The following is a 115,343-nucleotide window of genomic DNA, read 5'->3' as shown; positions in this document are numbered from 1 at the left end:
GGGCTGCCCGAATGTCGAGAGGTTACTCCGCGGTACGATAGAGGTCTTTGCCGTACCACGTGTTGTTTACGTTGTTCTCTGGCAGACCTTCGATGTCTTCCGCGATCATGTCGACGTTGGCGTAGTGGTAGATCGGGATGATCGGCATTTCCTCGGCCAAGATCTTCTCGGCCTCTTGATAAAGCGGCTGCGGATCCTCGGCGGTTTTGCTGTCCTTCATGAGCTTGTCATAGGCATCATTATAGAACTCGCCGTTGTTGTGACCCGAGTAGGAGGTCAGCAGATCAAGGTAAGTCGAGGCCTCGTTGTAGTCCCCGCACCACGCATAGCGCGCCATATCGTAGTCTTGGTTCTGCATCCGGTCGGTGTGGACCTTCCACTCGTAGTTATCCAGCGTGAGGTTCACGCCGATCTGCTTGAGCATCTGCGAGGCCGCGATGGCGATCTTTTTGTGATCTTCCGACGTGTTATATTGCAGCGTCAGATCAAGTGGGTTGTCGGGGCCATAGCCTGCTTCGGCCAGCAATTCCTTAGCCTTTTCCACACGCTGCGCCTGATCCATGTTGTCGGCCCAATCCAACTCGGGACGCTCAAAATCAGCAATCGCCCAGTGGGTCCAGTTGTAGGACGGCTTCTGCCCGCCTTGCAGGATACGTTCCACGATGATGTCGCGGTCGATGGCATAAGCCAAGGCTTTGCGCACATTGACGTTTTTCAACGCCTCCGGCCCCTTCTCGCCCACGTTCAGCATGTAGATATACGAGCAGTTATAGGGGGTTGAGACCGCCTGTTCGGGGTACTCTTTCTTCAGACGCGGGTACTGCCCGGCGGGGATATCCACGCGGTCCAACTCACCGGCCAGATAGCGGGTCAGCGCTTGGTTCACGTCATTGATCGTAAGCGCGGTGATCGTTTCCATCACCACGTTATCGGCATCCCAATAGGAGTCGTTCCTTTCCATCACGACACGTTCGCCCAACTGATGTTCGACCAGTTTATAAGCGCCGTTGCCGACCAATGTGCCCGCATCGGTCCAGTCATCGCCATGCTCTTCGACCGCACTTTGCAGCACGGGGAAGGTTGAGCCATGCACCAACATTTGCGGGAAATAGGGCAACGGCGTGGTGATCTTGACCTCAAGCGTGTGATCGTCGACCGCGCGGATCCCCAGCTCTTCGGGGGATGTGTCGCCTGCGATGATCTCAGGCGCGTTTTCGACCTGCATCAGTTCCATGTACCAGGCGTATTCCGACGCTGTCGCGGGATCAGCCAGACGACGCCAAGAATAGACGAAATCGTTTGCTGTGACCGGCTCACCGTTCGACCACTTGGCATCCTTGCGCAGGTTGAACGTATAGGTCTTGCCGTCTTCCGAGACTTCGTGGTCGAGCGCGACACCGGGCACCAGCTCCCCGTTGCCGTCTTCGTTGTAGAGCCCCTCAAAGAGGTTGCGCAGCACGTCAGAACCTTCGACGTCGGTGTTGATTTGCGGGTCCATCGACTTGATCGCGTCGAGCAGCCAGAAGGTGTAGTTTTGATCCTCGGCAAGGTTCACGCCCTCAGGCACATCGGCGGCCTGAGCCTGAAAGGCAAGGCCGAGCGCCAGTGCAGAGGATGCAAGTGTGGTGCGAAATTTCATGGTGACTCTCCGTTGTTTGGAAGTTCGTGTTCTGATTGAAAAGTAATCAATCGAAAACAGAGAGTACATGCAAGACGTTGCCTCGCGTAAGCCAAAGACGGCGGCATAGCGCCGAGCAAGAAACTCGGCACCAGCCTTTTCGTCAATGATTTCTACATGTCAAACCCAGACTTGATCCGGGTCAGGCAACGGAATCGCATCTAGCAGCGTGCGGGTGTATTCCGCCTGCGGCGCGGCAAAGAGGTCTGCGGTTTGCGCCTGCTCCACAATCTCCCCCTGATAGAGTACGATGATCTGATCACAAAGCCGCCGGATCACCGACATATCATGGCTGATAAAGGCCAAGGTCAGCCCCAATTCGCGCACCAGTTCCTGCAAGAGGTTCAGCACCTGCGCTTGAGAGGACACATCAAGCCCTGAGACGATCTCATCCGCGAGGATAAATTCGGGCCTGAGCGCAATGGCGCGCGCGATGCCGACACGCTGCCGCTGCCCGCCTGAGAGTTCATGGGGATAGCGATTGGCGAAACTGCGCGGCAGCCCCACCATGTCCAGCGCCTCTGTCACCTTGGCGGGGATGCCGTCATGCCCCTGCACCCGCAGCGGACCGGCGATGATGCCCCCCACCTGCCGACGCGGGTTGAGCGAGGACATCGGGTCTTGGAAAATCATCTGCATCTGCGCGCGCATCGGGCGCAAAGCGTCCTCCTCCAAATGGGTAATGTCGCGCCCGTTGAAGGTGATGCTGCCGCCCGTCGGCTCCAACAGCCGCAGCATGGTGCGGCCCAATGTGGATTTGCCCGAACCCGAACCACCGACGATGCCGAGCACAGCACCTTTCGACACATCGAAGCTGAGCCCGCGCAGGATTTCGATCCGTGGGGCCGCGCCGAACAGCGGTTTGCGGGTCATGTCTGGGAAAGACAGTCGCAGGTCTCTTACTTGGTACATCAAAGGCCCGCCCTCCGGTCATGGTCCGTCACTTCGCGCTCGACCTGATCGATCACCGATTGCGGCACCGGGGTCAGCGATCCTTCGGGGTCTTTGTAACTTGGTGTCGCCGCCAAGAGTGCCGCCGAATAGGGATGTATAGGATGCATGAAAAACCGCCGCATCTGCGCCTCTTCCACGACCTTGCCTGCATAAAGCACGCTAAGCGTGTCACAGACCTTGGACACGACGCCAAGGTCGTGGGTCACGAACAAAAGCGCCGTCCCATGGCGCGTCTGCATGTCGGCTATCAATCGCAGGATCTGCTTTTGCACCGTCACATCCAAGGCCGTCGTAGGCTCATCTGCGATGATGAGCTTCGGCTCGGCGGCAAAGGCCGCAGCGATCAGGATGCGCTGGCGCATGCCGCCCGACAGCTCATGCGGGTAGCTGCGCATCACGCGGGCGGGGTCGGGGATCTGGACCTCTGCCAACAGCTCCAGCGCACGCGCCTCAGCATCGGCGCGGGACCAGCCGAGGATATCCACCAGCCGCCGGGTGATCTGCGGCCCGATGCGCCGGGCGGGGTTGAGTGCAGTCAGCGGGTCTTGGGGGATCAGCGCCGCCAATGCGCCGATACGGCGGCGACGTTCAGCCGGGCGCAGGGTTTGCAGATCGACCCCATCAAGCCAGATCTCGCCCCGCGTCACCGCCAGCGCGCGGGGCAAAGTGCCCAGCACGGCCTTGCCGATCATCGACTTGCCCGCGCCGCTTTCGCCCACCAGCCCATGCACCTGCCCTGCCGCAACGCTGAGCGAGACATTGCGCAGGATCGGCGCGCCGCTTTTGAGCGTGACGCAGAGGTTGCGGATTTCCAGAAAAGCACTCATCGCAGCACCGGATCAAAGCGGTCTTTCAACCCTTCGCCCAGTTGAGAGAAGCTGAGCACCGTCAGAAACAATGTGATCAGCGGGAAAACCAGCACCCACCACGCCTGATGGACCGAGGTGCGCCCTTCAGAGATCATGCCCCCCCAAGTGGGGCTATCGGTCGAGATCGACAGGTTCACGAAGCTCAGGATCGCTTCAACGATCACGGCAATGCCCATCTCTAGCGTCAGCAGCGCAATGATCGTGGGCAGCACATTCGGCAAGATCTCGGTTAACATCGTTCCCATCCGTTTGCGCCCCGCCACTCGGGCAGAGGCGACATAATCCATCGCGCCTTGAGTCATCGCTTCGGCCCGGATCACGCGGGCAAAGCGGGTCCAGTCGATCACCACGATGGCGATAATGATTGAGGTGAGGCCCGTGCCCAAGACCGCGATCAGCAGAATGGCGAAGAGCACCGGCGGGAAGGCCATCCAGATGTCGACAAAGCGGCTGATGATCCGATCCGGCCAGCCGCGATAATAGCCCGCGATGAGCCCCAGAGTCGTGCCGATCACACAGGTCAGCGTGCCTGCCACCAGCGCCACAATCAGCGCCAGACGCGCGCCATGAATGATACGGCTCAGCACATCACGGCCCAGTGAGTCCGACCCCAACCAATAGCCCGGCTCGGCCCCCACCTCCCAAAATGGCGGCAAGCGCGAGGTAAAAAGATCCTGCGCCAGCGGATCCTGCGGGGCGATCCACGGTGCCAGCAAAGCGGCCAACACTAGCAGGATCAGCCATCCGCCCGAGAGCCAAAGCCGCAGCCCGATGGGGCGTTTTGCATCACCTCTGGCATCACGCATGGCGCAACCTCGGGTTCAGCACCACATAGAGCATGTCGACAGCTAGGTTCACGAGGGTGAAAATCAGCGCGAACAAGATCACGATCCCTTGGATCAACGGCAGGTCGCGGTTGATCACCGCGTCGATGGCCATATTGCCCAGGCCTTCGTAGCTGAACAGCCGCTCGATGATGACTGTGCCGCCGATCAGAAAGGTAAATTGCACCCCCACCAAGGTCAGCGTCGGCAGGATCGCATTGGGCAACGCGTCACGGGTAATGACATGGTGTTCGCCATAGCCATGGGTGCGCGACAGGGTAACGTAATCAAGGTGCATGGTTTCTTTCAGGCTTTGCTTGAGCAGCTGCGCGATGATTGCCGACAGCGGGATTGCTAGCGCCAGCGCGGGCATGAACATATGGCCGATCAGATCGCCCAACACGTCAAAACGCAGCCGCAGCAGGGCTTCGAAAAGGTAAAAGTTGGTGGTGAAATCAATGTCGAGCGCGGGGGAAATGCGTCCCGAGATATGAAATACCGGCCAAAGCACGCCAAAGAGCAGGATCAACACCAACCCCCAAAGGAAATCCGGGATCGACAGGGCCATGCCAGTTGAGACATCAATGGCACCCTCCTTGCGGGTATTGCGCCAGCGCGTGCCGGTCAGCGCCATGGTGCCGCCGATCACCACCGCAATCAGCAAGGCGACGATGCTTAGCTCCAGCGTTGCGGGCAGACGGTTTAATACTAACGAACTGACCGGCTGGCGCAGCGAGATCGATGTGCCGAAGTCACCCTGAACCACCCCACCCAGCCAGATCATGAACTGTTCAAAGATCGACTTATCAAACCCATATTGCGCCTGAAGCCGGGCGATATCGGCCTCTGTCGCGCCGGGGGGGAGCATCATGGCGATGGGGTTGCCCGGCACGACACGGATCACCACAAAGATGATCACGGCCACACCAAAGAGCGTGATGGCGGTGCTAAGAAGCCGCATCAATATATTACGCAATAGGGTCATTTTACCTCTGAAGGTTGGGGTGACGGGGCGACAAACGCCGCCCCGTCAAATCCGGCTTGCGTTAGGCGCGCGTCATCAGATGCGGCAGCAGCGCGCCTGAACGGTGCGGCACCACATTGACGCCCGAGACATGCAGGATCGGCTGGACATATTGCAGCAGCGGGATCACCTCAGCGTTCTCGGCGATATGACGGTCAACGGCTTTCCAACCTTCGATGCGCTTGGCCTCGTCCTTCTCGCCCCAAAGCGGCAGGATCATGTTGAAGGTTTCTTCCCCGTCCCAGACCGAATGCGGCGAGGGGCCGAACATGGCAAAGCCGGTCGAGGTCGTTGGATCGCCCACCGAATTGCCCCAGTTGTAGAAGGCCGCCGGTGCCAGCGTATCCGCCGCGCGCAACTCGTAGTGTTTGGCGATCTCATAGACCTCGATCTCGGCCTCGATCCCGACCTTGCGCCAAAGCCCGACGATGGCCTGCACCATCTCGTAATCCTTAGGCTTGAAGCCCTTAGTGGTCTGGATTTTGAACGTCACTGGATTATCGACGCTATAGCCCGACTCTGCCAATAGTTCCTTCGCCTTTTCCATGTCATGACCGACGGTGATGGTCTCATCATAGGCGGCATAGTCTGGGGTCTGCATCGTGTCGATTGCCACACCGTAACCCGACAGCAGCCGTTCGATGATAAGACCCTTGTCGATCGCCAGCGCTGCTGCTTTGCGCACGTTCGGGTCTGTCATCACATCGATGTCGTTAAGAAAGATCATCCCGATGTCGGAAATCGGCTCGGCCACACCTTCGATGCCGTCTTTGGCTTTCAGGCGGTCGAACTCTTCGTATGGCACTTCGAGCGTGACATGGCTGTTGCCCGATTCAATCTCCGCCACGCGAGAGGCCGCGTCGGTCACGAATTTGATCGTCACATTCTTGAATGCGGGTGCGCCGCCCCAGTAATTCTCGTTCGCTTTCAACCGCACGAAAGCGTTGCGTTCAAACTTCTCGACCATATAGGGGCCGGTGCCAATGGGCGCGGCCTCAAACCCGTCTGCGCCAACTTCCTCGTAGTACTTCTTGGGCAGCACATAGCCGGTAAGAAATGACATCCACTTAAAGAACGTCGGCTCATATTCCTTAACATCCGCCGTGACACGGTTGCCCTCGGCGGTGATGTTTTCGACCTTGCCCCAGATGAATTGGATCGGGTTGCCTGTCTCGGCATTCGCGGCACGTTCAAGCGACCATGCAATATCTTCGGCGGTGAAAGGATCGCCGTTGTGCCATGTCACCCCGTCGCGGACCTCCATCCAAATTTTGGTCTGATCGTCATTCCAACCGTAGTCGGTGATCAAGCCTTGGCCGAAGGACAGGTCAGGGTTCTGCGGGATATAGAGATCAAAGATCGACTGATAGAACCCTTGGATTGTTGGGTTCACCGCCGAAGGACCCACTGTCGGGTCCCAACTGGGCAGGTTGACGTTATAGGCGATGACCAATTCATCAATGTCTTGGGCAAAGCTGGGCAGGCCGACAGTGGCAAAGGTTGCCGCCGCGGCGCTGGTCTTGAGTAGGCTACGTCTGGATAGTTTCATTGTCTTTCTCTCCCTGAGAAATGGTTGTTTTGGTTTTTATTGTTATTTTCCGGCGAGTTTTTGGGCGAGCAAGGTGCCGGGCCCTGCCCCTGTGCCACCTCCGGGCCAAACAGCGGCACCGGTGTGGTGAAGCCCTCTGATCGGCGTACTGCCATCGGCAAAGCCGCGCGCGGGGCGGTTCAGGAAATGCTGGTGCAGGTGGTGGCTGCCGCAGACCTGATCGCCGCCAATGAGGTTGGGGTTGTCGGCCTCCAGCATCGCGGGTGTCACCACATGGCGGTCGAGGATACGGGCGCGGGTGCCGGGGGCGTAGCGTTCTAGCAGATCAAGCGCGCGCTCAGCCATCGGCGTGGCGGCGCTCTCCCAATCCCGCGCCGCGATGTCACCCTTGGCATCGCCTTTGATCTGCCCCGGCACCATGCGGACCTGAAGCCAAAGCACATGTTTCCCCTCTGGTGCACGGCTTGGGTCAACCACCGTGGGCTGGCCACAGACGATAATCGGCTCATCCGGCAGCAACCCGGCCTTGGCCTGCGCATAGGTCCGCGCCATCTGGTCCATCGACGGGGCAAGATGCACATAAGCGAAGCGGTTCAACTCGGCGGCAGGCCAGTTCGGCAACGCGTCCATCGCCAGATGGATCATCATCGTGCCGGGCGCGTGTTGGAAGGTTTTCATCGCCTTGTCATGCCGCGCGTCGCCACTGCCGCCGGTCAGGCGCAGCAGAGCCGAAGGCGCAACATTGGCAATCACCGCCTTGTCGGCCCCAATAAAGCGCCCATCGGAAAGTGTGATCCCGGTCGCCCGGCCACCGGCCTCTTCGATGCCCGTTACCTCTGCGTTGCAGGTGACGCTGCCACCGCGCGCTTCGATCATCCGCACCATCGCGCGGGTCACTGTATCCGCCCCGCCTTGGCCCAACACCATGCCAAAGGCCTGTGCTGCCATGGCTTCGAGATAGGGAAACAGCGCGCCACCCGCGATGTCAGGGGCGAAATCCAGATGCATCCCCCACGCGGCGAAAGTGGCCTTTACCCGGTCATCTTCAAAGGTCTGATCCAACCAAGCCCGTGGCGACATCATCAGAAACTGCGCCAAGTCAAGGCTGCCGCCCGCCCCGCGTTTGCGGAGCGTCGAACAGCCGAGTTTGGCGAGAGACGCCGCCCGCATTGGGCTGCCAAGCAGGGCAAAAATCGTCTCAGCCTCAGCAGGAAAATCATCGCTTAGCCGGTCCCACGCCTCGGCATCCGCCGCGCTGAAACCGGCAATCCGCGCCCGGTTTAGCGCGCGGTCATTTGAAATGCCGAGCCAACGCCCGTCCGGAAACAGGCTCGCAAAAGGGTTCGCCGTGGGCGCAAAGCCCAGCCCATGGCGTGCAAGCTCTTCGCCGTGGTCCGTATGGAACGCAGACCCCGCAAAAAGCGACAGGTTCATCGCCGCCCAGTCATGCCGGAACCCCGGTTGCGTATAGGCGCCTGACTTGACCGCACCCCCCGGTTCGCCCGCTTGCTCATAAACCGCCACACGCCAGCCCCGCGCCGCCAGATGGCAGGCACAAGCAAGGCTATTGTGCCCCGCGCCGATGATGACGGCATCAACATTTGATGTCATTTCCCAATTCTCCCTGAGCAAGATAATTGCAAACGCATATTTTTTTGTCTAGCTTTGTTTCAAGTATCTCGAACGTCACGAAACATTTGCGGAAGGATTGGGCATGACTGATGTCGATCACATCATCATTGGATCCGGCATCAACGCGCTGGTCGCGGCAGCACTGCTCAGCCGCAAAGGCGACAGCGTGCTGGTGGTCGAGCGCGAAGACCGGATCGGTGGCTGTATGATGACCGAAGAGGTCACCCTGCCCGGCTTTCATCATGACGTCATGGCCGCGACCTTCGTTCTATTTCTGACGGGTCCCGCCTATGGGGCATTGGGCGAAGATCTCGCCAAACATGGGCTGGAATTCTGCCATAGCCCGCATCCTACCGCCGCCCTGCGCCCCAATGATCAAGCCCTGCGGCTGGAGATGGACCGCGCGGCGAATGTCGCGGCCTTCAACGCGCGCGCGGCGGGGGACGGGGATCAACACGCGGCGGATGTGGGCGCGATTGAGGCGGACGCGGATTTTCTTTTTGCGCTTTTGGGGCAGCCGCTCTGGTCGCGCCAGTCTGCATGGCTGCTGGCAAAGCAAGCATGGAAAAAAGGGCTTGGCCCGCTTAAATCATGGTTCGGTGAGGCGTTGGAGCCGGGCCGCGCGTGGCTTGAAACGCGCTATGAAAGTGAAGACGTTCAGGCGCTTTGGGCGCCCTGGGTCTTGCATGTCGGACTGACCCCCGAAGCCAGCTATGGCGGGCAGATGAGCCGGGTCATCGCCTTCGCGCTGGAAGCCGCAGGCGCGCCTGTGGTCAAGGGCGGCGCGGGACAGATGGCGGTAGCGTTCGAGAAATTGATTGTAGCAAACGGCGGCGGAATCCGCACCGGCGTCGAAGCCAGCCGTATCCTTGTCGAGAACGGAGAGGCGCGCGGGATTGAGACGTCCTTAGGCGAGAGGATCAACGCCAAGAATGTCATCGCATCCGTCGCGCCGGGTCAGCTTTACGACGGCTTGTTAAAAGATCAACCGCGCCCCGAACATCGCCGCAAATTCCGCCACGGGCGGGGTAATTTTCAACTGCACTATGCGCTGGATAGTGACCCCGATTGGGTTGCCAAGGGGCTAGAGGATGTCGCTTTGATCCATCTGACCGACGGGATCGACGCCGTCTCGCGCGCCTGCAATGAGGCTGAGCGCGGGCTGCTTCCGGCGGTGCCTACAATCTGCGTCGGGCAACCGCATCGCCTTGATCCCAGCCGCTGTCCTGAAGGGAAAGCGGTGCTCTGGCTGCAAATCCCCGACGCGCCGCGCGCAATCAAGGGCGATGCCGCGGGAGAGATCGAAACCACCTCTGAGTGGACCGAAGCGATGCGGGAGGCCTTCGCCGACCGGATCGAAAGTATTTTGCGCAAAAGCATCCGCAACTTCGATGAAATAAAACTTGCCCGGCGCGCCTATTCGCCTGCCGATCTGGCCGCGATGAACGTCAATCTGGTGGGCGGTGACCCCTATGGCGGGGCCTGCACCTTGGATCAATTCTTCCTCTGGCGGCCATTTGCGGAACAGAAGAACTACGCCACTCCGATCAAGGGGCTGCACCATATCGGCGCCTCGACCCACCCCGGCCCGGGTTTGGGCGGGGGTTCGGGGTTCAACTTGGCGAAAGGGATGGGCGCTTAGCCGCGCGCGCCCCAAGTGTCTGACAGGCGGTAACCGCCGGGCCACGGATCGTCGGGGTCAAGCATGTGCTGGTGAATGCCGGTGATCCATCCCCTCCCTGAGAGTTCGGGAAGGATGGCCGGATGATCGCCGACGCGGGTTTCGCCCAAGATCCGCCCAGTAAAGGTTGAACCGATCAGCGAGACCGTGGTCAGGCTGTCCTCCAACCCCATCTCCCCCCGCGCGTGCAGCAGCGCCATCCGCGCGCAAAGTGCTGTGCCAGTGGGGGACCGATCCACCTTACCCGGTTGGATCGCCACCGCCGCCCCGGCGCGTAGGCCGGTCTCGTCACGGGTCACTGGTCCGGCGAAAAGGCAGAAGGAGAAGTGCTGCCAATCGGGGTTATCGGGATGCTCAAAGCGCATCGCGGCATTGGCGGCATTGGTGATCCGCACCCCGAGACGGGCAATATCATGGGCCTCATGCGCCTCAAGCGAGAACCCCATCGCAGCGGCATCAACGACGACGAAACTGTCACCGCCATAAGCAGTATCCACGGTGAGCGTGCCCAATCCTTCGACCTCCAGCGGAACATCAAGGCGGGCCGCGAAGCTTGGCAGGTTCTGCACAAAGATACGCTCTGCCTTACCATTGCGACATTCGGCGCGGACCTTCACCAGCCCTCCCGGCGCTTCGAGGGTCAGTTCGGTCACCGGCTCAGTCATCGGCAGGATACCTCCGTCAAGCAGGACGGTTGAAACGCAAATCGAGTTGGAGCCAGACATCGGCGGCGTATCTTCCGGCTCCATGATGATGAATGCCGCATCGGCGCGGGGGTCTTTCGGCGGCACCAGCAGGTTCACATGGCGAAACACGCCGCCACGCGGCTCGTTCAACACGAAGTTGCGCAGGGTCTCATCCCGCGCGATCCAGCGGCTTTGCTCCCAGAGTGTGTCGCCCGGAGGCGGGCTGACACCGCCCACGATCACGTCGCCAACCTCGCCCTCGGCATGGGCCGAGATCACATGAACGGTTTTGCTGCTACGCATTACTTGTCTCCTCTTCGGCCAGCCAAGTCGGTAAGGCCTCCCCCGCCTGCCCGGTCACGGCGGCCTCCACGCAATCGGCGATACTGCCAAAGCGCACTGCACGGCCTGAAAGGCCCGGTGCGTAATGGGCGTATTTGCCCGAGTTGGTCATCAACACCTTGGCCGAGGGCGGGAAGACCGGCTCGGAAATCGAGCACCAGCAGATGTCGGGCACGACCTGCACCCCCGCAGCTTCGAGCCGCGCCACGGTGCCGTCGTCACGCGCCGCGGCGAGCGTATCATGCCCGAGGGTAACGATAACCGCCGTGTCTGGGTCACGTTTTCGCCCGGCTAAAGCCGCATCCAAAGCCCGGCATTCCGCGAGCGAGAAATGCGGGCTGCCGAAGGCCACGAGATCGACCTGCGCAGGCCCCGCGTTGAATTGCCGCCAGACACGGCGCAGGTCTTCGGGCGTGATGCGCAGTGTATCGGCCTCGGCCACAGGGGGCAGATCGGCTTCGGGCGTGACGCCTGCCACATGCAGCATCGGCGCGGCAGAGGTGGTGCCGAAAGCGGCGCAGAGTGCTTTGAGGTCATCCTCGTTCGGCGCGGCGGTTTCTAGCCCGCGCAGGAGCGGGATCCGGTCCGGTGCCGCCTGCCCCGCCAGCCAGCCGAGCATCGGCCAGATCGCCTCATCATATTGCGCGGGCAATGTCACATCGATCACCCGGCGTGGGGCGCGGTGGGCATCGAGGTAGACCCCCGACAGCGGGGCGCGCCCGGTCAGCGCGATACAGAGATCGAGGAAATCGGGATGTTTCACCGTCCGCGCGCCAAGCACGCTATTGGCATAGATCACCGCGTTTGACTCCGACCACGCGATGAACTCGCCGCGTTCGGGCGGGGCGGGCAATTGGTAGGGCGCGCAGGTGAAACTGGGCCGCGCGCCCATGGTAACATAGGCGTCGGCCAAACGGCTGGCGGGCAGGCCGAAGTCCGGCGGCACGCCTTGATCGCGCCAATTGCCGTGATCGACCGAGATGGCGTTCATCGTGGTCGGCACGCGCACCTGTGATCCCATATCGGCCATGGTCTGGGCAAAGAGCAGGTTGGCGGGGCTGGCGTAGATGCAGCCGTCGATATGCACGCGCGTCACATCGACCAGCTGCTCGGCCCCCTGCCCCCGCGCCATGGTGCAGGTGATCTCCATCGCCAGCTGCACGGCCTTGCCCTCGGCCCCGTCCAGCATCGCCTGATCCTCGGCAGTGAGATGCAAGACGCGGGCGGGCCTGTCCGACAGGGGCAGATCCCAGTCATCCGTGCTGAGCATCTCAGGCGTGATCCGCGCGCTGCGGGATTTGGCGAGCAGGTCGTAATCCTCGGCCCCGAGGCGCAGCACCGCGAGCGGCTTGTCGAACATCTTGCCCGCGATCAACGCGCCCAGGGTCAGGATGTCTTCGGCCTCGCGAAACACGAGGGCAGCAGGGGCATGACCGTTCAACGCCAGTTCCAGAAGCACGCCGCTGCCGGTGCAGGAGCCGCGGCTGGTGGGCATGAGCAGGATCTTGCCTGCCAGAGACTGCCCGCAGAGCGGGTGATGCGCGTCGATGACCTTGCCCGTGGCCGGATCGACGCCGCCCCAGAAACTCAACCCCTCGGTCGAGACGAGCACCTCGCCTTGAGCCTTTGCGGGAACGATGATCTGCGCCATAGGCAGCCTCTCCAAATCAGGTGACGACAAAGCCGTGCGCGAAGGGGTCGCGCTCGTCGATAAAGATTGTGTTAAAGCCGGTGACCCGTGCCCAACCGGCGATGGAGGGGATGATCGCAGGCTTACCCGCCACCTCCGCCGCCGCCTCGACACGGCCTTTGAACATCGACCCGATGATGGACTCATGCACGAAGTCGTCGCCCACCTTCAGCTTCCCCTTGGCCGCCAGCTGCGCCATCCGGGCAGAGGTGCCGGTGCCGCAGGGGGAGCGGTCGATCGCCTTGTCGCCATAGAAGACCGCGTTTCGGGCGTCGGCCTCCCCCGCGCGGGGGGCGCCGGTCCAGAGGATATGGCTCAGCCCATTGATCGCCGGGTGTTCGGGGTGGATGAACTCATATTTCGCATTGAGCGCGGCGCGGAGTTTCGGGCTGAGACCGACCAGTTCGGAGACCGAGAAATCCGCCATATCGCGGAAGTTTTTCTGCGGCTCGACGATGGCGTAGAAATTGCCGCCATAGGCCACATCGACCACCACTTCGCCCAGGCCTTCGACCTCAGCCGTCAGCCCTTCGGCGTGGAGGAAAGCGGGCACATTGGTCAGGCGCACCTCTTCGACGAAACGCCCCTCTTGGCGGTAGGTTACATCTACCCGCCCGGCGGGGGTCTCGAGCCGCAACTGGCCGGGGGTGGCAGGTGTGACCAGCCCGTTTTCAAGCGCGATGGTGACAGTGCCGATGGTCCCGTGACCGCACATGGGCAGGCAGCCTGAGGTCTCGATAAACAGCACCGCGATGTCGCAATCATCCCGCGTCGGAGGATAGAGGATCGCGCCTGACATCTGGTCATGGCCGCGCGGCTCGAACATCAAACTAGTGCGAATCCAGTCGTATTCCGCCAGAAAATGGGCGCGCTTTTCCAGCATGTTCGCGCCCTTAAGCAGAGGCGCGCCGCCGGTGACGAGCCGCACAGGATTGCCGCAGGTATGGCCGTCGATACAGGGGAATGTGTGTTGCGTCATGTCAGCCTCTAAAAACGCGCGGGAGAGAATGGGGCAAGGTCGATGCCGGGGTCTTGGCCGGTCATCAGGTCCGCAATGATGGCGGCGGTGCCCGCCGATTGGGTGAGACCCAGATGCCCGTGGCCAAAGGCGCAGAACACATCTGGCCGGTTCGGCAACGCGCCGATGGCGGGCAGGCTATCTGGCAGCGAGGGGCGGAAACCCATCCACTGCGTGCCGCCCGAGGTATCGAGCCCCGGCAGAGAACGTTTGGCCTTTTTCAGCATCGCATCGGCCCGGGCAAAGTTCGGCGGCAGGTCGAGCCCGCCGAGTTCCACCGCCCCGCCGACGCGCAGTCCATTGCCGACTTTGCTGATGACAAAGCCATGGCCGCCGAAAGTGATCTGGCGTTTGAGGTCGAAGGCACCACTGGGCAGGGTCGTGTTATAGCCGCGCTCGGTCTCCAGCGGGATCTTCACGCCAGCGGTGCGGGCTAAATGATGCGAATGCGCACCCGCGGCCAGCACCACGCGGCCCGGCATGAAGCCATCTGAGGTCTCGACCCCGCCTGCAACCAGACGCTCGGCGCGGGTGATGGTGATCTCCCCGCCCCCTGCGCGGAAGCGGTCGGCCATCGCCAGCACATAGTCGCGCGGGTCCGAGATCGACTGCCATTGCGGGGTGAAGGTCGCATGGGTGAAGCCGGGCGCAAGACCGGGTTGATAGGCCGCGATCTCATCGCCCTTGAGATGCGTGAAGGCGATCCCCGCCTCTTCGCGGGCCTGCCATCCGGGGAGGGAGGCGCGGAACTCGGCCTCACTCTCATAGACCTGCAACTGCCCGTCGTGCCGGAGCATATGGGCCAGACCGGTTAACTCCAGATGCGGATCGAGTGCGGCTTGCGAGAGCTTCATCAGCGCCGTCTGCGCCACGGTAGAGGCACGGACCTGCGCGGGCCAGCTTGCCCTCCAAAACCGCCACATCCACGGCGCGATCCGCGCGGCGTAGCGCGGTGGTACGGAAAGCGGCCCCAGCGGATCAAGCAACCATTTCGGCGCCTGCCGGATCATCCGGGGCGAGGCGAGCGGCAGGATCTCGGTAAAAGCGAAGGCGCCCGCGTTGCCCGCAGACGCGCCCGCTGCCGGACCTTCGCGGTCGATCACCCGCACGGGCAGCCCGCGCGCCTGAAGTGCCAGCGCGATGGACAGGCCCACCACGCCCGCGCCGACAACCGTCACCGGGGTTTGGTTCATTACCGGACGCTCGACAGGAATTGACGGGTTTCTTCTTGCTGCGGATCGCCAAAGATCTGATCCGGCGCGCCGATCTCGGCCATGACGCCCTTGTGAAAGAACGCCACCCGGTCCGACACATCGCGTGCAAAACTCATCTCATGGGTGACACAGATCATCGTCATCCCCTCATCTGCCAGCAATTTGAGTGTGTCCAGCACCTCGCCCACCAATTGCGGATCGAGCGCGGAGGTCACCTCGTCAAAGAGAATGTAATCGGGCGACATCGCCAATGCACGCGCAATCGCCATCCGCTGTTGCTGCCCGCCCGACAGGCGGCTGGGGTAGACGTTGAGCTTGTCGGCCAGACCCACATGCGAGAGTTGCTGCACCGCGATCTCTTCGGCGTCCTTGCGGCCCATGCCCTTTACCTTGCGGGGGGCAAGTGTCACGTTTTCCAGCACCGTCAGATGCGGGAAGGCGTTGAACTGCTGGAACACGATGCCGATTTTACGGCGCAGCTTGTTCAAGTCAGTATCGCGGGCGTGGACTTCGGTGCCGTCGACCACAATTCGGCCTTTGTCGATCGGCTCCAACCCGTTGATACAGGTCAGCAGCGTCGATTTGCCCGAACCCGAGCCGCCGATCACCGAGACGACCTCGCCCTTTTGCACGGTCAGGTCGATGCCCTTGAGCACCTGAAGCGCACCAAAGGATTTGTGGACGTTTTCAATCTCAATCATTTTCTTGCCACCTTTTTTCCAAGCGGCTGCCAAGCCGGGCAATGGGGAAACTGAGCGCGAAGTAGATCGCACCCGTCACGAGCAGGATGAACATCGGCTCTTGCAGGCGTGTCACCAGAATTTGTGAGGCGCGCAGCAATTCGATGATGCCAAGCCACATCACCAGCGCGCTGTCTTTCATCACACCGAGCGTCAGGCCGATCCAACTGGGCAGGCCAACCCGCAGCGCCATGGGAAAGACGATCTGCGTGAGGTCTTGGCCCCATGTCATACCGAGCGAACGGGCCGCACGGCGGGTGACCGAAGGCACCGCCTCAATCGCGCCGCGCACGATCTCAGTGCAATAGGCCGAGGTATAAAGCGCCAGCACGATGCAGGAGGTCACGAAGGGCGATATCCCCCAGCCCGCGATGGCCTGAAAGGCGTTGGCAAGGATCAGTTGGATCAACAGCGGGACCGAGCGGAAGATATCCAGCACAAAGGTCAGCGGTAGCGCCGCCCAGGGGCTGATCTGGCTGCGCAGCACCCCGAAGAAGAGCCCCAGCAGCGTGCCGCCCACCACTGCGAAGGCGGTGACCGAAAGCGTCACGCCTGCGCCTTTGAGCATGAACAACAGGTCGTTGAAGGTCAGAGCCGTATCAAACATCTATTCTCTTCCTTCAGTAGCGAAACAGGCGGGCGGCCAGAAGCCGTGCGCCGAGCATCACGGCTTTGGCGATCACGTAGTAGGTCACCGCCGCCAGTGCGAAGAATTCAAAGGTTCGGAAACTGCGCGCGTTGAGGTCTTGCGTCACCCCGGCGAGATCCGAATTCAGCCCCACCGTGACGCCCAGAGAGGTCATCAGGATCGCCCAGATCATCTGGTTCGTGGTCGGCAGGAAGGAGATGCGGAACATCTGCGGCAGGATAATCAGGCGAAACGCTTTGGCCTGCCCCATGCCCAGTGACCGCCCGGCGCGCAGCTGTGTGCCCGGAATGGCGCGCATCGCGCCGCGGAACGTCTCGCAGAGGTAGCCCGCGTTGTTGAACGCGATCCCGGCCAGAAGTGCGGCATAGGGGCTGAGGTAAATCCCGAAAGACCCAAGCCCGAAATGCGCCATGTAAATCTGGAAAAGCGCGGGCGTGTTACGTGCCACTTCGACCCATGCGGTCGCAGGCGCCCGCAGCCAGCGCGACTTGGCATCGCGGCCTACGGCCAGCAGCACGGCAATGGTCACGCCGATCAACATCGACAGGATTGATATCTGTAGCGTAACCAACGCGCCTTCCAGCATTTCTGGGAAAGCGCGAAAGGCCTGTCGCCATTGAAAGGTGTAGTTGCCCATCATGTGCTCCGATCAGCGGTTATCGGCAGTGGGGGCCGCAGGCTGCGGCCCCCGCATCCATCAACGATAGGCTTTGGCGATGGTCAGGTCAGGCGCGTCGCCGCCGACCCATTTGTCAAAGAGTTCCTGATAGCGACCCGAGCGCACCTGCTGGTTCACAAACAGATCGAGATAGTTCAGCAGACCGTATTCCTGACGCAGGCCGATCAGACCGACATAGTCCACGTCAAAAGGCGCATCGCCCGCGATGGTCAGACCTTCGAATTTGCCGCCGTTAACGATGGAGGAGGCCACGGTGGAGGTCACGACCGTCGCATCAATCTGGCCTTGGGACAGCGACAGGAACACATCGGCTTGGCTCTGATAGGAGCGGAAGCTGCCCTCGTCCCATGCGTCGACCTGCTCTTCGAGCGCGATGGCCTCAAACGTGCCCGCGACGGAGCCGACGGTTTTGCCCTTGAGGCTTTCAAAGCTGTCCACGCCCGCGCCTTCGCGCGTCAGCACAACGTTGGTGAAGGCGAAGTACGGGACCGAGAAACCAACGGTCTTAGCCCGCTCCAGCGTGTCGGAGGTGGAGGCAACGCCCACATCCGCGCGGCCCGAAACGAGGGCGGGGATACGGTCAGGGAAGGGCGTCTCAACGATCTCGGCTTCGACACCCAAGGCGGCGGCCAGATCGTTGCAGTAGTCCACGTCAAAGCCGACCGGCGTGTTGCTGTCATCGCGCGAGCCCATGGGTGGGAAGTCCAGCACCACGGCGCAGCGCAGCGTGCCCGAAGAAATGATGTCGTCCAGTTTGTCGGCCTGAGCGGCGGTGCCGATCACGGTCGCAGCCACGAGGCTTCCGGCGAGTTGCGTGAATTTCATAGATATCTCCCTCTTGGGTTGGTCGCCCCCGACTCTCTCTGGGCGGGGTACGGGGTGGTATGAGGGAACTATGTCCTCATTAAAAATACAATATGTATTTTTAACTTTTATCGGTGTGTCGACATATTTTTGAACTATTGAGACGCTATCGTCGTTGTTTGGGGATGGGATAGAGCCGCAGCCGCTCCCTTTTCAGGCTGAAATGAGAAAGCCAGACACACGGTCCGGCTTTCTCGGTCTGGTGTCACTCCGCCGTGTCTTCGGGCAGAAGCGCCTCCGGCAGGTTCTGATAGGAAACAGGCCGCAGGAAACGCCGGATCGACAGGGTACCTACGCTGGTCGCGCCAAAGTTGGTGCTGGCCGGATAGGGTCCGCCGTGCACCATGGAATCCACCACTTCGACCCCTGTCGGGAAACCGTTGGCCAACAGGCGACCCGCCTTGCGTTCCAGCACCGGCATGAGGTCTCGTGCGGCGTCGACATCCGCGTCGTTCATATGCAGGGTGATGGTCAACTGCCCGTCCAACTCAACCGCCAGCGCGCGTATCTCTTCCAGCGAAGAGACTCGCACCACCAAGCCCAGAGGACCAAAGACCTCTTCATGCAGCGCCGGGTTGGCTTTGAACTCTGCGCCCGTGGTCTCGAACAGGGCCGGGGCGGCGTTGCGGCCTGTGCTGTCGGCCATATGCACTTGGCGCAGGCTTTGCGCGGATTTGAACTTGTCGCGACCCGCACAGAAGGCTTCGGCGATACCGTCGGTCAGCATGACCTGTTCGGCCACGTCTTGCAGTGCGGTGGCGGCACTTTGCACGAAGGCGTCTGCCCCTGCCCCGTCGATCACCACGGCGATGCCCGGATTGGTGCAGAACTGGCCTGCGCCCATGGTCAGGGACGCGGCCCAGCCTTTGCCCAGTTCCTCGGCCCGTGCCTCCATCGCGGCGGGGAGCATGAACATAGGGTTGACCGAGCCCAATTCGCCAAAGAAGGGGATCGGCTCTGGCCGCGCGGCGCAAAGATCAAACAGCGCCCGACCCCCGGCGAGAGAGCCGGTAAAGCCGACGGCTTTGATCAGCGGATGCTGCACCACGGCCTGACCGACCGTGCGGTTGCCGCCTTGGATCAGCGAAAACACCCCGCGCGGCATGCCGCAGCTTTCGATCGCTGCATGGATCGCTTCGGCCACGATCTCACCCGTGCCGGGATGGGCGGAGTGGCCTTTGACCACGACCGGACAGCCTGCCGCCAGCGCCGCCGCCGTGTCACCACCCGCAACCGAGAATGCCAGCGGAAAGTTCGACGCGCCAAAGACGGCGACAGGGCCGATAGGGCGTTGCAGCATGGTGATAGCGGGACGTGGTGCGGGCTGACGCTCAGGCATCGCCGCATCAAACCGGCGGTCGAGATACTCACCCTTTTCGATATGCGAGGCGAAGAGGCGCAACTGGCCTACCGTCCGGCCCCGCTCCCCTTCAAGGCGCGCTTCGGGCAGGCCGCTTTCTTGGCTGCCGATCTCGGTGATCTCAGCCCCGCGTGCGTCGATCTCATCGGCGATGGCGTTCAGAAATTTCGCGCGGGTCGCCCGGCTGGAATAGCCATAGTCCCAGAACGCGGCTTCGGCGGCTTGGCAGGCTTGGTCGACCAGTTCCACCGTGCCGACCGAAAATTCATGTGCGCTTCCGTGCGCGGGACTGGAGCTAAAACGCGCGTCGGTGGCGATCCACTCGCCAGCGATCAGGTGTTTGCCATGGGGGGTAAAGGCCATCGTCTTATCCTTTCATGCGGGCCGCGGCCCGGTGTCAGCTTGCGTCTTTCCGTCACTGCATACATGATGTATGCATGATTGCAACCCATGCTGCACGAGGCTCCAAATGACCGATACCACCCTGTCCCACGACGAACTCAATGAAATCGTCATTCGGATTTTCGAAGGTGCGGGCCTATCCCCGCTCAACGCGTCAGCCTTGGCGCGGGTGATCGTGGCGGGCGAAGGCGACGCTTGCAAATCGCACGGCATATATCGGATCGAAGGCTGCCTGCGCACGATCAAAGCGGGCAAAGTCACACCCGACGCCGTGCCGCAGGTGAGCCACGACGAAAGCGCCATCGTACGTGTGAACGCGGGCGGCGGATTCTCCAATGCTGCGTTTGACGCAGGCGCGCCGTTGCTGGCCGAACGCTGTCGCGCCACCGGGATCGCCGCGATGGTGATCAACGACTGCACCCATTTCGCCGCCCTTTGGCCTGAGATCGAGGCGCTGACGGATATGGGCCTCGTTGCCATGGCCATGTGCCCCAGCTATGCCAGCGTTGCCCCTGCGGGCGGCACCGATCCGCTGATGGGGACCAATCCCTTCGCCTTTGGCTGGCCCCGCGCGGGGGGCGACCCTTACGTCTTTGACTTTGCCACCAGCGTCGCCGCGCGGGGTGAGATCGAACTGCACCGCCGCGCGGGCACCCCCCTGCCCGAAGGCTGGGCCATTGCGCCCGACGGCAGCCCGACCACCGACCCGGTAACCGCCCTCGCCGGGGCCATGCTGCCCTTCGGCGGGCATAAAGGCTCGGCCATCTCGACAATGATCGAACTGCTCGCCGGGGTTATGATCGGTGATCTGACCAGCCCGGAAGCGCGCGATGCCCTAGGATCGCTTAGCCTTGCCCCGGCCCATGGGGAGCTGATTATCGCTTTTGACCCGGCCCGCTTCGCCGCAGGGCGTCCGGGTGATCCAATGGCCCGCGCCGAACAGCTGTTTGAGGCAATCCTCGGCCAGGGCGCGCGGCTGCCTTCGCAACGCCGTTTCAAAGCCCGCGCCGAAACGCTGCCAGAAGGCATTCCCCTGACAGCTTCTGAGAAGAAGCTTCTCGATCAATTCTTGGTGCAAGGGCTGGACGCGGTTTGAAAAAAGCGGCTCACCGCGCAGGCGGTGGGCCGATCCGATGAGAAGAAGTGGAAGAGTGAGGGACCCGTAAATAAGCACTAGCGTTCCGATCTGAAATTCATGCTATGGCACTTCACCGAGCCTCCTTGCTCAGAGAGATTCGCCGCCATGGGCGCGCACTTTCGAACAAGGCTCTTCTCATTCCAAAGGACCGAAGGAATGCTTGCACTACACACGATGCCGGCTGCATTCAGCAAAAGCGAATGCGATGCCATCATCAGAAGGATTTCGGACGTACCGACAGATGAAGCCCTGTTGGTGGGCCGGAACAGAGACCACAATCTGCGCAAATCTCAACTTGTCTGGACCGATGAAGTAGAGGGCACGGAATGGGTGATGGAGCGGCTGATTGATCTGGTGCGCACAGCCAACCGCGCGCATTTTGAATTCGACCTGACCGAGTTCGCCGAAAGCCCTCAGGTTGCAATCTACAAGGCATCCGATAGCGGACATTTCGTCTGGCATTCCGACATCGGCAGCGGCGCGGCCGCCGGAAAGCGCAAGCTGACACTTGTCCTACAGCTCAGCGATGCCGACAGCTATGAGGGTGGTGACTTGGAGGTCATGCCGGGCGCTCATACCCTCACGGCCAATCGGACGCAGGGCTGCGTGAGCATTTTCCCCAGTTTCACGCTGCATCAGGTCACGCCGGTCACAAGTGGCACGCGCTATTCGATGACGGTTTGGGCGCATGGGCCGGCGTTCCGGTAAACCTATGCTTGGTAAGGCGGTTGTCCGGACTTAAGGCAGCCTGACCCCATGACTTAGGGGGCGGCCAAGACGTGGCGCAATGTCACAAAAGAGCGGCGATCCTGCGGAAATCAAGGCGAAATTTTGAGCATTGTCAGAAGAACGCGAAGCCAATCGGCGGTTTCCCGCGCTGCCGTGCGGCAATTCGCTGAAAATTGCAGATTCAAGTTTTCAGCGGTGCCGAAAGCATTAGATAGGGAAAAAATTGCACACTCTTAACGTGTCTCTCGGAGTAATACATTGTCGGTTTCTAGCACTAAACGAATTGAAGGAACGAAGAACGATGGCTTGGAGCGGCGTCAGTTTCTGACGCTCTCGGCTGCGTCCTTTGCTGCGGCCCTTTTACCTTTGCGCAGTCAGGCGCAAGAGGTAGCCGAAGCGTCCTTCAGTTTCGATAATCTTGTCAACGAGATGCGCAAGTTGGCCCAATCGGCCTACGTCGCCCCTGAACCTGTTGAGGGTTTCCTCGCGGACCTTGATTACGACGCCTACCAACGGATCCGTTTCCGTCCAGAACAGGCACGCTGGCAGGAAAAGGGTGTTACCTTTAGGTTGCATGCCTTCCACCCCGGCTGGCTCTTCAAAGAAGCGGTCAAGATCAACGAAGTCGATGGCGACGCGGTGGCGCCGATGGGCTTTACCACAGCCGATTTTGAATATGACAATGACGACCTCGCCCAATCGGTTCCGCCCAATGCCGAGATGCCGGGAGTGGCTGGTTTTCGGCTGCATACACCGCTGAACCGCGCCGATGTTTTCGACGAGCTGATCGTTTTTCAAGGGGCCAGCTATTTCCGCGCGCTTGGCAAAGACACCCTTTATGGGCTGAGCGCCCGCGGCCTTGCCGTTAACACCGGACTGTCAGAAGGGGAGGAATTCCCCCGTTTCAGCGAGGTGTGGCTGCGCCGACCTGAGCCGGGCGACACCACGGTCATGATCTATGCTGCCCTCGATAGCCCCTCGGTTACCGGCGCGTATCAGTTTGCCGTCACACCGGGTGAGACGACGGTCGTTGAAGTCACAATGCGCCTTTTCCTGCGTAAGGATGTCAAACAGCTTGGCATTGCGCCGCTTACGTCGATGTTCCTGCACAACGGTGCGGACAAGGGTGATTTCGACGATTTCCGCCCCTCGGTACATGACAGCGAAGTCTTGGTGCTGAACGTCGGCAAAGACACGACTCTGTGCCGGCCGCTGAACAATCCACCACGGCTTGCAAGCTCGTATTTCGGGGCCGAAAACCCGCGCTCCTTCGGGTTGGCCCAACGCAACCGGGATTTTGAGCATTACCTTGATGCGCAGGCCCATTACGAGCGTCGCCCCTCGTTGATGATCGAGCCGATGGGCGATTGGGGCAAAGGTATGGTGCGTTTGGTTGAGATCCCTTCGGATTTGGAAGGCAACGATAATATCGTCGCTTATTGGATTCCTGAGGCCGATACCCTTGCCGGGGACGAATTGGGTTATAGTTACCGTATGCACTGGGGGATGAACCCACCGGGTGCGACATCTCAGACCCTTGGCCGTGTTGTGCGGCTGCGCTCTGGCCACGGCGGGGTGGCAGGTGTTGAAGCAGATACCGAAACGCGCAAATTCGTTATTGATTTTGCCGGCGGCCAACTGAGCGATATGCCAAGCGACGCAGAGCTGGAGCCTGTTGTCAGTGCGCAGAATGGTGAAATAGTAGAGGCAATCCTAAGCCGTGTAGATGGCAGAAATGAATGGCGGCTGGTGCTGGAATTGCGCGCCGAGGCCGACGCCATCGTCGAGATCAAGGCAGTTCTATCGGGATATGACCGAAATCTTACAGAGACATGGGTGTACCAATGGATCAACGCATGAGCACTAACGATGGGGAGCCCCCCTATTCGGCAATGACAACGACAGTGGAGGATTGGATGCCCCCGGTTGCCCCCCTTGTCATGCCTCGTCAAACATTGGAACGGCGCGCCCAACGGACTGGGATCGCTGAACTGACGCGGGCCTTGTTGCTGCGCCGCAAGGCCTAAGCTCAATGACACTCCAGCATCGGCAGTTGGCGGCGGATACCCCCACCCGCTTCGCGCGGGCGCTTGCCGTGACCATTTCGCTTGGCTGTGCTGCCTTGGCTTCGATGCTATTGGCAGAGGCGGCTGCACGGGATGGTTTCAGCGGTTGGGATGGCATCCGCGCCGTACTTGTTTTTGTCACGACGGCTTGGCTGGCATGGGGCGCGTCGCTTGCGTTGATCGGCTTGTTCGGGGGTAGAACAACCGCCCCTCGCCCCGACCTTCATGCGCCGCAGCCCCGCACCGTGATCGCCGTGCCGATCTGTAACGAAGACCCGCTAACCACATTCGCACGCATCGCAGCCATCGACCGGTCTGTCGCACGGGCGGATGTGACCGCAGATTTTGTCGTTCTGTCCGACACCCGCGATGATGGGCTTGCGGGCAAAGAACAATTCGCCTTTGCGCGATTGCTGCGGGAAACGAATGGTGCGGGGCGCATTTTCTACCGCAGGCGGCGCGACAATTCGGGCCGCAAGGCTGGCAATATCGAAGAGTTCATCCGCACTTCGGGCGGGGCCTATGAACTTGCCGTGATCCTTGATGCAGATAGTCTGATGGAGGGCGACACAATCCGGGCGATGATTGCTCGTATGCAGTCCGATCCACAGCTTGGCCTGTTGCAAACCCTTCCCAAAATCATCGGCGCACGGTCCTTTTTTGGCCGCGCTCTGCAGTTTGCCTCATGGTTTCATGGCCCGATCTTCACCCGTGGCCTTGCGCGCATGCAGGGCCCGACTGGGCCGTTCTGGGGCCACAACGCAATTATTCGGGTACAGGCTTTCGCGGAAAGCTGCGCCCTCCCTGAGCTTTCCGGCCCGCCCCCATTGGGCGGCCATATCCTAAGTCATGACTATGTAGAGGCCGCACTTCTCGCCCGTGCAGGCTGGAAGGTTGAGGTTGATGAAACCTTAGCTGGCTCATTCGAGGAAGGTCCGGAAAACGTGCTTTCTTTCGCCCGAAGAGAGCGTCGCTGGTGCCAAGGCAACCTACAACATTCCCGGCTGATCTTTGCCCCTGGACTTGCGGGTTGGAGCCGTTTTGTGTTCCTCCAGAATGTGACCGCCTATGTTGTCTCTCTCCTCTGGGCGGCGTTTTTGTTCACCTCGGCCATCAGCACGCTTTACGCGCCGCCGCCGGAGTATTTCCCCGGGCCGTACCAACTCTTCCCCGTATTCCCTGACACCAGCACACGCGAAATCACGTTGCTGGCCTTGGGCGTTCTGGGCCTGCTGGTGGTGCCAAAAATGCTGATCCTTCTGCATGCCATCTTGTTTGATCGCGCACGAGATTTTGGCCGCAGCCTGCGCATGGCGCTTTCCGTGCTGACCGAAATCATTCTGACCACGCTTTTAGCCCCGTTGATGCTGCTTTATCATAGCCGCGCCGTGGTGCAGGTTCTATCGGGGCAAGACGGCGGCTGGCCTGCCAATCAGCGCAACGAAGGGCAACTCAGCCTACGTGACGGTTGGGCGGCCGGGTATTGGATCGTTTTGGTCGGGGCGGCGATCATCGCTGCGGTGCAGTGGCTGGCGCCTGACCTGACAATCTGGCTGCTGCCAGTGGCTGTCCCGATGCTGTTTACCCCCTTTCTCATCGCCTGGACCTCCCTTCCGCTGAACCGTGTCCTGTTCGCTGTGCCTGAAGATGCGGCCCCCCTAGATGTCGTGACAGAGTACGATAGCATCTGCGATGTCTGGCGCCTGACATGGAATGATGAACACTTGATGCCCAAAGCCACTTCGCCGGACCTGACACATGCAACAGCATAATCCCGGCCTACCCCCTGCGGCCGCGGCCGTCGGGACCGTCCGCGTGGGCAAAGCCCCCCGCGATCCGCGCATTGATGTGTTTCGCGGCATCGCGCTAGTAATGATTTTTATCAATCACGTGCCAGGGAACCCCTATGAGTATTTGACCATCCGCAACCTTGGTTTTGCCGACGCTGCAGAAGCGTTTTTCCTCATGTCCGGTATCGCCGCAGGTCTGGCCTATACGCCTAGGTTTATTGAAAAAGACCGCATGAGCCATGGGCTCTGGCGTGCAATTGCGCCGTTGTGGAAACGCGCGTGGTCGCTCTACGTCGTGCAGATCGCGCTTTCTGCCGTGGCATTGGGCATCTTTGCGGCAGCGTTTCAGATCACCACGCAGGCTGAGTTCCTGACCAAGATCAACATGCGACAGGTATTTCAAAACCCGACCCAAGCTCTGATCGGCATCCCGCTTTTGACGCATCAGTTCGGCTATGTGAACATTTTGCCCGCCTATTCGGTCCTGCTCGTTTGCGCCCCGGCGGCGATCATGCTTGGGCTACGTCGGCCCCGGCTGCTGTTGGCCCTGTCGCTTACTCTATGGCTCGTGACCGGTATTTACCGCCTGAACCTTCCAAACTATCCCAATCCGGGCGGCTGGTTTTTCAATCCCTTCGCATGGCAGGCGATTTTTATCTGCGGGCTGCTCGTGGGGCTCAGCCAACGCCAAGGCTATCGGTTCTTTCCCCAGTCCAGAGCGTTGTTCTGGCTGTCAGTCACAGTGCTGCTGGGGATACTTGCATGGAAATACGTGCCAGGATTGGGTCAGTTCTTGAACCTTCAAATGCATCATTTGCGAGAGGCTGGCGTGCCTTTCAATTTAACGTCGCATGACAAAACCTATCTCTCGGCCCCTCGGTTCATTCATATTCTGGCTTTGGGGTATTTCTTGTCGCAACTTCCCACAGTGACCCGCATGGCAGCGCATCGGATGGCCAGCCCCTTCCGCCTGATTGGGCAGCATGGGCTTCTTATCTTTGCAAGTGGGACCGTTCTGGCACTGTTTTGTCAGACTTTGATGCTCGCCAAACCGGAAGCCGTGTGGATGGTTTGGGTTCTACCCGTACTCGGAACAGGCGCGCTCTTAGGCATCGCGCGGATTGCCGAAGCATCACGGCGGGTGCTGTCTGCCCCACCGACAGCAGCGGAAAGACAGCCCGCCTTAACTGGAACAGGCTTTGAAAAACCGCTTACAGTACAATCAAAACTTTAACTTGAAGGGGCGATGCTAATCCCGGCGCGCCCATTTGCGCCATGCCATCCAAGCAACACCCAAGCCGCCCGCAATCAACGCCAAATGGCGCGGGCGGATACCGCGCCCGGTCGAGGTATCCTCTCCGGGATGATAGCGCGGGTCGAGCAGGCGGGTATTGGCAAGAAAGCCACCCATCACTGTCTCTGTGTCTCGAAAGACGGCGCGAAGCCCTCGGCCTTTCTTGCCGTTGAGGCTCTCAATCATTCCAATCATTGATCCAGTCCGGGCCATTACCTCGGCCACGCGCTCTGGCGTTCGGCCCAGATGTTCACCGATCAGGCGGTTCCTAAACCCTTCGATCACCTGCGCGGGCTGCTCAATCGCGACATCGCATTCCGTGTCAAACCCCATTGAGCGGTTATTGAGGTTGCTCGACCCCAATCGCAAAAGGTGGTCGTCGATAATCATAATCTTCGCATGGACATAGATCGGCTCCCCTGCTTCGGTGACAGGGAAATAAATGCGGAAACGGTTTTGATGGTCGGCGCGCTTAAGCTCTTCGACCAACCGTTCCCGCAGGACATGCATGGCGTCATCTTCCAACTGCGATTCCGCATCGCGCGGGTTGATGATAACAATCTCCGGGCCATCATCTTCGGCCAGCCGGGCCTTCAACGCCTCGCAAACCGTTTCTGCGGCCAGATACTGAGATTCAATATAGATATACTCGCGCGCTGACTTGATTCCTGAGAGGTAGAGTTGCTCAATCTCGTTGACCAAGGGGGCGTCATCGAATGGCGGCTCGGACCGTGCGATCCCCACATCAATGCCTTCGGCATCAACGGGTAGGCGGTCGGGCCATTCTGACTGCGACATATCGCTGGGCTGTTCAATCTCATCCCCCGTGGCCCGCAGCCATCGGCGACGAGAGAGTTCACCGAACGCCGCTGCGGCAGGACCAGACATGGCCGAAGTTGCGTCGTGCCATGGGTCGGATGGTGTGCCATCTTTACGAATTCGGCGCGGATCGTTCGGCAGGTGCTCAGGCGTATCCCAGCGATCTTCGGTCGCGTCGATCCCGCCGCAAAAGGCCAGCGCATCATCGGCCACGACGATCTTTTGATGGTGGCAGGCGCCAAAGGGGTGGTGTCCGTCCAACGCGAAATGAATCCGATCACCACCGAATAGGCTAAGGGCAAGTGACGGCACCAGACGCCCCGGCGCGGCCAAAACCGCCCCATTCCATTTCAGCAGATAGACATTCAGTTCCGGCGTATGCTCAACCACCGCTTCGACAAAGGCCCCAAGTTGATTGGGGAAGCCATCCGGCGCATTGCCGTTCTCGTCGCTCTCACCCGGCAGCATCTCAAGCTCAAAATCAAAATCCCAGCCGATCAACATCAACTGCTGCCGCGCCCCAAGAAAAATCTCACGCAAAACCCGGAAGTAATCCGCCGCATCCACGATGAGACCAAAACGGTCAGCCCGCGCGACGCGCCATGTCGTGCTATCGTTGAAAAGGCTTTGGCTGCTTGCCCCATCAGTCGGACGCCCTTGGCCCGCCTGTGCCAAACTCAAATCGCCGCGCACGGTTATGTCCCTTTCGGTTCGGTCCTACATGGCTAAACGCCCGCCGCAGGGGGAAGTTGCATGTGTCACAAAATATCACCCGAAAGGCCCGTTCAGACAGGCTGTGCTTCAGACAGCTCGCGTTGCAGCCGGGCTTCTTCAGCGGCTTTTGGCGTGGTGAACCGCGCCAGTAGGAAGTAGGCGACCGGCGTGAGATATAGGGTGGAAAGCGTGGCCATGCCCAAACCACCGACGATCACCCAACCCAATGCCTCGCGCGCCTCGGCCCCCGCGCCCGAAGACAAGATCAGCGGCACGCCCCCCAGCACGGTCGAGGTCATCGTCATCATGACCGGGCGCAGCCGGATCGTCGACGCGCCAAAAATCGCCTCATGAATATCGGCGCCCTGATCGCGTAGCTGATTGGCAAATTCAACGATCAAAATCCCATTTTTTGCCATGATCCCGATCAGCATCACCAAACCAATCTGGCTATATACATTCAAGCTTTGCCCCGTCATCAGCAGTGCAAAGATCGCACAGGCCAACCCCAATGGCACTGTCGCCATCACCACGACTGCCGAGATGAAGCTTTCAAACTGTGCGGCAAGCACGAGGAAAACCACAAGGATCGCAAAGCCGAATGTCACAAAAAGCCCCGAGCTGGTCTGATCCAATGCGGCCGCCTCGGCCAAGGGCACGATGAGGTTTTCATCGGCGAGCACTTCATCGCCGATTGCCCGAACTTGCACCAACGCATCACCCAACGACAGGCCCGCTGTCAGCCCGGCAGAGATCTCGACTGAGCGGTTCTGATCTTCGCGGTCCAACTCGGGTGCCACGGCTCGTTCCTCTAGCGTGACGAAACTGGCCAGCGAAATCATCTGCCCGGTGCCGGATTGCACAAAGACATTTTCAAGGTCACGCGGGTCGTTCACGGGGTCTGAGGTCGACAGCATCTGCACCCCATAGCTGGTATCATCGATAAACACCGACGCGACCTCTCGCCCGTCGAGCATGGCCTGCAAAGCCTGACCCAAACCGGTGATATCAACGCCTAAATCGGCGGCCAATGTCCGGTCAATCTGCACGAACAACTGCGGCTGTGTGCGCTCATACTCCAACCGAACCTGCCCCATAGCGGGGTTTGTGCTCAGTCGATCAACCATCGCCTGTGCAACCTCGGACAGTTGCTCATAGTTGTTCCCAGTGATCGCAAAAGACAGCCCGCGCCCTGCACCGCGAATACCAAGCGAGTTGGGCTGGATCGCAAAAGCCCGCACCCCGACGATGCCGCGCAGCTTGCCGTTCATTTCGCCCACGATCTCATCCTGCGCGCGTTCGCGGTCTGCCCAACCGGCAAGGGTGAACACCATGAACCCCCGATTATCCGCGCCAAATCCGGTGATGGAGAAGATGTTCGTTACCTCTCCGGTTTGCTGTAGCGGAGTGATAAGGTCTTCGATCTCGCGCATTTTACCTTGGGTATACTCAAGCGAGACACCCTGCGGGGCCGTGACGCTGAGCAGAGCAACTGCCCGGTCTTCACGCGGTGTCAGCTCTTGGCGAATTTCGCCTGAGACCAACGCCGCCGTCAGCGCCACGAAAGCGGCGATCAGCACCACAACATAGGGCATTGCCAGCGCCCAGCGAAGCGTCGCGGCGTAAAGTCGATAAAGCCCGTTGCCAAGCGCCACCACCGGCCCACGCGGATTTTCGACCGCAGGTCGGGTCAACAGTCGACTGGCCAACACCGGACAAAGGCTGAGCGCTACGACGGATGACAGCATCACCGCGATGGCGAGGGTAAAGCCGAATTCACGGAACAACCCGCCCGCTTGGCCCGGCAGGAAAGACAGCGGAATGAAAACCGCCGCCAGCGTCGCCGTAGTTGTGACCACGGCAAAGAACACTTGTGATGTGCCCAAAACCGCTGCCGCCCGTGGCCCCATGCCTGCCGCACGCTGGCGCACGATGTTTTCCAAAACCACAATCGCATCATCCACCACCATGCCCGTGGCCAGAACCAAGGCGAGAAGGGTCAGGATATTGATCGAAAAACCAACAAGGTAGATCGCCGCCAACGTGCCGATCAAGGCGACAGGAAGGGTAAGTGCCGGGATTAACGTGGCGCGGAAATCGCGCAAAAAGATGAAAATCACCGCGACCACGATGCCGACGGCAAAGGCCAGCGTGGACAGCACTTCGCGGATCGAACCCGAGATAAAGGTCGCGTCATCAGAGGTTACAAAGATCCGCACATCATCGGGCAAGGTGTCGTTCAACTCTGCCACCACGGCGCGCACGTCGTTTGAGATTTCTAACGTGTTCGAGGTTGCCTGCCGAATAATTCCGATGCCCAACCCCAATTGCCCGTTCGCGCGTAAGATCGTCTCTCCCTCGGCGGGACCGAGTGTCACCTGAGCAACATCGCCAAGCCGGACATTCTCCTTGATTTCCATCGCCTCGAACGCCTGCGTGGTCGCGACGCTGGCTGTTGTCCGCACGTTGATCGACTGGCGGTCCCCCGCCAGATCGCCCGCAGGTGCGTCATAAGCGACATCCGCCAAAGCGCCTTGGATATCACCCAAGGTTAAGCCTCGGCTGGCCAGCTCCAACTGATCAATATCGACGCGAAAAAACGGTTCTCGGTCGCCGTAAACTTGCAAATCCGCAACCCCGTTGACCGAGATTAGGCGGTCTTCGACCCTTTCCTGCACCAGTTTGGTCAGTTCCTCGGGCGAACGGCCCGTTGACGTCACAGCGATCCGCATTACCGGTTGCGCATTTGCGTCAGCCTTGACGATCTGCGGCTGTTCGGCTCCATCAGGGAGTTGGTTCACGATCCGCGCGACAGCGTCACGCACATCGGTGGCGGCCACGTCGATATCGGTGCTGTCGTTGAACTCCAGCGTGACCCGACTGCGTCCGAAGCGTGAGTTCGATGATATTGCCCGCACGCCGGAAACACGGCCCACCGCGCCTTCAATCCGCCCCGTTAGCTCTTGATCCACAGATTCAGGCGACGCGCCTGAGAATGTCGTGGTGACGGTTACGACGGGCCTGTCGACATTGGGCAGTTCGCGAATTTCCGCTCCAAAAAGCGCGGCAATGCCCGCCAGCACGATCAGCGCATTTAACACAAAAGCAAGGATTGGGCGCCGGACAAACAGCGCGGTGCCAGCGCCGGTAGAAGGCGGTGGCGCGCCTTCGCCAGATGCCTCGGCGCTCATAGGGTTTTCTTTTCTGCGGGGGCTGCGTCTGACTGCACGCTGCCAGATCGATTGACCTCTCGGACATCGCCCCCTTCGCGCAGGGTTTGCACGCCCTCGGTTACCACAACATCAGCCGCGGTCAGCCCCTCCGACAGGACCAACACGGAATCGCTGTTGCGCTGCGCGATTTCAACCGTGACTTGGTGTGTCTTGCCCTCTCGAACCGTCCAAACAAACGGCCCATCAGAAGACCACTGCACCGCCAACGGTGGGATCGCCAAAAGCGCCTCTCCGACAAATGTGAGGCTAACAGAAAAAGCCATACCTGCACGCAGCTGGTCATCTTCGTTGGGCACCCGGCCCTGCACCAAAAGGGTACGGCTGGCGCGGTCAATCACGCTGTCGATCGCGCTGACTTCGCCCTTAAGCGTTAGATCCCGCATACCAAGAGGGGTAACCGTGATCTCTTTGCCCAAGGCCAATTTGCCGACCACCCGTTCCGGCACGCGAAAATCAATCAGAATTTCGCTGCGGTCGGTGATTGTGGCAAGCTCGTCTTGGGCATTAACGCGGTCGCCTTCCTCAATGTCGGTGATCCCAACCCAGCCCGAGATCGGCGCGAGGATCCGGCGTTGGGACAGATCAAACTGCGCTTGGCTCAGAGCGAGTTCGGCGCTCTCCAAGGCCAGCTCAGTCTCGCGCAGGCGCACTTCGCTGACCGCGCCGGTGTTTTGCAACCGCTCAACGCGCACTTGTTCGGTGCGGGCATTCTCTAGTTGCAACTCGGCCTGTTTCTGCGCAATCCGCTCCGCTTCATTCTCCAACAGAGCGATCACCGTGCCCGCCTCAATCAATTGCCCGGCGGGCAGATTGAGTTCGGTGATGACCCCCACAGCGTTGGACCGCACGGTCACTGACCGGCGTGCACGCCCGTCGCCGATTGCGGTGATGCGGTCGGCCAATGTCTCTTCACCCACCTCGGCGGTTACCACCAGAGACGGCCCGCCGCCGCCCCAGCCAGCACCGCCACCGTCCGCTTCCTCCGGTGCGGGATCAATTCCCAAGAGTTCAAGCAAACCGGTATCGGCCACAAAGGGGCGCGACGCGGGCACATAGGTTAACATCACATAGAGCCCAGCAACGAGAACCAGCAAAAATACGATAAATTGGCGCAAAGATTTCACAAGGGTGCGCTTTCAAATGGCGTTACAAGGCGCATAATTGAGCATTCCCCCAAAAAAGGCACGTCAAATCTGCTTGATCGATGGCCAAGCATTCCACGAAGGAGCCGCAGGCTGATACGACTATGACGCGGAACCAAGTCTGGTGGAAGAGCGTCAGGGTTGAATACTAGAAATTACAGATCAGCCGCACATATTTTGGGATCACCGGGGCCAAGATGGCCTATGCCGAGGCCGTATTTAAGACCAAGGGGACATTATGCGCGCTACCGTTATGCCACTGGTGACATTGCTATTGGGCTTTTCGCTTTTACAGATGAGCAATGGGTTGCAAGGTACGCTTTTGGCCATCCGAGCGGGGCTTGAAGGCTTTGGCGGGGTCACCACGGGCCTAATCATGTCGGGCTTTTTCGCTGGGCTAAGCATCGGCTCATTCGTCGCCCCGCGCCTAATCAGCGGCGTGGGCCATATCCGCACCTTTGCCGCGCTCGCCTCTGTCGCCTCGGCGGCGGCGCTGATGCATCTTGCCTTTATCGATCCGTGGGTCTGGATCGCGGTGCGCTGCCTGACGGGCTTTGCCTTTGCCGGGTTGATCATCGTGACGGAAAGCTGGCTCAATGCGTCGGTCAGTTCGGCACAGCGCGGCAAGTTGTTGGCGGTTTACGGGATGGTCGGCATGGCCTCGGGCGCTGCGGGGCAGTTTCTGCTCAACCTCGGGGACCCGGCTGAATTTATCCTCTTCGTGCTTGTCTCGATCGTGATGTCGCTGTCGCTCGTGCCGATCTCGCTCACCCGTGTCGAAGGGCCGCGTGCCGAAGGCACGCAAGAGCCCCCCTCCCTGCGCCGTCTGTGGGGTCTATCTCCCTATGGCGCGGTAAGCGCGGGGCTGGTCGGGGCCTCTATCGGGACGTTCTATGGGCTGGCACCGTTGTTCGCGCAGGAGATGGGCTATGCCCAATCGCGTATCGCGCTGCTGATCGCGGCCTTCACCATCGGGGGGCTGGTGTTGCAGTTCCCGCTTGGCTGGATGTCTGACCGGGTGAGCCGCCGGGGCCTGAGCGTCGGACTGGCCGCAGCAGGCGGCGCGCTGATGATGTTGACCCTGCCGATCCCTGCACCATCAAGTACAGTGCTGTTGATCTTGGGCTTTGCCATCGGCGGACTAGTCCTACCCGCGCAGTCCATCGTCATCGCCCATGTCAACGACCGCGCGCCGGGGTCGGCGGTGGTCGCCGTCTCAGGCGGCTTGGTGCTGATGCAAGGCATCGGCGCGGCAATCGGACCGCTGCTGGCGGGTGTACTGCTGGATACGCTGGGGCCGCGCGGCCTGCCGCTGGCGCTTGGCGGCTTTCAACTTATCATCGTGGCATGGGGGCTGCTGCGCATGACCCTGCGGAGCGATCCCGAAACCCAAGAGCGGCACGCGGCACCGCCGCTCACCCCGAACTTTGTCGAAGGCGAGTTGAGCCGCGAGGAATAGCGCGGCTTAGCCTTTCGGCCAGCTCTCGGGTACGTTGCTGCGCAACTCATCCAACCACGGTGTCGCCACAGAGTCCGACGGCGCACGCCAGTCGCCGCGTGGCGACAGCGCGCCCCCGGCGCTGACCTTGGGCCCGTTCGGCAGCGCCGAGCGTTTGAATTGGCTGGTGGCAAAGAACCGGTGCAGGAATTTCTCGAGCCAATGGCGGATGGTTTCGAGGTCATAGCCATGGCGTTTGGCCTGCGGGAAACCATCCGGCCAGCGCCCCTGTTCGGTATCATGCCAAGCGTGCCACGCCAGAAAGGCCACCTTTGATGGCGTGAGCCCGTAGCGCATCGTGTGAAAGAGGAAGAAGTCATTTAACTCATAGGGACCGATCATCGCCTCGGTGCTTTGAATCTCCTCACCCTCTCCGGCGGGGACCAGTTCGGGGGAGATTTCGGTCTCCAGAATGGCGTCGAGCACTTTATCGGTCTCAGCGTCGAACTGGCCTGAACGGCTGGACCAGCGGATCAGATATTGGATCAACGTCTTCGGCACGCCGGTGTTCACGGCATAATGGCTCATCTGATCGCCCACGCCATAGGTACACCAGCCAAGCGCCAGCTCACTCAGATCACCTGTACCGATCACGAAGCCCTGCCGCTGGTTGGCCAACCGGAAGAGGTAATCGGTGCGCAGCCCGGCCTGCACGTTTTCAAAGGTGATGTCGTAAACCGGCTCCCCGTCTGAGAAGGGGTGATCCATATCCTCCAGCATCTGCCGTGCGGCGGGGCGGATATCGATCTCATCAGCGCTGATGCCCATGGCGCGCATCAGCTTCCAAGCGTTCGACTTCGTGCCCTCGGACGTGGCAAAGCCGGGCATGGTGAACCCCAAAATACGGTCGCGCGGGATGCCCATCCGGTCACAGGCTTTGGCCGCCACGATCAACGCATGGGTGGAATCGAGCCCGCCAGAGATGCCGATAACCATGGTCTTGCTCTTGGTCGCCTCGAACCGGCGGCGCAGGCCTTCGACCTGAATGTTGAACGCTTCATAGCAATCTTGATCCAGATGGCTTTCGCGGTTCGGCACATAGGGGAAACGGCGCACCGGACGTACGAGGCCTGCGTTTTCATAGTGCGGCCGATGGGTGAACGTCACGCGGCGGAATGAGGATGCGCGGTGCCGGGCGGCGTCATGGAAACTTCCCGTCCGCATCCGCTCAGATTGAATCCGCCCGCAGTCCACATCGGCGATGGTTAGTTCCGGCTCCAACGGAAAGCGGGTGGATTCCGCCAGCAGATCGCCCAGTTCGTGGATCATCCCCTGCCCGTCCCACGCGAGATCAGTCGTGCTCTCACCCGGACCGGCTGCGGAATAAACGTAAGCGGCAAAGGCCCGCATGGATTGTGACCGGCACAGAAGGTGGCGGTCAGAGGATTTGCCGATGACGATATTGGAGGCCGAAAGGTTGGCAAGGATCAACGCCCCCCCAAGTGCGGCATCCGACGAGGGCGGCGCGGGGGTCCAAAGGTCTTCGCAGATCTCGGCATGGAAGAGAAGGCCGGGCAGATCCGTCGCTTCAAAAATCAGATCGTCGCCAAAGGGTACGCGACGCCCCGCCACGGTGATTTCACCGCTGGTGTCACGGCCGTGGGCAAACCAGCGCTTCTCATAGAACTCGCGGTAGTTTGGCAGGTAGGATTTCGGCACCACGCCCAACACCACCCCGCGCGAGATTGCGATGGCACAGTTGTAAAGCCGCCCCTCGCGGCGCAACGGCGCCCCAAGTAGGATTACCGGTGTCATCTCGGCGCTGGCCTCAATCAATACAGCAAGGGCGTCTTCAACAGCATTCAGCAGCGCGTCCTGCATATGCAAATCGTCAATTGCATAGGAGGAAAGCGACAGTTCCGGGCAAACCAATAGATCGACGCGCGCCGCATCTGCTCGGCGCATTTCCTCCAGCAGGCTATCACGGTTAAACGTCACATCGGCAGGCCGCACCCGCGGTGTGCAGGTGGCCACGCGGACAAAACCATGACGGTGGTAGGCGGTAAAGGCGTCGGCTTGGCTCGTGCTCACGTCAGAGTTTCCTTCAATATCGTCATTTGGCAGCGTTCTAGGGTCATGGCGCGGCAGATTGACCCGATGAACCTTGTTACACCCTTCGCGTGCAAGCGCAAAATGCATGGGTTTCTCTTCGGCCTTCACGCGGGGCGTCTGATAGGACTGTACATTGACCCAACCTTGCCTGCCTGCTTAACATTGCAAGAAATCAATCCGCGCGCATCCATAGACAGGACCAAAAGCGATGATCGACCTTTATACATGGACCACCCCAAACGGCCGCAAGGTCTCAATCCTACTCGAAGAATTAGGGATCGACTACAACGTGCATGCCATAAATATTGGCAAAGATGAACAACACGCCCCCGAGTTTCTAAAGATCAGCCCCAACAACAAAATCCCCGCCATCGTCGATCATGAGGCCGGGGTCAGCTTGATGGAATCCGGCGCGATCATGTGGTATCTGGCCGAGAAGCATGGCCGCTTCTTGCCAGAAGGTCAGACGGCGCGGGCAGAGGTGATGCAATGGCTGATGTGGCAGATGGGCGGTTTCGGCCCCATGGCCGGGCAAGCGCATCATTTCTTGCATTTCAACCCCGGCAAAGCCGCCTATGCCGAAGAGCGGTTCGGCGCTGAGGTCAAACGCCTCTACTCCGTGCTCGACAAACAACTTGAAGGGCGCGACCATATCTGCGGCGAATATTCGATCGCCGATATGGCCTGCTGGCCTTGGGTTTCGCGCTATGAATGGCAGCAGATTGACCTTGCCGATTATCCTAATGTGCGTGCGTGGTACCAACGCCTGCGGGCGCGGGACGCGGTGCAAAAAGGCTACCATGTCCCCAAAGTGATGGGCGACATCCCCGAAGGGTAAACGCGCCCACTCCGCGCGCTTTGCAAGACTGCAACGTGGGCGGGAACCATCTCATAAGTTGAACGGTTGCACTCGCATGGGAAGTGCTGCCGTTCGCGCAAGCTTCCCGTTCTATGAATAGGGAGTGAATTGTGACGCCTGATTTGATGGTTTTTCATATTGCCAGTTGTCGGGCCCTGCCATGAACAGTGCGCCGCGTTTCGATCCATTCCCGCCCGCATCCCAAATTAACGTTTTGAACGATGCTGCCAGACATGCATTGCGCGCGGCAGCACGGAAAGAAGAAATCGGCGAAAGGCCGATCGGCACATCCATCGACATTCTTCGCGACGCCGGATTGATGCTGGAGGACGGCGCGACCACGCCGCTGCGCACCGTTCACGCGCTGATGCAGATTGGCGCGGCCAATCTTAGCGTCGGGCGGTTGTGGGAGGGCCATGTGAACGCGCTGCGGCTCATCCATCTGTACGGCAATACCGCGCAGGCAAGCCACGCAAAAGAACTGACTCGGCAAGGTGGCCTTTTGGGGGTATGGGGCGCAGATGGTCAAAAACCTGCTACGATTAGCGACGGTGCATTGCAGGGTGAAAAGGTTTTTGCCTCAGGCCTTGGCACTGTCACCCATGCACTCATTTCGGTGAATTCTGGCTCCAAAGTTCAACTAGCGCTGATTGACGTGACCGACCCGCAACGCGGCGATGCTTCGCAATGGGATATGTTGGGCATGCAGGCCACCGCCTCGGGCAAGTTCGATCTTTCCGGCATAGCCGTGACTAAGGAAAACCTTATCGGCGTCCCCGGCGACTATCTGAAAGAGCCGCATTTCGTGGGTGGGGTCTGGCGGATCGCCGCACTTCAGGCTGGCGCTGCGGCAGGGCTGATTGATGCGGCGGCAACCGCTCTTCGCGACATGGACCGGTTAGAGGCTGACGCCCAATTGGCACGACTTATGCAGGTACTGATGCGTGTCTGGGCCGGGATGGCATTGGCGGAACGCGCGGCGCTTGCCAGTTTGGATAACGCCCCAGAAGAGACCATCGTTAGCACCTCAATCGCCGCACGGATTTATACCGAAGAAGGCGCCTTGGAGGCGATCAAAGCGGTGGAGCAAAGCCTCGGACTGCGACACTTCGCGGCAGCATCCGAAACTGGACGCATGGCGCGTGACTTGTCGGTCTACCTGCGCCAAGCCGCACGGGATGCGTTTTTGAAGCGCGCCGCACGCCATGCCCTTTCCAGCGAAGAAACAATCTGGGGGGTCTTTAAATGAGTGGAAACTTAGCCCTCCACCAAGCCCTCTCGGGCCACGAGAAGATTGTGGTTCTGGCCCCTCATCCTGATGACGAAACCCTTGCATGTGGAGGCTTGCTTGCCCGCGCCTTCGCGGATGCAGGCGCACATGTGATCTGCCTGACCGACGGGAGCGCCAGCCACCCGTCCTCCGTTAACTGGCCGTCAGCGCGATTGGCCGCTGAACGCCACATCGAGTTGATCAAAGCAGTTGAAATCTTGGGCGGCACGGCTGACGACGTGACATGGCTCGGCTTGCCCGACAGCCGCCTGCATGTGGTCGCTGAAACCGAAGTTTTGGCAGCGCTCACCGAAGTGATCGACAGACACAAAGCAAAGCACGTCTTTGTGCCGGCCCGCGAAGACAAGCATTGCGACCATCAAACAACGGCGCAGCATGCCGAAACCCTGCGGGGAAAGCGGCCCGACCTGCATTTCCACAGCTACCCGGTCTGGAGCCGTTGGGACGATCCAGAGTTTGCACAGAATACCGCGCGATATGACCCTGTCCGCCTCAATACCTCTGCGGTGCGCCAGACCAAGATCGCCGGGATCCGGGCCCATCGTAGCCAGCTTGGACAGATCGTGCAGGACGACCCCGACGGCTTTGTCTTGCCCGAAGCAATGGTCGACCTCTTCGCCCAGAACGACGAAATTTTCTGGAGGATGCCGTGATGGGTGTGGGGTTGGATCACCTGCAAGGGCTTTATGCACAAACCAGCGATCCTTGGGGGTTTGAACATAGCGCCTATGAACAAGCCAAATTTGCAGCAACCCGTGCGGCGCTGTCACAAAGCGGATACCGCTCGGCCTTTGAGTTGGGTTGCGGCAACGGGCAATTGGCGCGGCATCTGATCGACCTTTGCGCGCGCTATACCGGGATGGACGCCGTGGCCAGCGCCCTGCGCGCCGCACGGCAGGCGGTTCCCCAAGGCCGGTTCGTTCAGGGCTTCTACCCCGGTCCCTTGCCAGAGGGCGATTTCGATCTGCTGATCCTGTCGGAGGTGCTGTATTTCCTTGATCGTGCGGGACTGGAACAACTGGCAATCGACATTCAGGCCCGATGGCCGCAGGCCGAGATCATCTGTGTGACATGGCTTGGCCCCACCGGAAATCCGCTTCAGGGAGAGGAAGCGTTGAAAGGATTTGCACAGGCACTTGCAGCCCGTGATTTCGCCCGACTGACCCAAACCGACGATTACCGCATCGACCGGGCACTGCCGGGGAGCGGCGAATGAGTTTCGAGCGCTGTAAGGATACCGCGATTATCATCCCCGCCCGCAATGAGGCGGAGCGGATTGGCGATTGCCTCATCGCGCTGGCGCCACAGTGCAACGACCGTGTCCGTGTGATTCTTGTGATGAACAACACCGACGATGACACCGGCGCAGTAGCACAGGCCATTGCCTTGCAGCAAAGTCTTGATCTGACCGTTCTTGACCTCACCTTCGCCCCCGGCATGGGGGTTGGCGCTGCTAGACAGCGCGGCTGCGCCTTGGCGTTAGAACAGATGCCCCACCTGCGCCACATCCTGACAACCGACGCTGATTGCCGTGTCAGCCCCGATTGGGTCGCGCAGAGCCTTCACCATCTGCAACAGTTTGATGCCATCTGCGGCAAAGTCACGTTGAACCCCAAAGAGGCCGTCTGCTTGGCCGGATTAGACCCGAATTTACACCACTATGAAGTTGCTTACCGCCAATTGGTAATTGAGTTCTACGCCCGCAATGCCCCCAATTGTGCCAATCTGCGCGGCAGCCACGGCGGGGCCCCCGGTGCCAGCCTTGGCTTCACTCGGGACGCTTATCAAGCCGTTGGCGGCTTTGCCCCAATCCCCTGCGGTGAAGACCGTCAAATAATCCGCGCCTTGAGGGCATTGGGCAAATCGGTGCTTCATGCGGATGATATTTGGGTCGAAGCCTCATGCCGCCTTGTTGGACGGGCCAAAGGCGGCATGGCCGATACATTATGCGACAGGCTGGCCGGAGTGGATTATCTGGCCGACGACTGCCTGCCCAATGCGGCACTGCTGCTTGACCAGCTACGCCAAGGTGCGCTGGAATTCTGGCCCCCGCAGGTACCGCCATCTCAGCGTGTGCGCGTAAGGGATCTACCTACACATATCGCGGTTTTGTCGTCGTTTCTGCATGGGCAGGCAGATCAGTTTACACCCACCGATTATCCGGACCCAGACCATTTTCGGCCCAGCAAAAATTTTCGCAATCCGACGGCAAATGTGTCGGAACACTTGGCTCTCGGGGAGGTTGAACTCTCGTAGGGGCAGGCAATTGCTCCCCGTTCTTAAGCGGCCCTTTCGGCCCGCCACATATTAGCAAGAAATCCTCCCGACCATATCCCGGGGGCCCTGTGGAGTAAGATCATGACAGACAAAGAACTTGGCAAAGGCGGCGAGCCCCGTCAGCAAACCACGGACCGCGAAAAGACGATGACAACCGCGCAGGGCGGGCCCATCGCGGATGATCAGAACTCGCTCAAAGCAGGTCCGCGTGGGCCGGTCTTGATGGAAGATCACATCTTTCGCGAAAAGATGTTCCACTTTGACCATGAGCGCATTCCAGAGCGTGTCGTTCACGCGCGCGGCTACGGGGTGCATGGGCATTTCGAGCTGACCGAAGCGATCCCCGAGCTTTCTGCCGCTGATATTTTCCAGCGTGTGGGCGAGAAAACCCCGACCTTCACCCGCTTCTCCACCGTGGCGGGCAACAAGGGCTCTTTCGATCTGGCCCGTGACGTGCGCGGCTTTGCGACGAAGTTCTACACCAAAGAGGGTAACTGGGATCTCGTTGGCAACAACATACCTGTCTTCTTTATCCAAGACGCGATCAAGTTCCCCGACCTCATCCACTCCGTCAAACCCGCCCCTGACCGGGGCTTCCCACAGGCGCAATCGGCGCATGATAACTTTTGGGATTTCGTCTCGCTCTCGCCCGAGGCGATCCATATGACGCTGTGGCAGATGTCCGACCGGGCGATCCCGCGCTCCTTCCGCTTCATGGAAGGCTTCGGCGTGCATACCTTCCGGTTGGTCAATGCCGAGGGCAAATCGCACTACGTCAAGTTCCACTGGAAGCCGAAGCAGGGTCTGCAATCGGTGGTCTGGAACGAGGCGCTCAAGATCAACGGCGCGGACCCCGATTTCCACCGTCGCGACATGTGGGATGCCATCGACGCGGGCGACTACCCGCAGTGGGATCTGGGCATTCAGGTCTTTGATGATGACTTTGCCGATAACTTTGAATTCGACATCCTCGACGCGACCAAGCTGATCCCCGAAGAACAGGTGCCGGTGCGCATCATCGGGACACTGACACTGGATGCCAATGTCGACAACTTCTTTGCCGAGACCGAGCAGGTGGCCTTTTGCACCCAGAACATCGTGCGCGGGATCGACCACACGAACGACCCACTGCTGCAGGGTCGGAACTTTTCCTACCTCGACACGCAGATCAAACGGCTCGGCGGGCCGAACTTCACCCATATTCCGATCAACGCGCCAAAATGCCCGTTCCACCATTTCCAGCAAGACGGCCATATGGCGATGCACAACCCCAAGGGCCGCGTGAACTATGAGCCGAACAGTTGGGGCGACGATGGTGGCCCGCGTGAAAACCCCGAGATTGGGTTCAAAAGCTATGCGGAAGAGGTCAGCGGCACCAAACAGCGCGTGCGTTCTGAGACGTTCGCCGACCACTACAGCCAAGCGCGGCAGTTCTACATCAGCCAGACCGAGATCGAACAGCAGCATATCGCGGCGGCCTATACCTTCGAACTGTCGAAATGTCAGGAAGAGCGCATTCGCCTGCGGATGCTGTCGCATCTGATGAACGTGCATGACGATCTGGCGAAACAGGTGGCCGAAGGGCTCGGCGTGACCGAGATGCCGGAACCGGCCACACCCGCGCGGGAACCGATCACCGATCTGCCGCCGTCAGATGCGCTCAGCATTCTGAAAAACCCGCCGAACACTTTCGCGGGCCGCAAGCTGGGTCTGTTCCTGACGGAGGGCGCCGATGCGTCGATCGTGGAAGCCTTGGAGAAAACATTCGCCGATGAAGGTGCGATGGTCGCCATCGTGACGCCGCATATTCAAGGGGTGACCCTATCGGACTGCAGCACCCGCGCGGCAGATGAGAAGATCGACGGTGGGCCGTCGGTGGTCTTTGATGCGGTGGCCTTGGTCTTTGGCGATGAAAAGGCTGACAAGATCGCCAAGAACAAACCCGCACAGGATTTCGTCTCGGACGCCTTTGCGCATAACAAGTTCATCGCCTGGACCACAGCCGCCGATCCGCTGCTCAATGCCGCCGGCGTTGAGAAGGACGAGGGCACGGTGGAAGTCTCTGCCAAGAATGCGGATGATTTCCTTCAATCCTGCCGCAAGCTGCGGTTTTGGGAACGCGAAGAAAAGCTAAACTGGGAATGAGAAAACACGGGCTGGGGCCGCAATGCCCCGGCCTTTTAACGTCGGTGCACCTGTGACGAGGGCGAGATGGCATTCGCAGTGTCTTGCAGTCGCGGCAGAATCTCGGCCCTGATCCGCTCGCGCGTCCATGTATGGGCCGAAACCGAGCACTGCACCGCCGCAAAGGCGCGCCCGTCGGGGCCGGTGATTGGGCAGGCCACGCCAATCTCAGACAGGATCATCTGATCGCTGGAAATCGCGTGGCCCTGCTGAACCGCCTCATCGATGCTGTTGCGGATCGTCGCGCGGTCCAGAGTGGTGCGCGGGGTGAAGGCTTTAAGCGGCCAAGTCTCAATCGCCTCTTCCCGATCCTCAGGCGAGAAAGTCGAGATAATCGCGCGCCCCCCGGAGGTCGAAAGCGCAGGCAGCCGCCGCCCGATGACCGTGGCCGCGAAATAGGTCCGTTGGCAGGGCAAGCGGCTCACGTAGATGATATGATCCTTGGAAAGCTCGGCCAGATTGACCGTCTCGCCAATCTCTTGGCTAAGGTCGATCAGCTTGGGAATCGCCTGCCCAACCAGTTGATCCGACCAGTAATAGGCATAGGCCAACTCAAGCCACGCATGGGACGGACGAAAACGCCGGGTCACCGGATCTTTGTCAAGCATCCCTTCGATATGCAGCGTATTTGCAAGACGTTGCACCGCGCTTTTGTCCAGCCCGCTGCGCTCTGCCAGCGCCACAAGGGACAATTCCGTATGCGATTCATCAAAGGCGCGGAGCAATCGCAGCCCTTTGGCGAGTGACCCCACATAGAGCGTATTTTGCTTCTTTTCCAATCACCTACCCCGAAAGTTAGCCCAAAACATCAAACCGGGGCTTGACGTATACCGAACGGATTGCGTTTACTAATCGTATAGCGATATCAAGTATTATTATATGATACGTTTCGCAAGTCGAAAAGATACGGAACTGAATTCGTTAACCAACAGGGGAGTTGACCATGAAATCCACGGTCCTGAAATCAACCATCACCGGGCTTATCCTAGCCGCCGCCACGGGCGCGGCCTGGGCGGACAAGGCAGACGACACGCTGAATGTCGCCTTCACCAAAGAGCTTGAGAACGTCGACAGCTACTTCAACTCGTCGCGCGAAGGCGTTGTGCTGCAGCGTGCGGTTTGGGATGGGCTGATCTACCGCGATCCCGTCAGCAACGAATACATGGGCAACCTCGCCACCGAATGGGAGTGGATCGACGACACGACCATCGAATTCAAACTGCGCGAAGGCGTGAAATTCCACGACGGGTCGGACTTCACCGCCGATGACGTGGTCTTTACCGTCAACTACGTCGCCGATGAAGCCAATGGCGTGAAAACGCAGCGCAACGTGAACTGGATGAAATCGGCCGAGAAGGTCGACGACTTCACCGTGCGTATCATGCTGAAAGAAAACTTCCCGGCGGCGATTGAATTCCTTTCCGGCCCCGTGTCGATGTATCCCAGCGACTATTACGAAGAAGCCGGACCCGAGGGCATGGGCCTGAAACCAGTCGGCACCGGCCCCTACAAGGTGACCGAAGTCGTGCCCGGCCAGCACTTCAAACTGGAAGCCTATGAGGGCTACCACGACAGCCCCAAGGGCAAGCCCAGCATCAAAAACGTAGATATCCGCACCATTCCGGATGTGAACACGCAGATGGCCGAACTCTTCAGCGGCTCGCTCGATCTGATTTGGCAAGTACCATCCGATCAAGCCGAAAAGCTGGCGGAGCGGGACGAGTTCCAAGTCTCCAACGAATCCACCATGCGCGTCGGCTATCTGACGTTGGATGCGGCGGGCCGGTCCGAGGACAGCCCCTTCACCGACGTGCGCGTACGTAAGGCTGTGAACTACGCGATCAACCGTCAGGAACTGGTCGACGCGCTGCTCAAAGGTAAGTCCAAAGTCGTCTACACCCCCTGCTTCCCCAGCCAGTTCGGCTGTGACGAAGAAGCGGCGGTCGAATATGAGTACAACCCCGAGAAAGCCAAGGAACTGCTGGCCGAGGCGGGCTATGAGGACGGTCTGACCATCGACTTCTACGCCTACCGCGACCGTGAATATGCCGAGGCGATCACCAGCTATCTCAACGCCGTGGGCATCGATACCAACTTCAAGATGTTGCAGTATTCCGCCCTGCGCGAGCAGAACATGAAGGGTGAAACCGCCGTGTCGTTCCAGACATGGGGCAGCTATTCGATCAACGACGCCTCCGCGATGGTCAGCCAGTTCTTCAAACATGGCTCGCTCGACTACGCGATGGACGATGAGACGCTGGAATACCTCAACATCGCCGACAGCTCGACCGATGAGGCGGTGCGCAAAGAGAACTACACCAAGGCGATCGAACGCATCACCGAGGAAGCCTATTGGGCGCCGATGTTCTCCTACAACACCAACTACGTGACCACCAACGAGGTGGAATACACACCCACAGCCGACGAAGTTCTGCGCTTCACCACGGTTAGCTGGAAGTAAACTTAACGGCAGGGGCGCCGTGATCGGCGCCCCTGCCCCTCCCCCCTTCCGCACCCAACCCAGACCCACGCGGCAGGCCCCCGCCTGCGGCGCAGCCTCAAGGTAGTTGCACCCGTGCTTCAATTCATTCTCAAACGATTGGGACTGGCCCTTCTCGTGGCCTTCACCGTGTCGTTTATCAGCTTTAGCCTGCTGTTCCTGTCGGGCGACCCCGCCGCAGCACTTGCAGGCGAAACCGCCAGTGGCGAAGATATCGAGGCGCTGCGCCGTCTCTACGGGTTCGACCGGCCCATGCTGGTGCAATATGGCGAATGGCTGTTCTCCGCCCTTCAGGGCGATTTCGGCGAGAGCTACTATTTCCGCCTGCCCGTCGCCTCGCTGATCGCTGACCGCCTGAGCGTCACCATGACGCTGGGTGTCTGCGGCATCATCTTTGCGCTGCTGACCGCCGTGCCGCTTGGCGTGATCGCTGCGATCCGCCCCAACTCCATCATTGACCGTGTGGCACTGTTCATCTCGGTCGCGGGGCAAGCAATGCCGAGCTTTTGGTTCGGCCTGATCCTGATCGTGGTCTTTGCGATCCAACTGGGTTGGCTACCGCCTTCGGGCACCGACACTTGGCGGCATTTCATCCTGCCGACCATCGTGCTGGGCTATTACGCCATGCCCGCCATCATGCGCCTGACTCGTGCAGGCATGCTGGATGTTCTGAACTCTGACTATATCCGCACCGCACGAGCCAAGGGCGCAAACGAAACCCGTGTGCTGTTCCGTCATGCGCTGCGCAATGCGATCATCCCCGTGGTGAGCCTTGCCGCCGTGCAAATGGGCTTCATGCTGGGCGGCTCCATCGTGGTTGAATCGATCTTTGCTCTGCATGGCGCGGGTTACCTCGCTTGGGAAAGCATCGCGCGCAACGACCTGCCCACGGTGCAGGCGCTGATCCTGATTTTCTCGATGTTCTACATCGTTTTCACCTTCCTCGCAGACGTGCTGAACGCATGGCTCGACCCCCGCATGAGGAGCAGCTGACATGATCACCGCTGGTACACATGACAGCCTTTTGGACGAAATCACCGGCCCGACCCCCGGCCAGATGCTGCGCAAGCGCGTCTTTGGGCACCAAGGTCTGCTGATCGGGGCGGTCGTTCTGATCATCCTCACGATCATCGCGATCCTCGCGCCGTGGATAGCCCCGCATGATCCCTATGCCCAAAGCCTGATGACCCGGATGGAGCCGCCCGTTTTCATGGGTGGCACTTGGGAGCATCCCTTGGGCACCGACCATCTGGGCCGCGATTACCTGTCGCGCCTGATCTACGGTGCGCGAATTTCGCTGCTGATCGGGGCCGTGGCGGCGTTGATCTCGGGCGTGATCGGCACAGCCATGGGCGTCGCTGCGGGCTACTTCGGTGGCAAGGTCGATGCGGTCGTTACCTTCCTCATCAACGTGCGTCTGGCGATGCCCGTGGTGTTGGTGGCCCTCGCGGTCGTGGCGATCCTTGGCGGGTCACTGCAAGTCGTGATCATGGTGCTGGGCCTGCTGCTCTGGGACCGTTTCGCGGTGGTCATGCGCGCCTCGACCATGCAGGTGCGGCGGCGCGAATATGTCGCGGCGGCGCAGGTCATCGGCGCCTCCACACCGCGCATCCTCTTGTCCGAGATCATGCCGAACATCGCCAACAACCTGATCGTCGTCGTGACGCTGGAAATGGCCCATGCGATCCTTCTCGAAGCCGCACTTTCCTTCCTTGGCCTCGGGGTGCAACCGCCGACGCCAAGCTGGGGGCTGATGGTCTCCGAAGGCAAGAACATGATGCTGTTCGAGCCATGGCTCGTCCTGATCCCCGGCGCTGTCCTTTTCGTGCTGGTGCTGGCGATCAACCTGATGGGTGACGGTCTGCGCGACGTGACCGCCCCCGAAAACCGGAGCTGACCCATGACAGAACCACTTCTGAGCGTCCGCAACCTGCGGCTCGACATTCCCACGGGCGGCGGCACCCTGCATGCGGTGCGCGGGATCGACTTCGACCTCAACCGTGGCGAGACCCTGTGCATCGTCGGCGAAAGCGGCTCGGGCAAATCGCTCACCTCGCTCGCGCTGATGGGGCTCTTGGGCAAATCCATCAAACGCCGTGCAGATCGGATGACCTTTGACGGGACCGAGCTGACCACCGCCAGCCAAGGCCAGATGCGCAAGCTGCGCGGGGCGCGGATGTCGATGATCTTCCAAGAGCCGATGACCTCGCTCAACCCCGCCTACACGATCGGCGACCAACTGGCCGAGGCGCTGCTTTTGCACCGCAAGGTCAGCCGCCAACAGGCGCGGGACCGGGCGATTGAACTGCTGGAGAAAGTCGGCATCACCGCCGCAGAGAGCCGTCTTTCGCAGTATCCGCACCAGCTCTCGGGCGGGTTGCGCCAGCGTGTGATGATCGCCATGGCGCTGATGTGCGAGCCGGAGCTAATTATCGCGGATGAGCCGACAACCGCGCTCGACGTGACGATCCAAGCACAGATCCTGCGGCTGCTGCATGATCTGGGGCGCGAGATGAACATGGCCGTGATCCTCATCACCCACGACCTTGGCGTCGTGGCACGGGTCGCTGACAAGGTCGCGGTGATGTACGCGGGCGAGTTGGTCGAGACCGGCCCGGTGGGCGACATCTTCAACGCGCCCTCGCATCCCTACACCCGCGGGTTGCTGCGCTGCATTCCCCTGCCCGGCAAGACCGACCGCGGCGCGAAACTCGGCACGATCCCGGGCATCGTGCCCTCGCTCGTAGGCGAAGTCGAAGGCTGCGTTTTCCGCACCCGTTGCCCGCATGCCGTCGCCGAATGCCGGGGCGAGATCCCGAAAAGAGAGGACGGCAGCCACGCCTTCCGCTGCATTTTCCCCGATGGCAAACGCCATTCCGAGAAGGAGCTGACCGTATGAAGGACAGCGTAAACACCCCCCCGGTGCTGGAGCTTTCCGGCGTCAGCAAGACCTACCGGGTGAAACAGGGCATGTTCGGCAAGGTCAAACCGCTGACGGCCGTGAACGACGTATCGCTGCAACTGGGCAAAGGCGAAGTGCTGGGCCTCGTCGGTGAATCCGGTTGCGGTAAATCCACCCTCGCCAAGATCCTTTTGGGGCTGGAGCAGCCAACCGCAGGTCATGTCAAGATTGACGGCGAAGAGATCACGCAGCAGGGCCGGTTGGCGCTGGCGCGGCGGATCCAGCCGATCTTTCAAGACCCCTATTCCTCGCTCAACCCGCGCAAGAGCATCTATGACGTGATCTCTCTGCCGCTGCGGGTGCACAACATCGGTGACGAGGAAAGCCGCAAGAAAAAGGTCAAAGAGATCCTCGACGTTGTGGGCCTGCCGCAACGGGTGATCAACACCTACCCCAGCCAGATGTCGGGCGGCCAGCGCCAGCGCGTCGCCATCGCCCGCGCGCTCATCATGAAGCCCGAGGTGGTGATCTGCGACGAGCCGACCTCGGCGCTGGATGTGTCGGTGCAGAGCCAGATCCTCAACTTGCTGGGCGAGCTGCGCGAAGAATTCGGCCTGACCTATCTGTTCATCAGCCATGACCTCGCGGTGGTCGAACACCTCGCGACCCGCGTGGCGGTGATGTATCTGGGCGAAATCGTTGAGCAGAACTCGGTCGCCGGTCTCTTTGACGCCCCGCGTCATCCCTACACCAAGGCGCTGTTGAAATCCGTGCTGACGCCCGAGCCGGGCTTGGGCGTGCCGGACACGCAGCTTGGCATGGCCTATCCAAACCCGATTGCCCCGCCGCCGGGCTGCCATTTCCACCCGCGCTGCCCACGCGCCACGGATCTTTGTAAACAAAAGGCCCCACGTCACACCCCGATCCCGCAGGGGCATGTCGCCTGCCATCTGCACGATCCGGAAACCCCCATGTACGAGCAAGAGTAATCCCATGTCATCGAACCTGTCGCACAGCAGTCAAACCCGCAAAACCGTCATCGAAACCGAACATGGCGTCGTCGCCGCACAGCACCGTCTGGCGGCAATCGCGGGGGCCGAAGTGCTGGCGGCAGGGGGCGACGCGGTAGATGCGGCTGTGGCCACCTCTTTCGTCATCGGCGTGTTGGAACCTTGGATGAGCGGCCCGGCGGGCGGCGGGGCGATGATGATCTGGCGCGCTGAGGAAGGTCAGGCCCATGCCCTGAACCACGGTATGCGCAGCCCCGGCGCGCTCGATCCGGCGAATTATCCGCTGAGCGGGCGGGGCAAGGCGGGCGATCTCTTCCCGTGGGAGCATGTGGAGGGGGACCGCAACGTCCAAGGCGCCACCGCCATCGCCGTGCCCGGCGTGGTCGACGGGCTGGGCCAAGCGCATGAACGTTTCGGCAAAATGCCTTGGGGCGAGCTGCTTGCCCCGGCGGTTGAACATGCCCGCAAGGGTCTGTTGGTGGATTGGTATGCCGCGCTGGTCATCGCCTCTTGCACGCGCGCCCTTGCGCAGGATGCGGATGCGGCGGACCTCTTTCTGGAAGACGGGCAGTGGCCCACGATCAGCGGCTGGACCGCGCTGGCCGAGAAACGGCTGGACCAATCGCGCATGGCCGACAGTCTTGACCAGATCGCGCGGAACGGGGCGCGCGCGCTCTATGATGGAGACCTTGGGGCCGCGATGGCGCGGGATGTGCAGGACAAGGGCGGCTGCCTCAGCCACGACGACCTGCAAGCCTACCGCGCCGAATTCAGCGCGCCGCTCGACTTCGCCTATCGCGATGCGCGCTTCCACGTGGTGCCGGGGCTGACCGCCGGGCCGACCTTCCGCGATACCTTTGCCTCCCTCGCGACCGAAGACCTCGGGAACGCCCCCGGCCCCGACAGCTATGCCGCGATGGCCGAGGCACTCAAAGGCGCCTATGCCCGCCGCCTCGGCTCCATGGGCGATACCGGCGAAAGCCCCGAGGCGCCGGGCTGCACCACCCATTTCTCGGTCGTCGACCGCCACGGGAATATGGTGGCGCAGACGCAGACGCTCTTGTCGATCTTCGGCTCCCGCGTCGTCTCGCCCTCCACCGGCTTTTTGATGAACAACGGCATCATGTGGTTCGACCCGGTTCAGGGCCGCCCGAACTCTCTCGGGCCGAACAAGCGCTGCCTGATGAACGTCTGCCCGGTGATCGGCGAACAGGGCGACAAACGCTTTGCCTTCGGCGCCTCCGGCGGGCGCAAAATCCTCGGCGCGGTGGCGCAATTGTCCTCCTTCGTCACTGATTTCGACATGTCGCTCGAAGACAGTTTCCACGCGCCGCGCATCGACGCCTCGGACGCCAACCAGCTCATCGCCGATGAAAGTCTGCCGCGCGATGTGCTCGACCGGCTGCGCGAGAACAATGAGGTCGCCGAGACCAAACGCACGATCTTTCCCTACGCTTTCGCCTGTCCCGCAGGCGTGATGCGCGCGAACGGGCAGAATTCCGGCTGTACCGAGATCATGTCGCCTTGGGGCGACGCTATTTCCGAAGATATGACAAAGGACATTGAAGCATGACCCGCGACAGCGCGATCGAAGCGATCTCGACCTATTTCGATGAGGGGACATTCCAAGCCGAACTGGCCAACCTCGTCTGTTATGAGACCGAGAGCCAGAACCCCGACCAAGCTCCCGAACTCAAACGCTATCTGGTCGAGACGATGGAGCCGCGGCTGGCGGCAATGGGCTTTGCCTGTAGCTTTCACGACAATCCCGACCCGCGCGGTGGCCCCTTTCTGGTGGGCGAGCGCCGCGAGGGCGACGACCTGCCCACCGTGCTGACCTATGGCCACGGCGACGTGATCCGCGCCCAGACCGACCAGTGGCGCGAGGGGCTGCATCCTTTCAAACTGGTCGAAGAAGGCGACAAACTTTATGGCCGCGGCACTGCCGACAACAAGGGCCAGCACCTGATCAACATCGCCGCCGTCGAAGCCGTGCTGAAAACCCGTGGCAAGCTGGGTTTCAACTGCCGCATCGTGATCGAGATGAGCGAGGAGACCGGCAGCGCGGGCCTGCCCGAATTCTTTACCGAACACCGTGAGGAACTGACCGCCGACGTGCTCATCGCCTCGGACGGGCCGCGCCTGCAACCCGATGTGCCGACCATGTTCATGGGCTCGCGCGGGGGCGTGTCGTTCGATCTGATCGTCGACAAACGCGAAGGGGCGCATCACTCGGGCAACTGGGGTGGCTTGCTGGCCGATCCGGCGATGATCTTGGCCCAAGCGCTGGCGACCATCACCGACAAACGCGGGCAAATCCAGATCGCTGAATGGCGGCCCGACAGCCTGACCCCCTCGGTTCGCGCGGCGTTGAAAGACCTGCCGATCGAAAGCGATGATGGCCCCGCCATCGACAGCGACTGGGGCGAAGAAGACCTGACCCCAGTCGAGCGCGCCTACGGCTGGAACAGCTTTGCAATTCTCGCGATGAAAAGCGGCGTCCCCGAAGCGCCGGTCAACGCAATCTCTGCCCATGCGACGGCCACCTGCCAATTGCGCTATGTCGTCGGCACCGATCCCGAAGACATCCTGCCCGCGCTGCGCCGGCACCTTGATGAACACGGGTTCGAAGACGTCCGGATCGAACCGCATGACCGCGGCTTCTTCCGCGCCACGCGGCTGGATGCGGATCACCCTTGGGTGAAGTTCGTGGCCGCCTCGCTTACGAAAAGTGCGGGAAAAGCGCCGCATATCCTGCCGAACCTTGCAGGCTCCCTGCCCAACGACAGTTTCAGCGATGTTCTGGGTCTGCCGACGGTCTGGGTGCCGCATTCCTACCGCAGCTGTTCGCAGCACGCGCCGGATGAACACGTTCTGAAACCCGTCTGCCGCGACGCGCTGCGGGTAATGGCGGGCGTGTTCTGGGATTTGGGCGAAGGCAACACGCCGCCGCGCGCAACCTGAGAATGCCGGGCGGGGGCTGTGGCTCCTGCCCGCTACATTGCCGCGCGGATGCAGGCTTCGAGAGTTTCCGTCTCAAGCACGCAAGGGTTGGCGCGCATGGAGGAAGAGGCTGCCGCCTCGCGGGCGGTCTCAGTCAGATCCGCATCTTCGGGGATCCAACGGTTCAGCCGGTCCAGCCCCCAATCGTCGAGCATGGCGGTGAGCGCTTTGAACGTGCCGTCCTCTGGCAGGTCGAACCCGTCGGAGAGCCACCTCTGAACTTCCGTGAAGCGGGCCGAGACCCCGAGCACATCCGCGTTCGCGGCCAGCACCGGCCCCAGCAGACGCCCACAGATCAGCCCATGCGGCGCGGCGAAACGCCCGCCGATCACACCCGCCAGCCCATGCACCGCACCGAGGCCCGCATTCGCCAGCGCCAAACCGCCCGAGAGGCTGACATAGGCCAGCGCATCTCGCGCGGCCTGATCCTCGCCCTCGGCCAGACATTTAAGCGCCGCGATCCCCTGCGGGATCGAGGCACGGCAGAGCGCATCGCTGAGCGGGTTGGCTTTGCTTGAAAGATAGGGCTCAATCACCTGCACCAAGGCATCAAGCCCCGACCCCAACGTGACGCCGCGCGGCGCGCCATCGGTCAGCGCGGGATCGACCAAGGCCAAACGCGGCAGCATTCGGTCGTCGCGCAGGCTGACTTTTCGCGCTGCTTGCGCCACGGCGATAACGGCGTTTTTGGTGACCTCGGCCCCGGTGCCTGCCGTGGTCGGGATCGCGATCATCGGCAGTGGATCGGCTTGCAACGGCTTGCCCGCGCCCACGACTTCGAGATGTTCCATCACGTCGCAATCCGACGGGATCAGCGCCGCTGCGGCCTTGGCAAGGTCGATCACCGCGCCGCCGCCCACGCCCAGCACCACATCCGCGCCGCGCCCCGCTGCCACGGCGGCGCGTACGTCCTCGACCGATGGCTCACCGCTGCTGCGCAACTGGGTCACCTCGCAGCCCGCCGCCGCCAAATCCCGCGCCAGTTCATCGACCCAAGCGACCGAGCCGCCGCGCAGCAAAAGCACCTGCCGCCCATAGCCGCGCGCAGCGGTCACCGCTTCACCCGCCACACTGCGGCCAAAGCGGATGCGCCCGGCGGTGGAGAAACCAAAGGCTGCGATCTCCTCCATCAGAATTGCAACGTGGCGTTCACAGCGCGCTTCCATGCGCCGTATTTCTCATCCCGCGTCGCCGCATCCATCTGCATTTCAAACCGTCGATCCAGCGCCCATTCGCGGGCGAAGCCTTCCATGTCAGGATAGATCCCCGCCCGCTGCCCCGCCAACCATGCCGCACCAAGTGCCGTGGTTTCCAGCACATCAGGACGGTCGACTGAAGCACCGATCACGTCCGAGAGAAACTGCATCGCCCAGTCACTAGCGCTCATCCCGCCGTCGACGCGCAGGGTCGCAATCTCGCCCGGCTGGCCTTGGGCGGCCCAGTCCGCCTGCATGGCTTCCAAGAGGTCGCGGGTCTGGTAGCCCACGCTTTCGAGTGCAGCACGCGCGAGTTCCGCAGGGCCGGAGTTGCGCGTCAGCCCGTAGATCGCGCCACGGCATTCGGCGTTCCAGTAAGGCGCACCGAGGCCTACGAAAGCAGGTACCAGAACCACGTTCTGATGCGGATCCGCCTGCTCGGCCAGTGCTTGGGTCTCGCTCGCCTCGCGGATCATCTTGAGCCCGTCGCGCAGCCATTGCACCACGGCCCCGGCGACAAAGATTGAGCCTTCGAGCGCATAGGTCGGCTTGCCGTCGAGTTGATAGGCAATGGTGGTGAGCAGCCGATTGGTTGAAGTTACCGCAGTCTCGCCCGTATTCAGCAGCGCAAAACAGCCCGTGCCGTAGGTCGATTTCATCATGCCGGGCTGGAAACAAGCCTGCCCGATGGTCGCCGCCTGCTGGTCGCCTGCCACACCAAGGATCGGAATCTCGCGGCCAAAGAGATCGGGGCGCGTGGTGCCGAAATCGGCGGCGCAGTCTTGTACCTCGGGGAGCATCTCGACCGGAATGTCGAACATCTTGCAGATCGTCGTGCTCCAGCGGCCTTTGTGAATGTCATAGAGCATGGTGCGCGCGGCGTTGGTGGCGTCGGTCACATGGCGCGCGCCGCCGGTGAGCTTCCAGATCAGGAAGCTGTCGACCGTGCCGAAAAGTAGATCGCCCGCCCGCGCCCGGTCACGGGCACCTTCGACGTTGTCGAGGATCCACTTCAGCTTGGTGCCAGAGAAATAAGGATCAGCCAGCAGCCCGGTGCGCTCTGTGATGATCTTGTCGTCACCGCTCTCGCGCAATTCGCGGCAAAAGTCAGCAGTGCGGCGGTCTTGCCAAACGATGGCATTGTGCACCGGCTTACCGGTTTTCGCGTCCCAGACCAGCGTCGTCTCGCGTTGGTTGGTGATGCCGATGGCGGTGATGTCATCGGGACGCAGACCGGCCTTTTCGATCACCGCGCGGCAGGTGCCCGCGGTGGTGGACCACAGATCGCCCGGATCATGTTCGACCCAGCCGGAGCGGGGGAAATGCTGCGGAAATTCTTCTTGGGCCGTGGCCGTCACCGACATGTTGCCGTCAAAGATGATCGCCCGCGAAGAGGTGGTTCCCTGATCAATGGCGAGGATATGGGTCATGGCGCAGCCCCCGGATGTTGGATGAAACAAAAAAGGGGTCGGAACGCTGCTGCGTCCCGGCCCCCGAAAGTTTGGCTTACTGCCAGGACTTGATCAACTCTTCGTAGCTGATTGTCTCGGGCTCGGGGTCTTCGTTGTCGAGCTTGGCAACGGGCGAACCTTCCTGCTCAAGCCAGTAGGAGGCTTCACGCTCCTCGTTCATTTTCGGACCCAGATCACCTTGGACGCCTGCGCGCTCAAGACGTTCCATGACCTTTTCCTGCTCGGCACAAAGGCTGTCGAGCGCTTCCTGAGGTGTTTTCGCACCCGACATCGCGTCGCCGATGTTCTGCCACCACAGCTGCGCCAGCTTGGGGTAATCCGGCACGTTCGTCCCTGTGGGCGACCATGCGGTACGCGCGGGGGAGCGGTAGAATTCCACCAGACCGCCGAGTTTCGGCGCACGCTCGGTGAAGCTTTCGTGCTGGATGGTGGACTCGCGGATGAAGGTCAGACCGGCGTGGGCCTTTTCAACATCGACGGTTTTCGAGGTCACGAACTGCGCATAGAGCCATGCGGCCTTGGCGCGGTCGACGGGCGTGCTTTCCATCAGCGTCCAGCTGCCCACGTCTTGATAGCCCACCTTCTGGCCATCCTTCCAATAGGCGCCATGCGGGCTGGGTGCCATGCGCCACTTGGGCGTACCATCGTCGTTCAACACGGCAGTGGCATTCTCGTTCACCATGTCCGCGGTGAAGGCCGTGTACCAGAACATCTGTTGGGCAATCGTGCCCTGTGCAGGGACCGGACCGGCTTCGCCAAAGGTCATGCCAGCGGCTGCGGGGGGCGTGTACTTTTCAAGCCATTCGATGGATTTGGAGACCGCATAGACCGCCGCCGCATCGTTGGTCGCACCGCCACGGGTCACGCAGGAACCGACGGGCTGCGAGTTTTCGTTAACGCGGATACCCCATTCGTCGACCGGCAGGCCGTTGGGCTCACCCACGTCGCCGCCGCCCGCCATGGAGAGCCACGCATCGGTGTAGCGCCAGCCAAGGCTCGGGTCTTTCTTGCCGTAGTCCATGTTACCGTAGACTTCGACGCCGTCGATGGTGCGACCGGTGAAGAATTCGGCGATGTCTTCGTAAGCGGACCAGTTGACCGGCACGCCCAGATCATAGCCGTATTTCTCTTTGAACTCGGCCATCAACTCAGGATCGGTGAACCAGTCCTGACGGAACCAGTAAAGGTTCGCGAACTGCTGGTCGGGCAGCTGATACAGCTCGCCATCGGGCGACGTTGTGAAGTCGAGGCCGATGTAATCGTCCAGATCGAGACCGGGGTTGGTCACGTCCTTGCCTTCGTTCGCCATCCAGTCGGTCAGGCTGCGCGCCTGCTTGTAACGCCAGTGGGTGCCGATCAGGTCAGAGTCGTTGATATAGGCGTCATAGATGTTCTCGCCCGACTGCATCTGCGTTTGCAGTTTCTCAACCACGTCACCTTCGCCGATCAGGTCGTGGGTGATATTGATGCCGGTGATCGCGCTGAAGGCCGGGGCCAGCACGTTGGCTTCGTATTCGTGCGTGGTGATGGTCTCGGACACGACTTTGATGTCCATGCCTTTGAATGCTTCACCAGCGTCGATGAAGAATTGCATCTCCGCTTCCTGCTCTTCGCGGCTCAGCGCGGAGCGTTCGATTTCCTCGTCGAGGAATTTCTTCGCGGCATCCATATCCGCGAATGCTGGCCCGGCGAGCAGACCGAGCGTGACCGCCAAAGCGGTACTCGATTTCATGACAGATCGTTTCATTATGTCCTCCCTAGACATTTGGTCGTGTCGTATGGCCGCCCCGATTAACCGGGATCAGCCGTGATAGCGCCTAGACCCAGCGAAATACGGCTGCGGCATAGGCAAGGCAGACCAGCAGCGCATAGGGCTGCGGACCCGCCTCGAAACCCAGCCAGATCAAATTGATAAAGGCTGAGCCGAGAAGCGTGATGAACAGACGGTCACCACGGGTTGTTTCGATCCTGAGGATGCCGGTGCGCGGCGTCTCAGGAAATTTGATCGCGAGGATCGTGAAGGTCACGAGTAACAGCGCGATGACACCGAAGAAGATCGCGGTGGGCATGGTCCAAGCCATCCAAGACATGAGCGGTCTCCCTTTATACGCGCCCGAGGGCAAAGCCCTTGGCGATGTAGTTGCGGACGAAATAGATCACCAAAGCGCCCGGCACGATTGTGAGCACCCCGGCGGCGGCCAGCACGCCCCAGTCGAGGCCGGAAGCGGAGACCGTACGGGTCATGGTGGCGGCGATGGGTTTGGCATCGACCGAGGTCAGCGTGCGCGACAGCAGCAGTTCCACCCATGAGAACATGAAGCAGAAGAAGGCCGCGACGCCGATGCCGGAAGCGATCAGCGGGGTGAAGATGCGGATGAAGAAGCGCGGGAAGGAGTAGCCATCAAGGTAGGCCGTCTCGTCAATCTCCTTAGGCACGCCGCGCATGAAACCTTCGAGGATCCAGACCGCCAGCGGCACGTTGAACAGGCAATGCGCCAGCGCCACGGCGATATGCGTGTCGAACAGCCCGACCGAGGAATAAAGCTGGAAGAACGGCAGCGCGAAGACCGCCGGAGGGGCCATGCGGTTGGTCAGCAGCCAGAAGAACAGGTGTTTGTCGCCCATAAAGCTGTAGCGCGAGAAGGCATAGGCCGCCGGCAGCGCCACGGCGAGCGAGATCACCGTGTTCATCACCACGTAGATCAGGCTGTTGACATAGCCCATGTACCAGCTCGGATCGGTCAGGATCTTGGCATAGTTCGCCAGCGTCAGATCACGCGGGTAGAGCGAGAAGGAGCCGAGGATTTCCGCGTTGGTCTTGAGGCTCATGTTGATGAGCCAATAGATCGGCAGCATCAAGAACAGCAGATAGAGCGTCATCACCACGACCGACCCCTTGGGCCGGAAACGGCTGCGGCGGGCGGTGGTGGTCGCGGTCACATCGCCCGGAATGGGCGCGGCGCCGGGGGCTTGTACGGTGCTATCGGTCATCAGACACCATCCCTTTTGTCGAGGTTGACCATGACAGTGTAGAACACCCATGAAATCAACAAGATAACGAGGAAATACATCAGGCTGAACGCCGCCGCGGGGCCGAGGTCAAACTGGCCAATGGCCATTTTCACCAAGTCGATGGACAGGAAGGTCGTGGCATTGCCCGGCCCGCCGCCCGTCACGACGAACGGCTCGGTATAGATCATGAAACTATCCATGAAACGCAGCAGGATCGCGATCATCAGCACCCCCGCCATCTTGGGCAGCTCGATGTAGCGGAACACGGCCCAACGGCTGGCTTGGTCAATCTTGGCGGCTTGGTAGTAAGCGTCCGGGATGGACTGGAGCCCGGCATAGGCCAAAAGCGCCACCAGAGAGGTCCAGTGCCAGACGTCCATGACCACAACAGTGATCCAAGCAGCGGTGATGTCTTGGGTGTAGTTATAGGTGATGCCCAGCTTGTCGAGCGTGTAGCCCAAAAGGCCAATGTCGACGCGGCCAAAGATTTGCCAGATCGTGCCAACCACGTTCCACGGGATCAGCAGCGGCAGGGACATGAGGACGAGGCAGAAGCTGGCCCAGAACCCGTTTTTGGGCATGTTCAGCGCAACGAAGATGCCGAGGGGGATTTCAATCGCCAAAATGACGCCCGAGAAGATCAACTGACGGCCCAAAGCGTCCCACATCCGGTCGCTGTCGAGCATGTCGGAAAACCACTCAAGCCCGGCCCAGAAGAACTCATTCCGGCCAAAGGTGTCCTGCACCGAGTAGTTGACCACGGTCATCAGCGGGATCACAGCCGAAAAGGCCACAAGTATCAGAACCGGCAGGACAAGGAACCATGCCTTTTGGTTGACGGTCTTGTTCATGCGGCCTCTCCCTCTGCGCTGATGCGCCAATCATCGGCATAGACATTGATGCCCGCCGGATCGAAACTGATCGCGGTGTTTTCGCTTGGCACCGTGGCGCCTTCCTCGGCGATGGCGCTGACCGGCTGGCCTGCCACATCAAGGCGGATGATCTTGTGACGGCCCACGTCTTCGACGCGGGTTACCTTGGCAGGTAGCCCCAAGCCTTCGCCGTTAAGGCGGATAAACTCGGGCCGGACGCCCAGCTGGGTTTTACCGCCCTTGGGGGCGTAAGTTTTATTCAAGTTGATGCTCGCGCCCGCGACCTGCGCGGCATTGCCGGAAATTTGCGCGTCAAACAGGTTCATCCCCGGCGAGCCGATGAAATAGCCCACGAAGGTATGCGCGGGCCGTTCGAACAATTCCTGCGGCGTGCCGATCTGCACCACACGGCCATCGTACATCACCACTACTTTATCCGCGAAGGTCAGCGCCTCGGTCTGGTCATGGGTCACATAGATCATCGTGTGGCCGAATTCATGGTGCAGCGATTTCAGCTGCGTGCGAAGCTCCCATTTCATATGCGGGTCGATCACCGTCAGCGGCTCGTCGAACAGCAGCGCGTTCACGTCTTCGCGCACCATGCCGCGGCCCAGCGAAATCTTTTGCTTGGCATCCGCCGTGAGGCCCCGCGCCTTGCGGTTCAACTCGTCTTCCATGCCGATCATCTGCGCGATCTGCTGCACGCGCTCTGCGACATAAGAGGCATCCGCGCCCCGGTTGCGCAGCGGAAAGGCGAGGTTATCGCGCACCGTCATCGTGTCGTAGACCACCGGGAACTGGAACACCTGCGCGATGTTGCGCTCTGCCGTGGGGGCGTTGGTTACATCGACATCGTTGAACAGGATGCGGCCCTGCGACGGCTGCAACAGGCCCGAGATGATGTTAAGGAGGGTGGATTTCCCACAGCCCGAAGCGCCGAGGAGGGCATAGGCTTCGCCGTCGATCCAGTCGTGGTTCAACTCCTTGAGGGCAAAATCATCCTCATGGCCGGGGTTCGGCAAATAGGAATGCGCAAGGTTATCAAGCGTGATCTTGGCCATTATGCCGCCTCCGCATAGGGCGCGGCAGAGGCGAGGGCCCCGTTCGCGTCAAACAGGTAAATATGCGCCGGATCGAGGTAGACCGGCAGCGGCTGCCCCGGTTTCAGGTGCTGGATGCCATGCACCAGCCCGACCCATTTTGCGCCGTGGTAGTCGAGGTGGATGAAGGTTTCCGACCCGGTGATCTCGGTCACGTTCAGCTTCGCGTCAAAACCAATCGCGCCGGGGGTCTGCGCTGCGAGTGTCAGGTGGTTGGGGCGGAAGCCAGCGGTGTATTCGCCATCCTTCAGACTTGCCATCGTGGCAGGCGCGGGCATCTCGCCGCCGTCAAATCGCAAGGTGCTGCCCGCCTTTGTCATGCTCAGAAAATTCATCGGCGGATCAGAGAAGACACGTGCCGTCGTGGCATTCTCAGGCCGACGGTAGACGCTTGGCGTCAGGCCGAACTGCGTGACGCGGCCCTCCCAGAGCGTTGCGGTGTTGCCGCCCAAAAGCAGCGCCTCTTCCGGCTCTGTCGTGGCATAGACAAAGATCGACCCGGCGCGTTCAAAGATACGCGGGATCTCGGCGCGGAGTTCCTCGCGCAGTTTATAATCAAGGTTCGCTAGCGGCTCATCCAGCAGCACCAACCCGGCGTTTTTCACCAGCGCCCGCGCCAGCGCGCAGCGCTGTTGCTGGCCGCCCGAAAGCTCCAGCGGTTTACGGTCGAGCATCGGGGTCAGCTGCATCAGTTCAGCCGTCTCGCGCACCGCGCGGTCGATCTCGTCTTTGGATTTACCGACCAGCTTCATCGGCGAGGCGATGTTGTCATAGACGGTCATCGAGGGGTAGTTGATGAACTGCTGATAGACCATCGCCACTTTGCGGTCTTGAACGCGCATGCCGGTGACATCTTCGCCGTTCCAGATCACTTGGCCAGTATTGGGTACATCAAGCCCCGCCATCAGCCGCATCAGCGAAGTCTTGCCTGCAGACGTTGGCCCCAAGAGCACGTTCATCGTGCCCTTTTCCAAGGTCAGGTCGGTCGGGTGGATATGCGTTTGACCGCCCACCGTTTTCGACACGTTTTTTAGGATCAAACTCACGTTCGTCCTCCCCTCATTCCGCTGCAGAGGCGGCTTGTTTCGCCGCACGCATCTGCATCCATTCATCAAGACGCGCGATCTGCGCCTCATCCATTCGCAGGCCCAGCTTGCTGCGGCGCCAGACGACGTCCTCTGCGCTGAGAGCATACTCTTTGTTCATCAGCCAAGCGACCTCACGCGCCGTGAGGGTCGCGCCGAAATGCTCCCCCATGTCCGCGAGCGTCTTGGACTCACCCAGCAGCGCCCATGCATCTGTACCATAGGCCCGGATCAGCCGTGCTGCCCAGCTTTCATCTAGAAAGCCGTAATCCGCATTCAGCCGCGCGATCAGTTGCGCTACCCCGTCTACCGGGAAATCTCCACCGGGCAGCGCCACGCCAGCGGTCCAATGGCCCGACAGCCCGCCGAAATGCGGGGCGATCAACTCCAGCGCATCTTCGGCCAGTTTGCGGTAAGTGGTGATCTTGCCGCCAAAGACATTGAGGATCGGTGCACCGCCGGTTTCGTCCACCTTGAGCGTATAATCCCGCGTGGCCGCCGTGGCGCTGCTGGCCCCGTCATCATAGAGCGGGCGCACGCCGGAGTAGGTCCAGACGACGTCTTTTCGGGTGATGTCCTGCTTGAGATAGCCGTTCACGAACTTGATCAGGTAATCCTGCTCTTCGGGGGTGCATTCCGGGGTGACGGATGGATCAGGGTGATCCGCGTCGGTGGTGCCGATCAGAGTGAAATCCTGCTCATAAGGGATCGTGAAGATGATCCGCCCATCGGTACCTTGGAAGAAATAGCATTTGTCGTGATCGTAAAGCCGCTTGGTCACGATATGGCTGCCGCGCACCAGCCGCACCCCTTCGGAGGAGTTCAGCCGCGCGGTATTGTGGATGATGTCGCCGACCCACGGGCCGCCCGCGTTGACCAGCATTTTCGCTCGGATCACCTCACGCTGGCCATCCGCGCCATGCTCTACGGTGACCGCCCAACCGTCGGCGCTGCGGTCGGCAGAGACGACTTTGGTCCGGGTCATGATACGCGCGCCGCGCAGTTCCGCATCGCGGGCGTTCAACACCACAAGGCGCGAATCTTCGATCCAGCAGTCGGAATACTCAAAGGCTTTCTCAAAGCGATCCTCCAGCGGTGCCCCTTCGGCCGTGCCGCGCAGCGACAGACTGCGGGTGGCGGGCAGAATCTCGCGACCGCCGAGGTTGTCATAGAGAAACAGGCCCAAGCGGATCAGCCATGCCGGGCGGCGGCCCCGCATCCACGGCATGAACAACCGCAGCAATTTGGAAGTCGGCGTGTCCCCCTCAAACCGCATGTCGCGGTGATAGGGCAGCACGAAACGCATCGGCCAAGAGATATGCGGCATCGCCTTCAACAGCACTTCACGCTCGGTCAGTGCATGGCGCACGAGGCCGATCTCGAAATACTCAAGATAGCGCAAACCGCCGTGGAACAGTTTGGTCGAGGCCGAAGAGGTCGCCGAGGCCAGATCGTTCATCTCGGCCAAAGTCACGCTCAGACCCCGCCCCGCGGCATCCCGGGCGATACCGGCACCGTTGATTCCGCCGCCGATGACGAAAAGATCGACCGGAGCCGTGGCCACATGGCTATCGGGCTGTTGGTTCACGATCCGGCCCTCCCCCAGCACAGATTGGTGTAATTCGCGGCCAGTGTTACGAAACGACTCTCAACTGCACAAGATTTATTTTCGTTTATGTTCGTTTTAACGATATACCGAACATGTTAAGCGCAACAGGGCGCGCGATTGCTTGCGTTAGTCGAAACACTGGAGATAATGCACCGACAGCAGGCAGGAGCTACGCCATCTCACAGACATTCCGCCATCCAGACATACTTGAAATCGCCCGGCGCGAGGGCAAGGTCACCGTAGACGGGCTGGCCGAACATTTCGGCGTCACCCATCAAACCATCAGACGCGACCTCACCGAACTGGCCGATAGCGGCAAGTTAGAGCGGGTGCACGGCGGCGCGGTACTGCCTTCGGGAGCAAGCAACATCGGCTATGCCGAGCGGCGCAACCTGCATGAAGACGCCAAGAACCGCATCGCCCGCGCCTGCGCCGAACATATTCCGGACGGTTGCTCGGTTTTCTTGAATATCGGGACAAGTACCGAGGCCGTGGCTCGTGCTCTGTTGCATCACCGCGATCTGATGGTGGTGACGAACAACATGAATGTGGCGAACATCCTTGTCGATAATCCCGAGTGTCGCATCGTATTGACTGGCGGTGCACTGCGCCGCGTCGACGGCGGATTGGTCGGCAACCTGACGATTGAAACGATTCGACAGTTTAAATTCGATATCGCGGTAATTGGCTGTTCGGCGATGGATGCAGATGGAGATTTGCTCGACTTTGACATTGAAGAAGTGGGCGTAAGCCAATGCATCATCGCGCAGTCGCGCAAGACGTTTTTGGTGACCGATCATTCAAAATTCAAACGCTCTGCGCCTGCGCGCATCGCCTCTGCCCGAGAGGTCGATATGTTTTTCACCGACCTTCCCCTGCCCACGGGACTAATCGACAAATGCAGAAGTTGGGAGACTGAGGTGATCTATGCGCCGGAGATGTGATACGGTTCGCTACGCCTCAGACCACTCTCGTACCGGAGGTTTCACGACCAGCATCGGTGCGCAGTTTTTCAAAGCCTGAACATAGGTCTGGCTCCAGCGGTTCACATCCGTGGCGCGCACTTGCGCCATGCAACTGGCATGACGACGTTTGCGTTCCTCCAGTGGAAGGGCCAGTGCCGTCTTTAGCGCCTCGCTCATATCTTCGATGTCATAGGGGTTGACCAAGATCGCATCGGTTAGATCTTCGGCGGCACCGGCCATATGCGAAAGGATCAACACGCCGGGGTCTTCGGGGTCTTGCGCAGCGATATATTCCTTCGCCACAAGGTTCATCCCGTCGGCAAAAGGGGTGACGATCCCCACACGCGCGCGGCGGTAAAGCCGCGCCAGCAGGTCGCGATCAAGGTTCCGGTGAATATAGCGCAACGGGGTCCAGTCGATCTCTCCATGTTCGCCATTCACGCGGCCAACCAACTCTTCCAGTTCGTAACGAAGCTCACGATACGCCGCGACTTCTTCGCGGCTCGGTGGGGCGATCTGCACCATGCTCACGCGGCGTTCACGTTCATCACGGGTTTCCAGATAGCGGCCGAAGGCACGGAACCGGTTGGGCAAGCCTTTGGAATAATCCAGCCGGTCAACGCCGATGACGATGTCACCCGCCATATCGTCGGCCAGCCGATCTTGTTCGCTGCCGCCCTGCGCTGCTTGAACAAAGGTTTCCACGTCTATCCCGATGGGGAAAGACCGCACCGCCACTGCCCGCGCGCCGCATTTGATCGTGCCGTTCATCAGGAATTCGGAATCCGTCTCGGCGCGGAACATCTCAAGACAGCGCGCCACGTCAGCGCGGGTTTGCAGACCGACAAGATCGTAATCCGCCAACCAATGCGCCAAATTGGCCTCACGCGGGAGGGCGCCCATATCACCCAAGGCGGGGAAGGGAATATGCAGGAAAAACCCGATCTTGCCAGTAAAACCAAGCTTGCGCAGTTCAGTCGCCAAAGGGAAAAAATGATAGTCATGGACCCAGATCATATCTTCCGGTCCGGCAATCTTTATCACCTGCTGCGCAAGGCGCGCATTAACGGCGCTATATCCTCGCTCAAACCCACGGTCGAGCTCGACCAGATCACCGCGGCGGTGGCAGACCGGCCAAAGTACGGAATTGGAAAAACCAAGGTAGAAGTTTTGGTAATCTTCTGGGCTGAGGCTGAAGCTCAATCGAGCGTACTCGCTTTGGTCGCCATATTTCGTCAGGTTTTCTGCTGGATTATCTGTCGTCTCAGGATGCGATCCAATCCAGACGCCGCCAATCTTGCGCAGGGTTTCGTGAAGCGCAAAGACCAATCCACCAGAAGGGGCGGCCTCTGAAGGGATGCGATTTGAGATTACAATTAATCTGCCAGCCATATTTTGTGCCTCGGGAACAATCAATTTCGGCCGCCGAGCCTGAATAGACGGAACGCCGACCACCACTAACGGGTTAATGGTTCAGTTCGCTAAAGGTTCCCAGCTTGGGCTGAGATGGTCAAACATTTTGCAGGTGCAGCATCGCAATGAGGCGTGTTTATTTTTTCAGCGCCCAATAAAGAACCATGCAACACCCACAGGCAGCAGAGACATCAGGACCATTGCCAAGATCACCACCTTACCGTCACGCATAAGATAGCCCGCGGCGAATATGGCGATCATGGCCGACGCAATGGAACCCGACGTGGGGACGATCTCCATGAACGGCATGAACATGGTGAGCAACAGGACCATGATCAGTGGCAGGTAAATCCATGGGCGATGGAGCAGAAATGTCGTACGCTCGTGCAAAAACCGGTCAACAAATCTCACCGGACGGCGTAGCCATTTAACACCTTCGCGGAGCTTATCAGCCGCGATATCACGGCGCATGATGAACCCCGGCAGCCACAAACTATCGCGGCCCACGATCATCTGCACCACCAAGAACATGACCACCAGACCAACGAAAGCCGTAACCCCAGGAATGCCACTGGCGGGCGATGTAGAGATCAGGCTGAACGCGAGAATGGTCGAAGCAAAAGAATGTTTGCCAAGGCAGTTAATAATCTCTTCCACCGTGATCTGCCGATCATCGCCGCCGGAAAGATTTTCCATCTGGTCAAGCACACCGTCAAGAGTAGGCCCATCTGTGTCGCTCATGAAATTCTATTCCTTATGATACCGGGCCGCAGCACTGTTCATGTTAACAATGCGCGAACGCGGCGAAAGTTCGAGCGCATCATGAATTGCACTCAGTCCCCCGCGCGCAGGAATGCCAGTAATCCGCGTTCGGCCTGAGTCATATCATCTATATCGGGTGGCTCAGGCAAATCTTGAGGGTGCTGGCAGAGATCAATCACCTGCGGATGGATATAGCTGTTACGCGCAATGGTGGGGGTGTTGTGCAATCTCTCTGCTGCCGCTTCGGCCATGCCCTTGATGGTAGGCTTTTCTTGGGTCTGCGCTACGCCGAATGCCGCGACCGATCCTGCCCATGTGCGAAAGGTCTTGGCCGAGAACCCTTCTATGCCAGCAGCATCGGCGATGTAATCATTTAGGGCCGAGGAGGACAAACTGCGCGGCTCCCCCTCTTCATCAAGCCATGTCAGTAGATCAGCGCCCGGCAGGTCGCGGATCTTTTCCAACGCGCGCATGAGGGTTCGGTGGGCAATCTGTCGGCGCACCCGCTTGCCGCCCTTTGCGATGAAAGACGCTTGCAACCTACCGTCCCGTAGCACCAGATGTCGCCGTTTCAGCGTTAACGTGCCATAAGTGCGGTTGGTTTTGGCATAGACCTGATTGCCCACCCGAAGCGACAGACGGTCTATCATCGCCACGGCGGCGGCCAGCGCGAATTCACGCTCCCCTAGCTCGCCATTCAGATCACGCCGCACGCGTCGGCGCAGGCGGGGCAGCGTTTCGGCGAAATCGGGCAGGCTCGCGTATTTCTCTTGTGCCTGTGCCTCTGACCAGAGCGGATGATAGCGGTACTGCTTACGTCCTCGTGCATCGAAACCTGTGGCCTGTAGATGGCCATTCACATGCGGGCTGATCCACACCTTTTCATAGGCTGGGGGCACTGCCAATTGGGTCAATCGATCGCGTTCAACCTTGTCTTTGATGCAACGCCCATCGACGGCGTGGTAGGAAAACCCCCGTCCACACCGCCGACGGGCGATGCCGGGCTTGCTGTCGGGGTAATACATAAGCATGGATGGTGCGTTCATTTGCATTTCCGGGGAAGCGACATGTGTCGGTTAATGTGCAGCAAAGAGATCGGCGGCCCGAGCCGCTGTGCAGATTAACGCCCCTGCTTTACATGGGTTCCCAAGGCGTGCTGCGCACATCTCTGCGCAGTTGCAGCATAAATGTTTTGATTTCGCTGCGGTGACGCATAAGTTTCCTAATGAAATGCCCGTATAATGAGACGGATAGACCAGACCCTATGGAAAGCACCACCTTGCCGCACCGCAGTCTGCCGCCGTTGATCCCGGCCCGGCGCTACGCGTTTTTTCTGGACCTCGACGGCACCTTGGCCCCCATTGTCGACAACCCCGAAGATGCCTGCCTGCCCGAACGCACCCGGCACCTCTTAACCCGCCTTATGGCCGCGATCGATGGCGCTGTTGCGGTGATCTCAGGCCGGGCGATGGCGGATGTGGACCGCATCTTGGGCGCGCTACACCTGCCGGTGTCGGGGTCTCATGGGCTGGAGTTTCGCCTGAGCGCTGCGAGAGAGGATGCACCGATGCAGAGCGCAGGCGTCCCCACTGCCGTGATCGACCGGGTCGAGGAATTTGCCGTGCTGCATGGTGTCACCTCCGAGCGAAAACCGGGTGCGATTGCACTGCATTACCGCAAGGCCCCCGATCAAGGCGCCGCCTGCCGCGCCTTTGTCGATACGCTGGTCGGCGAAGACCCCAGCCTGCGTAGTCTGCATGGCAAAATGGTCAGCGAAGTCGCGCTGAAGGGTGTCGACAAGGGCGGCGCGGTTGAACGTTTTATGGCCGCCCCCGCGTTTGCGGAGCGATTGCCGGTAATGGTCGGCGACGACGTGACGGATGAAGACGGCTTCCGCGCGGCGCAGGCCATGGGCGGCTTTGGCATCAAGATCGGCCAAGGGCCGACGGAAGCGCAGCATCGCATCGCAGATGTGGCCGGTTTTGCCGATTGGCTGGAAGAGATTTTGCGCTGACCGGCCTGCCCGGAGGACGCAACAGGAATAGAAAAGAGGGACTTATGGATCTGGGTGTTATCGGGAACTGCGCGGTCGCGGCGCTGGTCAGTCGCGAAGGGGCGATTAACTGGTTTTGTCTGCCGCGCTTTGACGGCGATCCGGTCTTTCACAGCCTCATGGGCCACGGTGCAGGCGAAGAGGGTGACGGCGAGTTTGCCGTTGAGCTTGAGGGCATGACGGAAAGCGAACAGAGCTATCTGCCCAATACCGCGATCCTGCGCACAGTGCTGCGCAGCCCCAAGGGCGCGGTTGAAATCGTCGATTTCTGCCCCCGTTTCACCGCCTATGGCCGCAGTTTCCGACCGCAGATGCTGGTCCGGCAGGTGCGGCGCATTGAGGGTTCGCCTCGCGTGAGAATGCGCTTGCGCCCTCGGTTTCAGTGGGGTGAAGTTTCCCCAACCCTCACCCGTGGCTCCAACCATGTGCGTTTTGTAGGGCCTGAGCAGAACATGCGCCTGACCACCGATGCACCGATTGACCATGTGCTGGACGCGCGGTTGATTAATCTTGAAGGCGAGATGACATTCATCCTTGGCCCCGACGAGACGCTGTCGGACAGTCCTGAGCAGATTGGCACCACCTTTCGTACCAAAACCACCCGCTATTGGCAGCGATGGACCCAGCGTTTGGCGATCCCTTTCGAATGGCAAGAGGCCGTCATCCGCGCCGCAATCACGCTGAAACTCTGCAGCTATGAAGCCACGGGCGGTGTCATTGCCGCAATCACCACCTCCCTGCCCGAAGCGCCGGATTCCGGGCGCAACTGGGACTACCGCTATTGTTGGGTGCGCGATGCGTTTTTCACCGTGCGCGCGCTCAACAGTCTCGCCGCGACCCGCACGTTGGAGCATTATTTCCAATGGCTGATGAATGCCGTGGCGGATGCCGAAGGCGGGCATATCCAGCCCGTGCTGGGGCTGGGGCTTGAGACGGCGTTGACCGAACGTATCTCACCCAGCCTGCAGGGGTTCCGTGGCATGGGGCCGGTGCGGATCGGCAATCAGGCGCATGAGCATTTCCAACACGACACCTATGGCAATATCATCCTTGGCGCAGCGCCCGCGTTTTTTGATCACCGCCTGCCGATGAACACCGGGCGCACGGCCTTTGAACAGCTAGAGCCTTTGGGCGAGCAGGCTTGGGAGTTACACGATCAGCCCGACGCAGGGATTTGGGAGCTGCGCAGTCGCGCGCGGATACACACGTCTTCGTCACTGATGTGCTGGGCCGCCTGCGACCGGCTGGGCAAGATCGCGCGCCATTTGGAATTGGAAGACCGCGCCACCTACTGGGCCGACCGCGCCGAGGTGATCCGCGACAAAATCCTAGACAACGCTTGGTCAGAGGACCGCGGTGCCTTTGTTGAGAGCTTTGGCGGCAGCACCTTGGATGCAAGCGTACTGCTCATGGGAGAGGTTGGCTTCCTGCCACCAAAAGACCCGCGGTTCATCGCGACGGTTGAGCGGTTGTCCGAAGTGCTGGGCCGTGGCCCCTTCATGCTGCGCTATGAGGAGGCGGATGATTTCGGTGTCCCGGAGGTGGGCTTTAATGTCTGTGCCTTTTGGCGGATCGACGCGTTGGCCCGGATTGGCCGCGAGGAAGAGGCCCGCAAGCTCTTCGAAGAATTGCTGGAAGCGCGCAATCACCTTGGCCTCATGTCGGAAGACACGGCATTCGCCACCGGCGAGGGCTGGGGCAACTTCCCGCAAACCTATTCGATGGTCGGTATCATCAACGGCGCAATGCGCCTGTCGAAACGGTGGGAGGCCGAGCTTTAGCGCGAAAACAGCAGCCGCAGCCCCAAGAGCCCCAGCACAACCGACGCAACGCGGTCTAAATATACCTTCGCGCGCAGGTAGCCTTGGCTAACCGATGGGCGGCTCATGCCGAAAGCGAGTGTGGTGTAGAAGGTCACTTCGATGATTAGGTGGTTGGCGACGATCAATAGGTTCTCGGTCAGGCGCATGCCTTCGGGAAAGATCACCACCAGCACCGCCGCGGCGAAAAGCACCGATTTGGGGTTCAGGATGTTGATCATCATGCCTTGTCGAAATGCGTGGCGGGCAGGTTTCACGGTCGCGGTCACAGGTTCACGCGCGCCGCGCCACATCCCATAGCCGACATAGAGAAGATAGACCGCGCCGACCCCTTTAACGAGGGCATAGGCCCATGGGAAAGCAAGGAATACCGCCTCCAACCCAAAGAGAGCGGCAAGGGTCCAGAAGGAGGCAACGAGGCCGAGGCCAAGCCCCACGGCAACGCCCGCCTGCCGTCCTGAACTCAGCGTGGTTTTCAGCGCGATCAGGAAGGCCGGGCCGGGGCTGAGGATCGACGCGATGAGCGCGATGTTAAAGGTGATGAGATGCGAAAGTTCCATGGCAATGACCCCGGTTGTTCAGCATCAGCTATGCGCGGCTTTGGAGGCCGGTCAACTGGGATACGAGCAACCTGCGCGTCCTGTCAAAAGTCACGCCGGATTTGCACAGAAAATAGGCATGCTCCTAAACGAAAGAACGCACTGTTGCGATGGCCCCCTCAAGCGCCTTGCCTTCGGCATCTTGCAACGCTGCCTCGCGCAAACGCGCAATCCATTGCGCCGCATCTTCGCGCCCGCGCAGCAAGCCAGCGGCATCCATCACCTTGTCGAACTTCCCCAATCCCCGCGCATGGGTGTCGGAATAGCCTTTGATAAGCCGTCGGCATTTCACCAGCTCGACCGCGACGTCATAATCGGCCTCAACCTCCGCCAGACAGCGCGACAGCCAATTGTCAAGATGGGCGACTTCGATGGCATGGCGATGGGTTTTCAAACGATACCCTTTGAGTCCGCCCAGAACGTGCAGCATGAGAAACGCAGGCAACCGATCTGTGCGCAGGCGACGGCCCTTGTCGAACCAACGGTTCAGCCGGGTCATCCATTTGTCGCTCGCTTCCACCTTGGCCCCAAGACGCGCGGGCATCAGGCCTGCGATCTCTTCGGCGCGGGGGTGGAAGTATTCGGTCAACTGCATCAGGTTCGCATCGCCTGCGCGCATTTCTTGCCGGATATGGGTAAACCGCGGGGCGCGGGTTTTCAGGTCTGCGACACGGATGATGTCGTCATAGGCCATGGCGTTGGCAATATATTTCGCCGCTTCCGCCGAAAGCCGCCAGTCCTGCGCGGCGCTGTCACGGGCCAACACGGTATCGAGCCGGTCAAGATAGAGCGTGCCATAGGTGCAGTCTTGGAAGTTTACCACTTTAGACAAGCCCGCGAATGCCAAATCATGCACTGCTTCGGGCAGCGCGTCGGCGCGGGTGACCAGGGCGTCCCATTGGCTTTGCAAAGCCTCTGGTCCGGCGAGGCGGAAGGGAGTTTCCGGCTCGTCCATCGCGACGGGCGCGCTGGTCGGCAAACGGCCCTGCGCCGCGTCATATCCCACGGCAAAGGCCCGCAACGACGGCTCGACCCCCTTGCCGCCTGCACGGATCGCGTTCTCATAGTCCTCCCGCCGGAACGGTAGCGCCCCGGACCCGGCCAAAGCGCCAAAGAGCGAAGCGGAGATGACAGAGCCTGCGCCGACGGCCAGCCCTTCCATATCCTCCAACACCAGCTTTTGCGCCGCGATTTCAGCTGCGGCGCGGACCTCATCCGCATCGGCAATGCCGTCACCCGGCGCCATCTTCTCGCTCACCGCAAGCGCGCGGTGGGTCGAGCCGATGAGCGTGGTGCGGTCTGGCGTCACGAAACCGCGCATCACGGCGCGGCCAACCTCCATCATCTCAGCCGCGATCAACACGTCGACATCGCCCGCCGCAGGGGCGAGGGCAAAGACCGGCTCCAACGCGCTTTTCGGGGCCATTTCGACGTAATAGATCGTGGCCCCGGTGCGCTGCGCCACGCCGGCGACCGAGGTCGCCTGACAGACATAGCCTTCGGCCCGCGCCATGGATTCGATCCAGCCGGTCAAGACGCCGCCGCCCTGTCCGCCCACGGCCATGACCGCGAGCTTGATAATTTCACCGACACGCGCATCGAGTGTCTTTTGCGGCAGGACCAGATTCACGTCGTCACTCCTTCGCTGCGCAGCCGCCTTGCGTCGCGCCGTCTTTGTAGCCAAGAGATGATCTGGCTGGTTTTCTCGGCACGCCACCGCTCGAAACGGGTGGGGTTATGCACCACATCGGCCTGATAGAAGGACGGGCAGAGCACCGCCGTATCGGCCACTTCGCCGCAGTTGCCGCAGCCCACACAGGTCTGATCGATATGCGCCACTGGATCATCACGCAGCGGATCGTCGAGCCGCTTGAGCGACAGCGACGGGCAGCCCGAGAGCCGGATGCAGGCGTGATCGCCGGTGCAAACATCCGCATCGACCCCAAAACGCGGCACCTCCATGCGGCGGCCTTCCTTGATCGCCTTGTTGCGCAAAGGCTTCTCGCGGCGCTGCTTGTTCAGCATACACTCTGAGGAAGCCACGATAACCTTCGGCCCTTTGTAATCGGTGGTCAGCGCCTCACGCAGCACTTCGCGCAGCTTGCCCACGTCATAGGTCCGGTCGATCTGGCGCACCCATTCCACGCCGACGCCCTTAAGCGCCTTGGAGATTGGGTTGTTCGTAGATTTCGTGTCGTTATGCGCCCGCGAGGACATCACGTCCTGCCCGCCCGTGGCGGCGGAATAGTAGTTGTCGACGATCACCGCCACGCTGTCGGATTTGTTGAACACCATGTTCCCGATCGAAGTCGACAACCCGTTATGCCAGAATCCGCCATCGCCAAGGATCGAGATCACCCGTTTGTCGCCGCCCCCGTCGAAGGCTGCGTTCGACGCGGGGCCGAGGCCATAGCCCATGGTCGAGCCGCCGATCTCAAAGGGGGGCAGCACGCCGAAAAGGTGGCAGCCGATGTCGCCGGTGATCTGGTGCTTGCCTAGTTCTTGTTCGGTCAGTTTCATCGCGGCAAAGATCGGGCGTTCCGGGCAGCCGGTACAGAAACCGGGCGGGCGGATCGGCACGGTGTCGGACAAATCGGGGATTGCGGGCGCTTCGGCGTTGGGGGCGCGTACCTTGCCGGGCAGCATCTCGGGCGCGGCGACTTTGAGGAAATCCGTCACCCCGTCGAGCAGCACCTGTCCGGTGTACTCGCCTGCCATCGGGAGCACATCTTTGCCGTGCAGCTTTACCTTCCGTTCGAGTTTGTAGAGGTAGGAGCCGAGCTGCTGTTCGATATGGTCCGGCTGGCCCTCTTCGACCACCAGCACGTGATCCTTACCTTTGCAGAAGTCGTCGAACTCATCGCGCAGCAGCGGATAGGTGACGTTCAGCACATAGAGCGGCACCTCGGTCTGACCGTGGATATCCGCAAGGCCAAGCCGTTGCAGGGCACGGATGACGGAGTTGTACATGCCGCCTTGGACGACAATACCAAGCGGGGCTTCCTTGGGGCCGAAGAACTCGTTTAGCTTATTGTCGCGGATGAATTTCTCCGCCGCGGGCCAGCGGTTCTCGATCTTGTCCTTCTCATGCAGATAGGACATTGGCGGCAGCACAACGCGATTGAAATCTGAGCGTGGGTTGGCGGCGGCTTCGGCCACGGTGAGTGGCGGACGCTGGTTGTCGCGCGTCTCAAAACTGCCCGTCACATGGCAAGACCGGATACGGACCATGAGCATCACGGGGGTGTTGCTGGCCTCCGAAAGCTCAAACCCATCCTTAACCGCCTTGGTGATACAGGGCAGGTTCGGGCGCGGGTCGAGCATCCAAAACTGTGATTTCATCGCAAAGCCGTGGCTGCGTTCCTGCATGATCGACGAGCCTTCGCCGTAATCCTCGCCCACGATTACCAGCGCACCGCCGGTCACACCGGAGGAGCTAAGGTTCGCCAGCGCATCAGAGGCGACGTTGACGCCCACCGGCCCTTTGAAGGTCACGGCCCCGCGAATGGGATAATGCACACTCGCCGCCAGCATTGCCGCCGCCGCCGCCTCAGACGCATTCGCCTCAAACCGTACGCCCAACTCGCCCATCAATTCCTCAGCGTCGGCCAGCACGTCCATCAGATGCGAGATCGGTGCACCCTGATAGCCGCCCACATAGCCGACCCCGTTTTCCAGAAGGGCTTTGGTAATCGCGAGGATACCCTCACCTGTGAAGACGTCACCGTCTCCTTTACGCAGGTGTTCCACCTCAGCTTTGAACGAACGCTCGGCCATGAGACCCTCTTAAAAATCGTGTTTTCGGATGTTGCGCAGCATGGTGCGCAATGTGCCTACAAAGGCCTCTTTCTCGGCGGCGTCGATGCCCTTGAACATCGCGCCATAGGCCTCGGCCATATGCGGCCAGAGCCTTGCATAGGCCTCTCGCCCCTTGTCGGTCAGGTAGACGCGGGTCGCGCGGCTGTCGGTCGCGTCAGTCTCACGCCGCACCAGACCGTCGCGTACCAGCGCATCCAATGCCCGGCTCAGCGTGGATTGCTGAACCACCGCATAGACAGCCAATTCACGGATCAAGATGCCGTCGATCACCGACAGAACGGCAAGAGAGCGCATCTGGGGCGTGGTCAGCCCGAGGGCCGCCATTTCCGTGGACAGGGCGGCATTATACCGCCCCATGATCCGGTTCATCAGATAAGGCGCAAAGTTTTCGAGCCCAAGCTGGTCCAACGGCGCGCTATCCGCGTCTGAGAGAGGTGTTTTCGCCACCGATCAGCCCTTTGGCACCAGTGCCAGCGCCCGAATGGGGCTGCCGGTGCCATTCTTGATCTTCAGCGGCGCGGCAATCAGGATTGCCCCCTTGGGCGGCAGTTTGTCGAGATTGGCAAGGCTTGCCAGACCAAAGCAGTTATTCTTGTGCAGCAGGTTGTGCGCCGGGTACGGCGGTTCCATCCCACCGGCTTGTCCGGCGTCGGTGCCGATGCATTGCGTGCCCCAACCCACAATCTTTTTGCTCATCAGATACTCGATCGCATCCGGGGTCGGTCCGGGGCTGTGGGGCCCGGTTTCATCCGCGTTGAGGAAGCGCGCCTCGTCATTCACACGAGCATCCCAATCGGTGCGCATGACGACCCACTCGCCCTCGCCAATCTCGCCATACTCGGATTCCCATTCCTTGATGCCTTTGGCGTCGAGCAGAAAGTCGGGGTCTTCTTGGGATTGCTGCGAGCAGTCGATGACATTCACCGGTGCGACAAGGCGCTGGACATCAAGGCTATCGGTAAAACCGTCTTCGTAATCCTTGCCGGTGATCCAGTGATGCGGCGCGTCGAAATGCGTGCCGGAATGTTCGCCCAGCACCATCCAGTTCCATGCGAAAAACGGACCATCTTGGTCATATTCACTGATCTTATGGATCTCAACTTTGGGTGTCGGCTTTGCAAAGTCGGCAGGCAGTTGCAGGATCGGCGTATCTGGCCCCAGAACGCCGGAACAATCGACCACTTCGACCCCGCCCGAGGCCAGCATCGCCCCGAATTCGCGCATTACATCTGTCGCACTCATCTGTCTTTTTCTCCCTTGATGGACGCACCCTCTCCCGGTGCAATGATCCCTGAGAAGACGCTAGCCAAATTTATATGCGTTTGCAATTATCTTCTTCCAAAAAGGTCGCCTCACAACGCAAACGGCCCGCCGCAGAAGCGACGGGCCATCCTGACAAGAAGCGTTTGGGTATGGTTTAGGCGGCGTATTTGGCGACCGCGCCACCCTGTTTGCACCAATCGGCGTACCAAGCACGGAAAAGGTTGTACTGCGCTTCGGCATAGCCGCGCTGGCTGTCCGACAGCACGTCAGACTCATTAAAATGCAGCGCGTATTCGGCATGGCCTTCAAGCACCATGAGGTGCTTATAATAAAGCACCAGATCGGGCCCCTCATCAAAGGAGGACAGAACACCAAGTGCCGCGTCGAGTTCTTGCGCCCGCTGACGTGCCTCTGCATCGCCCGCCGCTGCGGCCTGGCTTAGCGCGACAAGATGCAGCACTTCGCGGGGCAACACATTGCCAATCCCTGTAATCGCACCGGTCGCACCACAGTTGACGAAACCGTGGAAAACTGTGGTATCCACGCCAATCATCAATGTGACGTCATCGTCACGGCTGGTGATGTTTTCCGCCGCATAGCGCAGGTCATCGGCGCCGCCGAACTCTTTGAAGCCAACGAGATTTGCATGCTCTGCCCGCAGCGCAAAGAACAGGTCTGCACGGGTGGCGAACCCATAATAGGGGCTGTTGTAGATCACGGCAGGAAGCTCGGGCGCGGCGGAAAGAACTTCTTTGAAATGCGCTTTCTGCGCGGCAACCGATGTCCCACGCGACAGGATGCGGGGGATCAACATCAGGCCTTTAGCACCAACTTTCTGGGCATGGGCGGCGTGTTCGGCGGCCAGCTTGGTGTTTACCGCACCTGTGCCAACGACCACCGGAACGCCAGCGTCGACAAGGCGCTCAACGCCTTCCATCCGCTCAGCATCTGTCAGCAATGGCCAATCGCCCATCGAGCCGCAGTAAACAACCGCGCTCATTCCATCGGAAATGAGTTTTTTGCCCATACGCACCAGTGCGTCGAAGTCGGGTTTGCGGTCTTCGGTGCAGGGGGTCATCAAAGCCGGAATGCAGCCGGAAAAGATCGTCGGGGTCATTGGGTTCTCCATCATAGAAACCGGCTGCAATCTGCCGGGCTTGCCTATATTTTGCATATTGTATTTTGTTTGTCGACAATAAATCTACGCGGAAAAACATCTGTAGTTTCTGCAACTACTTTTTTGCGATTTATAGTTCGATATGCTGTCGACGATCGCGCGAAATCAGCGCTTGGATCTGTTGCACGATCTGGTCAGCGTGCGTCCCGGCAAGGGAATCTGCACGGGCCACGTCGCGCGCTTCAATGGTGGCGACTAGGTCTTCGTGTTCTTGCACATATTCATTCGGAAGCTGATCATCGAAGGATTGATAATACATCCGCAGCAACCGCCGCCCCTCATCCAAAAGCCGTAGGCACAGCGATTCGTAGTAGGGGTTCCGACCCGCGCGGGCGATCTCGGCATGGAACTCGCGGTTGGTGGCGATCATCGAAAGCGCGTCTTGTGCGGCAACCGCTTTGGCGAACTCGGCCTGTCGGGCGCGGATAGCTGCCATATCTGCGGGTGTATGAAACTGCGCCGCGAGCCGTGTGGTGACGCGGTACATCAAGGTCATCGCATCAAAGAAGGTGTGCAGGTTCATGAAATCGATATTCGATACCACGGTCGAGCGATTGGGTAACGTGGTCACCAGCCCTTCACTGGCCAGCCGCACCAAAGCCTCGCGGATCGGGGTGCGGGACATCGACAGACGCTCAGACAGGCGAATCTCATCAATTGGGCTGCCCGGCAGCAGTGTAAGATCGAGAATCTCATCGCGCAGGATCGAATAGACAAATTGCGCCCCTGACCCGCGCTTGCGCTCTGCTGATTTAGGTTTGTTGGTCATGGGGCGGTATCGTCCTGCTCAAAGGTCTCTAGTTCATTGTTGGTAAAGCAATATTCTAAGAATGCTACAATAGTGCCATAGCGTGCAAAGGCGAGCGTAGGCGTGAACACCCACCAAGATCAGCAAATACCGCATTTCGATGTCGCACAAATTTTACGCAACTCCGATCAGATATCTGGCAAGAATTGCCGCAACCCGATGATCTGAAATGCCTATTTCAGAAACTCCAATCGCCGGATTGACAGTCGGAAATTTGCAACCGCATACTCGACCAATCTTATATTGGTTCAAGAAAGCGATCCATTGCCCAGCCCTGACACCGGTTCCGACAAGGTTTTGCTCGAAGTACGCGACTTCAGCCTGCGCTTTCGCGGCGCGCCGAGCGACCAAATCAATCACGTCAATTTCTCGGTCAGCCCGGGCAAAACCCTTTGCGTTGTCGGCGAAAGCGGATGCGGTAAAAGCGTGACGTCTTTGGCGATGATGGGGCTGTTGCCTGCGGGCGCCGCGACGATCGGGTCGGGCGAGATGATTTTTGAGGGGCAAAAGCTTGACCTCGCTGATCACACTGCAATGCGCAAATTGCGCGGCAGCCGGATGACCATGATCTTCCAAGAGCCGATGACCTCGCTTAACCCCGCCTTCCGCATCAGCGATCAGATTGTTGAGGCCGTTCTGGCCCATAGCGATGCCAGCAAATCCGAGGCCGAGGATAAGGCACTGGCGATCCTCAAGCGGGTCGGCATTCCGGCGGCAGAAAAGCGGATGCGGGATTACCCGCACCAACTGTCAGGCGGCATGCGCCAGCGGGTGATGATTGCGATGGCGCTGGTCAACGATCCGTCCCTGCTGATCGCGGACGAGCCGACCACCGCGCTCGACGTGACAATTCAGGCGCAAATCCTTGAGCTGATCCGCGACCTTCAGGCCGAGACTGACATGGGCACGATCATGATCACCCATGATTTGGGTGTCGTGGCCGAAATCGCCGATACCGTGGCCGTAATGTATGCGGGCACCATTGTCGAGACTGGTCCGGCGGAGCGGATTTTTAACGACCCGCAGCATCCCTACACGATCGGCCTCATGTCCTCGATCCCGCAGCTGAGCGGCCCGCGCGGACGTTTGGCCACCGTGCCGGGCATGGTGCCGACGACGCAGAACATGCCCGAAGGCTGCCGCTTTGCCACGCGCTGCCCCTTTGCTCAGCCGATCTGCGCCAAGGAGCCGCCGCTCGCCCCGCTTGAGGGCGGGCACGCCGTGGCCTGTCACTTCGCCCCGCTGGAAACACATCTGGAGCAGAGCGCATGAGCGATCACATCCTCAAAGCGCGTGCGCTTAAAAAGCACTTCAAGACTGGCGGCGGCATGCTGGCTGCAAGTGGCACCGTGAAGGCCGTTGACGGCGTGTCTTTCGACGTGCGGCGTGGTGAGACATTTGCCATCGTTGGCGAGTCCGGCTGCGGTAAATCCACCCTCGCGCGGCTTTTGATGCGGCTGCTGACACCGACGGAAGGTGATGTACAGTTTGACGGCGCTGATGTGCGCAGCCTTGCCGGGCGTGACCTCACGGCGCTTCGCCGCGACATGCAGTTCATTTTTCAGGACCCTTTTTCCTCGCTGAACCCGCGGATGAGTGTCGGCAAGCTGGTCGGCGAACCGCTGGAAACGCATTTCCCCAAGATGTCCGCCTCTGAGCGGCGCGGCAAAGTGGCGGAACTGCTGGCCAAAGTCGGCCTGCGCCCCGAGCACGCGGAACGCTACCCACATGAATTTTCGGGCGGCCAGCGCCAACGGATCGGGATTGCCCGCGCGCTGGCCTCGGCCCCGAAACTGGTGATCGGCGATGAGCCTGTATCGGCCCTCGATGTTTCGGTGCAGGCGCAGGTGATTAACCTTTTGGGCGATCTGCGCGATGAATTGGGGCTCACGCTGGTCATCATCGCCCATGATCTCGCCGTGATCCGCCATATGAGCGACCGTGTGGCGGTAATGTATCTGGGGCAGATCGTCGAACAGGGCGATGTCGATACGGTCTACAACCATCCGCGCCACCCCTATACCCGCGCGCTCCTCTCGGCCATTCCGGTGGCCGCCCATGGTGCGCGCACGCCGCAGACCGCGCTTGAGGGCGAGATGCCCAGCCCTGCAAACCCGCCCTCGGGTTGCCGGTTCCACACCCGCTGCCCCTATGCCAAAGAGCGCTGCGCAAGCGAGCCGCCTGCCTTGCGCCAAACCGATGCCGGCGACGGCCATATCGCCGCCTGCCACTATTTCGAAGAGATCGCCGCTGCCACACCGGACCTCGGCCTCGCCGATGCGCCCGAACGTGCCCCCGGCGCGGCGGCACGCTTTGCGCTTTACCAAGACGCCATGCGGGATCGGACAACGCTCCGCCCCCGCCAAGACCAAGAATAACAGGCTGAAACAGACTTAATGAAACGACAGGAGAGTTCGATATGACACTGACCAAAATGACCCTCGCCGCCGCGCTGCTGGGGGCCACGACCCTCGGCGCGCAGGCGGCTGACCTGCGCATCGCACTGCAATCTGACGCCGATGTGCTGGACCCCGACCAGTCGCGCACCTTTGTGGGGCGAATCGTCTATACGTCGATGTGCGACAAGCTGGTGGACATCACGCCTGACCTTGAGATCATCCCCCAACTGGCGACCGAGTGGTCCTTTTCTGAGGACGGCAAGCAACTGACCATGAAACTGCGCGACGATGCGGTTTTCCATGACGGCACGCCGTTTAATGCCGAGGCCGTGGCCGCCAACATCGACCGCAGCCAGAACCTTGAAACCTCGCGCCGCAAATCCGAACTTTCCTCCATCACCGGTGTCGAAGTGCTGGGCAGCCATGAAATCCGCTTTGATCTGGCCGATGCCGATGCCACGCTGATGGCGCAGTTCGCCGACCGCGCGGGCATGATGGTTTCCCCCACCGCTGCCGAAGCGGCGGGCGATGACTTTGGCCTGAACCCGGTCTGCTCGGGCCCCTACCAGTTCAAAGAGCGCGTGGCCCAAGACCGTATCGTGCTTGAAAAGTTTGCCGACTATTACAACGCCGACGACTTCCACTTTGACACGGTAACCTATTTGCCCATTCCAGATACAACTGTGCGTCTGGCAAACCTCCAATCTGGCGACGTGGACATGATCGAACGCCTCGCAGCGACCGACCTTGCCCAAGCCGAAGGTGACGACGGCATCAATGTCGAAAGCGCCGTGTCGCTAGGCTATCAGGGCATCACGATCAACGTGGCCAATGGCGAAAAGGGTGATAACCCTTGGGGCAACGATAAACGTCTGCGTCAAGCGTTGAGCTATGCGATTGACCGCGAAGCGATCAATCAGGTGGTCTTCAACGGTGCTTTTGCGGCCGGTAACCAGCCCTTCCCGCCGAACTCGCCTTGGTACAGCACCGACTTCCCCGTGCCGGAGCGTGACGTAGAAAAGGCCAAGGAACTGCTCGCCGAAGCGGGCTTTGCCGATGGGATCGACCTTGAAGTACAAGTGCCCAACACCACGATCCCGCTACAACTGATGCAGGTCGTGCAGTCGATGGCGGCTGAGGCGGGGATCAACATCTCGATCACCTCCAAGGAATTCGCGACGCTGCTGGCCGACCAATCGGCGGGGGACTATCAGGCGAGCCAGATCGGCTGGTCGGGCCGTGTGGACCCCGATGGCAACATCCACCAGTTCATGACCTCCGATGGCGGCATCAACGATTCCAAGTTCTCGAACCCGGAAGTGGATGAGCTGCTGAACAAAGCGCGCAAATCCAACGATCAAGACGTGCGTCGCGAAAGCTATACCGCGGCCCGTGCGATCCTGAACGAAGAGTTGCCGATCGTGTATCTTTATCACCAGACATGGATCTGGGCACTGGACGCCGGCCTGACCGGCTTCACCGCCTATCCTGATGGCATGATCCGTCTCGACGGTGTGATGAAAGAAGAAGGCTAAGCCTTTTAAAAAAACACCGCCGGGCTAGTCCCGGCGGTGCCTCCCCTCTGAGCGAGACATACCCCCATGCTGTCCTTCATCCTGCGCCGTCTGGTGATCGCGATCCCCACGATCATCCTGATCTCGGTCTTTGTCTTTACCCTACAAAAGCTGCTGCCGGGCGACCCGGTGCTGGCCATGGCCGGTGAAGAACGCGACCCGCAGGTGCTGGAGTTCCTGCGTGAGAAATACCGGCTCAACGATCCTATCCCGGTTCAATATTTCACTTGGATCGGCAATGCGCTGACCGGTGATCTGGGCATTTCTTTGCGCACCAACCAACCGGTGCTGGAGCTGATTGGAGAGAAGCTTCCCGTGACCATCCAACTGGCGACAATGGCAATGATATTCGCCATGGTGATCGGTATCCCTGCGGGCATTTTCTCGGCCGTGAAAAAGGGTACAGTGACGGATTACGTCGCCAATGTGGTGGCGCTCTCGGGCCTGTCGATCCCGAACTTCTGGCTGGGGATCATGTTAATCCTGCTGGTCTCGGTGAAATGGAAGCTGCTGCCCGCCTCGGGTTATGTGCCACTAAGCGAAGACCCTCTGCGCTCCATTACCGTCATGCTGATGCCCGCCTTCGTGCTCGGCACGGCGCTTGCTGCGACGCTGATGCGTCACACCCGTTCCGCCATGCTGAGCGTGATGAGCAGTGATTACGTCCGCACCGCCCGCGCCAAAGGTCTGGTCGAGCGGAAAGTCATCCTTAAACACGCCTTCCGCAACGCGCTGACGCCGATCGTCACCCTGACCGCGCTGCTCTTTGGTGAGTTGATCGCGGGCGCGGTGCTGACCGAACAGATTTTCACTATCCCCGGCTTTGGCAAGCTTGTGGTCGATGCGGTGTTCAACCGAGATTATGCCGTGGTGCAGGGGATCGTTCTGGTCACCGCTGTCGGCTTTATCTTCATGAACCTGCTGGCCGATGTCGCCTATGTGCTGCTGAACCCCCGCCTGAGGAAGCAATAATGGCTCAACCTGCCACACCCATCACCATTGACGCCGAAAGCGCCGCCGATCCCGTTCTCTCGGCACGCCCTGAAAACCGGGTCTGGAAGAAATTTCGCCACCACCGCAGCGCCATGCTGGGCGGGGTGCTGGTGGTCTTTTTCTGCGCCATCGCATTGCTGGCGCCTATTCTCCCGATCCCCGACCCGGCTGCGACCGATTGGGGTGCGGTGCGCAAAGCGCCCTCGGCGGCGCATTGGTTGGGCACCGATGAATTGGGCCGCGATGTGTTGTCGCGGCTGATCTGGGGGGCGCAGGCATCCCTACTCGCGGGGGTCGTTTCGGTCGCTATCGCGCTTGGCCTTGGCGTGCCGTTGGGCATCATCGCAGGGTATTTCGGCGGCTGGACCGATGCGGTGATTTCACGCTGCACCGAGGCGCTGCTGGCCGCACCTTTCTTGATCCTTGCCATCGCGCTGGCGGCCTTTCTAGGGCCAAGCCTTACCAACGCCATGATCGCCATCGGCATCTCGGCCACGCCCGTCTTTATCCGCCTGACGCGCGGTCAGGTGCTAAGTGTCGCCGCCGAAGATTACGTCGAAAGCGCGCGCGCCATCGGTCTCAGCACGCCACGCATCTTACGCCGCTATATCTTTCCCAACGTCCTGCCGCCCGTGCTGGTGCAGGCCACGCTAACAGTGGCGACAGCGATCATCGCCGAAGCGTCGCTGTCATTCCTTGGCCTTGGTCAACAGCCGCCGTCGCCTTCTTGGGGGTCGATGCTGAACACGGCGAAAAACTTCCTCAACCAAGCGCCGTGGATGGCGCTTTGGCCGGGCATCGCGATCTTCTTGGTTGTGCTTGGCTTTAACCTTCTTGGCGATGGGCTGCGCGATGCGCTGGACCCGCGCGAACACTGACCGGAGACGACATGACCACCTTCACCACCCGCCCCGAGATCCGCGGCTCCTTTGGTGTCACCACTTCGACCCATTGGATCGCTTCGACCGTGGGTTTTGGCATCCTCGAAAAAGGCGGCAATGCTTTTGACGCCGCCGCCGCTGCGGGCTTTGTCCTGCAGGTGGTCGAGCCGCATTTGAACGGCCCGGCGGGCGATCTGCCGATCATCTTTCACGACGCGGAAAAGAAGGCGACCAAGGTCGTCTGCGCCCAAGGGGTCAGCCCCGCCGCCGCCAAGCTGGAGCATTTCGAGGAACTCGGGCTCAAGCTGATCCCCGGCTCAGGGCTTCTGTCGACAGTGGTGCCCGGTGCCTTTGACGGCTGGATGCTGATGCTGCGCGACCATGGCACCATGGGCCTGCGCGACGTGCTGCAGCCCGCGATCGACTATGCCCGCGATGGCCATCCGGTGCTGCCGCGCGTGTCGAACACCATTAAGGGGCTGGCCGAGTATTTCGCCGCCGAATGGCCCAGCTCCGCCGCCGTCTGGACTCCGGGCGGCAAAGCGCCTGAGCCGAACGCCAACTTCAAAAACCCCGATCTGGCCGCGACCTATGAACGGTTGGTAAGCGAGGCCGAAGCCGCGGGCGAAGACCGCGTGACGCAGATCGAGGCAGCGCGCAAAATCTGGTCCGAAGGGTTCGTGGCCGATGCAATTTTCGACTACCTCGAAGACGCCTGCGTGCATGACGTGTCAGAGCAAAAGAACAGCGCCCTGCTGGCGCGCGAAGACATGGCCAAGTGGCAGGCCAGCTATGAAGACACGCTTACTTACGAATACCACGGCTGGACGGTGCACAAGACCCATGCATGGTCGCAGGGGCCAGTGTTTTTGCAAACCCTCGCCATCCTCAAACATTTCGATCTTGCCGGAATGGACCCGATGGGGGCCTCTTTCACCCATACGGTGATCGAGGCGATGAAACTCGCCTATGCCGACCGCGAGGCCTATTACGGCGACCCTGAGCAGAGCATCATCCCGATGGAAGAACTGCTCTCGGATGCCTATAACGCGGAACGCGCGAAGCTGGTCAACGGCAAGGCATCGCTTGAGCAGCGCCCCGGCGTGATCGCGGGGTTGGAGCATTTGGCGGAGCGATATATCGAACGCGCAGCCCGTGATTTCGGCGTTCAGAATGCCGCGCCGCAAGAGCCCACCATGGCGCATCTGACCGAAAAACGCGGCGATACCGTGCATCTTGATGTGATCGACCGCTGGGGCAATATGGTTTCGGCCACACCCTCGGGCGGTTGGTTGCAGAGCAATCCGGTCGTGCCGGGGCTGGGCTTTCCGCTGAACTCGCGCGCGCAGATGTTCTGGCTTGAGCGGGGCCTGCCCACGTCGCTTGCCCCCGGGCGTCGGCCACGCACCACGCTGACCCCCTCGTTCGCCGAACATGCCGACGGGCGACAACTGGTCTTTGGTACACCGGGCGGAGACCAGCAGGACCAGTGGCAGTTGATCTGGTTCTTGCGGTTTGTGCATCACGGGATCGACTTACAACAGGGCATGGACGCGCCGCTGTTCCACACGCTTCACTTCCAAAGCAGCTTCTTCCCCCGGCAGGCCCTGCCCGGTGAGATGATGATCGAACCCAATGTGGGGCCAGCCGTAATCGATGGACTGCGCGCGCGCGGTCATATCGTGACCGTGGCCGATCCGTGGTCGGTGGGTCGCCTCACGGCCGCGCTACGCAACCCTGATGGCAGCCTTCAAGCCGCCGCGACCCCCCGCCTGATGCAGGCCTATGCCGTAGGACGCTGACCCATGACCTATTCCATCATCGCCCGTGACCCCGAAAGCAACGAAATCGGCATCGCCGTCGCCAGCCGCTTTTTCGCCTGCGGTGCTGCTGTGCCCTATATCGGCCGCCGGGTCGCGGTCGCAACGCAGGCCTTCGTCAACCCACTATGGGGAACAGAAGGCCGCCGCATGTTGGAAAGCGGCGACCCTGCCGAGGCGTTGTTAAAGGAGTTCGCCACACGCGACGCAGGCCGCGATATCCGCCAATGTCATATGCTTGATGCCGCGGGAAATTTCGCCGCACATACCGGTGCGGATTGCGTCGATTGGGCCGGGCACCGGGTGGGCGACATCCATTCGGTTGCAGGCAATATGCTGACTGGACCCGAGGTGGTTGAGGCCACATTCGATACCTATGCCGCACGCGGTGATCTGCCGATGGCCGAACGTCTACTTGCCGCCATGCGCGCGGGCGAAGAAGCAGGCGGCGACAAACGGGGCCGTCAGGCCGCAGGTCTGGTCATTCACCGCGGACAGGACCATGCCTATCTTGATCTGCGCGTTGATGATCACCACGATCCGCTAAGCGAACTTGATCGCCTGCTTGAAGTAGCGGGGGAACGTTACCTTCACGTGGCCGAGGCAATGCCGAGCCTTGATAATTTCTCAGGCACCTCGGACCGCGCACCGATCGACGCGGCCATCACGCGGGCCGAAGAGGCGCGCAAAGCGGCAGGTAAAACCAGTCGCTCACAAGCGACCGTTACAGTGACAGAGAAGGATTGACCTGATGAACGCGCTAGACCTTGGCCAACTTCTGCCGCTTCTTGCCATTGCAATCACCGCAGGTGTCTTTGGTGGCATCCTTGCCGGACTGTTGGGCGTCGGCGGCGGTATCGTCATTGTGCCCGCGCTGTACCTTGCCCTGTCAACGGCGGGCATGGATTCTGCAATCACCATGCAGGTGGCCGTGGGCACATCGTTGGCGACCATCGTCTTCACCTCACTTTCGTCGGGCTATGGTCATTTTAAACGCGGCGCCATTGATATGAATTTGCTCAAACTCTGGGCGCCATCGCTGTTGGTCGGAGTGGTCATCGGGGCACTTTTGGGTGGCTATGTCTCGGGCCTGATTTTAGTCGCGGTTTTCGCTACGGTCGCGGCCCTTGTGGCCATAGACATGATCTTTCGGAAAACCAAAGACGAGCCGACGCCGCGCAGCTTTGCCAAACCGGTCTGGGCGATGCTGGGCGTTGTCACAGGCGGGCTATCGGCCATGATGGGCATTGGCGGGGGCACCATCGGCGTGCCGCTGCTGAACTTCCTTGGCTATGACATCCGCCGCGCCGTTGGCACCTCGGCGGCGATTGGGTTCATCATCGGGCTGCCCGGCGCTGTGGTCTATGCGCTGACCGGGCTTGGCGCCGAGGGGCTGCCGCCCTTCTCGCTTGGTTATGTGAACCTTGCCGCTGCGGCCATCATCATTCCGCTGACCAGCAGCTTTGCCCACGTCGGGGTGAAATTGGCACATAGCATCCCGCGGCGCGCGCTTAGGTTTGCCTTTGGAATCTTCCTGATGATAACCTCTCTACGCATGTTTTTTGATTTATTTGAAGCGTTTTCCAACTTATGACACAGTCCCCCCAGCCCGCCCCAAGTGAAGATGAATTGGCCGAGCGTCTGCGCAGCTCGATCCGGCAGGGGGACATCCTAAACGATGGGCGCATGCCACCCGAACGGACATTGGCCGAGCATTTCGGCGTGAGCCGCGCGCGGCTGCGGCTGGCGCTTGGCCTGCTGCAAGAAGACGGCACGATCTACCGCCGCCACGGCCAAGGCACCTTTGCCACGCCGCCGCCCGCCACCAATGCCGACAGCCTGCGCCACCTTGCCCGGCAAGTGACACCAAGCGATGTCATGGAAGTCCGGCTTGAGGTCGAGCCCGCCCTTGCCGCCCTCGCTGCCGACCGCGCCCGCCCGCAAGAGATCGAACGGTTGGATCAGTTGATGCGCGCCACGTTGAACCTCAGCGACCCGGACGCCTATGAGGCAGCGGATGACATGTTTCACTATAAAATTGCTGAAATGGCGCGGAATCCGTTGTTCCTCACGGTCTACGAATCCATCCGCGCTGTGAGGCGCGAAGTGGCTTGGACCTCCCGCCGCCGCAGTTCTCATGCGCCCGAAACGCTGCAGATCCTGGGCGAACAGCACATGACCCTGAACGACGCCATCGCCCGGCGCGACTCATTGGGCGCGGCTTCGGCGATGGAGCAGCATTTGCTGACCGTTTCTAAGACACTGCTACGGGACCGGGTGCGCAAGATCGAGCTAAACCTCTAAACGCCGAACCGGCCCCTTCCTCACAATCCGACATCGGTGCCGCCCTTGCCCCCTTTGGGCGGGTATTGTTACAGTTATGTGACAAACGTGTTTGCCAGCGCGCCAGAACTGCTTGCAAACGAAACTGTTCGATGTTCGTATCTGTGCATTATTGTATTTCGCGCCAGATGCGCGGATTCTCAGGGAGGAGAACGCAATGTCTCATAAGAACCTATTCGCCGCTGGTCTTACCGCGGCCTTCACACTCACGGGCGGCCTTGCCTTCGCACAAGAAGACTGCGAGCGCGGCGCTTTGGACAAGATGTTCTGTGACGCCAATGGAGATCTGGTTGCAGATGCGCCCACTGATCCCGAAATGCTGAAAGACCCTTCGACACTGGTCTTTGCCTATACCCCCGTCGAAGACCCGGCAATCTACGAAGACATCTGGACCCCCTTCATTGACCATCTCGAAGAGGTAACCGGCAAGGATGTGCAGTTCTTCGCTGTGCAGTCGAACTCTGCCGAGGTCGAAGCCATGCGCTCGGGCCGTCTGCACATCGCGGGCTTTTCCACCGGGCCCACCCCTTTCGCGGTGAACCTCGCGGGCGTTGAGCCCTTTGCGATCATGGGCGCGGATGACGGCCAGTTTGGCTACAAGCTTCAGGTCTACACGCAGGCCGACAGCGATATCCAAGAGATGAAAGACCTCGCCGGCAAGCGCATCGCGCATACCTCGCCCACGTCGAACTCCGGCAACCAAGCGCCGCGCGCGCTGTTCCCCGATCTGGGCGTTGTGCCGGATGAGGACTACGAAGTGACCTATTCGGGCAGCCACGACCAGTCGATGCTGGGCGTTGTCGCGGGCGACTATGACGCGGCGCCTGTGGCCTCCGAAGTGGTCGACCGCATGGCCGAGCGTGGTCTCTATGATCCTGAAGACGTGCGCATCGTCTGGGAAAGCGATCCCTTCCCGACAACCTCTTACGGTGTCGCGCATGACCTCGCGCCCGAGCTGAAGGACAAGATCAAGGAAGCCTTCTTCTCCTTCGACTTCGAAGGCACCGCATTGGGTGAGGAATTCGCGGGCGTGAGCAAATTCATCCCGATCACCTACAAGGACCAGTGGGCGGTTATCCGTCAGATCCAAAAGGCGAACGGCGTCGAGTACACGCCCCAAGGTCTCGCTGCTGAATAATCGTTTAACGTCGGGGCCGGCGAACACGTCGGCCCTGCACACAAGGTATCCTACATGTTGAAAATTACCGACCTCGTGAAGCGCTATGGCAGCGGTGACCCGGTGCTGAAAAGCCTCGACCTGACCATCGAGGGAGAAAGCGTCGTTTCGATCATCGGCTCCTCCGGCGCGGGCAAATCGACGCTGCTGCGCTGCATCAACCGATTGGTGGAGCCGACCTCGGGGTCGATCAACCTCAACGGCACCGAACTCACCAGCCTGCGCGGCGCAAACCTGCGCGCTGCGCGGCGCAAGATCGGGATGGTATTTCAGGGGTTCAACCTCGTCGACCGTCTGACCGTGATGGAGAACGTGCAATCGGGCCGTTTGGGCTATATCTCGACATGGTCCGCCGTCACCCGCCGCTATCCCAAGGCCGACATCCGCCGCGCCTATGAGTTGATGGAGCGTGTCGGCATCGCGCAATATGCCAACACCCGCGCCGACCAGCTTTCGGGCGGCGAACGCCAGCGTGTCGGCGTGGTTCGTGCCCTGATGCAAGACCCCGACATTCTGCTGGCGGACGAGCCGACCGCATCGCTCGACCCCAAGACCTCCGAGCAGATCATGGGGCTACTGCGTGACCTCGCCGGGGAGCTGAAACTGCCGGTGCTGATCAACATCCACAATGTAACCGAGGCCAAGGAATACACCGACCGCATCGTCGGCATGCGTTATGGCCGGATCATCTTTGATGATGTCCCCGCCAAGCTGGACCAAGAGGCGATGGACCAAATTTACGCGGGCAGTCCCCATGCCGACCGCGCAAAAGACGGGGCCGCGGCATGAGCGCGCCGCGGGACACTTGGAAAAAGCCGCCCTTTATCGCCAACCCGTTGCTTCGCTGGGCGGTGATCCTGGGCGCCGTCGCCTATTTCGGCTGGGTCGGTCTGACCATGCCCATCGACTGGAACCGCGTCTCAGAAGGATTAGGCCGCGCGGGCCGCATCTTTGGCGGGGCCTTTCCGCCCAGCTTTGAACGCTCTGGCCTGTTGATCGACGGCTTTCTCGAAAGCCTGAAGATCGCCATCCTTGCCACCGCGGGCGGCGTGCTATTGTCGATCCCCATCGCGTTCATGTCGGCGCGCAATGTGGCCCCCAAACCGATCTTCTACCTCGGCCGCGCCATCATCATTGTCGCGCGCAGTTTTCACCCGGTCATCGTCGCGATCCTTTTCGTCAAAGCCGTGGGCTTTGGACCCTTCGCCGGGGTGCTGACGCTGATTGTCTATTCCGTGGGCTTTGTCGCCAAGATGCTGGCCGAGCGGATTGAAGAGATCGACTTCGGCCAAGTCGAGGCCATGCGTGCCGCCGGCGCGCCTTACTTCTCGACACTGACATATGCGATCTTTCCGCAAATTATGCCGCGGCAGATCGGTTTGACAATCTATCAACTCGACAGCAACCTGCGGGCTTCGGCCGTGGTCGGCATCGTCGGTGCGGGCGGCATCGGCGCGACGCTCGCCAATGCCTTTGGGCGCTATGACTATGACTTCGCCCTCGCCATCACCATGGTCATCGTCGGTGTGATCCTTGTCTCCGAAGCCATCAGCGGCGTGATCAGAAAGCGCATCCAATGACGACCCTTGGAGAGAAATTCGGTCGCGACGACTGGACCCGCTTCACCCTGCGCCAGCGTATGACGCGCTACGGCGTGATCTTTGGCTGCGCGCTTGCCATTGCTTGGGCGCTGACCTCTATCGAGGTCATCTGGGCTTGGGTCTGGGGCGCGCCCGAGCAGATCGGCGACCTCTTTGGCCGCATGTATCCGCCTGACCCTACCAACCTTGAAACAATCCTTAAGGTGCTTTGGGACACGGTGAACATCGCGACATTCGCCACCACCTTTGCGGTGCTGCTGTCGCTGCCTGTTGCCTATATCGCCGCGCAAAACACCACGCCCAACCGCGCCACGCTCTGGCTCGGGCGGCTGATCCTTGTGACCTCACGGTCGGTCAACACGATCATCTGGGCGCTGCTCTTCGTGGCTATCTTCGGCCCCGGCGTCGTGGCGGGCATTTTGGCGATTATGTTCCGCTCCATCGGCTTTGTCGGCAAATTGCTGGGCGAGGCGATTGAGGAGATCGACCGCCGCCCCGTCGAGGCACTGGAGGCCACGGGCGCCTCGCGGTTCAAGGTCATCGCCTATGCCATCGTGCCACAGGTCATGCCGACCTTCTGGGCGGTTTCGATCCTGCGGTGGGACATCAACCTGCGTGAATCCACCGTTCTGGGCCTTGTCGGCGCGGGGGGTATCGGGATCATCCTGCAGGGGGCCATCGACACATTCAACTGGCCCGAGGTCGCCACGATCCTCATCGCGATCATCGTGCTGGTGATTATTGGCGAGGTCATCTCGGCCTATCTGCGCCGTCGCATCCTGTGAGGCCCGGGATCGACCCTGCGCAGGCGCTGGCCGAATACCGGCGCCTGCGGCCCCGCCTGCCCGGCTGTGATCGGCAAGGTGCCGCGGCGGAGACGGCGTGTTTTCTGGATATCGTCGCCCCCTATGATCTGATCCTCTTTGATGCTTACGGCGTGCTGAACGTGGGCGAAACGGCTATTGAAGGCGCAGCACAGACCATCGCCACCCTGCGCGAAATGGGCAAAGCGGTATCGGTCGTGTCGAACTCTGCCGCCTACCCAAAAGCGCATATGATGCAGCGCTACGCCCGATTGGGGTTTGATTTTAGCGTGGATGAGGTCATCACCAGCCGCGACGCACTGCTTGCTCGCGTGGCCCAAGAACCCGCGCGGCAGTGGGGCGTGATGCTGAACCCCGACAAGGATATGGGTGAAATTTCCGGCCTTGGCGGGATCGCTTTGGCGGATGATCCGAATATTTATGACGACGTGGCAGGTTTTCTGCTTGTCGGTGCGGATGGTTGGACCGATGCGCGGCAGGCCCTGCTCGAAGCCAGCCTCGCGCGCCATGCTCGCCCTGTCTTTGTCGGCAACCCCGATCTCGTGGCCCCGCGCGAAGACGGGCTATCGCTTGAACCCGGTTGGTTCGCACATCGGCTGATCGACGCGACCGGGGTTTCCGTACATTTCTGCGGCAAGCCCTTTCCAAACATCTTTGAACTGGCGCTTGCACGCCGTGCGCCAATCGCCCCCGCCCGTGTGTTGATGGTGGGCGATACGCTCCACACCGATACTTTGGGCGGGGCGCAGGCGGGGTTCTCCACGGCCTTAGTCACTGGGCACGGCTCCCTTTTGGGGCTGGATGTGGCGGCGGCGATCAAGGGTTCGGACATAGCCCCCGATTATATCGTTGCGGAAATCTAATCCGAAACGCTGTGGAAACATTGTCCACAAAGCCCCGTCACCCCATTGCCAATCCGTGCATCGCCCGCTAGCAGTTTTCGTGACCTTGTTAATAAGATCGCTGGAGGATACGAAATGTTCAAAATCACCAAGCCCACGGCAATTATCGCCACTCTTGCCGCGCTCACCGGAGGAGCCCTGAGCGCGGAAACCGAAGTCAAGATCGGCTACGCCCTTGCCCCCGACAGCCACTACGGCGTCGCGGCGCAGAAGTGGCAAGAAGTCGTTGAGGCCGAAACCGACGGCAAATTCAGCTTCCGGCACTTTCCTTCCTCCGGTCTGGGTGGGGAACGCGAAGTGGTCGAAGGCCTACAGCTTGGCACCGTTGAAGCGACCATCGTTTCCACCGGCACGCTTAGCAACTTTGTCCCCGCCACCGGCGTGACCGACGTCCCCTTCCTGTTCCGCAGCCTTGACCATGCGCGCCGCGTATTGGACGGTCCAATCGGTCAAGACATCCTTGCTGAATTCGACAGCGCGGGCATGGTAGCACTGGCTTGGGGTGAGCAGGGTTTCCGCCACATCACCAACAACCGCAACGCGATCGAGACCCCCGAAGACATCGCGGGCATGAAACTGCGCACCATGGAAAACCCGGTGCACCTAGATGCCTTCAACGCCGCCGGCGCCGCCCCCACCCCGATGGCCTGGCCCGAGGTGATCAGCTCGCTGCAACAGGGCACCATCGACGGGCAAGAAAACCCGCTGTCGGTGATCGTCTCCGTCAAGCTCGACGAGGTGCAGAAGTACCTGACACTCTCGGGTCACGTATATTCGCCCGCCATGCTGTTGGTTTCCAAACCCTTCTGGGAAGGTCTGTCTGACGAAGACAAAGCCGCCTTTGAGAAGGGCGCGACCGAGGCCGTCACCGTCATGCGCGCCTTTGTGGATGACGTTGAGCAGAGCGGCGTCGCGACGCTGAAAGAGCGTGGCATGGAAGTGAATGAGCTGACCGAAGAGCAAAAAGCCACCTTCCGCGCCTCGATCGAGAGCGCCTATGAAGGCTACTACGAGACCTATGGTAAAGAGCTGATCGATCAGATCGCCGCGACCGAGTAAGCGCGTCGACGCAAAGACAGACGGCCGGGAGCAGCGCTTCCGGCCGTTTTGCACGGGAGGGAAACCATGCGCAGATTGGAACAGCTATTCGTCAAGATGAACGCCGCCGTGGTGATCGCCTGTCTGACGGGGATGGTCTTGGTCGTGGGGGCCAATGTCGCCCTGCGGTTCAGCACCAATCATTCGCTGTCATGGTCCGATGAATCCGCCCGTTACCTGATGATCTGGATGGCCTTTCTGGGGGCCGGCCTTGCCCTGCGGCAGGGCGGCCATGTGGCCATCACCAATCTTCATGACGTGATGAGCACCCGGATGCAGCGCATCATGCGTGGGGTCATCGTATTGATCCTGTTGTTCTTTTTCGCTTTCATGGTCAAGGTCGGCTGGGACTATATGCAGCGCGCGCAGTACCAGATGACCCCGGCGATGCGGCTGTCCTTTCGCTATGTCTATGCCGCCATGCCGGTCGGGTTCTCGCTGTTGATCGTGCATCTGCTGCTGATCGCGCGGCCTTTCATCATGGCGGGCCACTACCATCAGCCCGATGGCCAGACCGAAAACATGCCGGGAGCCGCCAATGGCTGAGATCCTCTTTATCTCACTTTTCGTGTTGATGGTGCTGGGCCTGCCCGTTGCCTTTGCCATGGCCATTTCGGTTTTTGCGGCAATTGGTTTGGGAAGTTCCTATCCGCAGATCGTGGTGGTGAAAGAGATGTTCTCGGGCCTCGATAGCTTCCCGCTGCTGGCCGTGCCTTTCTTCATCCTCGCCGCCGAGATCATGACCGGCGGGGCGATTACCCACACGCTTTTGCGTTTCGCGGCGCAGTTCGTGGGCCATCTGCGCGGGGGGCTGGGCTATGCCAATGTGATCTCCTCCACCATGTTCGCAGGGATCTCCGGCTCGGCGCTGGCCGATGCGGCGGGACCGGGGGCGATGATGATCCGCATGATGGAAAAAGGCGGCTATGACCGCTCCTACGCGGGGGCGCTGACGATTTCCTCGGCGGTGGTGGGGCCGATCATTCCGCCGTCGATCGTGATGATCATCTATGCGCTGCAGGATCAGGAAGTATCAGTCGGGTCGCTGTTCATGGCCGGTGTCATTCCGGGGCTGTTGCTGGCCTGTGGCAGCCTTGCCGCCAACGGTTGGGTCAGTTGGAAACGGGACTATCGCAGCGCGGATGCACGCCCCGAGCGGGCGCAGATGTGGCGTAATACATTCATGGCGCTGCCAGCGCTTGGGTTGATCGTGCTGATCGTCGGCGGCATCCGGGGCGGTATATTTACCCCGACTGAGGCCTCAGTCATCGCGGTTTTCTATGCGCTCTTCTGCGGATTCTTTGTCTACCGCGCGCTGCGGCTGCGGGACCTGCCGGGGCTGATCCTGCGCGCCGCGCTGATCTCTTCGGCGGTGCTTTTGATCCTTGGCGCTGCGCGGGCCTTTGCATGGGTTTTGGTGATCGAAGGCGTGCCGCAGTTTCTGGCCGAAACGATCATCGCATGGGAGCTGTCGCCAATCCTGTTTCTCTTGGCGGTCAACGTGTTGCTGCTGCTCTTTGGCCTTTTCATGGACCCGCTGCCGGGCGTGATGATCCTCGTCCCGATCCTCGCGCCGATCAGCCACGCCCTCGGCATTGCGCCGGATCATTTCGCCATCGTGGTGATCGTGAACTTGACGCTGGGGCTGACGACGCCCCCGGTGGGGAGCCTGATCTTCGTGGTGTCTTCAGCGGTGAACCTGCGCCCGGCGGCGCTGATCCGTGAGATGCCGCCGTTCTTTCTGGCGAATTTTGTCGTGTTGATGCTGCTGACTTTCGTGCCAGTGCTGAGCACATGGTTGCCGAAAATCAGCGGTTTCTAAAGCGGACCGCCCGGCGGTGAGGCCGGGCGGCTTTCAAATCATTCCGTCTGAATCCAAACCGCCTTGGTATCCAAATACGCCTGCAGGTGCTCCACGCCACCTTCCTTGCCATAGCCCGACATCTTGAGCCCGCCGAACGGCACCGCCGGGTCGATTGCGTGGTACATGTTCACCCAAACCGAGCCCGCTTTCAGCCGCTTCACCGTGCGGTGCGCCGTGCTTAGATCGCGGGTAAAGATGCCCGCCGCCAGCCCATAGGGTGTGGCATTGGCGCGCGCGATCACCTCTTCCATCGTGTCGAAGGGCAGGACCGAGATCACGGGGCCGAAAATCTCTTCCCGCGCGATGGTCATGTCGTCTGTTACATCGGCAAAGATCACCGGCTCAAGAAAGTTGCCACCGTCATAGCCCTCCCCCTCGGGCCGCGCACCGCCGGTGACCAGCCGTGCGCCTTCCGCCTTGCCCGCAGCAATATATCCCTCAACCTTTTCAGTCTGCACGCGGTTGATCAGCGGGCCAAGGTCCGTGCCCTCATCCAGCCCGTGCCCAATCTTCAGCCCACGCGCGAAGGCGGTGAGCTTCTCAATGAACTCATCCTGAATTTCGCGCGCCACGAACAGCCGCGAACCAGCGATACAAATCTGACCTGAATGCGCGTAGACCGCCATTGCTGCCACCGGCACGGCCTTATCAATATCCGCATCCTTGCAAATGATCAGCGGAGATTTTCCGCCCAACTCCAGCGTGATCCGCTTGAGGTTTTCAACACCCGCGCGGGCAATCGTCTTGCCCGTGGCGGTCGAGCCAGTGAACACGACCTTATTCACATCAGGATGCTCTGCCAGACGCGCGCCTGCTTCACGGCCTGTGCCGGTGACCACGTTGACCACTCCGTCGGGCACGCCTGCTTCTTGCATCAGGCGCGCGATCATCAAGGGCGTTAACGGCGCATCTTCGGATGGCTTTAAGACCACGGTGCAGCCTGTCGCCAGTGCAGGCGCGATTTTCCAGATCGAGGCGGCGGTGGGGGCGTTCCAAGGGATGATCGCCCCAACCACGCCGACTGGTTCGCGCGTTGTGAAGGAAAACATCGACTGCGAGACCGAGTTCTCGATCACATCGCCATGCAGCGCCACTGCCTGCCCCGCGTAGAACCGCAGCATCCCGATCACCCGACGTTTGTTGCCCAAGGTTCGCGCCAGCGGCAGACCCATGTCGGCTGTGTCAGAGACGCAGAGTTTTTCCCAATCGCGCTCCATCACATCGGCAATGCGCAAAAGCACCTCTTGCCGGTCATAGGGCGTGAATTTCGACCACGCCCCCTCAAAGGCCCGGCGCGCGGCGGCGACGGCGGCATCGACATCCTCGGCCCCGCCGCACGGCACCGTCGCCAGCGCCCGGTTTGAGGCGGGATCGACCACGTTCAGCACCTCACCCGAACGCGCGGGCACATCCTTGCCGTCGATGAACATTGGGCAGAACTGCCCGTGATAAAGGGTCTCGGCGATCTGGTGGGGGTCGAAGGTCAAAGTCATATTAGCCTCATTCAATCAATGCGCCATTCCTATCAAGCGCCGTGTCGGTTTCAAATATACAAAGCCCTGTTTGGCCGAGAAAATCCGCCCCGCCCGCGTTGCACCGTGACGGGCGGCGGGGTAGACCTTTCCCCAAGGGAACCGCGCGCAGAGGTGGCGGTGGCAAGCGAAGGAAAATCCATGAAAATCGGTATGATCGGTGTCGGCCTGATGGGCCACGGAATTGCGCGCAACGTGATGCGGCGCGGGGGTTTTGCGCTTGGCTATTTCGACCACCCCGGCAACCAGCCGACCGATGAGTTGGACGGGCTGGGCGCGACGGCCTTTGACAGTCTTAGCGATTTGGCCGCCGCGTCGGATGTGATCATTCTCTGCGTCACTGGCTCGCCGCAGGTCGAAGGGATCCTGACCGGAGAGGGCGGCGTGATTGCCGGGCTGAAGCCCGGTGCGGTTGTGGTCGATTGCTCTACCTCCCTGCCTGCCTCGACGGTGAAGATGGCCGAGGCGGTCAAAGCGGCGGGGGGCGAATTCGTTGACGCGCCAATGACCCGGACCGCGCGATTCGCCCATGAGGGGAAGTTGAACCTGCTGGTCGGGGGTGAGGCGGCCACGGTCGAAAAGGTCTCTCCCGTCCTCGCCGCCTTCACCGAGGAGGTCAAACATGTGGGCGAGGTCAGCGCAGGCCACCGTTTGAAACTGCTGCACAATTACGTCTCGGTTGGCTTTATGTCGCTGCTCGCCGAGGCCGCCGCGCAGTCGGCAGATGCGGGCATTGATCCGGAGAGCTTTGTCGATGTCTTGGCCAGTGGCGGCGGTGCCAGTGTCGCGCTTGATCGGCTGTCACCCTTCATCGTAAACGGCGACCGCGAGGCGCTGCCCTTTGCGATCAGCAACGCGCTGAAGGATTTCGACTATTACCGCCAGATGTCCGCGCAGGCCGGCGCTCAGGTTGAGATTGCCGATGGGGTCTATGGTGCCTTGTCCAAGGTCGTCGAGAAGGGCGCGGGCGATGCCTATGTCCCTGAATTGGTGCAGCATTTCCGAAAGGGGTAAGCCCTAGGGTCAGAGCGTCAGCGTCCCGATGCTCGACCCGCCACAGACGAAAAGCGTCTGGCCAGTGACGAAACTATTGGCCGGATCGCAGAAGAACAGGAAGGCATTGGTCACGTCCTCCACCTGCCCCAAACGTCCCACCGGGATGCGTTTGGCCAATTCCGCCTCGCGTTCGCTTTTTTTGGGGATGATGCCCCAAAAGTTGTCCGTTTGCACCGGGCCGGGGGCCACGACGTTGACGGTGATCCCATGCGGCGCGAGCTCCAGCGCCCATGTGCGCGCCATGCCGATCATCCCCGCTTTCGACGCCGAATAGGCGGTGCGCGTGGGCGCGCCCAAGGCGGCGCGCGAGGCGTTGAACATCACCCGGCCAAAGCCGCGTTCTTTCATGGCGGGCATGAAGGCTTGCAGCAGCGTCAGGGCCGAACCGAGGTGCAGTTGCGCAAGGCCGGTTATGTCTTCGGGTTTCGCCTCTTCGATCAGGTTGGGCCAGATCAGCCCGGCGTTATGCACCAGATGGGTCACCTCATGGCGCGCGGCGATATCGGCGGCAACGGCGGCGACGGAGGCGGGATCGAGCAGGTCGGCTTCGATATGCTCACATCCTTCCGCCTCCCATTCCGGCTTGCCCCGCGCGATTGAGATCACCCGATAGCCGCGCTCCAGCAAACGCTGCGCCAGATCGGCGCCGATGCCCTTGCTGCCACCGGTGATGACGGCGGTGTAATGGCTCATCGTCTCTCTCCCGGTATCAGCGCCAGCACCCGCAAGGGGCTGCCGGTGCCGCCTTTGATCTTGAGCGGCGGTGCGATCAGCATGGCCCCCGTGGGCGGCAATTGGTCGAGGTTGCACAGACATTGCAGCCCGTATTTGCCGGCCCCATGCAACAGGTAATGCGCGGGGAAAGGCGGGTCGTAATGCATCCCCTGCCCCGCATCGGTGCCGACGGTCTCGGTGCCAAAGCCACGAATGCCGCGCTCTAGCAGCAGTTCGATAGAGGCGGGCGTGGGGCCGGGCGAATGGGCGCCATCCTCGCGCATGTTGAGGTAATCCGCGCCGCTGCGTTTCGACCAATCGGTGCGCATCAACACCCAAGCGTCTGCGGGGATCGGCCCGTTCTGGGCCTCCCAATCGCGGATGATCTCGGGCGTCAGCTCGAAGTCGTCGTTCTGCGTCGTCCCCGCCGAGCAGTCGATCACCACGACCGGGCCGATGAAGGCTTCGGGCGGGATTTCATCAACCGCGCCATGGGCCACGTCCTTGCCCGAGACCCAGTGAATCGGCGCGTCGAAATGGGTGCCGGTGTGTTCGTTGAGCGTGAGGTTGTGCCATTTCCACGCCGGGCCGCGATGGTCATAGGCCGAGACCTCCTCCATCCGGAACCGCGCGCATTGGCCAAACTCTGGCGGCAGGACGATGACCGGAAAGTCCGGGTCGAGCCTATGGGTCAGATCGACGACTTTTGCAGCACCGCTTGCCAGTGCTTCGGCCAGTGTCGTGATTACATCGCTCATGCGCCGCCCCCCCGCGTTTCGCGTTCCATCAAGGCCGGATCGTCCAGCCAACGGGCCAGCGCATCTTTGGCCACGTCACCGCAGGCGACCTCTTCCAACCCGTCGACCAACCCGCGTACCACTGTCTGCGCCAGCGCGCGGGGGGCGACTTTGGGCGGTGGCAGAGGTTGGCGCCATTCGTCATCGACGGGGCCGGTGTAGACATTCATCACCCGCAGCCCCGATCCGGCAAACTCCGCCCGCATCGTCTGGCTGAGTGACCGCGCCGCTGCCTGCGAGGCATCGAACCCGCCAAACCCTGCCTCGGGCGCCAAGGCCCCCGCCGACAGAATGTTCACCCAAGCCACTGCCGAATTCACACCATCCGCCGTGCGCGACGCCATTGCCGGGCCAAAGCCCTGCGCCAGTCGCATCAGGCCCAGCACATTGGTCTCCATCCCCTCGCGGGCAAAGATCGTATCATTGCCCAGCACCCCACCCGGGCGGATGAACTGTGCAGAGTTGATCAGAATATCGACCTTGCCGCCAATCTCTGCCGCGAGGCGCGAGACCGAGGCGGTATCGGTCACGTCGAGCGGCATGAGGCTGACGCTCTCCATCCCCTCGAAGGCCGCGCGGCCTTCCCACCGCCGCCAATGTTCCGGCTCGCCCACGAATATCTCCGCCGCACCTGCGCTCAGAAGCGCTTGGGCCAGCGGCAGGGCCAAGGAGGAGCGGGCATCGGTGATCAACACCCGCCGGTGTTTCGGGTCGCTCGACATTTCGCGCAGCATCGGATCGTCTTGCATAAATTCGCTTCCCTCTCGCGGCAGGGCCACCATGACCCCCTGCCCGGCCCGGTCCAATTTGAGCGCCAGACAGACGTGATCCCCACGCCCGACATCGCCGTGCAGATGGCACACTGCAACGGGCCCCGCAGTGAGTTGCACCGTGCCGATGCGCCACGGCAGCCGCTCGCGGAAATAGGGATCGGGCGAGACCCGGATCGTCGTTTCGGCTAATACCTCGCCCGTGGGGTCGGTCTCGCGCCAGTCCAGCGCCACCGACAGACATTTGCCGCAGGCATCACGCGGTGGATATTGCACCGCGCCGCAATCCGCGCAGTGCTGCAGGGCAAACTGCCCGCGCCCTGCGGCAATCGCGAGCCCAAGCGCCGCGCGCGAGCGTTGGGCAGGTGGCAGGGTCGGCACCGTGCTGCGCTTTTGCGGGTTCTTCTTTTGGGGCGGCGTCAATGGGTCGGTCATGCTTCGCCCCCATCGATGATCGCCGCTGCCGAACAGACGCCCCGGTCATAGTTGATCATGCCAAAGCCCGAGACCAACGCCCGCTGTGCGTTTGCCACTTGCGTGCCTTTGGCCTGTCCGGTCACCTGTCGGATCGCCTCGACTAGCCCCAAATAACCACCCGCGGCCCCGGCTTGGCCGACCGATAATTGCCCGCCAGAGGTGTTATGCGGGAAGTCGCCCGAAATCGTCAGATCACGCGCCCGGACGAACGCGGCCCCCTCCCCCTTGGCGCAAAAGCCAAGGTCTTCGAATTGCATCATCGAGATCACCGGATAGTCGTCGTAGGTTTGCAGCAGGTCGACACCCTCCGGCCCATGGCCCGCCATGTCATAAAGCTCGTCAATATCCACGCCCCATCCGCCGCGCAGTTGCATTGGGTCTTCGGGGTAGGCGTTGTGCCGCTCGATTGTGCCGCTGATTTGCGCAAAGGACAGGTCGCGGCGCAGGGCTTCGTCTTCGCGCATGACCAGAAACGCCTCGGCCCCGGCGCAGGGCATCACACAGTCGAAAAGAGCGATAGGGTCAGAGATCATCCGCGCGTCAAGGTATTGGTCGAGGGTGAGTGGGGTCTTCATCAGCGCATTGGGATAGTGCAGCGCATTGGCACGTTGGGCCACGGCGATGCGGCCAAAGTCCTCTCGCGTGGCGCCGTATTCCTGCATATAGCGGTCCATCAGCAAGGCGAAACTCGCGTTGGGGCCGCCGAAGCCATAGGGAAAGGTCGCATCCATCGAAAAGCGCGAGAAGCCGCTGAGCAGGGTGCGAAAACTGTCGATCCGGTTCGCGTCGCCCGCCACGCAGGCGACCACATCCACGTCGCCTGCCTGCACCGCCCGCGCGGCGCGGCGCAGGGCGACCACCCCGCTGGCCCCGCCCGTGGGCACGGTATCAAGCCAACGTGGACTAAGCCCCAGATGCTGGCTCAGCCCGACCGGCGTGTCGGGCGCGAGCGAGAAGCTGGAGACCGAGAAACCGTCTAGCTCGCCCGGCGCGATCCCGGCCTTGCCCAGCATCGCGCGCAGCGCGCGGGCGATCCACCAATGGGCGGTCTCATTGCTATAGCGGGCGTAGGGCACCGAGGTCGGCACCGCGAGGACGACGCGGTCGTAGCCCCTGCGCCTCATGCCGCCGTCCGTTTCTTCATCCCGCGCAGGTCCTGCGTGGCGGGATCGTTTAGCAGGTCGGCGGCCAGCGTTTTCAGCACCCCGCGTTGAAGTTTCTGCGTCGCGGTCAGCGGCAGCGCTTCGACAAAAGCAATGAAGCCGGGGGCTTTGTAATAGGCAAGTTGGGTGAGGCACCAGCGGGTGATGTCCTGCGCAAGGGCTGCCGGGTCAGCGCCTGCGTCCTTCGGCACGATACAGGCAAAGACCTCATCCCCCCGCACCGCATCGGGCACAGCGGCGACAGCGGCGCCGGCCACGGCGGGGTGGCGCATCAGGGTCGATTCCACCTCGACCGCCGCGATGTTTTCGCCCGAGCGGCGGATCACGTTTTTCTTGCGGTCGACGAAAAACATCGCGCCATCCGGAGCACGGCGGACGATGTCGCCGGTGTGGAACCAACCGTCCGCCCAAGCCTCATCCGTGGCTTCGGCATTTTTGAAATAGCCTCCGAAGAACCCGCGCCGCGGGTCGGCACCGGACCGGCGCACCAGCAATTCGCCTTGATCGGCCTCTTGCCCGGCATCGTCGAGCAGCCGTACCTCCAGCCCCCCTTCGGGCGCGCCTAGGCAGCTTTCACCCACGCGGCGCGGTTCGCGGTTGGCGCAGATCACGGCACCCGCGCCGGTTTCTGTCATGGCCCAGGCCTCAACCAGCGGGAAGCCAAAACGCGCCTCGAAGGCGGCGTGCAGTTTCGGGTCCACCCCCGCGCCGAAGCCAAAGCGCACGGCATGGTCGCGGTCGGCTTTGCTTTCCTCGGCCCCCATCAGCATGGATGGCATGACACCAAGGTAGTGCAGGCAGGTCGCCCCCGAGGCGCGGACCGAGGCCCACCAGCTGCGGGGATGGAAGCGGTCGAGCGCAGTCAGGCAGCCGCCCACGGCGATCATCGCCATGAAGGAATAAGCCATCGCGTTCATGTGGAAGATCGGCAGCGGCGTGATCATCCGCTCGCCGTGCTCCGACAGGGCGCAGAGCCCGCCCGTGCCTGCGTACCAACGCCCGGCGTCGAGAAAATAGGTATTGGTCAGGATGCAGCCCTTGGGCTGGCCGGTGGTGCCCGAGGTGTAGAGCAATGCGGCCTCTGCCCCGCCCTGCCGTGCCGCGATGGTCTCACGCGTCGCGGGTGCGGGCAAGGGATCCTCCGGTGCAATCACCGGCATGTCGCGCCCTGCTTGCTGCGCTGCCGTGCGCAAGTCTTCGCCACGCGCGGGGATCGCCACGGCCAAGACAGGCTCGGCATGGTCGATCATATAGCTTAGCTCCGCCGCGCGCAGATCGGGGTTCACCGGCACGACCGACAGGCCCAGACCATTCAGCGCGAGCCACCAGAGGAAGAAGCCCGGGCGGTTTTCCATCAGCAGCATCACGCGCTGCCCGGGCAAATAGCCCGCCGCCGAGATGCGCTTGCGCAGGGCCGCAACCTCGCGCGCGGCTTCGGCATAAGTCACCTCCCCCGCCGCGATGCCGTAGATTTCCGCCGTTTCCGGCAGGACATTCAGAAAGCCCCGTTCGGGGTGCCGCGCGGCGGTGTCTTCAAAGGCCGCGTGGACCGTCTCAGTCTCTGCCCCGATCATGGCAGCAACTGAATGTTGCGAAAGGCTGCATCGCAATTGACGATATCGACCCGTTTGTTGGCGATGCGCAGACGCCCCTCGACCAGCGCCAACTCATGCCGCGCGGTGACGGCGAGCAACTGCTGCTCGTCCAACCGCGTCTCGACGTAGTGCATGAAGGTGGTCGTGACGAAACGCCCCGCCTCCGTGTCCATCTCATCCACGAAGGGACGCTGGATCACATGATGGCAGCGGCTTTTGGGTTTTTGGCTGAAGGTCCGCGCGCCGTTAAGCCGTTCGACGCGCAGTTTGAGCATGAACATATCTTCATACATCAGCGACGTTTCGTTAATCGGGTCTTTCTGCTGATAGTCCAACGGCATCCAGTAATGCCCGTCCGCGAGCCAGAGGTTCAGCCACTCAGTATAGCGCCCCTCGTCCAACATGCGCACTTCGTCATAAATGAAGTCGATCAGGGTTTCGCGCGTCACACTCATTCCGCCGCCCCCGCCGTTTGGCCCATGGTCATGAACTTGACCCAAGCGTGGAATTGGTTGCGCATCTGCCGTTCGGTGGTGCCGTTTTCGACCGCTTCGACCTCGAAGTCTTCATCCTCTTCGATCAGGCGCTGGATGTTCACCCATTCCAAACCGTCGACCATCAGCCCTTCCTGCGCGCGCTCGTACATTTCCAAATCGTCATGGCCGACGATGGAGGTCGGTGCGTTGATCATGCGGTTGTACATCGCGGTGCGGGCGGTCAGCTCATCCGGGGCATCGACAAGGCGGTAGATGTAGCTTTCCACTACCGTGCGGTCTGCCGCGAGGGGGATGAATACGCGCAGCTGCTGGATCGGCCCCTTGATCATGATGTTGGGGAAATAGACCGTGTTGTGGCGGTTTTCGTCCAAGATCGCCTTGGCTTTTTCCTCTCCATAGCTTTCGCAGAGTGCTTCGAAATAACCGGGGATGGCGGAATAATCGGAGTGGATTGAATGGTTTACGCCCGTGTGCCCGTGGCCGTTGGGCCATGTGCGGATGCCCATGCCTTCGAAGAATTCGTAAGGCGACATGAAAGGGGCGATGATCTCCATTGCGGGCGGTTTGGGCGCGCCTTCAGGGAGGCCCAGTTCTTCGTAGAGCTTCACCGCCGTCCCGGCTGAGCTTTCGTGAGCCACCATCGGGTGGCAGGTGTCGGTCTGGTTTTCGACCAGCATCTTCCAGTTGCAATGATGCATATACCGCAGCGGCGGGCCGACGACTTCAAGCCGTCCGGCGGGGGAACGGTCCACCATATTGTCGAGCGAGGTCAGGCTCTCGCCAAAGAACTCTTCGAAAGTCATACCCTCTTCCGCGAGGCGAGCGAAGATAAAGCCGCGGTAGTTCTTCACATCGCCAACGCTGCGCATGCCCTTGCCGCTGTCGGCCTCTTCCAGCCCGGTATTTTGGTAGCCCTTCTTGAGCGGGATCGCCAAGAGGCAGCCGTCGGTCTTGAAGCTCCATGCATGATAGGGACACCGGAAGAATTTGCCGGTGTTGCCCTGCCGGTCGATCACGATCTTGGTGCCTTTATGGGGGCAGCGGTTCAGCAGCACATGGATCTCACCCGTGGAATGACGCACCTGAATGACCGGTTGGGTGCCGATATGGGTGCTGAAATAATCGCCCTTGTTCGGGGTCTGGCTTTCGTGGCCGACAAAGACCCAAGCATTGGCGAAGAGATGCTTCATCTCTTGCTGGAACACCTCCGGGTCGGTGTAGATATCGCGGTGCACCTGATGTGGCTGCACGAGAGCGGCCAGTGCCGCCGGGCTGTCGTAACGTCCCATGAGTTCCTCCCTCAGATGTCGAGTACAAGGCGCGGTGACTTGGCGCGGCTGACACAGATTTGCATGACGTTGCCTGCGGCGCGTTCGGCCTCAGACAGCACCACGTCGCGGTGATCGGGGGTGCCGCTGATCACGTCACACTGACAGATGCCGCAGTCGCCGCGCTGGCAATCATACATGACGTCGACGCCGCCCGCCTCCAGCACGTCGATGATGGATTGGCCGGGCGGGATGGTGAAGACTTCCCCGCTTGAGGCCAACTCGACCTCAAAGGCGCTGTCGCCTGCTTGCTCTTGGGGCGCGTCGAAGAGTTCGAAATGGATGCGGTCAGGCGCGATACCCGCCGCTTCGGCTTTGGCCTTTACCGCTTCGATCAACCCCTTGGGGCCACAGACATAGAGATGCGCGACGGCACCCGCAGAGGCAATCACCGCGTCAAGGTTCAGCGCGCTGTCATCGTCGTCGCAATGCAGATGCAAGGCATCGCCGAAGGTCTCGCGCAGGGTATCGCGATAGGCCATGAGCGGCGCGCTGCGGCCAGAGTAGTGAAAGTCGAACGCCTGACCAGCCGCCTTAAGCGTCGTCGCCATTGAGATCATCGGCGTGATGCCAATCCCCCCGGCCAGCAGCACCGCTGGCGCGCCTTGGGTCAGGGGGAAATCGTTCTTCGGTCCGGCGCAGGTGATTTCTGCCCCCGGTTTCAGCCCGTGCATATGGGTGGAACCGCCCTTGCCCTCAGGCTCACGCTGGACTGCGATGCGGTAGCTTTCGGGGGCTTCGGGGATCGGGTCGAAGGAGATTAGAGAATAGGCGCGGGTGTCGCCGTCGGGCAGATCGAAAACCACATGGGCCCCCGCCTCCCACTGCGGCATTGCGCTGCCATCTGCGGCTGCGAACTGGAACTCACTGATGCGATCGGTCAGCGCTGTAACCTCGCGCACAATAGCGTTGATCTTCGTCATGTGATGTCCTCCCGTTGTAAACAATATGATTTTTCATATAGTTTCGGTCAAGGGTTTTCTTGCCAAGTGCGAATTTGCCCGCCATTTAGGGGTGCCGAGGCGCAAGGAGCCCTCTTTCCATCAAAGGCTTAAAAGGTGTGACGCAGCAAAAGTCCGACGCAACCTCTGACAAAGACACGGGCCCTGAGGGGGGATTCGTCTCCGATTATCTGCTCTATCTCTTGGCGGCGGCCAGCGATGTGGCGAGCGCCCAGTTCCACGCGCAGGTGCGCAAAGCCGGGCTGCGGGTGCCGGAATGGCGCGTATTGGCCTGTCTTTCAGACACCGATGGCGCGATGATCACGCAGTTGGCTCGGCAAGCGCTGGCCGAGCAATCACGGCTTACACGAATCATCGCCCAGATGGAGGAGCGCGGCCTTTTGATCCGCCGCAGTGATCCGGCCGATGGCCGTCGCGTGCGGGTCTATCTGACAGATGCGGGCCGCGCGCTGGCCGATGAACTGGTGCCCCAAGCGCGGCGTCATGAGGCCGCTTTGATCGAAATGCTCAAGGGCAATGAGGGCGCGCATTTGAAACCGGCACTGAAATCCCTGCTCGCGGCATTGGATGGCTCGGCGGATACACAGGGCTGAATGCCCCCCTTGCTCTGGCCATAAAAAACGGTTCCAATCGTGCTATAAATGTGAATACATGAAAAAGCATATACTTGGCGACCCGGGTTTGGGAGAACCCCGCCAAGGCATATCGAACGATATGGGGAGGAGCCCAAAATGACCAAATTCACCAAGTTTCTCACGACCAGTGCGCTTGCGCTCTGCACCGCGACCGGCGCTTTTGCTGCCGAGACGCTGACCATTTCCACATGGCTGCCACCCAGCCACCCGGTCAACACCGGCATGTTCACCCAACTAACCGACATGATGGCCGAGGCCAGCGATGGGCTGATCGAGACCGAGTTGAAAAACGGCCTCGCCCCGCCACCCGCGCAGATGGATCTGCTGCTGGACGGAGCCGCCGATATCGCGATCCTATTTCATGGCTACACGCCCGGTCGTTTCGTCGGCACGAAGCTGGTGGAAATCCCCGGATACGAAGGCAATGCCGAGGCTGCATCGGTCGCCCATTGGCGTGTGCATGAGGCCATGCTGTCTGAATTGGACGAGCACCGCGGCGTGAAGGTCATCGCGCTCACGACCCACGGCCCGGGGCAAATCCACTCTAACAAAGAGGTGAACAACCTCGACGATCTGCAAGGGCTGAAAACCCGTCTCGGGGGCGGTGTTTCGGCGGATGTGGGGGCGGAGCTTGGCCTCGTCGGCATTCAAGTGCCCGCACCCAAGGTTTACGAAACACTCGATTCCGGGGCCGCCGATGCCGTGGCCATGAACATGGGCGAGCGGATCAGCTTCAAGCTCAACGAAGTGGCCAAGAACGTCTATGAAATGCCCGGTGGTTTCTACCGCGGCTCCTTCTCAGTCATCATGAGCCAAGAGACCTTCGACAGCCTGCCCGAAGACGTGCAGCAAAAGCTCGACAGCGAAGTCTTTGGCGAAACTGCAAGCCGCATGATGGGTGCCGTCTGGGACCAAAGCGACGTCGACGCGCGTGAGGCGACCGAGGCCGCGGGCGACAACAAGATCGTTACCGCCTCGGAAGAGGATCAGGCCCGCTTTGCCGAGATGGCCGCCAAGGTGCGTGATAAGGTGATCGCCGAGTTGAACGAGGCCGGTGTCGATGGGCAGGCCGCTTATGAGATGATGCGTGAGGAAATGGCAAACGCCAGCCAGTAACCCCCCACCGCCAAAGGGGCCGGTTGCCACTGCAATCGGCCCTCAGCCAGGGAACCGCCATGCGCAGTTTAATCCGACTAACCACCAGCCTCGCCGCGTTGCCGATGACGATGGCCTCGCTTGCGCTGTTTGCGCTGATGGTCCTGACCTTTGCCGACGTTATCATGCGCTCGGTCTTTAATGCCCCGATCGAAGCCGCGACCGAGTTGATCCGCATCGGGATTGCGCTGATCGTTTTCTCTGCTTTGCCCGTCCTGTCTGGTCGCGAAGGCCATATCGCCGCCGACCTGCTGGATGGCCCGTTTGAAAGCTGGGGCCTGCAACGTTGGCGCGACGGGCTGATCACGCTGGCCTGCGGGGCGATGCTGTGGTTTCCTGCAGGTCGGGTCATTGATCTGGCCTACCGCGCGCTGAGCTATGGCGACGTGACCGAATACCTTCAAATTCCGACCTTTTACATCGGCATGTTTATCGCGGTGATGACCTACCTCACCGCTGTTGTGCTGATCCTGCGCGGGCTTTTGCGCCTCTTTGCGCCGCAACTTTTGGACTCTGCCACATGATCGCATCTGCCATCGGCTTTGCCGCCGTTTTCGTCCTCGTCTTGCTGCGCCTGCCGATTGCCTTTGCCATGGGCCTCGTCGGGATGATCGGGCTGGTCTATGAGACCAGCTACCGCGCATCGATCTCCATGGTGTCGCGGCTGATCATCGACACCAGCCAAGACTACGGGCTATCGGTGATCCCGCTCTTCATCCTGATGGGGCTTTTCGTCAACAAAGGCGGCATCAGCCGTGAGCTTTACCAAGTCTCCAATGCCTTTTTGGGGCACTTCCGGGGCGGTCTGGCCATGGCCACCATCGTCGCTTGCGGGGGCTTTGCGGCGATCTGTGGCTCTTCCTTGGCCACGGCGGCGACCATGTCCAAGGTCGCCATGCCAGAGATGCGCAAATACGGTTATGCTGACAGCCTTTCGACCGCATCCATTGCCGCTGGCGGCACGCTCGGCATCCTGATCCCGCCGTCGGTGATCCTTGTGATCTATGGGCTGCTGACTGAGACATCGATTGGCGCGCTGTTTATCGCGGGCATCGTACCCGGCGCGCTTGGCATCCTGCTCTACCTCTGCGCGGTCCGCTTTTCCGTCGCCATGAACCCCGAAGCAGGCCCTGCTGGCCCCCGCGCCACATGGGGTGAGCGGCTGCGCGCGCTTAACCACGTCTGGTCGGTGCTGGCGCTTTTTGCGCTGGTCATCGGCGGGCTCTATGGGGTCTTGGACTTCTGGCCCATCCATCTGGCTTTCTCCCCGACCGAAGCGGCGGGCATGGGGGCTGCGGGTGCTTTCCTCATCGCTTGGGCGCGTGGCGGGCTGAGCTGGCGCGGCCTGCGTGAGGTGCTGGAGGAAACGACGCTTACCTCCGCCTCGCTTTTCTCGGTACTGATTGGCGCATGGATTTTCTCAAACTTCGTGAACCTCGCGGGCCTTCCCGAAGGGCTGCTGGCAACCGTCACGGCGCTCGATCTCGGACCTTGGGTGGTCATGGGGTTGATCCTCGTGATCTACATCGCGCTTGGCTGTATTTTTGAGAGCATGTCGATGCTGCTGCTGACCGTGCCGATCTTCTTCCCGCTGGTCACCAGCCTTGGTTTCGACCCGGTGTGGTTTGGCATCATCGTCGTAGTGGTGACTGAGATCAGCCTAATCACACCGCCCGTGGGCCTGAACGTCTTTGTCCTCAAAGGCGTCGTCGGTGATGTTTCCACCGGCACGATCTTTCGCGGCGTCACGCCGTTTTGGCTGGTCGATATCCTGCGGCTGATCCTGCTGCTGATCTTCCCCGCGCTGGTGCTTTTCCTACCGGGGCAAATGTAACCCCCCTACCCTACCGCCGCACCTGTTTGCACTTCGGCAGGCGCGGCGCGATAGTGCGGCCCAATCACCAAGGATGAGGCCAGCATGAACATCGACCTACTCAAAGACCTTTGCGAAACCCCAGGCGTTCCGGGGCGCGAGCACCGCGTGCGCGATCTGATCACCCGCGAGATCGAAGGGTTGTTCGACCACGTAGAGACCGACGCGATGGGCTCCCTGCTCTGCCGTCGTGATGCGGATGCGAATGCCGACAAAGCCCCGCGCATCATGCTGCTGTGCCATATGGACGAGATCGGCTTTCTGGTCAGCCATGTGTCGAAAGACGGGTTTTTGTACCTTCAACCCGTGGGCGGGTTCGATCCGCGCAACCTCTTCTCGCGCCGTGTGTTGGTCTGTACCGAACAGGGCGATCTGAAGGGCGTGATGAACCCCGGCGGTAAGCCCATTCACATCTCTTCTGCCGAAGACCGCAAGAAAATTCCCGAAGTGTCGGAGTTCTTCGTCGATCTGGGACTGGGCGAGAGGGCCAAGGATATCGTGAAGGTCGGTGACTTCGTGGTGATGGATGAGCCCTTCCTAGAGATGGGCGATCAGTTCGTGTCCAAAGCGCTCGACAACCGGGTGGCTTGCTGGCTCGGGATCGAAGCGATGCGCAAATTGGCCGACAAAGGTCGCGGAGCGGAGATTCACGTGGCCTTCACCTGTCAGGAGGAAGTCGGCCTGCGTGGCGCGCGTACAGCGGCCTATAAGGTGCAGCCTGATATCGGGCTGGGCATCGACACAACACTCGCCTGCGATACGCCCGGTGTGCCGGATCACATGGCAACCACACGCCTTGGCAAAGGGTTTGGTCTGCACGTGCGCGACAGCAGCTTTATCGCCGATGTGGGCCTTGTCAGCGAGATTGAGAAACTCGCGCAGACGCGCAACATCCCCTTCCAGCGCACCATGCTCGCCGCCGGTGGACAAGACGGCGCTGCGGCTCAGCAGGCCGCCGCAGGCGCGCGGGCTGTGGGGATCGTGGTCGGCACCCGTTACATCCACACGGTGACCGAGATGGTCTCGAAAAGCGATCTACAGGCGGCGCTGGATATCCTTGTGGCCTATCTCGAAGGGTTCGAGGGCAAAGCCGCCTGAAGCCCCTCCCCCCTGAGCGCTATGCTGCGCTCAGGGCTGCACCCCGTCCTCCGAAGCCTGCGGCAGCCAGACGTTAAAGGCCGCGCCCCCCTCGGCCCGATTGCGGACCGTGATGATCCCCCCAGCCCGCTGAATCAGCGTATGAGAAATCGACAGGCCCAAGCCCGTCCCCTCCCCCGGTTTGGTGGTAAAGAATGGATCAAAGAGCGAGGGCAGCAACGCCTCCGGCACCCCCGGCCCGCTGTCATGAACCGAAAGCGCCACGCCCGCCACGCCGTCGCGATCCGCAGGTGCCAGATACAACTCCAACCGCCCTGCCCCCTGCATTGCCTGCACGGCGTTGACCACGAGGTTCACCACGACCTGCTGTATCTCGCCCGAGTCCGCCCGCACCGGCGGTACCTCTTCAAAGTCGCAATGCACCTCAATCCCGCCCCGGCTGATAAGGTGATCGACGAGCACGAGGCAGTCCTGCACCAAAGGGCGCAGGGCGATATTATGTTCACAGTCAGAAAATTCGGACGGGGCCGCGAACTTTAGCAGTTTGCCGACGATCACCTCAATCCGGGACACCTGCCGGTCGATCAACGCCAGTTCCGTCGCCACTGGCTCGGCATCATGACCCAAGATCTGACGGATGACATCTACATTCCCCATGATCACTGCGACCGGGTTGTTGATCTCATGGGCGACCCCGGCGGTGATCTCCCCGATTGAGGCGAGTTTCTCGCTCATCACCAACTGCCGGAATGTCTGCTCCAATTTCTCGTTCGCCTCGCGCAGCTCGGCGGTGCGCTGATCCACCCGCTGGTTCAACTCATCATTCCAACTGCGCAACTGCCGGTCCCGTTCTTGGACCTGTTCCAACAACCAATCAAGGTGATGCGCCACCGCGCCGATCTCATCGCGTGCGGGCACCGGGCCGATGCGCGCGGAGAGTTCCCCCTTGCCCACGCGGTGCATAACTTTTGTCATCCGTTCGAGCGGCGAAAAAATACCCCGCGCCAGCCACAAGAACACCGGCGCCGACAACGCCAGCACTGCGAAGAAGGCCGCCAGCATCCACCAGAACGCCTCGCGTTTCGCCTGCGCAAAGGGGGCCTCAAGGAAGCCAACATATAGCATCCCTACCCGTTCGCCAAAACTATCGGTGATGGGCTGATAGCCTGAGATATACCAATCGTTCACCACAAACGCGCGATCTAGCCACGTCCGCCCGTCGATCAAAACGGCCTCGCGCACCTCTGCCGAAACACGGGTGCCAAGGGCGCGCACATCCTCGAAAAGGCGCACGTTGGTAGAGATACGTAGATCATCAAGGAAAAGCGTGGCGGTTCCCTGTCGGTGCCCCCCGGTCACGGCATTGAGGTAAACAAGATCGTTAATGGTATCGATGAAATCGAGGTTGCGGTTTAAGAGCATCCCACCCACCAATACGCCCTGCGTACCGGACAGATTAACCGGGCTTGCTGCGTGAACCACCATTCCGCGATCCTCAATCTCGCGATTTGTGGGCTCGGCTGCCGGTGTGTCGATTAGGGGTACTTTGGCGCGAACCGCCAAAGCGTCTTCCAAAGTTGCCAGCCGTGCATTGCTGAATACGTCAATTTCTGCGCCGCTGATGCCACGCGTGGCCTGCGCGATCACTGGCCAATTTTGCCCGGCTTCTACCGCAGTTTCCATTGGAAGAAACTCCAAGAAATCCAAACCTAACCGTTCACGGGTGTCTGTAAAAAACGCGACTTGGTCTGCACCGGGGCGGTTCAACCAGCGGCTAAATTCGACTGACCTTGCAACGGCATCCAATTCATTTCCCGTCTGCCCAAGTAACCGCGAGAGGTATTGGCTTGCGATCTTCAGCTCGCTTTCGACATTCGCGATGAGCACTTTGTCGTAATCCGCCGTCCAGCGCGACATACCCAAGATAAGCAGCAGGGGCATCAACACGATGAGCGGCGTCAGAGCAAGAATCAGCAAGCGCAGTCGAACGGAGGTCATGGGCTATCCCGAGAAACTCTGAGCAACTTAGCTGCGGATCCTTCGATGGTGAAGTATAAGGGCTGGATACTCCTAGAGAACTACGCCAAAATCCCGCATTGTCGGCCGTAGGTTAGCTTAACCCCATGATATAAAACCATTTTTCAGATTGTCAGCTGACAATCGCGTCGGTTTTTCAGCGCTGATAGCATTGGAACAAGGGAAAACGTTCCATTTCGGGCCATTTGTGTCAGTCGCCGCAAATAGGCACCAGGACTTCTGATCGTCGCGGCCTTCTCCAACAGGCAGAGAACTGTCACCGCAGCGCTTTCAGCGCCCATATCTCGTTTTGCCTCGTTTAGGACGGGCGGGTCAATCCCCAGCATAGGCGCAATCTGATCTCCGATGCGTACAAGGTCTGCCCAATTGCGTAAAGCCTCAGGGAAAAAGCTCCGGACTTCAGTGCAGGCAACCATTACCTCAGCCAATGTAACTCCCTTGTTCTTAGCGATCTTCGTTTCCTCATTGTCAGCCGTATGCGTTTGATGGGCTTGCACTGGCTCGTGCTCTTCAGAGTCAAAATAGGGTTTAATTGAATCCTGTATGTGCCGCTCATTTTGGCTGTCATTGGCGATCATTTGCGGTGTCGATAGGGCAGGAGGGGCTGGTTCACACCCGATGGCCGCTTCGTCATCTGCATTGTTTTGAAGCGCTTCTTGCAATGCGATCTCTACCGAAGTTAGCGCCGCTTCATCGGGCTTACGCCGTAATACCCGGCCGACTTCCTCCGCAATCCCATCTGCGCCACCTTGACGGATCAGAGCGTGCCTTAGGACTAAAATTCTGTCACGCAAAGCCAGAAGCCTCTCATGTTCAGCCTCAGTCTCTCGTGCCGCCAGCTCAATCATTTCGGCTTGGATCACAAGCGGCGAGAGGTCAAAGCCAAAAGCGAGGGCAATCGCCCCGCCTCTATTCCGGGCGAAACGCTTCCGGTTGGGGCTGTCCTGCCGCGCAATTAGGCCAAGCCGCACGAGTTGAGCAAGATGACGCCTTAACGTGCTCTCAGGCATCCCATGCAACCGTTCAGAAAGCCGAGCGTTGGACGCAAAGACAATACCCGCAGCGCCATCGGGAATATCCCGGCGCGGTAGAAATGTAAGCAAGGCTTTCAATACGGTGAGGGTACGGTGAGACAACTCAAAACGATCGGCCGCAATTGTCAGCCGATCAAGCAGTGCCCATTTATCCGGCCCATCGCATGACAGTTGGGTAGCCCTTTCGGGCCGCCCGAACGCAGGTTGGAACGTGGTTTCCATGTAAAAATCACGAAAGACAACAAAATACCGGCCCTATCCCATCGGGTAGAGTTGACATCGATAAATCTTTGGGGCTATCTCGAAGGTGCAAAGTTTGAGAAGGGCCTTCCGGGATTTATCCTGGGGGGCTTTTCTTTTGTGGTCCTGATGTGCCTCCTGTTGCTACTTCCTCAATGTCTCACGCGCGGGTCTTCTGCCAGCGGTCGTGAATCTCTTGCAAAAGCTCTTCTGCATGCGCATCGAGCCATGTATCGAACCCCTCAGCCGCCCGTGAGGGCACGGTGACGGTAACGCCCCGTTTGCCGCTGCGGATATCCGCCAATGCCTTGCCGTCACGGTTCCGCAAGGTGCGCGGCTTGGCCGACAGGGCAGGGGGGGTGGATTTCTTTTGTGGCTGGGTCGCAGCTTCGGCAAAGATCGCCTCAAACCGCTCATCAGATGTTAACCCGCCCCAATCGGAGTGTTCCAAACGGGTAGTGGCGCGCGTCCTTGCCTCCGGAAAGGCAAAAAGTTTGACCAGCGCCATCCAGCGGTCACGGCCAATTGAAGGCGCCGATCCTACTTGCCGCAAGAAGGGCAGGTCAAAAGCATGACCAACCTTCAGCATCCGACTGACCATAGGCAGGTCAACTGACAGGGCATCTGCGATTGTCTGCCGATCATGTCCGCCTGTGTCCAGCTGCGCCGCGAAGCTTGCCTTTTCAATGAAAGACAGGTCTTGGCGCGCGGTGTTCTCCTGACCCTGAGCCATGACAAGCGCGTGGTCATCAAGCTGACGCACCATCGCCTTTACGGGCAAACCCAAGGACTTCAACGCCTGCAATCGCCGGCGCCCATACACAATTTCAAAACGACCAGCGGTTTTGGGATGAGGCCGGACAAGAACGGGCACCTGCTGCCCGTAAGTTTTGAGGCTGTCCAAAAGCTGCCTTTGAGCCTGTATATCAGTCCCTAGCCGGTCCTCGACCCCGGCCATATCGATCAGGGAGCCATCCAACTCTTGGACTGCATTCTCCTGCATCCGGTTCAAGGAAGACTGAAGCGCCCCAACAGCACCGCGAGGCATCAAGCGTGCCTTCGTATTCGATTGCGTAGGCTCTACAGCAGGAGACTTGAGTCTAGTATCCGCTTTCTGCTTGGTATCTGAGCCAGAAGATAAAATGCCTTTACGTGCCATTAGCGCCCCCATGCTTTCTGGATCATGGTTTCGATCTCATCATTGACAAGATTAAGGGAATCTACCGCGCGATCGTATGTCGTGCGGTGAAATTGGGACCGGTCCACTTCATAGATCGTCTGGTGGGTTAGGCCTGCGTCGGAAATTGCAGTAGATTTCAGCATCGGCGCCACCATGACTTCTTCGTCGAAAAGCTGACGTAGGAACGATAGAACCTGTTGTTGCGGCCCGTCATTCGGCTCATAGCGGTTGATTAAGAAGCGTAGAAAATCAAATTCCATGCTTGCACCCGCGTTAGAGACGACATCGAGCAAATCCGCACTCATCTGGAGAAACTGCGACATCGATGCGACATCAAGCATAT

The 115,343-nt window shown here is 60.6% G+C and carries 99 protein-coding genes and 1 pseudogene; 46 read left to right on the top strand and 54 right to left on the bottom strand.

Translation table 11 applies throughout. The features are described from left to right. Nucleotides 1-22: 22 nt before the first annotated feature. The 7 genes from ACSQ16_RS01555 to ACSQ16_RS01525 all read right to left on the bottom strand — a co-directional run bounded on the left by ACSQ16_RS01555 (nt 23) and on the right by ACSQ16_RS01525 (nt 8,509). Nucleotides 23-1,639, bottom strand: a complete 1,617-nt coding sequence (locus tag ACSQ16_RS01555; RefSeq protein ID WP_243263750.1) for a peptide ABC transporter substrate-binding protein — start codon at nt 1,637-1,639, stop codon at nt 23-25. A 159-nt stretch (nt 1,640-1,798) separates the two neighbouring features. Further along, entirely contained in the window at nt 1,799-2,590 is a 792-nt protein-coding gene (locus ACSQ16_RS01550; RefSeq protein WP_243263749.1) for an ATP-binding cassette domain-containing protein, read from the bottom strand. After that, the gene (locus ACSQ16_RS01545; RefSeq protein ID WP_243263748.1) at nt 2,590-3,459 is read right to left on the bottom strand and encodes an ABC transporter ATP-binding protein; all 870 of its coding nucleotides are present in this window, start codon (nt 3,457-3,459) and stop codon (nt 2,590-2,592) included. Before ACSQ16_RS01545 ends, ACSQ16_RS01550 begins: the two co-directional genes overlap by 1 nt. Next, nucleotides 3,456-4,307, bottom strand: coding sequence for an ABC transporter permease (locus ACSQ16_RS01540; protein ID WP_243263747.1), 852 nt, complete (start codon nt 4,305-4,307; stop codon nt 3,456-3,458). Before ACSQ16_RS01540 ends, ACSQ16_RS01545 begins: the two co-directional genes overlap by 4 nt. Then, nucleotides 4,300-5,310: an ABC transporter permease gene (locus tag ACSQ16_RS01535; protein ID WP_243263746.1), complete on the bottom strand. Its 1,011-nt coding sequence runs from the start codon at nt 5,308-5,310 to the stop codon at nt 4,300-4,302. Before ACSQ16_RS01535 ends, ACSQ16_RS01540 begins: the two co-directional genes overlap by 8 nt. Nucleotides 5,311-5,371: 61 nt before the next feature. Further along, nucleotides 5,372-6,898, bottom strand: a complete 1,527-nt coding sequence (locus ACSQ16_RS01530) for an ABC transporter substrate-binding protein (protein ID WP_243263745.1) — start codon at nt 6,896-6,898, stop codon at nt 5,372-5,374. 42 nt (nt 6,899-6,940) lie between these two features. Beyond that, nucleotides 6,941-8,509 (bottom strand): phytoene desaturase family protein, encoded by a 1,569-nt coding sequence (locus ACSQ16_RS01525; RefSeq protein ID WP_243263744.1) that lies wholly within the window; start codon nt 8,507-8,509, stop codon nt 6,941-6,943. A 103-nt stretch (nt 8,510-8,612) separates the two neighbouring features. Here ACSQ16_RS01525 and ACSQ16_RS01520 point away from each other — a divergent pair, with 103 nt between their 5' ends. After that, the gene (locus ACSQ16_RS01520; protein ID WP_243263743.1) at nt 8,613-10,172 is read left to right on the top strand and encodes a phytoene desaturase family protein; all 1,560 of its coding nucleotides are present in this window, start codon (nt 8,613-8,615) and stop codon (nt 10,170-10,172) included. Here ACSQ16_RS01520 and ACSQ16_RS01515 read toward each other — a convergent pair. The 9 genes from ACSQ16_RS01515 to ACSQ16_RS01475 form a co-directional block, all read right to left on the bottom strand. Then, nucleotides 10,169-11,200 carry a trans-3-hydroxy-L-proline dehydratase gene (locus tag ACSQ16_RS01515; protein WP_243263742.1) on the bottom strand — a complete coding sequence of 344 codons (1,032 nt, stop codon included), beginning with the start codon at nt 11,198-11,200 and terminating at the stop codon, nt 10,169-10,171. The genes ACSQ16_RS01520 and ACSQ16_RS01515 overlap by 4 nt on opposite strands. After that, on the bottom strand, nt 11,193-12,890 hold the full coding sequence (gene lhpI / locus ACSQ16_RS01510) for a cis-3-hydroxy-L-proline dehydratase (protein WP_243263741.1): 1,698 nt from the start codon (nt 12,888-12,890) through the stop codon (nt 11,193-11,195). Before lhpI ends, ACSQ16_RS01515 begins: the two co-directional genes overlap by 8 nt. A 16-nt stretch (nt 12,891-12,906) precedes the next feature. Continuing rightward, the gene (locus tag ACSQ16_RS01505) at nt 12,907-13,908 is read right to left on the bottom strand and encodes a 4-hydroxyproline epimerase (RefSeq protein ID WP_243263740.1); all 1,002 of its coding nucleotides are present in this window, start codon (nt 13,906-13,908) and stop codon (nt 12,907-12,909) included. An 8-nt stretch (nt 13,909-13,916) separates the two neighbouring features. Then, nucleotides 13,917-15,140 carry an NAD(P)/FAD-dependent oxidoreductase gene (locus tag ACSQ16_RS01500; protein WP_243263739.1) on the bottom strand — a complete coding sequence of 408 codons (1,224 nt, stop codon included), beginning with the start codon at nt 15,138-15,140 and terminating at the stop codon, nt 13,917-13,919. Beyond that, the gene (locus tag ACSQ16_RS01495) at nt 15,140-15,862 is read right to left on the bottom strand and encodes an amino acid ABC transporter ATP-binding protein (RefSeq protein ID WP_243263738.1); all 723 of its coding nucleotides are present in this window, start codon (nt 15,860-15,862) and stop codon (nt 15,140-15,142) included. The genes ACSQ16_RS01500 and ACSQ16_RS01495 overlap by 1 nt, the downstream gene beginning before the upstream one ends. Then, the gene (locus tag ACSQ16_RS01490; protein WP_243263737.1) at nt 15,855-16,508 is read right to left on the bottom strand and encodes an amino acid ABC transporter permease; all 654 of its coding nucleotides are present in this window, start codon (nt 16,506-16,508) and stop codon (nt 15,855-15,857) included. Before ACSQ16_RS01490 ends, ACSQ16_RS01495 begins: the two co-directional genes overlap by 8 nt. 13 nt (nt 16,509-16,521) lie before the next feature. Beyond that, nucleotides 16,522-17,187, bottom strand: a complete 666-nt coding sequence (locus ACSQ16_RS01485) for an amino acid ABC transporter permease (RefSeq protein ID WP_243263736.1) — start codon at nt 17,185-17,187, stop codon at nt 16,522-16,524. A 60-nt stretch (nt 17,188-17,247) separates the two neighbouring features. Beyond that, nucleotides 17,248-18,054 (bottom strand): ABC transporter substrate-binding protein, encoded by an 807-nt coding sequence (locus ACSQ16_RS01480; RefSeq protein WP_243263735.1) that lies wholly within the window; start codon nt 18,052-18,054, stop codon nt 17,248-17,250. Nucleotides 18,055-18,298: 244 nt separating this feature from the next. Continuing rightward, entirely contained in the window at nt 18,299-19,816 is a 1,518-nt protein-coding gene (locus tag ACSQ16_RS01475; RefSeq protein ID WP_243263734.1) for an aldehyde dehydrogenase (NADP(+)), read from the bottom strand. Nucleotides 19,817-19,922: 106 nt separating this feature from the next. On the opposite strand from ACSQ16_RS01475, the gene ACSQ16_RS01470 reads away from it, so the two are divergent. The 5 genes from ACSQ16_RS01470 to ACSQ16_RS01450 all read left to right on the top strand — a co-directional run bounded on the left by ACSQ16_RS01470 (nt 19,923) and on the right by ACSQ16_RS01450 (nt 26,812). Next, a complete protein-coding gene (locus ACSQ16_RS01470) occupies nt 19,923-20,951 on the top strand; it encodes an Ldh family oxidoreductase (protein ID WP_243263733.1) in 1,029 nt (342 codons plus the stop codon). Between the two features lie 198 nt (nt 20,952-21,149). Continuing rightward, complete coding sequence (locus ACSQ16_RS01465; protein ID WP_243263732.1) at nt 21,150-21,701, top strand: 2OG-Fe(II) oxygenase; 552 nt, start codon at nt 21,150-21,152, stop codon at nt 21,699-21,701. 327 nt (nt 21,702-22,028) lie between these two features. Continuing rightward, nucleotides 22,029-23,582 carry a glucan biosynthesis protein gene (locus ACSQ16_RS01460; RefSeq protein WP_243263731.1) on the top strand — a complete coding sequence of 518 codons (1,554 nt, stop codon included), beginning with the start codon at nt 22,029-22,031 and terminating at the stop codon, nt 23,580-23,582. 172 nt (nt 23,583-23,754) lie between these two features. After that, nucleotides 23,755-25,560, top strand: a complete 1,806-nt coding sequence (mdoH, locus tag ACSQ16_RS01455) for a glucans biosynthesis glucosyltransferase MdoH (RefSeq protein WP_435988449.1) — start codon at nt 23,755-23,757, stop codon at nt 25,558-25,560. A gap of 43 nt (nt 25,561-25,603) precedes the next feature. After that, nucleotides 25,604-26,812 carry an OpgC family protein gene (locus ACSQ16_RS01450; RefSeq protein WP_243263728.1) on the top strand — a complete coding sequence of 403 codons (1,209 nt, stop codon included), beginning with the start codon at nt 25,604-25,606 and terminating at the stop codon, nt 26,810-26,812. Nucleotides 26,813-26,827: 15 nt separating this feature from the next. On the opposite strand, the gene ACSQ16_RS01445 is transcribed toward ACSQ16_RS01450, so the two are convergent. The 3 genes from ACSQ16_RS01445 to ACSQ16_RS01435 form a co-directional block, all read right to left on the bottom strand. After that, nucleotides 26,828-28,384: a phospholipase D-like domain-containing protein gene (locus ACSQ16_RS01445; protein ID WP_243263727.1), complete on the bottom strand. Its 1,557-nt coding sequence runs from the start codon at nt 28,382-28,384 to the stop codon at nt 26,828-26,830. 92 nt (nt 28,385-28,476) lie between these two features. After that, nucleotides 28,477-31,596, bottom strand: a complete 3,120-nt coding sequence (locus ACSQ16_RS01440) for an efflux RND transporter permease subunit (RefSeq protein WP_243263726.1) — start codon at nt 31,594-31,596, stop codon at nt 28,477-28,479. Next, nucleotides 31,593-32,762, bottom strand: a complete 1,170-nt coding sequence (locus tag ACSQ16_RS01435; RefSeq protein WP_243263725.1) for an efflux RND transporter periplasmic adaptor subunit — start codon at nt 32,760-32,762, stop codon at nt 31,593-31,595. Before ACSQ16_RS01435 ends, ACSQ16_RS01440 begins: the two co-directional genes overlap by 4 nt. Before the next feature lie 256 nt (nt 32,763-33,018). On the opposite strand from ACSQ16_RS01435, the gene ACSQ16_RS01430 reads away from it, so the two are divergent. Then, nucleotides 33,019-34,239: an MFS transporter gene (locus tag ACSQ16_RS01430; protein ID WP_243263724.1), complete on the top strand. Its 1,221-nt coding sequence runs from the start codon at nt 33,019-33,021 to the stop codon at nt 34,237-34,239. Between the two features lie 6 nt (nt 34,240-34,245). Here the strand turns inward: ACSQ16_RS01430 and ACSQ16_RS01425 are convergent, their stop codons facing one another. Continuing rightward, nucleotides 34,246-36,309 (bottom strand): NAD(+) synthase, encoded by a 2,064-nt coding sequence (locus tag ACSQ16_RS01425; RefSeq protein WP_243263723.1) that lies wholly within the window; start codon nt 36,307-36,309, stop codon nt 34,246-34,248. 229 nt (nt 36,310-36,538) lie between these two features. On the opposite strand from ACSQ16_RS01425, the gene ACSQ16_RS01420 reads away from it, so the two are divergent. Further along, entirely contained in the window at nt 36,539-37,168 is a 630-nt protein-coding gene (locus ACSQ16_RS01420) for a glutathione S-transferase family protein (RefSeq protein ID WP_243263722.1), read from the top strand. Between the two features lie 111 nt (nt 37,169-37,279). Here ACSQ16_RS01420 and ACSQ16_RS01415 read toward each other — a convergent pair whose 3' ends face one another. Continuing rightward, the gene (locus tag ACSQ16_RS01415) at nt 37,280-37,483 is read right to left on the bottom strand and encodes a hypothetical protein (protein WP_435988448.1); all 204 of its coding nucleotides are present in this window, start codon (nt 37,481-37,483) and stop codon (nt 37,280-37,282) included. Nucleotides 37,484-37,508: 25 nt separating this feature from the next. On the opposite strand from ACSQ16_RS01415, the gene ACSQ16_RS01410 reads away from it, so the two are divergent. The 5 genes from ACSQ16_RS01410 to ACSQ16_RS01390 all read left to right on the top strand — a co-directional run bounded on the left by ACSQ16_RS01410 (nt 37,509) and on the right by ACSQ16_RS01390 (nt 42,902). After that, nucleotides 37,509-38,438 (top strand): acyl-CoA dehydrogenase, encoded by a 930-nt coding sequence (locus ACSQ16_RS01410; protein WP_435988447.1) that lies wholly within the window; start codon nt 37,509-37,511, stop codon nt 38,436-38,438. Continuing rightward, nucleotides 38,435-39,133 carry a PIG-L deacetylase family protein gene (locus ACSQ16_RS01405; protein WP_243263720.1) on the top strand — a complete coding sequence of 233 codons (699 nt, stop codon included), beginning with the start codon at nt 38,435-38,437 and terminating at the stop codon, nt 39,131-39,133. Before ACSQ16_RS01410 ends, ACSQ16_RS01405 begins: the two co-directional genes overlap by 4 nt. Beyond that, on the top strand, nt 39,133-39,696 hold the full coding sequence (locus ACSQ16_RS01400; protein ID WP_243263719.1) for a class I SAM-dependent methyltransferase: 564 nt from the start codon (nt 39,133-39,135) through the stop codon (nt 39,694-39,696). The genes ACSQ16_RS01405 and ACSQ16_RS01400 overlap by 1 nt, the downstream gene beginning before the upstream one ends. Beyond that, nucleotides 39,693-40,736 (top strand): glycosyltransferase, encoded by a 1,044-nt coding sequence (locus ACSQ16_RS01395; protein ID WP_243263718.1) that lies wholly within the window; start codon nt 39,693-39,695, stop codon nt 40,734-40,736. Before ACSQ16_RS01400 ends, ACSQ16_RS01395 begins: the two co-directional genes overlap by 4 nt. 102 nt (nt 40,737-40,838) lie before the next feature. Beyond that, nucleotides 40,839-42,902: a catalase gene (locus ACSQ16_RS01390; protein ID WP_243263717.1), complete on the top strand. Its 2,064-nt coding sequence runs from the start codon at nt 40,839-40,841 to the stop codon at nt 42,900-42,902. Between the two features lie 35 nt (nt 42,903-42,937). Here the strand turns inward: ACSQ16_RS01390 and ACSQ16_RS01385 are convergent, their stop codons facing one another. Then, on the bottom strand, nt 42,938-43,720 hold the full coding sequence (locus ACSQ16_RS01385) for an IclR family transcriptional regulator (RefSeq protein WP_093928806.1): 783 nt from the start codon (nt 43,718-43,720) through the stop codon (nt 42,938-42,940). A gap of 164 nt (nt 43,721-43,884) precedes the next feature. On the opposite strand from ACSQ16_RS01385, the gene ACSQ16_RS01380 reads away from it, so the two are divergent. The 7 genes from ACSQ16_RS01380 (at nt 43,885) to ACSQ16_RS01350 (ending at nt 52,317) form a co-directional block, all read left to right on the top strand. After that, on the top strand, nt 43,885-45,402 hold the full coding sequence (locus tag ACSQ16_RS01380; protein WP_243263716.1) for an ABC transporter substrate-binding protein: 1,518 nt from the start codon (nt 43,885-43,887) through the stop codon (nt 45,400-45,402). Nucleotides 45,403-45,516: 114 nt separating this feature from the next. After that, nucleotides 45,517-46,434 carry an ABC transporter permease gene (locus ACSQ16_RS01375; protein WP_243263715.1) on the top strand — a complete coding sequence of 306 codons (918 nt, stop codon included), beginning with the start codon at nt 45,517-45,519 and terminating at the stop codon, nt 46,432-46,434. A 1-nt stretch (nt 46,435) separates the two neighbouring features. Then, nucleotides 46,436-47,338 (top strand): ABC transporter permease, encoded by a 903-nt coding sequence (locus ACSQ16_RS01370; RefSeq protein WP_243263714.1) that lies wholly within the window; start codon nt 46,436-46,438, stop codon nt 47,336-47,338. Nucleotides 47,339-47,341: 3 nt separating this feature from the next. Further along, complete coding sequence (locus ACSQ16_RS01365) at nt 47,342-48,340, top strand: ABC transporter ATP-binding protein (RefSeq protein WP_243263712.1); 999 nt, start codon at nt 47,342-47,344, stop codon at nt 48,338-48,340. Beyond that, nucleotides 48,337-49,332, top strand: a complete 996-nt coding sequence (locus tag ACSQ16_RS01360; protein ID WP_067268447.1) for an ABC transporter ATP-binding protein — start codon at nt 48,337-48,339, stop codon at nt 49,330-49,332. Before ACSQ16_RS01365 ends, ACSQ16_RS01360 begins: the two co-directional genes overlap by 4 nt. A gap of 4 nt (nt 49,333-49,336) precedes the next feature. Next, nucleotides 49,337-50,926: a gamma-glutamyltransferase gene (locus tag ACSQ16_RS01355; protein WP_243263711.1), complete on the top strand. Its 1,590-nt coding sequence runs from the start codon at nt 49,337-49,339 to the stop codon at nt 50,924-50,926. Beyond that, the gene (locus ACSQ16_RS01350; RefSeq protein WP_243263709.1) at nt 50,923-52,317 is read left to right on the top strand and encodes a M20 family metallopeptidase; all 1,395 of its coding nucleotides are present in this window, start codon (nt 50,923-50,925) and stop codon (nt 52,315-52,317) included. Before ACSQ16_RS01355 ends, ACSQ16_RS01350 begins: the two co-directional genes overlap by 4 nt. A 32-nt stretch (nt 52,318-52,349) precedes the next feature. On the opposite strand, the gene ACSQ16_RS01345 is transcribed toward ACSQ16_RS01350, so the two are convergent. From ACSQ16_RS01345 to glpD, 9 genes are all read right to left on the bottom strand, one after another. Continuing rightward, complete coding sequence (locus ACSQ16_RS01345; RefSeq protein ID WP_243263708.1) at nt 52,350-53,522, bottom strand: iron-containing alcohol dehydrogenase; 1,173 nt, start codon at nt 53,520-53,522, stop codon at nt 52,350-52,352. Next, nucleotides 53,486-54,982 (bottom strand): glycerol kinase GlpK, encoded by a 1,497-nt coding sequence (gene glpK, locus ACSQ16_RS01340; RefSeq protein WP_317406472.1) that lies wholly within the window; start codon nt 54,980-54,982, stop codon nt 53,486-53,488. The genes ACSQ16_RS01345 and glpK overlap by 37 nt, the downstream gene beginning before the upstream one ends. Nucleotides 54,983-55,058: 76 nt before the next feature. Continuing rightward, on the bottom strand, nt 55,059-56,771 hold the full coding sequence (locus ACSQ16_RS01335; RefSeq protein WP_435988446.1) for an ABC transporter substrate-binding protein: 1,713 nt from the start codon (nt 56,769-56,771) through the stop codon (nt 55,059-55,061). 70 nt (nt 56,772-56,841) lie between these two features. After that, on the bottom strand, nt 56,842-57,114 hold the full coding sequence (locus ACSQ16_RS01330; RefSeq protein ID WP_007121386.1) for a DUF2160 domain-containing protein: 273 nt from the start codon (nt 57,112-57,114) through the stop codon (nt 56,842-56,844). A gap of 13 nt (nt 57,115-57,127) precedes the next feature. Further along, the gene (locus ACSQ16_RS01325) at nt 57,128-58,015 is read right to left on the bottom strand and encodes a carbohydrate ABC transporter permease (RefSeq protein WP_243263703.1); all 888 of its coding nucleotides are present in this window, start codon (nt 58,013-58,015) and stop codon (nt 57,128-57,130) included. Next, entirely contained in the window at nt 58,015-58,887 is an 873-nt protein-coding gene (locus ACSQ16_RS01320) for a carbohydrate ABC transporter permease (protein WP_067628794.1), read from the bottom strand. Before ACSQ16_RS01320 ends, ACSQ16_RS01325 begins: the two co-directional genes overlap by 1 nt. Beyond that, nucleotides 58,884-59,969, bottom strand: coding sequence for an ABC transporter ATP-binding protein (locus tag ACSQ16_RS01315; protein WP_243263702.1), 1,086 nt, complete (start codon nt 59,967-59,969; stop codon nt 58,884-58,886). Before ACSQ16_RS01315 ends, ACSQ16_RS01320 begins: the two co-directional genes overlap by 4 nt. Continuing rightward, the gene (locus ACSQ16_RS01310; protein WP_243263700.1) at nt 59,969-61,054 is read right to left on the bottom strand and encodes an ABC transporter ATP-binding protein; all 1,086 of its coding nucleotides are present in this window, start codon (nt 61,052-61,054) and stop codon (nt 59,969-59,971) included. Before ACSQ16_RS01310 ends, ACSQ16_RS01315 begins: the two co-directional genes overlap by 1 nt. Before the next feature lie 13 nt (nt 61,055-61,067). Next, nucleotides 61,068-62,681, bottom strand: coding sequence for a glycerol-3-phosphate dehydrogenase (glpD, locus tag ACSQ16_RS01305; protein ID WP_243263699.1), 1,614 nt, complete (start codon nt 62,679-62,681; stop codon nt 61,068-61,070). Nucleotides 62,682-62,878: 197 nt separating this feature from the next. Here glpD and ACSQ16_RS01300 point away from each other — a divergent pair, with 197 nt between their 5' ends. Next, nucleotides 62,879-63,646, top strand: a complete 768-nt coding sequence (locus ACSQ16_RS01300) for a DeoR/GlpR family DNA-binding transcription regulator (protein WP_243263757.1) — start codon at nt 62,879-62,881, stop codon at nt 63,644-63,646. Nucleotides 63,647-63,655: 9 nt separating this feature from the next. On the opposite strand, the gene ACSQ16_RS01295 is transcribed toward ACSQ16_RS01300, so the two are convergent. From ACSQ16_RS01295 to ACSQ16_RS01285, 3 genes are all read right to left on the bottom strand, one after another. Next, the gene (locus ACSQ16_RS01295; RefSeq protein WP_243263697.1) at nt 63,656-65,059 is read right to left on the bottom strand and encodes an alpha,alpha-trehalose-phosphate synthase (UDP-forming); all 1,404 of its coding nucleotides are present in this window, start codon (nt 65,057-65,059) and stop codon (nt 63,656-63,658) included. Nucleotides 65,060-65,224: 165 nt separating this feature from the next. After that, nucleotides 65,225-65,821 (bottom strand): exopolysaccharide biosynthesis protein, encoded by a 597-nt coding sequence (locus tag ACSQ16_RS01290; protein WP_243263695.1) that lies wholly within the window; start codon nt 65,819-65,821, stop codon nt 65,225-65,227. Between the two features lie 92 nt (nt 65,822-65,913). Next, entirely contained in the window at nt 65,914-66,888 is a 975-nt protein-coding gene (locus ACSQ16_RS01285) for a DNA topoisomerase IB (RefSeq protein WP_243263694.1), read from the bottom strand. A gap of 218 nt (nt 66,889-67,106) precedes the next feature. On the opposite strand from ACSQ16_RS01285, the gene otsB reads away from it, so the two are divergent. Further along, complete coding sequence (otsB, locus tag ACSQ16_RS01280; RefSeq protein WP_243263692.1) at nt 67,107-67,856, top strand: trehalose-phosphatase; 750 nt, start codon at nt 67,107-67,109, stop codon at nt 67,854-67,856. A gap of 44 nt (nt 67,857-67,900) precedes the next feature. Further along, nucleotides 67,901-69,676 (top strand): glycoside hydrolase family 15 protein, encoded by a 1,776-nt coding sequence (locus ACSQ16_RS01275; RefSeq protein ID WP_243263691.1) that lies wholly within the window; start codon nt 67,901-67,903, stop codon nt 69,674-69,676. On the opposite strand, the gene ACSQ16_RS01270 is transcribed toward ACSQ16_RS01275, so the two are convergent. From ACSQ16_RS01270 to ACSQ16_RS01240, 7 genes are all read right to left on the bottom strand, one after another. Beyond that, on the bottom strand, nt 69,673-70,275 hold the full coding sequence (locus tag ACSQ16_RS01270; protein ID WP_243263689.1) for a LysE family translocator: 603 nt from the start codon (nt 70,273-70,275) through the stop codon (nt 69,673-69,675). The two genes, ACSQ16_RS01275 and ACSQ16_RS01270, sit on opposite strands and share 4 nt — an antisense overlap. A 124-nt stretch (nt 70,276-70,399) precedes the next feature. Further along, nucleotides 70,400-71,944 (bottom strand): indolepyruvate oxidoreductase subunit beta family protein, encoded by a 1,545-nt coding sequence (locus tag ACSQ16_RS01265; protein ID WP_394805096.1) that lies wholly within the window; start codon nt 71,942-71,944, stop codon nt 70,400-70,402. Further along, on the bottom strand, nt 71,941-74,091 hold the full coding sequence (locus ACSQ16_RS01260) for an indolepyruvate ferredoxin oxidoreductase subunit alpha (RefSeq protein WP_317406481.1): 2,151 nt from the start codon (nt 74,089-74,091) through the stop codon (nt 71,941-71,943). The genes ACSQ16_RS01265 and ACSQ16_RS01260 overlap by 4 nt, the downstream gene beginning before the upstream one ends. A gap of 9 nt (nt 74,092-74,100) precedes the next feature. Beyond that, on the bottom strand, nt 74,101-74,580 hold the full coding sequence (locus ACSQ16_RS01255; RefSeq protein WP_243263686.1) for a MarR family winged helix-turn-helix transcriptional regulator: 480 nt from the start codon (nt 74,578-74,580) through the stop codon (nt 74,101-74,103). A 3-nt stretch (nt 74,581-74,583) separates the two neighbouring features. Further along, the gene (locus tag ACSQ16_RS01250; RefSeq protein ID WP_243263684.1) at nt 74,584-75,375 is read right to left on the bottom strand and encodes a cyclase family protein; all 792 of its coding nucleotides are present in this window, start codon (nt 75,373-75,375) and stop codon (nt 74,584-74,586) included. Between the two features lie 175 nt (nt 75,376-75,550). After that, nucleotides 75,551-76,513, bottom strand: coding sequence for a dihydrodipicolinate synthase family protein (locus ACSQ16_RS01245; RefSeq protein WP_093928785.1), 963 nt, complete (start codon nt 76,511-76,513; stop codon nt 75,551-75,553). Between the two features lie 130 nt (nt 76,514-76,643). Further along, nucleotides 76,644-77,342 carry a GntR family transcriptional regulator gene (locus tag ACSQ16_RS01240; protein ID WP_093928784.1) on the bottom strand — a complete coding sequence of 233 codons (699 nt, stop codon included), beginning with the start codon at nt 77,340-77,342 and terminating at the stop codon, nt 76,644-76,646. Between the two features lie 303 nt (nt 77,343-77,645). Between ACSQ16_RS01240 and ACSQ16_RS01235 the strand changes: the two genes are divergently transcribed. The 17 genes from ACSQ16_RS01235 (at nt 77,646) to ACSQ16_RS01155 (ending at nt 94,815) form a co-directional block, all read left to right on the top strand. Next, the gene (locus ACSQ16_RS01235) at nt 77,646-78,653 is read left to right on the top strand and encodes an ABC transporter ATP-binding protein (RefSeq protein ID WP_243263683.1); all 1,008 of its coding nucleotides are present in this window, start codon (nt 77,646-77,648) and stop codon (nt 78,651-78,653) included. Next, nucleotides 78,650-79,759: an ABC transporter ATP-binding protein gene (locus ACSQ16_RS01230; protein ID WP_243263681.1), complete on the top strand. Its 1,110-nt coding sequence runs from the start codon at nt 78,650-78,652 to the stop codon at nt 79,757-79,759. Before ACSQ16_RS01235 ends, ACSQ16_RS01230 begins: the two co-directional genes overlap by 4 nt. Before the next feature lie 41 nt (nt 79,760-79,800). Continuing rightward, on the top strand, nt 79,801-81,315 hold the full coding sequence (locus ACSQ16_RS01225; protein WP_243263680.1) for an ABC transporter substrate-binding protein: 1,515 nt from the start codon (nt 79,801-79,803) through the stop codon (nt 81,313-81,315). A gap of 66 nt (nt 81,316-81,381) precedes the next feature. Next, nucleotides 81,382-82,326: an ABC transporter permease gene (locus ACSQ16_RS01220; RefSeq protein WP_093928781.1), complete on the top strand. Its 945-nt coding sequence runs from the start codon at nt 81,382-81,384 to the stop codon at nt 82,324-82,326. Beyond that, the gene (locus tag ACSQ16_RS01215) at nt 82,326-83,225 is read left to right on the top strand and encodes an ABC transporter permease (RefSeq protein ID WP_243263679.1); all 900 of its coding nucleotides are present in this window, start codon (nt 82,326-82,328) and stop codon (nt 83,223-83,225) included. The genes ACSQ16_RS01220 and ACSQ16_RS01215 overlap by 1 nt, the downstream gene beginning before the upstream one ends. Before the next feature lie 11 nt (nt 83,226-83,236). Continuing rightward, complete coding sequence (locus tag ACSQ16_RS01210) at nt 83,237-85,030, top strand: gamma-glutamyltransferase family protein (RefSeq protein ID WP_243263677.1); 1,794 nt, start codon at nt 83,237-83,239, stop codon at nt 85,028-85,030. Nucleotides 85,031-85,033: 3 nt separating this feature from the next. After that, nucleotides 85,034-85,795, top strand: coding sequence for a DUF1028 domain-containing protein (locus ACSQ16_RS01205; protein WP_243263676.1), 762 nt, complete (start codon nt 85,034-85,036; stop codon nt 85,793-85,795). A gap of 4 nt (nt 85,796-85,799) precedes the next feature. Beyond that, the gene (locus ACSQ16_RS01200; RefSeq protein WP_243263674.1) at nt 85,800-86,642 is read left to right on the top strand and encodes a sulfite exporter TauE/SafE family protein; all 843 of its coding nucleotides are present in this window, start codon (nt 85,800-85,802) and stop codon (nt 86,640-86,642) included. Then, nucleotides 86,639-87,352 (top strand): FadR/GntR family transcriptional regulator, encoded by a 714-nt coding sequence (locus ACSQ16_RS01195; protein WP_093928777.1) that lies wholly within the window; start codon nt 86,639-86,641, stop codon nt 87,350-87,352. Before ACSQ16_RS01200 ends, ACSQ16_RS01195 begins: the two co-directional genes overlap by 4 nt. A gap of 196 nt (nt 87,353-87,548) precedes the next feature. Further along, a complete protein-coding gene (phnD, locus tag ACSQ16_RS01190) occupies nt 87,549-88,529 on the top strand; it encodes a phosphate/phosphite/phosphonate ABC transporter substrate-binding protein (protein ID WP_243263672.1) in 981 nt (326 codons plus the stop codon). Between the two features lie 54 nt (nt 88,530-88,583). Next, nucleotides 88,584-89,357, top strand: coding sequence for a phosphonate ABC transporter ATP-binding protein (gene phnC / locus ACSQ16_RS01185; RefSeq protein WP_243263671.1), 774 nt, complete (start codon nt 88,584-88,586; stop codon nt 89,355-89,357). Continuing rightward, nucleotides 89,354-90,148 carry a phosphonate ABC transporter, permease protein PhnE gene (phnE, locus tag ACSQ16_RS01180; protein WP_243263669.1) on the top strand — a complete coding sequence of 265 codons (795 nt, stop codon included), beginning with the start codon at nt 89,354-89,356 and terminating at the stop codon, nt 90,146-90,148. Before phnC ends, phnE (ACSQ16_RS01180) begins: the two co-directional genes overlap by 4 nt. Next, nucleotides 90,145-90,954, top strand: a complete 810-nt coding sequence (phnE, locus tag ACSQ16_RS01175; protein WP_243263668.1) for a phosphonate ABC transporter, permease protein PhnE — start codon at nt 90,145-90,147, stop codon at nt 90,952-90,954. Before phnE (ACSQ16_RS01180) ends, phnE (ACSQ16_RS01175) begins: the two co-directional genes overlap by 4 nt. Beyond that, nucleotides 90,951-91,856 carry an HAD-IIA family hydrolase gene (locus ACSQ16_RS01170; RefSeq protein ID WP_243263667.1) on the top strand — a complete coding sequence of 302 codons (906 nt, stop codon included), beginning with the start codon at nt 90,951-90,953 and terminating at the stop codon, nt 91,854-91,856. Before phnE (ACSQ16_RS01175) ends, ACSQ16_RS01170 begins: the two co-directional genes overlap by 4 nt. Nucleotides 91,857-91,970: 114 nt before the next feature. Then, the gene (locus ACSQ16_RS01165; protein ID WP_243263665.1) at nt 91,971-92,954 is read left to right on the top strand and encodes a TRAP transporter substrate-binding protein; all 984 of its coding nucleotides are present in this window, start codon (nt 91,971-91,973) and stop codon (nt 92,952-92,954) included. A gap of 66 nt (nt 92,955-93,020) precedes the next feature. Then, entirely contained in the window at nt 93,021-93,539 is a 519-nt protein-coding gene (locus ACSQ16_RS01160) for a TRAP transporter small permease (protein ID WP_243263663.1), read from the top strand. Then, nucleotides 93,532-94,815, top strand: coding sequence for a TRAP transporter large permease (locus ACSQ16_RS01155; protein ID WP_243263661.1), 1,284 nt, complete (start codon nt 93,532-93,534; stop codon nt 94,813-94,815). Before ACSQ16_RS01160 ends, ACSQ16_RS01155 begins: the two co-directional genes overlap by 8 nt. A gap of 38 nt (nt 94,816-94,853) precedes the next feature. Here the strand turns inward: ACSQ16_RS01155 and ACSQ16_RS01150 are convergent, their stop codons facing one another. Then, a complete protein-coding gene (locus ACSQ16_RS01150) occupies nt 94,854-96,350 on the bottom strand; it encodes an aldehyde dehydrogenase family protein (protein ID WP_435988445.1) in 1,497 nt (498 codons plus the stop codon). Nucleotides 96,351-96,368: 18 nt separating this feature from the next. Here ACSQ16_RS01150 and ACSQ16_RS01145 point away from each other — a divergent pair, with 18 nt between their 5' ends. Further along, nucleotides 96,369-97,403 carry an NAD(P)-dependent oxidoreductase gene (locus ACSQ16_RS01145; RefSeq protein WP_435988487.1) on the top strand — a complete coding sequence of 345 codons (1,035 nt, stop codon included), beginning with the start codon at nt 96,369-96,371 and terminating at the stop codon, nt 97,401-97,403. 9 nt (nt 97,404-97,412) lie between these two features. Here the strand turns inward: ACSQ16_RS01145 and ACSQ16_RS01140 are convergent, their stop codons facing one another. From ACSQ16_RS01140 to ACSQ16_RS01105, 8 genes are read right to left on the bottom strand one after another with little or no spacing between them, the layout of a single operon-like run. Further along, the gene (locus ACSQ16_RS01140; RefSeq protein ID WP_243263657.1) at nt 97,413-98,138 is read right to left on the bottom strand and encodes an SDR family NAD(P)-dependent oxidoreductase; all 726 of its coding nucleotides are present in this window, start codon (nt 98,136-98,138) and stop codon (nt 97,413-97,415) included. After that, nucleotides 98,135-98,917 carry a cyclase family protein gene (locus tag ACSQ16_RS01135; RefSeq protein ID WP_243263655.1) on the bottom strand — a complete coding sequence of 261 codons (783 nt, stop codon included), beginning with the start codon at nt 98,915-98,917 and terminating at the stop codon, nt 98,135-98,137. The genes ACSQ16_RS01140 and ACSQ16_RS01135 overlap by 4 nt, the downstream gene beginning before the upstream one ends. Further along, nucleotides 98,914-100,161, bottom strand: coding sequence for an SDR family NAD(P)-dependent oxidoreductase (locus tag ACSQ16_RS01130; RefSeq protein WP_243263654.1), 1,248 nt, complete (start codon nt 100,159-100,161; stop codon nt 98,914-98,916). Before ACSQ16_RS01130 ends, ACSQ16_RS01135 begins: the two co-directional genes overlap by 4 nt. Further along, nucleotides 100,158-101,327, bottom strand: a complete 1,170-nt coding sequence (locus ACSQ16_RS01125; RefSeq protein ID WP_243263652.1) for a thiolase family protein — start codon at nt 101,325-101,327, stop codon at nt 100,158-100,160. Before ACSQ16_RS01125 ends, ACSQ16_RS01130 begins: the two co-directional genes overlap by 4 nt. Then, nucleotides 101,324-102,940, bottom strand: coding sequence for an AMP-binding protein (locus tag ACSQ16_RS01120; protein WP_243263651.1), 1,617 nt, complete (start codon nt 102,938-102,940; stop codon nt 101,324-101,326). Before ACSQ16_RS01120 ends, ACSQ16_RS01125 begins: the two co-directional genes overlap by 4 nt. Then, nucleotides 102,937-103,416: an aromatic-ring-hydroxylating dioxygenase subunit beta gene (locus ACSQ16_RS01115; RefSeq protein ID WP_243263650.1), complete on the bottom strand. Its 480-nt coding sequence runs from the start codon at nt 103,414-103,416 to the stop codon at nt 102,937-102,939. The genes ACSQ16_RS01120 and ACSQ16_RS01115 overlap by 4 nt, the downstream gene beginning before the upstream one ends. Beyond that, entirely contained in the window at nt 103,413-104,747 is a 1,335-nt protein-coding gene (locus tag ACSQ16_RS01110; protein WP_243263648.1) for an aromatic ring-hydroxylating dioxygenase subunit alpha, read from the bottom strand. The genes ACSQ16_RS01115 and ACSQ16_RS01110 overlap by 4 nt, the downstream gene beginning before the upstream one ends. Before the next feature lie 11 nt (nt 104,748-104,758). Then, nucleotides 104,759-105,709 (bottom strand): PDR/VanB family oxidoreductase, encoded by a 951-nt coding sequence (locus tag ACSQ16_RS01105; protein ID WP_243263647.1) that lies wholly within the window; start codon nt 105,707-105,709, stop codon nt 104,759-104,761. 137 nt (nt 105,710-105,846) lie between these two features. Here ACSQ16_RS01105 and ACSQ16_RS01100 point away from each other — a divergent pair, with 137 nt between their 5' ends. The 5 genes from ACSQ16_RS01100 to ACSQ16_RS01080 all read left to right on the top strand — a co-directional run bounded on the left by ACSQ16_RS01100 (nt 105,847) and on the right by ACSQ16_RS01080 (nt 110,509). Then, nucleotides 105,847-106,341 carry a MarR family winged helix-turn-helix transcriptional regulator gene (locus tag ACSQ16_RS01100; RefSeq protein WP_243263645.1) on the top strand — a complete coding sequence of 165 codons (495 nt, stop codon included), beginning with the start codon at nt 105,847-105,849 and terminating at the stop codon, nt 106,339-106,341. Between the two features lie 138 nt (nt 106,342-106,479). Continuing rightward, nucleotides 106,480-107,499 (top strand): TRAP transporter substrate-binding protein, encoded by a 1,020-nt coding sequence (locus tag ACSQ16_RS01095; RefSeq protein ID WP_243263644.1) that lies wholly within the window; start codon nt 106,480-106,482, stop codon nt 107,497-107,499. Nucleotides 107,500-107,558: 59 nt separating this feature from the next. Next, nucleotides 107,559-108,062, top strand: coding sequence for a TRAP transporter small permease (locus tag ACSQ16_RS01090; RefSeq protein WP_093928757.1), 504 nt, complete (start codon nt 107,559-107,561; stop codon nt 108,060-108,062). Then, on the top strand, nt 108,059-109,372 hold the full coding sequence (locus ACSQ16_RS01085; protein ID WP_243263643.1) for a TRAP transporter large permease: 1,314 nt from the start codon (nt 108,059-108,061) through the stop codon (nt 109,370-109,372). The genes ACSQ16_RS01090 and ACSQ16_RS01085 overlap by 4 nt, the downstream gene beginning before the upstream one ends. An 84-nt stretch (nt 109,373-109,456) precedes the next feature. Then, nucleotides 109,457-110,509, top strand: a complete 1,053-nt coding sequence (locus ACSQ16_RS01080; protein ID WP_317406495.1) for a M42 family metallopeptidase — start codon at nt 109,457-109,459, stop codon at nt 110,507-110,509. Between the two features lie 30 nt (nt 110,510-110,539). Here the strand turns inward: ACSQ16_RS01080 and ACSQ16_RS01075 are convergent, their stop codons facing one another. The 4 genes and pseudogenes from ACSQ16_RS01075 to ACSQ16_RS01060 form a co-directional block, all read right to left on the bottom strand. Then, complete coding sequence (locus ACSQ16_RS01075; RefSeq protein ID WP_243263639.1) at nt 110,540-112,507, bottom strand: sensor histidine kinase; 1,968 nt, start codon at nt 112,505-112,507, stop codon at nt 110,540-110,542. Between the two features lie 143 nt (nt 112,508-112,650). Beyond that, on the bottom strand, nt 112,651-113,802 hold the full coding sequence (gene repC / locus ACSQ16_RS01070) for a plasmid replication protein RepC (RefSeq protein WP_243263637.1): 1,152 nt from the start codon (nt 113,800-113,802) through the stop codon (nt 112,651-112,653). Nucleotides 113,803-113,980: 178 nt separating this feature from the next. Then, nucleotides 113,981-114,979, bottom strand: coding sequence for a plasmid partitioning protein RepB (gene repB / locus ACSQ16_RS01065; RefSeq protein ID WP_243263636.1), 999 nt, complete (start codon nt 114,977-114,979; stop codon nt 113,981-113,983). Beyond that, nucleotides 114,979-115,343 (bottom strand): annotated as a pseudogene (locus ACSQ16_RS01060) (plasmid partitioning protein RepA); the annotation flags it as partial. The pseudogene ACSQ16_RS01060 and the gene repB, both read right to left, overlap by 1 nt.

Origin of the sequence: Sulfitobacter sp. SH24 (assembly GCF_965641895.1) — a bacterium.
Classification (GTDB): Bacteria; Pseudomonadota; Alphaproteobacteria; order Rhodobacterales; family Rhodobacteraceae; genus Sulfitobacter; species Sulfitobacter dubius.
Note: the sequence above shows the minus strand (reverse complement) of the source record. Positions and strands in the feature narration are given on the sequence as shown.

Bases quoted from the DNA above. Each gene is read 5' to 3' on its own strand.
- ACSQ16_RS01110 (WP_243263648.1), bottom strand. From the start codon at position 104,747: ATGGGACGTTACGACAGCCCGGCGGCACTGGCCGCTCTCGTGCAGCCA.
- ACSQ16_RS01225 (WP_243263680.1), top strand. From the start codon at position 79,801: ATGACACTGACCAAAATGACCCTCGCCGCCGCGCTGCTGGGGGCCACG.
- ACSQ16_RS01325 (WP_243263703.1), bottom strand. From the start codon at position 58,015: ATGACCGATAGCACCGTACAAGCCCCCGGCGCCGCGCCCATTCCGGGC.
- ACSQ16_RS01400 (WP_243263719.1), top strand. From the start codon at position 39,133: ATGGGTGTGGGGTTGGATCACCTGCAAGGGCTTTATGCACAAACCAGC.
- ACSQ16_RS01475 (WP_243263734.1), bottom strand. From the start codon at position 19,816: ATGGCCTTTACCCCCCATGGCAAACACCTGATCGCTGGCGAGTGGATC.
- ACSQ16_RS01120 (WP_243263651.1), bottom strand. From the start codon at position 102,940: ATGATCGGGGCAGAGACTGAGACGGTCCACGCGGCCTTTGAAGACACC.
- ACSQ16_RS01150 (WP_435988445.1), bottom strand. From the start codon at position 96,350: ATGACTTTGACCTTCGACCCCCACCAGATCGCCGAGACCCTTTATCAC.
- ACSQ16_RS01525 (WP_243263744.1), bottom strand. From the start codon at position 8,509: ATGACATCAAATGTTGATGCCGTCATCATCGGCGCGGGGCACAATAGC.
- ACSQ16_RS01290 (WP_243263695.1), bottom strand. From the start codon at position 65,821: ATGAGCGACACAGATGGGCCTACTCTTGACGGTGTGCTTGACCAGATG.
- ACSQ16_RS01335 (WP_435988446.1), bottom strand. From the start codon at position 56,771: ATGAAACGATCTGTCATGAAATCGAGTACCGCTTTGGCGGTCACGCTC.
- ACSQ16_RS01470 (WP_243263733.1), top strand. From the start codon at position 19,923: ATGACCGATACCACCCTGTCCCACGACGAACTCAATGAAATCGTCATT.
- ACSQ16_RS01500 (WP_243263739.1), bottom strand. From the start codon at position 15,140: ATGAACCAAACCCCGGTGACGGTTGTCGGCGCGGGCGTGGTGGGCCTG.
- ACSQ16_RS01205 (WP_243263676.1), top strand. From the start codon at position 85,034: ATGACCTATTCCATCATCGCCCGTGACCCCGAAAGCAACGAAATCGGC.
- repC (WP_243263637.1), bottom strand. From the start codon at position 113,802: ATGGAAACCACGTTCCAACCTGCGTTCGGGCGGCCCGAAAGGGCTACC.
- ACSQ16_RS01355 (WP_243263711.1), top strand. From the start codon at position 49,337: ATGTCATCGAACCTGTCGCACAGCAGTCAAACCCGCAAAACCGTCATC.
- ACSQ16_RS01145 (WP_435988487.1), top strand. From the start codon at position 96,369: ATGCGCCATTCCTATCAAGCGCCGTGTCGGTTTCAAATATACAAAGCC.
- ACSQ16_RS01140 (WP_243263657.1), bottom strand. From the start codon at position 98,138: ATGAGCCATTACACCGCCGTCATCACCGGTGGCAGCAAGGGCATCGGC.
- ACSQ16_RS01555 (WP_243263750.1), bottom strand. From the start codon at position 1,639: ATGAAATTTCGCACCACACTTGCATCCTCTGCACTGGCGCTCGGCCTT.
- ACSQ16_RS01405 (WP_243263720.1), top strand. From the start codon at position 38,435: ATGAGTGGAAACTTAGCCCTCCACCAAGCCCTCTCGGGCCACGAGAAG.
- ACSQ16_RS01285 (WP_243263694.1), bottom strand. From the start codon at position 66,888: ATGAACGCACCATCCATGCTTATGTATTACCCCGACAGCAAGCCCGGC.
- ACSQ16_RS01125 (WP_243263652.1), bottom strand. From the start codon at position 101,327: ATGAGGCGCAGGGGCTACGACCGCGTCGTCCTCGCGGTGCCGACCTCG.
- ACSQ16_RS01365 (WP_243263712.1), top strand. From the start codon at position 47,342: ATGACAGAACCACTTCTGAGCGTCCGCAACCTGCGGCTCGACATTCCC.
- ACSQ16_RS01530 (WP_243263745.1), bottom strand. From the start codon at position 6,898: ATGAAACTATCCAGACGTAGCCTACTCAAGACCAGCGCCGCGGCGGCA.
- phnC (WP_243263671.1), top strand. From the start codon at position 88,584: ATGTTGAAAATTACCGACCTCGTGAAGCGCTATGGCAGCGGTGACCCG.
- ACSQ16_RS01090 (WP_093928757.1), top strand. From the start codon at position 107,559: ATGCGCAGTTTAATCCGACTAACCACCAGCCTCGCCGCGTTGCCGATG.
- ACSQ16_RS01360 (WP_067268447.1), top strand. From the start codon at position 48,337: ATGAAGGACAGCGTAAACACCCCCCCGGTGCTGGAGCTTTCCGGCGTC.
- ACSQ16_RS01085 (WP_243263643.1), top strand. From the start codon at position 108,059: ATGATCGCATCTGCCATCGGCTTTGCCGCCGTTTTCGTCCTCGTCTTG.
- ACSQ16_RS01105 (WP_243263647.1), bottom strand. From the start codon at position 105,709: ATGACGAAGATCAACGCTATTGTGCGCGAGGTTACAGCGCTGACCGAT.
- ACSQ16_RS01315 (WP_243263702.1), bottom strand. From the start codon at position 59,969: ATGGCCAAGATCACGCTTGATAACCTTGCGCATTCCTATTTGCCGAAC.
- ACSQ16_RS01395 (WP_243263718.1), top strand. From the start codon at position 39,693: ATGAGTTTCGAGCGCTGTAAGGATACCGCGATTATCATCCCCGCCCGC.
- ACSQ16_RS01095 (WP_243263644.1), top strand. From the start codon at position 106,480: ATGACCAAATTCACCAAGTTTCTCACGACCAGTGCGCTTGCGCTCTGC.
- ACSQ16_RS01540 (WP_243263747.1), bottom strand. From the start codon at position 4,307: ATGCGTGATGCCAGAGGTGATGCAAAACGCCCCATCGGGCTGCGGCTT.
- ACSQ16_RS01295 (WP_243263697.1), bottom strand. From the start codon at position 65,059: ATGGCTGGCAGATTAATTGTAATCTCAAATCGCATCCCTTCAGAGGCC.
- glpK (WP_317406472.1), bottom strand. From the start codon at position 54,982: ATGACCCATATCCTCGCCATTGATCAGGGAACCACCTCTTCGCGGGCG.
- ACSQ16_RS01260 (WP_317406481.1), bottom strand. From the start codon at position 74,091: ATGGCCGAGCGTTCGTTCAAAGCTGAGGTGGAACACCTGCGTAAAGGA.
- ACSQ16_RS01230 (WP_243263681.1), top strand. From the start codon at position 78,650: ATGAGCGATCACATCCTCAAAGCGCGTGCGCTTAAAAAGCACTTCAAG.
- ACSQ16_RS01485 (WP_243263736.1), bottom strand. From the start codon at position 17,187: ATGGGCAACTACACCTTTCAATGGCGACAGGCCTTTCGCGCTTTCCCA.
- ACSQ16_RS01320 (WP_067628794.1), bottom strand. From the start codon at position 58,887: ATGAACAAGACCGTCAACCAAAAGGCATGGTTCCTTGTCCTGCCGGTT.
- ACSQ16_RS01240 (WP_093928784.1), bottom strand. From the start codon at position 77,342: ATGACCAACAAACCTAAATCAGCAGAGCGCAAGCGCGGGTCAGGGGCG.
- ACSQ16_RS01250 (WP_243263684.1), bottom strand. From the start codon at position 75,375: ATGAGTGCGACAGATGTAATGCGCGAATTCGGGGCGATGCTGGCCTCG.
- ACSQ16_RS01270 (WP_243263689.1), bottom strand. From the start codon at position 70,275: ATGGAACTTTCGCATCTCATCACCTTTAACATCGCGCTCATCGCGTCG.
- ACSQ16_RS01465 (WP_243263732.1), top strand. From the start codon at position 21,150: ATGCTTGCACTACACACGATGCCGGCTGCATTCAGCAAAAGCGAATGC.
- mdoH (WP_435988449.1), top strand. From the start codon at position 23,755: ATGACACTCCAGCATCGGCAGTTGGCGGCGGATACCCCCACCCGCTTC.
- ACSQ16_RS01490 (WP_243263737.1), bottom strand. From the start codon at position 16,508: ATGTTTGATACGGCTCTGACCTTCAACGACCTGTTGTTCATGCTCAAA.
- ACSQ16_RS01135 (WP_243263655.1), bottom strand. From the start codon at position 98,917: ATGAGCGATGTAATCACGACACTGGCCGAAGCACTGGCAAGCGGTGCT.
- ACSQ16_RS01155 (WP_243263661.1), top strand. From the start codon at position 93,532: ATGGCTGAGATCCTCTTTATCTCACTTTTCGTGTTGATGGTGCTGGGC.
- ACSQ16_RS01160 (WP_243263663.1), top strand. From the start codon at position 93,021: ATGCGCAGATTGGAACAGCTATTCGTCAAGATGAACGCCGCCGTGGTG.
- lhpI (WP_243263741.1), bottom strand. From the start codon at position 12,890: ATGGCGCAGATCATCGTTCCCGCAAAGGCTCAAGGCGAGGTGCTCGTC.
- ACSQ16_RS01200 (WP_243263674.1), top strand. From the start codon at position 85,800: ATGAACGCGCTAGACCTTGGCCAACTTCTGCCGCTTCTTGCCATTGCA.
- ACSQ16_RS01245 (WP_093928785.1), bottom strand. From the start codon at position 76,513: ATGACCCCGACGATCTTTTCCGGCTGCATTCCGGCTTTGATGACCCCC.
- ACSQ16_RS01350 (WP_243263709.1), top strand. From the start codon at position 50,923: ATGACCCGCGACAGCGCGATCGAAGCGATCTCGACCTATTTCGATGAG.
- ACSQ16_RS01195 (WP_093928777.1), top strand. From the start codon at position 86,639: ATGACACAGTCCCCCCAGCCCGCCCCAAGTGAAGATGAATTGGCCGAG.
- ACSQ16_RS01210 (WP_243263677.1), top strand. From the start codon at position 83,237: ATGACCACCTTCACCACCCGCCCCGAGATCCGCGGCTCCTTTGGTGTC.
- ACSQ16_RS01345 (WP_243263708.1), bottom strand. From the start codon at position 53,522: ATGGAAGCGCGCTGTGAACGCCACGTTGCAATTCTGATGGAGGAGATC.
- ACSQ16_RS01545 (WP_243263748.1), bottom strand. From the start codon at position 3,459: ATGAGTGCTTTTCTGGAAATCCGCAACCTCTGCGTCACGCTCAAAAGC.
- phnE (WP_243263669.1), top strand. From the start codon at position 89,354: ATGAGCGCGCCGCGGGACACTTGGAAAAAGCCGCCCTTTATCGCCAAC.
- ACSQ16_RS01430 (WP_243263724.1), top strand. From the start codon at position 33,019: ATGCGCGCTACCGTTATGCCACTGGTGACATTGCTATTGGGCTTTTCG.
- otsB (WP_243263692.1), top strand. From the start codon at position 67,107: ATGGAAAGCACCACCTTGCCGCACCGCAGTCTGCCGCCGTTGATCCCG.
- ACSQ16_RS01505 (WP_243263740.1), bottom strand. From the start codon at position 13,908: ATGACGCAACACACATTCCCCTGTATCGACGGCCATACCTGCGGCAAT.
- ACSQ16_RS01115 (WP_243263650.1), bottom strand. From the start codon at position 103,416: ATGAGTGTGACGCGCGAAACCCTGATCGACTTCATTTATGACGAAGTG.
- ACSQ16_RS01420 (WP_243263722.1), top strand. From the start codon at position 36,539: ATGATCGACCTTTATACATGGACCACCCCAAACGGCCGCAAGGTCTCA.
- ACSQ16_RS01535 (WP_243263746.1), bottom strand. From the start codon at position 5,310: ATGACCCTATTGCGTAATATATTGATGCGGCTTCTTAGCACCGCCATC.
- repB (WP_243263636.1), bottom strand. From the start codon at position 114,979: ATGGCACGTAAAGGCATTTTATCTTCTGGCTCAGATACCAAGCAGAAA.
- ACSQ16_RS01165 (WP_243263665.1), top strand. From the start codon at position 91,971: ATGTTCAAAATCACCAAGCCCACGGCAATTATCGCCACTCTTGCCGCG.
- ACSQ16_RS01330 (WP_007121386.1), bottom strand. From the start codon at position 57,114: ATGTCTTGGATGGCTTGGACCATGCCCACCGCGATCTTCTTCGGTGTC.
- ACSQ16_RS01215 (WP_243263679.1), top strand. From the start codon at position 82,326: ATGGCTCAACCTGCCACACCCATCACCATTGACGCCGAAAGCGCCGCC.
- ACSQ16_RS01380 (WP_243263716.1), top strand. From the start codon at position 43,885: ATGAAATCCACGGTCCTGAAATCAACCATCACCGGGCTTATCCTAGCC.
- ACSQ16_RS01410 (WP_435988447.1), top strand. From the start codon at position 37,509: ATGCTGGAGGACGGCGCGACCACGCCGCTGCGCACCGTTCACGCGCTG.
- ACSQ16_RS01220 (WP_093928781.1), top strand. From the start codon at position 81,382: ATGCTGTCCTTCATCCTGCGCCGTCTGGTGATCGCGATCCCCACGATC.
- ACSQ16_RS01080 (WP_317406495.1), top strand. From the start codon at position 109,457: ATGAACATCGACCTACTCAAAGACCTTTGCGAAACCCCAGGCGTTCCG.
- ACSQ16_RS01515 (WP_243263742.1), bottom strand. From the start codon at position 11,200: ATGCGTAGCAGCAAAACCGTTCATGTGATCTCGGCCCATGCCGAGGGC.
- ACSQ16_RS01390 (WP_243263717.1), top strand. From the start codon at position 40,839: ATGACAGACAAAGAACTTGGCAAAGGCGGCGAGCCCCGTCAGCAAACC.
- ACSQ16_RS01520 (WP_243263743.1), top strand. From the start codon at position 8,613: ATGACTGATGTCGATCACATCATCATTGGATCCGGCATCAACGCGCTG.
- ACSQ16_RS01495 (WP_243263738.1), bottom strand. From the start codon at position 15,862: ATGATTGAGATTGAAAACGTCCACAAATCCTTTGGTGCGCTTCAGGTG.
- ACSQ16_RS01550 (WP_243263749.1), bottom strand. From the start codon at position 2,590: ATGTACCAAGTAAGAGACCTGCGACTGTCTTTCCCAGACATGACCCGC.
- phnE (WP_243263668.1), top strand. From the start codon at position 90,145: ATGACGACCCTTGGAGAGAAATTCGGTCGCGACGACTGGACCCGCTTC.
- ACSQ16_RS01415 (WP_435988448.1), bottom strand. From the start codon at position 37,483: ATGGATGTGCCGATCGGCCTTTCGCCGATTTCTTCTTTCCGTGCTGCC.
- phnD (WP_243263672.1), top strand. From the start codon at position 87,549: ATGTCTCATAAGAACCTATTCGCCGCTGGTCTTACCGCGGCCTTCACA.
- ACSQ16_RS01275 (WP_243263691.1), top strand. From the start codon at position 67,901: ATGGATCTGGGTGTTATCGGGAACTGCGCGGTCGCGGCGCTGGTCAGT.
- ACSQ16_RS01075 (WP_243263639.1), bottom strand. From the start codon at position 112,507: ATGACCTCCGTTCGACTGCGCTTGCTGATTCTTGCTCTGACGCCGCTC.
- ACSQ16_RS01440 (WP_243263726.1), bottom strand. From the start codon at position 31,596: ATGAGCGCCGAGGCATCTGGCGAAGGCGCGCCACCGCCTTCTACCGGC.
- ACSQ16_RS01370 (WP_243263714.1), top strand. From the start codon at position 46,436: ATGATCACCGCTGGTACACATGACAGCCTTTTGGACGAAATCACCGGC.
- ACSQ16_RS01130 (WP_243263654.1), bottom strand. From the start codon at position 100,161: ATGACCGACCCATTGACGCCGCCCCAAAAGAAGAACCCGCAAAAGCGC.
- ACSQ16_RS01480 (WP_243263735.1), bottom strand. From the start codon at position 18,054: ATGAAATTCACGCAACTCGCCGGAAGCCTCGTGGCTGCGACCGTGATC.